Source organism: Burkholderia sp. IT-111MI5 (assembly GCF_949752865.1).
In the GTDB taxonomy this organism is placed as follows: Bacteria; Pseudomonadota; Gammaproteobacteria; order Burkholderiales; family Burkholderiaceae; genus Burkholderia; species Burkholderia pyrrocinia_C.
This window is the reverse complement of the sequence record NZ_CATKIF010000011.1, coordinates 342788-453901: the sequence shown is the minus strand read 5'-3', so window position 1 is coordinate 453901 and position 111114 is coordinate 342788. Positions and strand designations below refer to the sequence as shown.

General features: G+C 67.8%; 100 protein-coding genes and 4 pseudogenes (2 of these 104 only partly in view). 51 read left to right on the top strand and 53 right to left on the bottom strand.

From position 1 onward, the window contains the following. On the top strand, positions 1-537 hold the end of the coding sequence (locus tag ACM6JT_RS10275) for an acyl-CoA dehydrogenase family protein (protein WP_414856417.1). The gene continues 804 nt to the left of window position 1, outside the view; only the last 537 of its 1341 coding nucleotides appear in the window; its start codon lies beyond the left edge, outside the window; the stop codon is at positions 535-537. A gap of 61 nt (positions 538-598) precedes the next feature. Here the strand turns inward: ACM6JT_RS10275 and ACM6JT_RS10270 are convergent, their stop codons facing one another. Continuing rightward, positions 599-1573: a LysR family transcriptional regulator gene (locus ACM6JT_RS10270; RefSeq protein WP_414856416.1), complete on the bottom strand. Its 975-nt coding sequence runs from the start codon at positions 1571-1573 to the stop codon at positions 599-601. A gap of 17 nt (positions 1574-1590) precedes the next feature. Between ACM6JT_RS10270 and ACM6JT_RS10265 the strand changes: the two genes are divergently transcribed. Further along, on the top strand, positions 1591-2157 hold the full coding sequence (locus ACM6JT_RS10265) for a cysteine dioxygenase (RefSeq protein ID WP_034179655.1): 567 nt from the start codon (positions 1591-1593) through the stop codon (positions 2155-2157). 109 nt (positions 2158-2266) lie between these two features. Then, positions 2267-3892, top strand: coding sequence for a rhodanese-related sulfurtransferase (locus tag ACM6JT_RS10260; protein WP_414856415.1), 1626 nt, complete (start codon positions 2267-2269; stop codon positions 3890-3892). 67 nt (positions 3893-3959) lie between these two features. Here ACM6JT_RS10260 and ACM6JT_RS10255 read toward each other — a convergent pair whose 3' ends face one another. After that, the gene (locus tag ACM6JT_RS10255) at positions 3960-5102 is read right to left on the bottom strand and encodes a glycerophosphodiester phosphodiesterase (RefSeq protein WP_414856414.1); all 1143 of its coding nucleotides are present in this window, start codon (positions 5100-5102) and stop codon (positions 3960-3962) included. A gap of 380 nt (positions 5103-5482) precedes the next feature. On the opposite strand from ACM6JT_RS10255, the gene ACM6JT_RS10250 reads away from it, so the two are divergent. Beyond that, the gene (locus ACM6JT_RS10250; RefSeq protein WP_414856413.1) at positions 5483-6547 is read left to right on the top strand and encodes a phytoene/squalene synthase family protein; all 1065 of its coding nucleotides are present in this window, start codon (positions 5483-5485) and stop codon (positions 6545-6547) included. 477 nt (positions 6548-7024) lie between these two features. Next, on the top strand, positions 7025-8221 hold the full coding sequence (locus ACM6JT_RS10245) for a porin (RefSeq protein WP_034179651.1): 1197 nt from the start codon (positions 7025-7027) through the stop codon (positions 8219-8221). 226 nt (positions 8222-8447) lie between these two features. Here the strand turns inward: ACM6JT_RS10245 and ACM6JT_RS10240 are convergent, their stop codons facing one another. From ACM6JT_RS10240 to ACM6JT_RS10205, 8 genes are all read right to left on the bottom strand, one after another. Beyond that, the gene (locus ACM6JT_RS10240; RefSeq protein WP_414856412.1) at positions 8448-9938 is read right to left on the bottom strand and encodes an efflux transporter outer membrane subunit; all 1491 of its coding nucleotides are present in this window, start codon (positions 9936-9938) and stop codon (positions 8448-8450) included. A 10-nt stretch (positions 9939-9948) separates the two neighbouring features. Further along, positions 9949-11103, bottom strand: coding sequence for an ABC transporter permease (locus ACM6JT_RS10235; RefSeq protein WP_131948358.1), 1155 nt, complete (start codon positions 11101-11103; stop codon positions 9949-9951). Continuing rightward, positions 11100-12050, bottom strand: a complete 951-nt coding sequence (locus ACM6JT_RS10230) for an ABC transporter ATP-binding protein (protein ID WP_414856411.1) — start codon at positions 12048-12050, stop codon at positions 11100-11102. Before ACM6JT_RS10230 ends, ACM6JT_RS10235 begins: the two co-directional genes overlap by 4 nt. Next, positions 12047-13009: an HlyD family secretion protein gene (locus ACM6JT_RS10225; RefSeq protein ID WP_414856410.1), complete on the bottom strand. Its 963-nt coding sequence runs from the start codon at positions 13007-13009 to the stop codon at positions 12047-12049. The genes ACM6JT_RS10230 and ACM6JT_RS10225 overlap by 4 nt, the downstream gene beginning before the upstream one ends. Beyond that, complete coding sequence (locus ACM6JT_RS10220) at positions 13006-13704, bottom strand: TetR/AcrR family transcriptional regulator (RefSeq protein WP_414856409.1); 699 nt, start codon at positions 13702-13704, stop codon at positions 13006-13008. Before ACM6JT_RS10220 ends, ACM6JT_RS10225 begins: the two co-directional genes overlap by 4 nt. Before the next feature lie 310 nt (positions 13705-14014). Next, entirely contained in the window at positions 14015-14434 is a 420-nt protein-coding gene (locus tag ACM6JT_RS10215) for a cupin domain-containing protein (RefSeq protein WP_414856408.1), read from the bottom strand. 10 nt (positions 14435-14444) lie between these two features. Further along, a complete protein-coding gene (locus tag ACM6JT_RS10210) occupies positions 14445-14882 on the bottom strand; it encodes a carboxymuconolactone decarboxylase family protein (protein WP_175748478.1) in 438 nt (145 codons plus the stop codon). 94 nt (positions 14883-14976) lie between these two features. After that, on the bottom strand, positions 14977-16461 hold the full coding sequence (locus ACM6JT_RS10205; RefSeq protein ID WP_414856407.1) for a PLP-dependent aminotransferase family protein: 1485 nt from the start codon (positions 16459-16461) through the stop codon (positions 14977-14979). Positions 16462-16773: 312 nt separating this feature from the next. On the opposite strand from ACM6JT_RS10205, the gene ACM6JT_RS10200 reads away from it, so the two are divergent. Next, positions 16774-17691, top strand: a complete 918-nt coding sequence (locus ACM6JT_RS10200; RefSeq protein WP_034179642.1) for a LysR family transcriptional regulator — start codon at positions 16774-16776, stop codon at positions 17689-17691. 139 nt (positions 17692-17830) lie between these two features. Continuing rightward, positions 17831-18580, top strand: coding sequence for an SDR family oxidoreductase (locus ACM6JT_RS10195; RefSeq protein WP_034179641.1), 750 nt, complete (start codon positions 17831-17833; stop codon positions 18578-18580). Positions 18581-18681: 101 nt separating this feature from the next. Here ACM6JT_RS10195 and ACM6JT_RS10190 read toward each other — a convergent pair whose 3' ends face one another. Beyond that, positions 18682-20328, bottom strand: coding sequence for a glycoside hydrolase family 32 protein (locus ACM6JT_RS10190; RefSeq protein WP_414856406.1), 1647 nt, complete (start codon positions 20326-20328; stop codon positions 18682-18684). A gap of 167 nt (positions 20329-20495) precedes the next feature. Beyond that, complete coding sequence (locus tag ACM6JT_RS10185; RefSeq protein ID WP_414856405.1) at positions 20496-22082, bottom strand: glycoside hydrolase family 68 protein; 1587 nt, start codon at positions 22080-22082, stop codon at positions 20496-20498. Positions 22083-22300: 218 nt separating this feature from the next. Between ACM6JT_RS10185 and ACM6JT_RS10180 the strand changes: the two genes are divergently transcribed. From ACM6JT_RS10180 to ACM6JT_RS10160, 5 genes and pseudogenes are all read left to right on the top strand, one after another. Next, complete coding sequence (locus tag ACM6JT_RS10180) at positions 22301-23314, top strand: substrate-binding domain-containing protein (protein WP_034179638.1); 1014 nt, start codon at positions 22301-22303, stop codon at positions 23312-23314. Between the two features lie 394 nt (positions 23315-23708). Further along, a pseudogene (locus ACM6JT_RS10175) lies at positions 23709-24394 on the top strand (type 1 glutamine amidotransferase domain-containing protein). Between the two features lie 141 nt (positions 24395-24535). Then, positions 24536-25645: an NADH:flavin oxidoreductase/NADH oxidase gene (locus ACM6JT_RS10170; RefSeq protein WP_131948368.1), complete on the top strand. Its 1110-nt coding sequence runs from the start codon at positions 24536-24538 to the stop codon at positions 25643-25645. A 136-nt stretch (positions 25646-25781) separates the two neighbouring features. Then, positions 25782-26852 carry an AI-2E family transporter gene (locus ACM6JT_RS10165; RefSeq protein ID WP_175748473.1) on the top strand — a complete coding sequence of 357 codons (1071 nt, stop codon included), beginning with the start codon at positions 25782-25784 and terminating at the stop codon, positions 26850-26852. 223 nt (positions 26853-27075) lie between these two features. Beyond that, the gene (locus tag ACM6JT_RS10160; RefSeq protein WP_051983619.1) at positions 27076-27450 is read left to right on the top strand and encodes a hypothetical protein; all 375 of its coding nucleotides are present in this window, start codon (positions 27076-27078) and stop codon (positions 27448-27450) included. Between the two features lie 28 nt (positions 27451-27478). Here the strand turns inward: ACM6JT_RS10160 and ACM6JT_RS10155 are convergent, their stop codons facing one another. Next, complete coding sequence (locus ACM6JT_RS10155; protein ID WP_034179633.1) at positions 27479-28273, bottom strand: SDR family NAD(P)-dependent oxidoreductase; 795 nt, start codon at positions 28271-28273, stop codon at positions 27479-27481. 171 nt (positions 28274-28444) lie between these two features. Between ACM6JT_RS10155 and ACM6JT_RS10150 the strand changes: the two genes are divergently transcribed. Further along, positions 28445-29290, top strand: a complete 846-nt coding sequence (locus ACM6JT_RS10150) for an AraC family transcriptional regulator (protein ID WP_414856404.1) — start codon at positions 28445-28447, stop codon at positions 29288-29290. 137 nt (positions 29291-29427) lie between these two features. Here the strand turns inward: ACM6JT_RS10150 and ACM6JT_RS10145 are convergent, their stop codons facing one another. The 7 genes from ACM6JT_RS10145 to ACM6JT_RS10115 form a co-directional block, all read right to left on the bottom strand. After that, positions 29428-30015 carry a LysE family translocator gene (locus tag ACM6JT_RS10145; protein ID WP_414856403.1) on the bottom strand — a complete coding sequence of 196 codons (588 nt, stop codon included), beginning with the start codon at positions 30013-30015 and terminating at the stop codon, positions 29428-29430. A 99-nt stretch (positions 30016-30114) separates the two neighbouring features. Next, the gene (locus tag ACM6JT_RS10140) at positions 30115-31581 is read right to left on the bottom strand and encodes a heavy metal sensor histidine kinase (protein WP_414856402.1); all 1467 of its coding nucleotides are present in this window, start codon (positions 31579-31581) and stop codon (positions 30115-30117) included. After that, positions 31578-32273 carry a heavy metal response regulator transcription factor gene (locus ACM6JT_RS10135; protein ID WP_034179625.1) on the bottom strand — a complete coding sequence of 232 codons (696 nt, stop codon included), beginning with the start codon at positions 32271-32273 and terminating at the stop codon, positions 31578-31580. Before ACM6JT_RS10135 ends, ACM6JT_RS10140 begins: the two co-directional genes overlap by 4 nt. Before the next feature lie 22 nt (positions 32274-32295). Beyond that, on the bottom strand, positions 32296-33801 hold the full coding sequence (locus ACM6JT_RS10130; protein WP_414856401.1) for an efflux transporter outer membrane subunit: 1506 nt from the start codon (positions 33799-33801) through the stop codon (positions 32296-32298). Positions 33802-33806: 5 nt separating this feature from the next. Beyond that, positions 33807-35036 (bottom strand): efflux RND transporter periplasmic adaptor subunit, encoded by a 1230-nt coding sequence (locus ACM6JT_RS10125; RefSeq protein ID WP_105389952.1) that lies wholly within the window; start codon positions 35034-35036, stop codon positions 33807-33809. Between the two features lie 38 nt (positions 35037-35074). Next, the gene (locus ACM6JT_RS10120; protein WP_414856400.1) at positions 35075-38323 is read right to left on the bottom strand and encodes an efflux RND transporter permease subunit; all 3249 of its coding nucleotides are present in this window, start codon (positions 38321-38323) and stop codon (positions 35075-35077) included. Between the two features lie 229 nt (positions 38324-38552). Then, positions 38553-39308 (bottom strand): Crp/Fnr family transcriptional regulator, encoded by a 756-nt coding sequence (locus ACM6JT_RS10115; RefSeq protein WP_034179621.1) that lies wholly within the window; start codon positions 39306-39308, stop codon positions 38553-38555. A 168-nt stretch (positions 39309-39476) separates the two neighbouring features. On the opposite strand from ACM6JT_RS10115, the gene ACM6JT_RS10110 reads away from it, so the two are divergent. Continuing rightward, positions 39477-41129: an acyl-CoA synthetase gene (locus ACM6JT_RS10110; RefSeq protein ID WP_105389954.1), complete on the top strand. Its 1653-nt coding sequence runs from the start codon at positions 39477-39479 to the stop codon at positions 41127-41129. 49 nt (positions 41130-41178) lie between these two features. Here the strand turns inward: ACM6JT_RS10110 and ACM6JT_RS10105 are convergent, their stop codons facing one another. From ACM6JT_RS10105 to ACM6JT_RS10095, 3 genes are all read right to left on the bottom strand, one after another. Further along, complete coding sequence (locus tag ACM6JT_RS10105; protein WP_414856399.1) at positions 41179-43161, bottom strand: Cache 3/Cache 2 fusion domain-containing protein; 1983 nt, start codon at positions 43159-43161, stop codon at positions 41179-41181. Positions 43162-43325: 164 nt separating this feature from the next. Beyond that, positions 43326-43754: a YqaA family protein gene (locus ACM6JT_RS10100; protein WP_034179618.1), complete on the bottom strand. Its 429-nt coding sequence runs from the start codon at positions 43752-43754 to the stop codon at positions 43326-43328. Positions 43755-44048: 294 nt separating this feature from the next. Further along, a complete protein-coding gene (locus tag ACM6JT_RS10095; protein ID WP_414856398.1) occupies positions 44049-44741 on the bottom strand; it encodes a LysE family translocator in 693 nt (230 codons plus the stop codon). A gap of 287 nt (positions 44742-45028) precedes the next feature. Here ACM6JT_RS10095 and ACM6JT_RS10090 point away from each other — a divergent pair, with 287 nt between their 5' ends. After that, positions 45029-45511 (top strand): Lrp/AsnC family transcriptional regulator, encoded by a 483-nt coding sequence (locus ACM6JT_RS10090; RefSeq protein WP_034179616.1) that lies wholly within the window; start codon positions 45029-45031, stop codon positions 45509-45511. 808 nt (positions 45512-46319) lie between these two features. Here the strand turns inward: ACM6JT_RS10090 and ACM6JT_RS10085 are convergent. Further along, the gene (locus ACM6JT_RS10085) at positions 46320-47969 is read right to left on the bottom strand and encodes an IclR family transcriptional regulator (protein ID WP_414856397.1); all 1650 of its coding nucleotides are present in this window, start codon (positions 47967-47969) and stop codon (positions 46320-46322) included. A gap of 177 nt (positions 47970-48146) precedes the next feature. On the opposite strand from ACM6JT_RS10085, the gene ACM6JT_RS10080 reads away from it, so the two are divergent. Together ACM6JT_RS10080 and ACM6JT_RS10075 are read left to right on the top strand one after the other, a co-directional pair. Continuing rightward, positions 48147-49106, top strand: a complete 960-nt coding sequence (locus ACM6JT_RS10080; RefSeq protein ID WP_414856396.1) for an MBL fold metallo-hydrolase — start codon at positions 48147-48149, stop codon at positions 49104-49106. A gap of 182 nt (positions 49107-49288) precedes the next feature. Further along, positions 49289-50656, top strand: a pseudogene (locus ACM6JT_RS10075) (MFS transporter). Positions 50657-50729: 73 nt separating this feature from the next. Here ACM6JT_RS10075 and ACM6JT_RS10070 read toward each other — a convergent pair. Then, positions 50730-52496, bottom strand: coding sequence for a diguanylate cyclase (locus ACM6JT_RS10070; protein WP_414856395.1), 1767 nt, complete (start codon positions 52494-52496; stop codon positions 50730-50732). A gap of 321 nt (positions 52497-52817) precedes the next feature. Beyond that, positions 52818-53618 carry an SDR family NAD(P)-dependent oxidoreductase gene (locus ACM6JT_RS10065; protein ID WP_105389960.1) on the bottom strand — a complete coding sequence of 267 codons (801 nt, stop codon included), beginning with the start codon at positions 53616-53618 and terminating at the stop codon, positions 52818-52820. A gap of 135 nt (positions 53619-53753) precedes the next feature. Here ACM6JT_RS10065 and ACM6JT_RS10060 point away from each other — a divergent pair, with 135 nt between their 5' ends. Then, positions 53754-54713 carry a GlxA family transcriptional regulator gene (locus ACM6JT_RS10060; protein WP_414856394.1) on the top strand — a complete coding sequence of 320 codons (960 nt, stop codon included), beginning with the start codon at positions 53754-53756 and terminating at the stop codon, positions 54711-54713. 77 nt (positions 54714-54790) lie between these two features. Further along, complete coding sequence (locus ACM6JT_RS10055; protein WP_414856393.1) at positions 54791-55939, top strand: epoxide hydrolase family protein; 1149 nt, start codon at positions 54791-54793, stop codon at positions 55937-55939. Positions 55940-56040: 101 nt separating this feature from the next. Here ACM6JT_RS10055 and ACM6JT_RS10050 read toward each other — a convergent pair whose 3' ends face one another. Next, the gene (locus tag ACM6JT_RS10050; RefSeq protein ID WP_414856392.1) at positions 56041-56532 is read right to left on the bottom strand and encodes a 2,4'-dihydroxyacetophenone dioxygenase family protein; all 492 of its coding nucleotides are present in this window, start codon (positions 56530-56532) and stop codon (positions 56041-56043) included. Between the two features lie 154 nt (positions 56533-56686). Then, positions 56687-57628 (bottom strand): LysR family transcriptional regulator, encoded by a 942-nt coding sequence (locus ACM6JT_RS10045; RefSeq protein WP_034179608.1) that lies wholly within the window; start codon positions 57626-57628, stop codon positions 56687-56689. A gap of 105 nt (positions 57629-57733) precedes the next feature. Between ACM6JT_RS10045 and ACM6JT_RS10040 the strand changes: the two genes are divergently transcribed. Beyond that, complete coding sequence (locus ACM6JT_RS10040) at positions 57734-59092, top strand: aspartate aminotransferase family protein (protein WP_034179607.1); 1359 nt, start codon at positions 57734-57736, stop codon at positions 59090-59092. 50 nt (positions 59093-59142) lie between these two features. Then, positions 59143-60660, top strand: coding sequence for a CoA-acylating methylmalonate-semialdehyde dehydrogenase (locus ACM6JT_RS10035; RefSeq protein WP_414856391.1), 1518 nt, complete (start codon positions 59143-59145; stop codon positions 60658-60660). Between the two features lie 150 nt (positions 60661-60810). Here ACM6JT_RS10035 and ACM6JT_RS10030 read toward each other — a convergent pair whose 3' ends face one another. The 4 genes from ACM6JT_RS10030 to ACM6JT_RS10015 all read right to left on the bottom strand — a co-directional run bounded on the left by ACM6JT_RS10030 (position 60811) and on the right by ACM6JT_RS10015 (position 64518). Further along, the gene (locus tag ACM6JT_RS10030; protein ID WP_034179605.1) at positions 60811-61185 is read right to left on the bottom strand and encodes a hypothetical protein; all 375 of its coding nucleotides are present in this window, start codon (positions 61183-61185) and stop codon (positions 60811-60813) included. Positions 61186-61479: 294 nt separating this feature from the next. After that, on the bottom strand, positions 61480-62412 hold the full coding sequence (locus ACM6JT_RS10025; protein ID WP_414856390.1) for a DMT family transporter: 933 nt from the start codon (positions 62410-62412) through the stop codon (positions 61480-61482). 124 nt (positions 62413-62536) lie between these two features. Next, positions 62537-63469, bottom strand: a complete 933-nt coding sequence (locus tag ACM6JT_RS10020) for an AEC family transporter (protein ID WP_414856389.1) — start codon at positions 63467-63469, stop codon at positions 62537-62539. A gap of 164 nt (positions 63470-63633) precedes the next feature. Continuing rightward, complete coding sequence (locus tag ACM6JT_RS10015) at positions 63634-64518, bottom strand: LysR family transcriptional regulator (RefSeq protein ID WP_414856731.1); 885 nt, start codon at positions 64516-64518, stop codon at positions 63634-63636. 306 nt (positions 64519-64824) lie between these two features. On the opposite strand from ACM6JT_RS10015, the gene ACM6JT_RS10010 reads away from it, so the two are divergent. Beyond that, positions 64825-65202: a nuclear transport factor 2 family protein gene (locus ACM6JT_RS10010; RefSeq protein WP_414856388.1), complete on the top strand. Its 378-nt coding sequence runs from the start codon at positions 64825-64827 to the stop codon at positions 65200-65202. 65 nt (positions 65203-65267) lie between these two features. Here the strand turns inward: ACM6JT_RS10010 and ACM6JT_RS10005 are convergent. Further along, positions 65268-65423: pseudogene (locus ACM6JT_RS10005) on the bottom strand (AraC family transcriptional regulator); the annotation flags it as partial. Between ACM6JT_RS10005 and ACM6JT_RS10000 the strand changes: the two are divergent. Together ACM6JT_RS10000 and ACM6JT_RS09995 are read left to right on the top strand one after the other, a co-directional pair. Continuing rightward, positions 65417-66061: pseudogene (locus tag ACM6JT_RS10000) on the top strand (cytochrome P450); the annotation flags it as partial. The pseudogenes ACM6JT_RS10005 and ACM6JT_RS10000 sit on opposite strands and share 7 nt — an antisense overlap. 188 nt (positions 66062-66249) lie before the next feature. Continuing rightward, positions 66250-66555: a panthothenate synthetase gene (locus ACM6JT_RS09995; RefSeq protein ID WP_131946776.1), complete on the top strand. Its 306-nt coding sequence runs from the start codon at positions 66250-66252 to the stop codon at positions 66553-66555. 187 nt (positions 66556-66742) lie between these two features. Here the strand turns inward: ACM6JT_RS09995 and ACM6JT_RS09990 are convergent, their stop codons facing one another. Next, positions 66743-67543: a helix-turn-helix transcriptional regulator gene (locus tag ACM6JT_RS09990; protein WP_034179603.1), complete on the bottom strand. Its 801-nt coding sequence runs from the start codon at positions 67541-67543 to the stop codon at positions 66743-66745. A gap of 132 nt (positions 67544-67675) precedes the next feature. On the opposite strand from ACM6JT_RS09990, the gene ACM6JT_RS09985 reads away from it, so the two are divergent. After that, a complete protein-coding gene (locus ACM6JT_RS09985; protein ID WP_414856387.1) occupies positions 67676-69082 on the top strand; it encodes an APC family permease in 1407 nt (468 codons plus the stop codon). 64 nt (positions 69083-69146) lie between these two features. Further along, complete coding sequence (locus tag ACM6JT_RS09980; RefSeq protein ID WP_414856386.1) at positions 69147-70256, top strand: P1 family peptidase; 1110 nt, start codon at positions 69147-69149, stop codon at positions 70254-70256. A gap of 126 nt (positions 70257-70382) precedes the next feature. Here ACM6JT_RS09980 and ACM6JT_RS09975 read toward each other — a convergent pair whose 3' ends face one another. Continuing rightward, positions 70383-70595: a hypothetical protein gene (locus ACM6JT_RS09975; RefSeq protein ID WP_034179600.1), complete on the bottom strand. Its 213-nt coding sequence runs from the start codon at positions 70593-70595 to the stop codon at positions 70383-70385. A 136-nt stretch (positions 70596-70731) separates the two neighbouring features. After that, a complete protein-coding gene (locus tag ACM6JT_RS09970) occupies positions 70732-72915 on the bottom strand; it encodes an FUSC family protein (RefSeq protein WP_414856385.1) in 2184 nt (727 codons plus the stop codon). Between the two features lie 201 nt (positions 72916-73116). Between ACM6JT_RS09970 and ACM6JT_RS09965 the strand changes: the two genes are divergently transcribed. Beyond that, positions 73117-74064 carry a LysR family transcriptional regulator gene (locus tag ACM6JT_RS09965; RefSeq protein ID WP_034179598.1) on the top strand — a complete coding sequence of 316 codons (948 nt, stop codon included), beginning with the start codon at positions 73117-73119 and terminating at the stop codon, positions 74062-74064. Positions 74065-74197: 133 nt separating this feature from the next. Here the strand turns inward: ACM6JT_RS09965 and ACM6JT_RS09960 are convergent, their stop codons facing one another. Further along, a complete protein-coding gene (locus tag ACM6JT_RS09960) occupies positions 74198-74500 on the bottom strand; it encodes a DUF4148 domain-containing protein (protein ID WP_034179597.1) in 303 nt (100 codons plus the stop codon). Between the two features lie 215 nt (positions 74501-74715). Beyond that, positions 74716-75858 carry a porin gene (locus ACM6JT_RS09955; protein WP_174418045.1) on the bottom strand — a complete coding sequence of 381 codons (1143 nt, stop codon included), beginning with the start codon at positions 75856-75858 and terminating at the stop codon, positions 74716-74718. 309 nt (positions 75859-76167) lie between these two features. Between ACM6JT_RS09955 and ACM6JT_RS09950 the strand changes: the two genes are divergently transcribed. The 5 genes from ACM6JT_RS09950 (at position 76168) to ACM6JT_RS09930 (ending at position 79929) form a co-directional block, all read left to right on the top strand. After that, on the top strand, positions 76168-76629 hold the full coding sequence (locus ACM6JT_RS09950; protein WP_414856384.1) for a VOC family protein: 462 nt from the start codon (positions 76168-76170) through the stop codon (positions 76627-76629). A gap of 234 nt (positions 76630-76863) precedes the next feature. Beyond that, complete coding sequence (locus ACM6JT_RS09945; RefSeq protein WP_414856383.1) at positions 76864-78198, top strand: chloride channel protein; 1335 nt, start codon at positions 76864-76866, stop codon at positions 78196-78198. Positions 78199-78498: 300 nt separating this feature from the next. Then, positions 78499-78936, top strand: a complete 438-nt coding sequence (locus tag ACM6JT_RS09940) for an STM2901 family protein (protein ID WP_105389972.1) — start codon at positions 78499-78501, stop codon at positions 78934-78936. Next, entirely contained in the window at positions 78929-79276 is a 348-nt protein-coding gene (locus tag ACM6JT_RS09935) for a DUF1493 family protein (protein ID WP_105389973.1), read from the top strand. The genes ACM6JT_RS09940 and ACM6JT_RS09935 overlap by 8 nt, the downstream gene beginning before the upstream one ends. A 200-nt stretch (positions 79277-79476) precedes the next feature. Next, a complete protein-coding gene (locus ACM6JT_RS09930; RefSeq protein ID WP_414856382.1) occupies positions 79477-79929 on the top strand; it encodes a type VI secretion system amidase immunity protein Tai4 in 453 nt (150 codons plus the stop codon). Positions 79930-79968: 39 nt separating this feature from the next. On the opposite strand, the gene ACM6JT_RS09925 is transcribed toward ACM6JT_RS09930, so the two are convergent. Then, the gene (locus ACM6JT_RS09925) at positions 79969-80760 is read right to left on the bottom strand and encodes an IclR family transcriptional regulator (RefSeq protein ID WP_217587054.1); all 792 of its coding nucleotides are present in this window, start codon (positions 80758-80760) and stop codon (positions 79969-79971) included. Between the two features lie 160 nt (positions 80761-80920). Here ACM6JT_RS09925 and ACM6JT_RS09920 point away from each other — a divergent pair, with 160 nt between their 5' ends. The 5 genes from ACM6JT_RS09920 to ACM6JT_RS09900 all read left to right on the top strand — a co-directional run bounded on the left by ACM6JT_RS09920 (position 80921) and on the right by ACM6JT_RS09900 (position 85311). After that, entirely contained in the window at positions 80921-81697 is a 777-nt protein-coding gene (locus ACM6JT_RS09920) for an ABC transporter substrate-binding protein (RefSeq protein WP_105389975.1), read from the top strand. Positions 81698-81785: 88 nt separating this feature from the next. Next, positions 81786-82442: an amino acid ABC transporter permease gene (locus ACM6JT_RS09915; protein ID WP_034179585.1), complete on the top strand. Its 657-nt coding sequence runs from the start codon at positions 81786-81788 to the stop codon at positions 82440-82442. Beyond that, complete coding sequence (locus tag ACM6JT_RS09910) at positions 82439-83194, top strand: amino acid ABC transporter ATP-binding protein (RefSeq protein ID WP_414856381.1); 756 nt, start codon at positions 82439-82441, stop codon at positions 83192-83194. Before ACM6JT_RS09915 ends, ACM6JT_RS09910 begins: the two co-directional genes overlap by 4 nt. Next, positions 83191-84501 carry an NAD(P)/FAD-dependent oxidoreductase gene (locus tag ACM6JT_RS09905; protein WP_217587058.1) on the top strand — a complete coding sequence of 437 codons (1311 nt, stop codon included), beginning with the start codon at positions 83191-83193 and terminating at the stop codon, positions 84499-84501. Before ACM6JT_RS09910 ends, ACM6JT_RS09905 begins: the two co-directional genes overlap by 4 nt. 78 nt (positions 84502-84579) lie before the next feature. Further along, the gene (locus ACM6JT_RS09900) at positions 84580-85311 is read left to right on the top strand and encodes a class I SAM-dependent methyltransferase (RefSeq protein WP_414856380.1); all 732 of its coding nucleotides are present in this window, start codon (positions 84580-84582) and stop codon (positions 85309-85311) included. 19 nt (positions 85312-85330) lie between these two features. On the opposite strand, the gene ACM6JT_RS09895 is transcribed toward ACM6JT_RS09900, so the two are convergent. Together ACM6JT_RS09895 and ACM6JT_RS09890 are read right to left on the bottom strand one after the other, a co-directional pair. Further along, a complete protein-coding gene (locus ACM6JT_RS09895) occupies positions 85331-86752 on the bottom strand; it encodes a cytochrome-c peroxidase (protein ID WP_414856379.1) in 1422 nt (473 codons plus the stop codon). Between the two features lie 100 nt (positions 86753-86852). After that, a complete protein-coding gene (locus ACM6JT_RS09890; protein WP_414856378.1) occupies positions 86853-88526 on the bottom strand; it encodes a phospholipase C in 1674 nt (557 codons plus the stop codon). Positions 88527-88929: 403 nt separating this feature from the next. Between ACM6JT_RS09890 and ACM6JT_RS09885 the strand changes: the two genes are divergently transcribed. Then, positions 88930-89787: an EamA family transporter gene (locus ACM6JT_RS09885; protein WP_414856377.1), complete on the top strand. Its 858-nt coding sequence runs from the start codon at positions 88930-88932 to the stop codon at positions 89785-89787. A 226-nt stretch (positions 89788-90013) separates the two neighbouring features. Here ACM6JT_RS09885 and ACM6JT_RS09880 read toward each other — a convergent pair whose 3' ends face one another. The 4 genes from ACM6JT_RS09880 to ACM6JT_RS09865 form a co-directional block, all read right to left on the bottom strand. Next, complete coding sequence (locus ACM6JT_RS09880; protein ID WP_131948412.1) at positions 90014-90349, bottom strand: hypothetical protein; 336 nt, start codon at positions 90347-90349, stop codon at positions 90014-90016. Further along, positions 90346-90978, bottom strand: coding sequence for a type VI secretion system amidase effector protein Tae4 (locus ACM6JT_RS09875; RefSeq protein ID WP_081938373.1), 633 nt, complete (start codon positions 90976-90978; stop codon positions 90346-90348). The genes ACM6JT_RS09880 and ACM6JT_RS09875 overlap by 4 nt, the downstream gene beginning before the upstream one ends. 3 nt (positions 90979-90981) lie before the next feature. Continuing rightward, the gene (locus tag ACM6JT_RS09870) at positions 90982-91542 is read right to left on the bottom strand and encodes a PAAR domain-containing protein (protein ID WP_414856376.1); all 561 of its coding nucleotides are present in this window, start codon (positions 91540-91542) and stop codon (positions 90982-90984) included. Positions 91543-91751: 209 nt separating this feature from the next. Next, positions 91752-92225, bottom strand: coding sequence for an Lrp/AsnC family transcriptional regulator (locus tag ACM6JT_RS09865; protein ID WP_034179576.1), 474 nt, complete (start codon positions 92223-92225; stop codon positions 91752-91754). A gap of 319 nt (positions 92226-92544) precedes the next feature. Here ACM6JT_RS09865 and ACM6JT_RS09860 point away from each other — a divergent pair, with 319 nt between their 5' ends. The 6 genes from ACM6JT_RS09860 (at position 92545) to ACM6JT_RS09835 (ending at position 96915) form a co-directional block, all read left to right on the top strand. Further along, on the top strand, positions 92545-93930 hold the full coding sequence (locus ACM6JT_RS09860; protein ID WP_414856375.1) for an amino acid permease: 1386 nt from the start codon (positions 92545-92547) through the stop codon (positions 93928-93930). Positions 93931-93976: 46 nt separating this feature from the next. Further along, complete coding sequence (locus tag ACM6JT_RS09855) at positions 93977-95179, top strand: amino acid aminotransferase (RefSeq protein WP_414856374.1); 1203 nt, start codon at positions 93977-93979, stop codon at positions 95177-95179. Positions 95180-95341: 162 nt separating this feature from the next. Then, the gene (locus tag ACM6JT_RS09850) at positions 95342-95740 is read left to right on the top strand and encodes a DUF488 domain-containing protein (protein ID WP_034179573.1); all 399 of its coding nucleotides are present in this window, start codon (positions 95342-95344) and stop codon (positions 95738-95740) included. Between the two features lie 121 nt (positions 95741-95861). Next, positions 95862-96152, top strand: coding sequence for a DUF1488 domain-containing protein (locus ACM6JT_RS09845; protein ID WP_034179572.1), 291 nt, complete (start codon positions 95862-95864; stop codon positions 96150-96152). Positions 96153-96168: 16 nt separating this feature from the next. Then, positions 96169-96408 (top strand): hypothetical protein, encoded by a 240-nt coding sequence (locus tag ACM6JT_RS09840; protein ID WP_034179571.1) that lies wholly within the window; start codon positions 96169-96171, stop codon positions 96406-96408. 156 nt (positions 96409-96564) lie between these two features. Further along, entirely contained in the window at positions 96565-96915 is a 351-nt protein-coding gene (locus ACM6JT_RS09835; RefSeq protein ID WP_414856373.1) for a metal ABC transporter ATPase, read from the top strand. A 53-nt stretch (positions 96916-96968) separates the two neighbouring features. Here ACM6JT_RS09835 and ACM6JT_RS09830 read toward each other — a convergent pair whose 3' ends face one another. The 3 genes from ACM6JT_RS09830 to lhpI form a co-directional block, all read right to left on the bottom strand. Further along, positions 96969-97748, bottom strand: a complete 780-nt coding sequence (locus ACM6JT_RS09830) for a helix-turn-helix domain-containing protein (RefSeq protein WP_034179569.1) — start codon at positions 97746-97748, stop codon at positions 96969-96971. A 16-nt stretch (positions 97749-97764) separates the two neighbouring features. Next, positions 97765-98169: a response regulator transcription factor gene (locus ACM6JT_RS09825; RefSeq protein WP_034179568.1), complete on the bottom strand. Its 405-nt coding sequence runs from the start codon at positions 98167-98169 to the stop codon at positions 97765-97767. Between the two features lie 179 nt (positions 98170-98348). Then, complete coding sequence (gene lhpI, locus ACM6JT_RS09820) at positions 98349-99284, bottom strand: bifunctional Delta(1)-pyrroline-2-carboxylate/Delta(1)-piperideine-2-carboxylate reductase (protein WP_414856372.1); 936 nt, start codon at positions 99282-99284, stop codon at positions 98349-98351. A gap of 265 nt (positions 99285-99549) precedes the next feature. On the opposite strand from lhpI, the gene ACM6JT_RS09815 reads away from it, so the two are divergent. The 6 genes from ACM6JT_RS09815 to ACM6JT_RS09790 all read left to right on the top strand — a co-directional run bounded on the left by ACM6JT_RS09815 (position 99550) and on the right by ACM6JT_RS09790 (position 106865). Further along, complete coding sequence (locus ACM6JT_RS09815; protein ID WP_414856371.1) at positions 99550-100287, top strand: FadR/GntR family transcriptional regulator; 738 nt, start codon at positions 99550-99552, stop codon at positions 100285-100287. Positions 100288-100408: 121 nt separating this feature from the next. Beyond that, positions 100409-101530, top strand: a complete 1122-nt coding sequence (locus ACM6JT_RS09810; RefSeq protein ID WP_105389983.1) for a branched-chain amino acid ABC transporter substrate-binding protein — start codon at positions 100409-100411, stop codon at positions 101528-101530. Positions 101531-101594: 64 nt separating this feature from the next. Then, entirely contained in the window at positions 101595-102602 is a 1008-nt protein-coding gene (lhpH, locus tag ACM6JT_RS09805) for a trans-3-hydroxy-L-proline dehydratase (protein ID WP_034179564.1), read from the top strand. A 174-nt stretch (positions 102603-102776) separates the two neighbouring features. Next, on the top strand, positions 102777-105356 hold the full coding sequence (locus tag ACM6JT_RS09800) for a penicillin-binding protein 1A (protein ID WP_414856370.1): 2580 nt from the start codon (positions 102777-102779) through the stop codon (positions 105354-105356). 79 nt (positions 105357-105435) lie between these two features. Further along, positions 105436-106311 (top strand): PilZ domain-containing protein, encoded by an 876-nt coding sequence (locus tag ACM6JT_RS09795; protein ID WP_414856369.1) that lies wholly within the window; start codon positions 105436-105438, stop codon positions 106309-106311. Between the two features lie 224 nt (positions 106312-106535). Continuing rightward, positions 106536-106865 (top strand): DUF4148 domain-containing protein, encoded by a 330-nt coding sequence (locus tag ACM6JT_RS09790; RefSeq protein WP_034179562.1) that lies wholly within the window; start codon positions 106536-106538, stop codon positions 106863-106865. Between the two features lie 129 nt (positions 106866-106994). Here ACM6JT_RS09790 and ACM6JT_RS09785 read toward each other — a convergent pair whose 3' ends face one another. Genes ACM6JT_RS09785 through ACM6JT_RS09775 form a run of 3 tightly spaced genes read right to left on the bottom strand, consistent with a single transcriptional unit; the run spans position 106995 to position 109311 of the window. Beyond that, the gene (locus ACM6JT_RS09785) at positions 106995-107888 is read right to left on the bottom strand and encodes a DMT family transporter (protein WP_051983617.1); all 894 of its coding nucleotides are present in this window, start codon (positions 107886-107888) and stop codon (positions 106995-106997) included. A gap of 8 nt (positions 107889-107896) precedes the next feature. Further along, the gene (locus ACM6JT_RS09780; RefSeq protein ID WP_414856368.1) at positions 107897-108685 is read right to left on the bottom strand and encodes a DUF2182 domain-containing protein; all 789 of its coding nucleotides are present in this window, start codon (positions 108683-108685) and stop codon (positions 107897-107899) included. 23 nt (positions 108686-108708) lie between these two features. Then, positions 108709-109311, bottom strand: coding sequence for a DUF1326 domain-containing protein (locus tag ACM6JT_RS09775; RefSeq protein WP_175748425.1), 603 nt, complete (start codon positions 109309-109311; stop codon positions 108709-108711). 342 nt (positions 109312-109653) lie between these two features. Between ACM6JT_RS09775 and ACM6JT_RS09770 the strand changes: the two genes are divergently transcribed. Further along, a complete protein-coding gene (locus ACM6JT_RS09770) occupies positions 109654-110058 on the top strand; it encodes a lysozyme inhibitor LprI family protein (RefSeq protein WP_034179560.1) in 405 nt (134 codons plus the stop codon). Between the two features lie 78 nt (positions 110059-110136). Here the strand turns inward: ACM6JT_RS09770 and ACM6JT_RS09765 are convergent, their stop codons facing one another. Together ACM6JT_RS09765 and ACM6JT_RS09760 are read right to left on the bottom strand one after the other, a co-directional pair. Continuing rightward, positions 110137-110784 carry a response regulator transcription factor gene (locus ACM6JT_RS09765; RefSeq protein ID WP_034179559.1) on the bottom strand — a complete coding sequence of 216 codons (648 nt, stop codon included), beginning with the start codon at positions 110782-110784 and terminating at the stop codon, positions 110137-110139. Continuing rightward, positions 110781-111114 carry the final stretch of a PAS domain S-box protein gene (locus tag ACM6JT_RS09760; protein WP_407972307.1) on the bottom strand. The gene runs 1781 nt beyond the window's last position, so only the last 334 of its 2115 coding nucleotides appear in the window; its start codon lies off the right edge, out of view; the stop codon is at positions 110781-110783. Before ACM6JT_RS09760 ends, ACM6JT_RS09765 begins: the two co-directional genes overlap by 4 nt.

Genomic DNA, 111114 nt, shown 5'->3' with positions numbered 1-111114 from the left:
GCCGATGCGCACGCCGACCAGCACGCGTGGATGGTCGCGCTGCTCGGCAGCCTGTACGACGCGGTGGCGCGCGCGTCGCGCGACTGGCTGGTCGGATTCGCGACGACGCGTGCACCGAGCGGGCTCGGTGCGCCGCTCGCGACGCTGCCGCGCGTGCAGGAGGCGGTCGGCGAAATCGAGGGATGGCTGCATGCGAACCGCGTGCTGCTCGACGATCACATCTCACGCACCGACGCCGGCAACGCGCCGCCGGTCACGACGAGCGGCCTCGTCAAGCGGACCGTGACCGAGCACGCGATCCGCGCAGTCGAGCAGGCGCTGAAGCTGTCGGGCAATCATGGGCTGAGCCGCGGCAATCCGCTCGAACGCCACTATCGCGACGTGCTGTGCAGCCGCGTGCATACGCCGCAGGACGACGCGATCGCGGTGGCGGCGGGGCGTGAGGTGCTTGAAGCGGCGGCAAGCCGGGATGAAACGGAAGCGGAGGCGGGCGGGGCGTCGCGCACCGAGGTCGAACGCGGCCGAAACGATGCGTGAGCGGTGCAGCGCTGCGGGGGAAACAAACAGGGCGGCGCGAAGCAGACGCCGCCCCGTACGGTCACGCAGCCTGGCCGTGCGTCTGCTCGGGCAACGCGAACGCCGCGCGCGCATGCGCGGCGACGGCCGCGAGCGGCGCGTCGAAGCGGGCAGCATCGTGCCGGCGCAGCAGCCACAGATCGATCTGCGGCTTGAAATCGGCGAGCGGCACGATCTCGAGCGCGTCGCGCAGCGGGCTGCCTTCGACGAGCGGCAGCGGCATCAGCCCGATGCCGAAGCCGTTCGCGACGCTCTGCAGTTGCAGGTCACGGCCGTAGGTGTCGAGCGTGACCGGCATCGGCAGGCCCTGTGCGTCGAGCGCGCGTCGCAGGCCCGCGCGAAAGCCGCAACCGTCGGGGTTGAGCACCCAGCCGCGCGCGTGGCAATCGGCGAGCCGGTAGCTGCGGCGCGGCCAGTCGCCCTTGCGGCCGACCGCGACGAGCCGCGTGGCCAGCAGCCGTTCGCCTTCGACGTACGGCGGCAGCACCATCTCGCGCGCGAGGAACACGAGCGCCGCATCGAGCTCGCGGCGTGCGACGCGCTCGACGAGCATGCCGCCCCACGCGGTCGTGACCTGCGTCGCGAGCGCGGGCCACTGCGCGGCGAGTTCGGCGATCAGCGCGGGCAGCATCAGCTCGCCGAGCCCCTGCGTGAGCCCGATCCGGAATTCGCCGGCGGGCGGCTGCTGGCCGGCCGTCAGTTCGCGCAGCGCATCGACTTCGCGCAGGATCGCGCGACACTGCTCGAATACCTGCCGGCCGATGTCGGTCGGGCGCGGCGGCTTCGTGTTGCGATCGAGCAGGATCACGCCGAGCGCTTCCTCGAGATTCTGGACGCGCCGCGTGATCGCGGGCTGCGTCATCCCGAGCTCGGCCGCGGCCAAGCTCAGGGTCTGGCAGCGGACGACCGCTGCAAAAGCGTCGATATCGCTAATTTTCATGTTTGTTCTGCATGGTCTTTCGGGTGCATCATGACGATCCATCATATTCGGCATCATATTCGAGGAGGCAGCCGATGAGTACGCTTTCATTGCATCAGACGCCGCTGCGTCCGTTCGTCGACGGTCTGGGTGAGCTGCTCGCGTCCGGCGCGAACGAGGCGCGCATCCTCGACGAGGGCGGCACGCTGCTCGCCGCGCTCGTCGAACACGACGACTGGCTGCCCGACGCGTTCGCGCAGCCCGATCCCGTGCGCTATCGGCAATACCTGCTGCATCTCGACCCGGACGAACGGTTCTCGGTCGTCAGCTTCGTGTGGGGGCCCGGCCAGACGACGCCGATCCACAACCACACGGTGTGGGGGCTGATCGGGATGCTGCGCGGCGGCGAGTTCTCGCAGCCGTACCGGTTCGACGAAGCGGGCAAGCCCGTGCCGGCGGGCGAAGCCGTGCGGCTGCAGCCGGGCGAGGTCGAGGCCGTGTCGCCGCGCATCGGCGACGTCCATCGCGTGACCAACGCATTCGCCGACCAGGTATCGATCAGCATCCACGTGTACGGCGCGAACATCGGCAAGGTCGAGCGCGCGGTGTACCTGGACGACGGCACCGTGAAGCCTTTCGTGTCCGGCTATTCGAACGCCTGACGAGGCGCCCGCAGGCGCGGCCCGTTGCGGGCGCGTGCCGGCAGGCCGAAGATTCATCCGATTCGCTTTCCTTTCTTCACCGACTTCAACAGAATCAGACAGAGACACCGTGACGCAATCCGCCGATTCCACCTCCCGCTTTCCCGCCGCGTCGTACCAGGACGTGCGCGCGCGCCTGCTTGCCCGTGACGAGCTCGCGTTGATCGACGTACGCGAGGAAGATCCATACGCGCAGGGCCACCCGCTGTGGGCCGCCAACTTTCCGCTGTCGAAGCTCGAACTCGACGCATGGACGCGGATTCCGCGCCGCGACACGCCGATCGTCGTGTTCGGCGAAGCGGGCGGCGAGGATCTCGCGCCGCGCGCGGCCGCGAAGCTCGCGCAGCTCGGCTATACCGACGTGCGGCTGCTCGACGGCGGCCTCGCGGGCTGGCTGGCCGCGGGCGGCGAACTGTTCATCGACGTGAACGTGCCGAGCAAGTCGTTCGGCGAATGGGTCGAGGCCGAGCGGCATACGCCGTCGCTGTCCGCGCAGGAAGTGCAGGCGCTGATCGATGCGAAGGCCGATGTCGTGATCGTCGACGCGCGCCGTTTCGACGAATACCGGACCATGAACATCCCGACCTCGACGAGCGTGCCGGGCGCGGAACTCGTGCTGCGCGTGCGCGCGCTTGCGCCGAATCCGGCGACGCAGGTGGTCGTCAACTGCGCGGGCCGCACGCGCAGCATCATCGGCACGCAGTCGCTCGTCAACGCGGGGCTGCCGAACCCGGTCGCGGCACTGCGCAACGGCACGATCGGCTGGACGCTCGCCGGCCAGACGCTCGAGCACGGCGCCGCGCGCCGCTTTCCGGACGAGATCGATGCGACGCAGCGCGCCGAGGCTCGCCAGGCTGCACGCGCGGTGGCCGAACGCGCGGGCGTGCCGCGCATTGCGCTCGCGGACGTCGCCGCGCTCGACGAGCCGGGCCGCACGCTGTACCGCTTCGACGTGCGCACGCCGGAGGAATACGAAGCCGGCCACCTGCCGGGCTTCCTGAGCACGCCGGGCGGCCAGCTCGTGCAGGAGACCGACCATCACGCGGCCGTGCGCGGCGCGCGGATCGTGCTCGCCGACGACGACGGCGTGCGCGCGGACATGACCGCGTCGTGGCTCGCACAGATGGGCTGGGACGTGCGCGTGGTGGAGCCAGCCGGCACCGCGGCGTTCGGCGAGCAAGGCCAGCCGCCGCGCGACGTGCCGGCGACGCCGCCCGCGACCGACGTGTCGCCCGCGACGCTCGCGGGCTGGCTGAAGGAAGCTACGCCCGATGAACTCGCGATCGTCGACGTGACGGCCAGCGCGAACTACGTGAAGCGCCATATTCCGGGCGCCTGGTTCGTCGTGCGCGCACAGTTGCGCGACGCGCTCGCAGCGATCCCGCCTGCGAAGCGCTACGTGTTCACGTGCGGATCGAGCCTGCTCGCGCGATTCGCGGCGGACGATGCGCGCGCGCTGCTGCCGGCGTCGGCCGACATTTCGGTGCTGACCGGCGGCACGGCTGCATGGATCGATGCCGGGCTGCCGCTCGAAAGCGGCGAGACGCGGCTCGCGTCGCCGCGCGTCGACCGCTACCGGCGCCCGTACGAAGGCACCGACAACGCGGCTGCCGCGATGCAGGCGTATCTCGACTGGGAATACGGGCTGGTCGACCAGTTGAAGCGGGACGGCACGCACCACTTCAGCGTGATCTGATCGATACGGCGGAGCCGGGCGCGGCGGCACGCAGTGCGCCGCACTCGGCTCCGCACGTTCAGCACGATCAGCGCTTGAACGTATCGACGGCCGTGCGGCCGACCGCCGGATCGTCGGTGAAGAAGCCGTCGATGCCCGCGCGCAGGTAGGCCTGGATCTCGCGCACCGAGCCGGCCGTGTTGCGCGTGGCCGGCGTGCCGCCGTCCTTCAGCGACGCGGGCAGGAAGTTGTTCTCCGGGCGGAACGTGTACGGATGCACGACGAGGCCGGCCTCGTGCGCGTAGCGCACGTACGGCGTCGGCTGCTGCAGCGTGCCGTCCGCGGCGACCGCGATGACCGACGTCTTGTACGGGCCGACGCCGTTCGCATAGGTCGCGATCTCGCGCATGCCGTCGCGCGTCGACAGGTCGCCGTAGGTGCGCTTGTCGTTCGCCTTCACGAAGTCGTACGGGCGCTGGCCGGCGTCGTCCATCAACTGCACGAGCTTCCAGTTCGGCTGGCTCGACTTGATCCGGTTGCGGATCGTCTTCAGGTTCGCCACTTCGAACGACTGAATGTAGACGGTCGCCGTGCGCGACGTGTACGAATCCTTCAGCAGCGCATCGACGAGGCGATCCTCGAGCGGCAGGCCGATCGACTGGAAGTAGGTCGGATGCTTGGTTTCCGGATACAGGTGGATCGTGCGGCCGGTCTGCGCGGACATCTGCTTCGCGAGCGCGACGATCTCGTCGAAGGTCGGAATCTCGAACTGGTCGTTGTATGCGGTGTTCGCGGGGCGGATCTGCGGAATGCGCTCACGCGCACGCAGCGTCTTCAGCTCGGCGAGCGTGAAATCCTCGGTGAACCAGCCCGTGAACTGCGCGCCGTCGATCGTCCTGGTCGCCTTGCGGCTTGCGAATTGCGGCAGCGCCGACACGTTCGTCGTGCCCGAAATCTCGTTCTCGTGGCGCGCGACGAGCACGCCGTCACGTGTCGACACGAGGTCGGGCTCGATGACGTCCGCGCCGTCCTCGATCGCCTTGCGATACGACGCGAGCGTATGTTCGGGGCGCAGCGCGCTCGCGCCGCGATGGCCGACCACCTGGACCTTCGCGGAAATCGGCTGCGTGGGATCGGACGTCAGCTCGTCGCCGCCGCACGCGGCGAGCAGGAAGGCGGCGGCACAGGCGAACGGGACGTAGCGCAGGGCGCTCGGGCGCGTGAAGAACATGTCGATGAACCTTCGAAACGGGAGTCGGAAAAGTCGGAAAGGGCGCTCGCTCCGCCGGCGCGGCTGTCGTGCCGTGCCGTATGGAATCGAACGGGACGCGATCGTCGCATCGAATAATTACATATGTATTACTCTGGCCTTTCCGTTTTGTTCGGAGGTGCGATGACGGCGGCGGGGAGCGGCGCAGCATCGATGTGCGTGCCGCATTCCGGCCGTCGCAGGCAGGCCGCGCGCCGGATGCACTAAACTTGCGGGAATTTTGCATCGCAGCGCCCGGGCCGACGCCCGCGCGGCGCGACGATGCGGCGACTCGCGGGCCGGCGCGGGCGCCCGGCGCCCGTGTGCGTCCGGGGCCCGCGCCGGCCGATTTTTCCCGACCCATGACGACCCGAACCGATTCCGCCTACCTGCTCGGCGACCTGCTGAAGAACGTTTCCCGCTCCTTCTACCTGACGCTGCGCGTGCTGCCCGACGGCATGCGCGACCCGGTCGGGCTCGCGTACCTGCTCGCGCGCGCGGCCGACACGATTGCCGATACCGCGCTCGTCGCGCCCGATCGCCGGGCGGCGTTGCTGACCGACCTGCGCGACGAGGTCGAGCGGCTCGGCGACGGCGCGGCGCTGTCGCGTTCGCTCGACGACGTGACGCGGATGCAGACGGATTCGCACGAGCACGTGCTGCTCGGCTCGATGGAGCCGATGCTCGCGCTGCTGCGCGCGCAGCCGGACGCCGACCGCGCATCGATCCGCAAGGTCGTCGCGACGCTGACTTCGGGCATGGAATTCGACCTGCGCACGTTCCCGGACGAACAGTCGGGGCAGGTCGCGTCGCTGCCGACACGCGACATGCTCGACCGCTATACGTACCTCGTCGCGGGCTGCGTGGGCGAGTTCTGGACCGACATGACGGGCGCACACACGCGCGCCGCGCGCGGCTGGGATTTGCCGGGCATGCGCGAGAAGGGCATCCGTTTCGGCAAGGCGCTGCAGATGACCAACATCCTGCGCGACTGCGCGAAGGACCTGCGCATCGGCCGCTGCTACCTGCCCGACGACGTGCTGCGCACGCACGGGCTCGGTGTTGCCGACCTGATGCAGCCCGACGCGTCGGCGCGCGCGCGCGGCGTGCTGGTCGACCTGCTGCGCATCACGCTCGACCAGTATCGCGATGCATGCCTGTATACGCTCGCGATTCCGCGCCGCTTCGTGCGGCTGCGGCTCGCGTGCCTGTGGCCGATCATGATCGGCCTCGAAACGCTCGAACTGCTGGCCGGCCACGATGCGTGGCTCGACCCGGCGAAGCCGGCCAAGGTGCCGAGAAAACGCATCTACCGGATCATGGCGTCGTCGCTCGCGCTGGTCGGCTCGAACACGGCGATCCGTGCGCGGATGACCGCACTCGCCGATGCGGTGAACGCGCAGCTGGCCTCGCCGGCATTGCGTTGAATGTCGCCGGCGCACCGCGCCGGCATCGTCCTTCGGCCCGCGTTCGCCGGGCCGCTCCCGTCCGATCTCCCGCGCGCGGACTGAAACGTTTTCATGATTTCGTTTCTCGAAATGTGGCTGTCATGAACGTCAGCGATCCTGCGCGGCGGCGTGAATCGCGGCGTCAGCTGCGATCGCGCATTTGTAAGATGATTTTTGCCGAAGGCGTCTGACGACATGGGGCGGTCGCGTTGCACCCGTAAAAATGTAAAGCTAGGGTTTTCACCGGGAAATGCCGGAAATGCCCGCCGCGTAAGCGTTTTCAGGTGTTATGTAACTGCTTGGTGAACCCGCGCGTTGCGTCGATCATACGATGACCGACTGCGCGTGTTGGGAAATAATCGGTAATCCGTCAGAATTGCCCCGGCATGTACTCGCACATGTGTCAGTCATAAAACCACACCAGAAAAGAAATCATTCTTTGAGGACGGAGAATCAATGAAAAAGCGCGTCGCTTTCGCCATGACGGCAGCGGGCCTTGCAGCCGCTACCGCCGCCCACGCCCAGAGCAGCGTGACCCTGTACGGTATCGTCGATAACGCCATCGCTTGGCAGAACAACTCGTCGGCAGTCGGCGCGACCACGGGTGGTCACTCGAAGGTGCAGATGGCCACCGGCATTTGGGCAGGCAGCCGCTTTGGCCTGAAGGGCAGCGAAGATCTCGGCGGCGGCACGAAGGCGATTTTCCAGTTGGAAGCCGGCTTCAACGCGAACAACGGCTCGTCGCAGTGGGCCAACGGCATCTTCACGCGTCAGGCGTGGGTCGGTCTGAGCAACGCAGCGTACGGTACGCTGACGGCGGGCCGCCAGTACACCGCGTACTACACGCTGCTGTCGCCGTATAGCCCGACGACCTGGCTGACCGGTTATTACGGCGCGCACCCGGGCGATATCGATTCGCTGGACACCAGCTACCGCGCGAACAACTCGCTCGTCTACATGTCGCCGAAGTTCTACGGCTTCACGGTCGGCGGTTCGTATTCGCTCGGCGGCGTGGCAGGCAGCTTCAACCGCGGCTCGACGTGGAGCGCGGCGATCCAGTACCTGAACGGCCCGGCAGGCATCGCGGTCGGCTTCCAGAAGGTCAACAACTCGACGCTCGGCGGCGGCGTGTGGGGTGACAATTCGACGGTCACGAGCGGCGGCCAGCCGGCCGTGTCGTCGATTAACAGCGGCTACCAAACGGCGCAAACGCAGCAGCGCCTCGGTGTGACGGCCGGCTACCAGTTCACGCCGGCATGGGACGTGTCCGTGTCGTACACGAACGTCCAGTACGTGCCGGGAGTCGGTTCGGCGTTCCGCAACACGGCGATCTTCAACACGGCAGGCGCCGTGCTGCACTGGAAGGCAGCGCCGCAGTGGGACTTCGCGGCAGGCTACTCGTACACGGCGGCAACGCAGTCGAACGGCATCTCGAGCGCAGCCAAGTACCACCAGGTCACGCTGTCGCAGTACTACAGCCTGTCGAAGCGCACGGGCCTGTATGCAGTTGAGGCTTACCAGCACTCGACCGGCAACACGCTGAACAAGGCTGGCGGCATCCAGGCAGCAACGACCTCGATCGGCGACGGCGTGGGCGCAGGTTCGAAGCAGAACCAGATCGCTGCAGGCGTCGGCCTGATCCACCGCTTCTGATGTCGCGCGGCGCGCGAGCGCCGCTTACGGCACGCGGTATGAAAAGCCGGCCTTCGGGCCGGTTTTTTTATTGGCGGCGCGCGTTGTGTTTATTGCGGGTTCCGTCATAGGCGGCATCGAACGGAAGCGGGCGGCGACGGAAGCCGAGCTCGACAAGCGCACCGCTCACGCGGTGCATGGCGTGCAGACCGGCGGTGTTCGGCCGGTGCCAACGCCATCCTGCCGGTCACTTCGCGGCATCATCCATCCAGCTTCCCGCCAGCGCCTGAAACAGCGCCGCCGTATCGGCAAGCCGATCGGCCTGCGCGCGAGTGCGGTCGAGCGCCGACTGCAGCGTCTGCCGCTGCGCGTCGAGCAGGTCGAACGTGCTGATCCCGCCCGCCGCGTAACGGTCGCCGGCAATCGCGTTGCGTGCCGCCGCTTCCTGCGCGGCCGTGTCCCGCGCCTGCAGCTCGGTCGCGTCGTGCTCGACCGCGCGCATCGCGTCGGCCACCTGCTGAAGCGCCTGCAGCACGGTTTCCCGATAGCTCGCGAACGCGGCGTCGTACGCCGCTTCGGCCGCGCGTTTCTTCGCGCGCAGCTCGCCGCCGTGAAAGAGCGGCTGCGTCAGACCTAGGCCGACGTTCCACACATTCAACCCGCTCACGATATCCGCGATGCGCGTGCGCTCCGAGCCGATCCCCGCCGAAATCGAAAAACGCGGATACAGGTTCGCGGTGGCCACGCCGACGTTCGCGCTCGCCTGGTGCAGCATGGCTTCCGCCGCGCGGATGTCGGGCCGTTCGCGCGCGAGCGTCGACGGCAGCGTGACGGGCAGCGTGCGCGGCAGCACGAGTGCATCGAGCGCGAGGTCGGGCAGCATGACGCTGGACGGCGGCGCGCCGAGCAGGATCGCGAGCCGGTGGCCGGCCTGCGCGAGGCGGGCTGCGAGCGGCGGCAGCGATGCCTGCGTCTGCGCGAGCAGCGCGCGTTGCGCATGCACGTCGGCCTGCGACACGCCGCCCGCCGCGTAGCGCGCTTCGACGATGCGCAACTGCCGCGCCTGCGCGTCGACCAGCTGCTGCGTGAGCGCGACCTGCTGCGCGAGCGACGCGCGCAGGATCGCGGTGGCGACGACGTTGCCCGCGAGCGTCAGGCGTGCGGCGTCGAGCGTGTACGCCTGATAGTCGACCTGCGCGCGCAGCGCTTCGAGCGCACGCCGGTTGCCGCCGAACACGTCGAGCACGTACGACACGCTGACCGACGCGTCGTACAGCGTGAACGGCCCCGGATTCGGCACGTTGCCCGGCAGCCCGAACGCGGCGATGTCGACCTTCTCGCGCGTGCCGGACAGGTTCGCGTCGACACGCGGCAGCATCGTCGCGCCGGCTTCGGCCGCATGGTTCTGCCGCGCTTCGTCGAGCCGCGCGCGGGCCTCGGCGAGCGTGGGGCTGTTTTGCCACGCGGTATCGACGAGCCGGTTCAGCGGTTCGGAGCCGAACTCGGTCCACCAGTGTTGCGGCGCGTGCGCGGCCGATGCGAACGTCTGCGCGTCGCCGGCCGGGCCGCCGGCGGCCGCCGTCGTGACGGGCGGCTCATCGCGGGTGTACTGCTGCGTGGCCGGTGCGTCGGGCGTGCGGAAATCCGGCCCGACCGCGCAACCGGCGACGAGCAGCACAGCGGCGGCCAGCGTAACGCCGCGGGCAGCGATGGAGGCGCGATGCGAAGCCGGTTTCATCGTGCGGCACCTAATCGAGCGTGCGCCGGTAGAAGCGCAGCGCGATGCTCATCACGACGACGGTGAACAGCGCGACCGGCCACACGGACGGCCACAGGTCGGCCCAGCCGTTGCCCTTCAGCAGGATGCCGCGCACGAGGCGGTTGAAGTAGGTGAGCGGCAGCAGGTTGCCGATGAACTGCGCCCACTTCGGCATCCCGGCGAACGGGAACATGAAACCGGACAGCAGGATGTTCGGCAGGAAATAGAACACGGCGAGCTGCATCGCCTGCAACTGGTTCTGCGCGAGCGATGACAGCGTGATGCCGACCGTCAGGTTCGCGGCGATGAACAGCAGCGCGGACAGGTAGATCGCGAACACGCCGCCGACGAACGGCACGACGAACACGAACCGCGCCGCGACGAGGATGATCGACACCTGGATCAGCCCGATGAACACATAAGGGACGATCTTGCCCGTCATCACCTCGAGCGGCCGCACGGGCGTCGCGAGCAGGTTCTCCATCGTGCCGCGCTCGCGTTCGCGCGTGATCGCGAGGCCCGTCATCATCACCATCGTCATCGTCAGGATCACGCCCATCAGGCCCGGCACGACGTTGTACTGCGTGATGCCTTCCGGGTTGTACAGCCGGTGCAGTACGACGTCGAACGCGGCCGGGCGGCCGTTCAGGTGCGCGAGCGGCCCCGTCAGGTCCTTGTTCGCGACGGGCTGCACGAGGCCCGGCAGCGCGCCGATCGCCGACGCGGTTGCGACGGGGTCGGTCGCGTCCGCCTCGACGAGCAGCGACGGACGCTCGCCGCGCAGCAGCCGCCGCGAGAAATCGGCCGGCACGCTCAGCACGAACTGCACGTCGCCGCGGGCGAGCGCATGCCGGCCGGCCGCTTCGTCCGGCAGCGTCTCGACGATGTCGAAGTACGCGGAATTGCGCATCGCGGCGATGAAGCTGCGCGCGAACGGGCTCGAATCGGCGACGATCACCGCGGTCGGCAGGTGCTTCGGATCGGTGTTGATCGCGAATCCGAACAGCGCGAGCTGGATGATCGGCACGCCGACGATCATCGCGAACGTCACGCGGTCGCGGCGCAACTGCAGGAATTCCTTCAGCACGATGCTCCACCAGCGCGCGACCGAGAACGATTCGCGCAGGCCCGCCCACGCGTTCATGACGATGCTCCGCCGGGCGGCCCGGATGCGCGACCCATCATGAAGATGAAGACGTCCTCGAGCCCGGTGTCGATCGGCGCGACCTGCAGCGACGCATCGTCGCTCGCGACCCGCGCGAGCGTCGCGTCGAGCGCGGCGCGATCGCGGCCGCTCACGTGCAGCGCGGAACCGAATACGACGGTTTGATCGACACCCGGCATCGTGCGCAGCCGCGCGGACAGTTCGGTCAGGTGCTCGCCGGTGATCGTGCGCGTCGACAGGTGCTGCGACGCGACGATCTCCGCCGACGTGCCTTGCGCAAGCAGTTCGCCGGACGCGATATAGGCGAGCTTGTGGCAGCGCTCGGCTTCGTCCATGTAGTGCGTGCTGACGAGCACTGAAATCCCTTGCGCGGCCAGCCGGTGCAGTTCCTCCCAGAAGTCGCGGCGCGCGGCCGGATCGACGCCGGCGGTCGGCTCGTCGAGCAGCAGCAGTTCGGGTTCGTGCAGCATGCACGCGGCCAGCGCGAGGCGCTGTTTCCAGCCGCCCGACAGCGCGCCCGTGAGCTGGTCCGCGCGGCCCGCGAGTCCGAGCCCGTCGAGCGCGCGCGCGACGGCCGCCTTGCGGTCGGGCATCCCGTACACGCGCGCGACGAAATCGAGATTCTCGCGGATCGACAGGTCTTCCCAGTACGAGAAGCGCTGCGTCATGTAGCCGACGTGCCGCTTGATCTGCGCGCTGTCGCGCACGATGTCGTAGCCGAGGCAGGTGCCGCTGCCCGAGTCGGGCGTGAGCAGGCCGCACATCATCCGGATCGAGGTCGTCTTGCCGCTGCCGTTCGGCCCGAGAAAGCCGAAGATCTCGCCGCGCGCGACGCGCAGCGAGACGTCCTTCACGACGTGCTTGTCGCCGAAGCGCTTGTTCAGGCGATCGACGTCGATCGCGTACGGAGCGGCCGGCGCGTTCATTGCACCCTCACGGCGACGGGCTGGCCAGGATGCAGCTTCGGCGCGTCGGCGACGGCGGGGCGCGCCTCGATCATGAACACGAGCTTGGTCCGGCTCTCGTTGCTGTAGATCACGGGCGGCGTGTATTCGGCCTCGCTCGACACGTAGGTGATGCGCGCAGGCACGTCGTCCGCGCAGCCGTCGCAGCGGATCGCGACCGCGTGCCCCGGCGCGAGCGAGGCGATGGCGGCTTCCGGCACGAAGAAGCGCACCTTCAGGTTCTGCGGCGGCAGCATCTGCACGACCGGATTGCCGGCCTGTACCCATTCGCCGACGCGGTACAGCGTGTCGTACACGCGCCCGGCGGCGGGTGCGGCGACGCGCTTCTGGTCGAGCTTCCATTGCGCTTCGGTGACTGCCGCCTGCGCGGCGTCGACCTGCGCGGCCTGCGCGGCGACCTGCTGCGCGCGGCCCGGCAGGCGCGCGACGTCGACCTGCTTCTGCAGTTCGTGCATCTGCGCGGCGGTGGTTTGCGCGGACGTGCGCGAATCGTCGAGCTGCTGCTTCGACAGGCCGCCGGCCGCGTACTGGCGTTCGTCGCGCGCGAGTTGCGCGGCGGCCCGTGCGGCCTGCGCGGTGGCCTGCACGAGCTGCGCCTGCGTGACGGCGACTTCCGGCGGACGCTTGCCGGTCTGCAGGTCGGCGAGCTGCGCACGCGCCGCGGCGAGCTGATGCTGTGCCTGCAGCAGCGCGGCCGTTTCGTTCGCGGCTTCGAGCGAGAACGCGGGCGTGCCGGCGGCGACGGCCTGGCCGCGTGCGACCGACAACTGCGTCAGCGTGCCCGATTGCGACGACGACAGGTACACGAATTCGCCTTCGACATAACCCTGGTAGGTCGTGCCGTTGTCCGTCGACCGTCCGCAACCGGCGAGCAGCGCGAAGGCGGCGAGCGCGAGCGGCAGCGCGCGGGCCGCGTTCACGACGGCCTCCGCGGCGAGCGCGTCCGCGCACGCGGCGCGGCGGCCGGCGGCCGCAGGCCGGAACCGAGCAGCGCGCGGACGTGCCGGTGCAGCACGTCGCGATCGATCGGCGGCAGGCCGCGTGCGCTTTGCCACAGTTTCGCGGTCGCCAGCGGCAGCATCACGAGCGCGATGATCGAATGGAACATGAACGCGGGTTCCAGCGCGGGGTTCAGCGTGCCGGCCTGCTGCGCGGCACGGATGCGTTCGGCGAAACGCCCGACATGCTCGAGCGGAATGCGCCGGACCATCCGCTCGCGCAGCAGCCCGCCTTCATGGACGATCTCGCGCAGCCAGATCGACGGCAGCCACGGCATGCGATGCGTGACGTCGAAGAAGCGGTCGACGAGTTCGGCGACGAGCGCGAACGGATCGTTCTCGATTTGCGGCTCGGTCGGCCGCCACACGAACGCGATGACCTGCGCGAGCCGTTCCTCGACGATCGCGTCGAGCAACTGCTCGCGGTTCGTGAAGTAGTAGTGGACCATCGCGGACGTGACGCCGGCGGCGGCGGCGATCTGCGCGACCGTCGTCGCGGCGATGCCGTGCTCGGCGAACAACTGCATCGCGACGTCGAGCATGTGGTCGCGCAGGTCGAAATCGTCCACCGACGGGCGGCGCCCGCGCGGCCTGGCGACAGTGGATTTCGCGTTCATGCAGACGACGCTAATTGATGAGTTAGTTAATTTCAAGGAAGGGTTTTCGCCGGCGTTGATCGAGATCAGACGCGCGTCGAATGGCGGCGCGGACGAGCGCGGAAGCGGCGCGGCGGCGGGTAGTGTGCCGGCGGCGGCGTGTAGGGAGCGGCTAATGGGGAAACAGCGGAGGGGAAACAGCGGAGGGGAAACAGCGGAGGGGAAACAGCGACAAGCAGCGGAGAAAGCAGAGAAACTGCACGGAACCGGAAGGAAAACCGGTCGCGAAACGGAGGCACGGACCGCAACGGCACGCGCCTCCGAAACGTCGTCACTGATTGATCGGCGACTTCAGCGGCTCGTGTTCGCCGGTCAGACCGAACACGACGAGCTGCGCGGGCTCGGTCGCACTCGCGTTGCGCGACACCTGGTGACGCGAGCCGGGCGCCTCGTACCAGCCTTCGCCGGCTCGGTAGCGATGCAGCGGGCCGCCGTTCACCTGCGACAGCACTTCGCCTTTCGACACGACCGCGAACACCGAGCCGAGGTGCCGGTGCGCGTCGGAAGCCTGGCCGGGCGCATAGTCGACGGTCGCGACGACGACGAGCTTGCCCGGCGCTTCAGGCACGGCCTGCCGCATGATCGCGTGCACGTTGTCGCCGGCGTCGTGCGCATGGGCGGCGGCCGGCAGCGCGGCGCCGAGTGCGAGCCCGGCGCACAGGGCGGCTCGCTTGAGCGTGGAGCGGATCATCGTCGTCTCCTTACTCGGGCATCTTGCGGAACGCGATCGCGAAGCGGTTCCATGTGTTGATCGTCGCGATCAGCATCGACAGGTCGAACAGCTCCTCGTCGCTGAAGTGCGGCTTCACGGCTTCCCAGACGGCGTCGGGTACGTGATTGCTGGCCACCAGCGTCAGCGCCTCGGTCCATTCCAGCGCCGCGCGCTCGCGCTCGGTGAAGAACGGCGTTTCGCGCCACACGACGACGGTCGCGAGACGGCGGTCGGTTTCGCCGCCCTTGCGCGCGTCGCTGGTGTGCATGTCGACGCAGAACGCGCAGCCGTTGATCTGCGACGCGCGCAGGCGGACGAGTTCGGCGAGCGGCTTCTCGATCGAGCTCTTCGCGATGAAGTCCTCGGCGTTGCGCATCACCTTGATCGCATTCGGGCTGGCGGTATAGAAGTTCAGGCGCGGTTGCATGGCAGGTCCTTTTTCGGTTGGTGCGCACGGTGGCGCGACAGGACCCACTTTAAGACCCGGATTGGCCTGCTTGAATAGCCAATTCTATGGAAATTCAGGTAACCAGTGCCGGGACACCGAAACTGCCCGAACCCAGCAGCCCGGCCAACCTCGCGAGCGCCGCATCGATGCGCAGCGCGTCGATCCCGCCATAGCCGAACAGCAGCCCCGCGCGGACCGGCACGCCGACATGGAACGCCGAGATCCCGTACAGGCCGATGTCCTTCTCGCGCGCCGCGCGGACCAGCGCCGCTTCGTCGAGCCCCGGCTTCAGGTGCGCGGCGAGGTGGATGCCGGCGGTCGGCACGATCGCGTCGAACCACGGCGCCAGTTCGCCGCGCAGATGCGCGATCAGCATCTTGCGGCGCGCATCGTAATGCTTCTGCACGCGCTTCAGGTGCCGCGCGAAATCGCCTTCGAGCATGAAGCGCGCGAGTGCCGCCTGCGTCAGCGTGCAGGTGTGCCAGTCGACGATCTGCTTCGCCTTGGCGAGCGCGCCGCGCAGCGCACGCGGCGGAATCGCGTAGCCGATCCGCAGTTCGGGAAAAATCGTCTTCGAGAACGTGCCGACGTACGCGACGAGGCCCGTGCGGTCGAGGCTCTTCAGCGATTCCACGGGCCGGCCTTCGAAGCGGAACTCGCCGTCGTAGTCGTCCTCGATGATCACCGCGCGGCGGCGCTGCGCCCATTCGAGCAGCGCGATGCGCCGCTCCAGCGTCATCGGCATCCCGAGCGGGAACTGGTGCGATGGCGTCACGTAGACGAGGCGCGCTTCGTCGGGCAGCCGTTCCGTGACGAGGCCGTGCGCATCGACCGGCACGCCGATCACCGTCGCGCCGAGCGACGCGAACGCGGCGCGTGCCGGCGGATAGCCCGGGTCCTCGACCGCGACCACGTCGCCGGGCCGCACGACGACGCGCGCGAGCAGGTCGAGCGCCTGCTGTGCGCCTTGCGTGACGAGCACGTCGTCCCAGCTGCAAGCGACCGCGCGGCTGAACGCGACGTAGCGTGCGATCGCGCCGCGCAACTGCGGATCGCCGGCCGGGTCGTGGTACTGGCCGGGGCCGCGCGCCTGCTGGCGCAACGCGTGATGCAGGCAGCGCCGCCACGCATCGAACGGGAACAGCGTCTTGTCGGTCACGCCGCCGCGGAAGTCGAAGCCGGGCGAATCCTGCGGCGCGGGCATCGCGAGCGCGTCGGGCAGGTCGTTCCACAGCGCGCGTGCGTCGACCGCGTCGATGCGCGGCGTGGCCTCGACGAGCGACGGCGCCGACATGGCCGCGGCGTGCGGCACGCGCGCGAGGCCGTCGGCGACGAACGTGCCGTCGCCGGCACGCGTATTCAGGTAGCCCTCGGCGACGAGACGCTCGAACGCGTCGAGCGTCGTCTTGCGCGATACGCCGAGCTGCTTCGCGAGATCGCGCGTCGACGGCAGCCGTGCGCCGCCTTCGAGACGCCCGTCGACGATCGCGGTGCGCAGTTGCCGGAAGATTTGCCCCGTCAGGTCGTGGCGGCCTTCGATGCGGATCGCGATGTCCATCGCAGTGGTTACCTCGATTGGTGCTGTTTTGCCGGAATCGGTGTGCCGCCAGTATGCCGCCGGCGCGCGCGTTCGGGTTGGCGGGATGTTGTGTCCGATGCGGTGCGAGAGCGGCGATCGAGCGTGCGAAACCGGCGGGCCATTCGAGCGGAACACCCAGTGAAGCGACGTTCGCCCGACACCCATCCGTCCATCCGCCCATCCGCCCATCCGCCACATCGAACGCCGTCCGATTGGACCGCCGCCCGCCGCTGCCTTACGATCCACGGGAGCCACGACAATCCCAGACCCACCCCGAACCGGAGCGACCCCATGCTGTCCGAAGACGAACTTGCGCTGCTCGACGCGATCCGCGCGACCGGCAGCCTGTCGCGCGCCGCCGCGCGGCTCGGCAAGGCGCCGTCGACCGTGTCGCACGCCGCGCGCCAGCTCGAAACGCGTTTCGACGCGCTGCTGTTCGACCGGCGCGGCTACCGCCTGCAGCTCACGCCGGCCGGACAACTGCTGGCCGACGAGGCGGCGCGGCTGGCGCTGGACGTCGCGCGGCTGACCCAGCGCGTGCGGCAGGTCGCGAGCGGCTGGGAGGACCGGCTGTGGATCGTCAGCGACGAGGTGCTGGAGTTCGACACGCTGCTGCCGGTCGTCCGCGCGTTCGACGCGCTCGATTCGGGCGTGTCGCTGCGCTTCACGCACGAGGTGCTCGGCGGCACCTGGGAAGCGCTGCGCGACGGTCGCGCGGATCTGGTCGTCGGCGCGACCAACGAGCCGCCGGCGATCCCCGGCTTCAAATGGTTCGAGCTGGGTGCGATGGAATGGGTATTCGCGGTGTCGCCGCGCCATCCGCTTGCATCCGCGAGCGACGCGCTGACGCGCGACGCGATCGGCGCGCATCGTGCGGTCGTCGTCGCCGACTCGTCGCGGCGCGCGGCCGGCCGCGCGTATGGCCTGCTTGGCGGACAGGCCGTGCTCGCGGTGCCGTCGATGCGCGCGAAGATCCTCGCGCAGCGCGACGCGCTCGGCGTCGGCTGGGTGCCGCGCCGGCGCGTGGCGTCGCTGCTCGCGCGCGGCGAACTCGTCGAGAAACAGACGGCCAACCCGCGCGAACCGAACGTGCTGTATGTCGCGTGGCACGGCGATCGCGACGGCCGCGCGCTGCAATGGTGGCTGGAGCAATTGCGCGAGCCCAGACTCGCGCAGCGCCTGCTCGACGGGATCGACGTGACCGGTTGAGCATGGGAAAAGGGGCGAATCGCCCACTCAAACACGTTCGACGATTTCGAACATGTTCGCCGCGCACGTCGTACGGCAACACAGGTCGCCGCGCGCATCCTGTGTTCACGGTCAACTCACCGGTTCACAGGAGAACATCATGCAACGCTTCGAAGGAAAAACGGTCCTCGTCACGGGCGGCAACAGCGGCATCGGCCTGGCGGCCGCCAACGCATTCGCAGCCGAAGGCGCGCGGGTCATCATCACCGGGCGCGACGCGCAGACGCTGGAAGCCGCACGGCAAACGCTCGGCGAAGGCGCGCTCGCGATCCGCAACGAGGCCGGCAGCGTCGCGTCGGCCCGCGCACTGGCGGACGCGATCGCCGCCGCGGGCGCGCGGCTCGACGCGGTGTTCATCAACGCGGGCGTCGCGAAACTCGCGCCGTTCGCCGACAGCGACGAGGCGATGTGGGACCTCGTGTTCAACACCAACGTGAAGGGCGCGTATTTCCAGATCCAGTCGCTGGTGCCGCTGCTGAACCGCGGCGCCTCGATCGTGATCAACGGCTCGATCAACGCGCATATCGGGATGCCCGGCTCGTCGGTGTACGCGGCGAGCAAGGCGGCCGTCAATTCGTTCGCGAAGACGCTGTCGACGGAACTGCTGCCGCACGGCGTGCGCGTGAATGTCGTGAGCCCGGGGCCGGTTCAGACGCCGCTGTACGGCAAGCTCGGGCTCGATGCTGCAACGCTCGACGAGACGGCCGAGAAGATCAAGGGCCTCGTCCCGGTCGGCCGGTTCGGCACGCCGGACGAAATCGCGTCGACGGTGCTGCACCTCAGCGCGCCGGAATCCGCGTTCATCGTCGGCGCGGAGATCATCGCGTCGGGCGGGATGGGATTGCTCTGAGCCGGGAAACCGGCGGGGACCGCACCGACCGGCGCAACGCCGGGCGGACGGTCCCCGTCACATGCGGGAAGGGCGACGCTCTCGAACCGCACCTATCGCATCTATCGCGTCGTGCAGGCGTTACGCGTATCGCCGCCGGCTTCGAGCTGCGTCACCGTGAGCCCCGAGAACGTCGCGCGGCCGTGCTCGGCAAACACCGCGACGCGGTCCGCGTCGAGCGGCGGAAAGATCAGGTCGGTGAGCGTGACGCGGCCGCCGTTCGCAAACACTTCGACCGACCCGCGATCGACGACGATTTCGAGCCGCAGTTGCCCGTGTTCGAGCGGCAGGTCGACGATATGCTCGCGGCTGAACGTGCCGGCGAAATTCGCTTCGCCGGACTGAGAGCGGTCGAGCGTCAGCGTGCGTTTCGCCGTGTCGTACACGATCCGCGTGCCGGTCGTGCCGTCCGCCGAGCGCCGGACGATCAGGCCCGCGCGTGCCGCACGCTGCGGCGCAATCGTCACCGTGATGCGTTGCACGACGCCGCGCGTCGCAGCCGACAGCTCGCGCGTGGCGGACTCGACCGCGAGCTCGCCTTCGTGCACGGCGGGCCGGCCGTCCGCCCACGCGTCGAACGCGGCGGCCGGCGCGGCGACGAGCCGGGGTTCGCCGTCGATCGTCTTCAGCGCCAGCTCGCGCGGCAGGGTCGTCGCGCCGCGCCACGGCGTGGTCGGCACTTTAGCCGCGTAATCCCAGTTGCTCATCCACGCAATCGCGACCGGCCGAGTGCCGGGCGCGCCCGAGAAGGTGCCTGCGGCATAAAAGTCGGCGCCGTGATCGACCCAGCGGAATCGGGCGGGATCGGAACCGGCCGGCGCGACGCGATCGGGCGTGAACGTGCGGCCGTCGAAGTCGCCGACGAAATACATCGCGCCCGAGCCGCCCGCGATCGACCACGGATTCACATTGACGATCATCACCCACTTGATGTGTCGGGGATCGCCGTCGAGCGGCAGCGGCACGAGGTCGGGCATCTCCCACAATGCGCCTGCATGCGGCACGTCCGGTAACGTGAAGTCGCTCAGGAACGACCAGTGGATCAGGTCGTCGGAGCGATAGAGCTTGACGACCTGCGCGTCGGCGACGACCGTCGTCATCAGCCAGTAGTGCCCGGGCGCGTACCACGACACCTTGGGGTCGCGGAACTGCTTCGATTCGGGATCGAGCGTGAGCACGGGGTTGTGCGCGTAGGGCTGCCACGTCGCGCCGTGGTCGACGCTGTACGCGAGCGACTGCGCCTGCGTGCCGGGCGCGTGGCCGGAGCCGTCCTTGTAGACGCTCGTGTAGAGCGCAACCAGCGGCGTCTTGCCTGGCGACCCGAGGCCCGACGTGTTGTGCGTGTCGGCGACGATCGAGCCGGAGAAGATTTCCTCGGTGGCGTTCGCACGCATCGCGACCGGCTGCTCGCGCCAGTGAACGAGATCGGTGCTGGTCGCGTGGCCCCACGACATGTTGCCCCAGTCGTTGCCGAGCGGGTTGTACTGATAAAACAGGTGGTAGCGGCCGTTGTCGTAGACGAGCCCGTTCGGATCGTTCATCCAGTTGCGCTGCGGCGTGTAATGCAGCGCGGGGCGCCATTGCGGCGTGCCGTTTTCGGTCGATGCAGCGCAGGGCGCGGCGGCGGCCTGCGTGCAGGCGGCGCCCGCCGCACAGGCGAGCAGCAGCCGGGCGATCCGGAAGGAAAAGCGGAAAAACGTCGATCTCATGCGGGGTTCCGTGCTTCGGCGCGCGAAGCGGGAAAGGAGGGCGCGTGCCGCTTGCAAAGGCGGCACGCGCGATCTGCGGAAGAAAAAAAGCGGCGCGCACGCGACACGCGCGATATGCGCCGCTTCAGCGCTTGCGGGCGGTGCCCGCCGCGGCCGTTACGGACCCGTTACGGGCGGGTGCCCGGGCCGTCGTTGTGGTCGGCGCCCGTCGCCGGCAGGTTCGCCGGGATGTCGCCGTAACCGCCGAGCCCGCCGCGTCCGTACGCGCGGTCGACCGCCGTCGACGTGCCGTTGATGTTGACCTTCACCGTCGGCGCGAGCGTGCCGCCGCGCCGCGGGCCGATCGCATCGATGAACGACTCGACGAGCCCGCCCGGCATCACGTAGTGCGAATACGACTGGAATTCGCGCGGGTTCTGGTTAGGATCCTGCGAATACGGCGCGCCGGCCGGTGCGGAGAAGTCGGTCGGGTTGCCGAGCACGAGGCCGCTGCCGCCGTTCAGCGGCAGGAAGTCGCTGCGGATGCCGTTGCCGACGAAGCCGTACACGCCGTCCGGCCCGTCGACACCCGCGGCCATCGTCGTACGGTGGCTGATCGTGAACAGGTAGTACTTGCCGTCCTTCAGGTAGATCTGCGGGCGCTCGGTCTGGTCGTCGACGCAATTCGCCGACAGGATCGGCGGCAGGAACTTCCATTCCGTCAACTGCGGGTTCGTCGCGACCGCGAGGCCGACATTGGCCTTTTGATACACTGCGCCCGAATTCATCACCGCGTTGAGATCTTCCTTGTACGGATCGTTCGGCGCGTAGCCGAGATCGGCCTCGTTGCAGGTGCGTGCGCCGCGCTGGCCGCCCGTATTGCCTTCGAACACCATGTAGGTCTTGCCCGGGTGCGCGGGATCGGTGAACACGAACGGATCGCGGAACGAGAAGTAGGTATTCTGCTGGCCGGTCTGGTAGTAGTTGCCGTCCGGCTGCAGCAGCGCCTTGTGATCGTCGAAGCCGCTGAACCACACGTGCTTGTCGTCGGCGTGGATGTGGCCGTCGGCACGCGTGATGATCGCCTGCGGCGGCGTGATGTCGGCACCGCCGGGCGCCGAGCGGTTGAACGACGTCGCGGTGTAGTAGAGGCTGACGTTGTCGCCGTGCGTGAGGCGCGCCGAACCCGACCATTCGGCGTTGTTGGTCATCGGCGCGGTGCCGAACACCTTGGCGCTCGCGCCGTCCGGGAACAGGTGGCCGCCCCAGGTCCAGCCGCCATTCGCGGGGCGCTGCGACGCGGGGACGCCCGCGCGGCGGTAGAAGAAGCCGATGCGCGCGTGGACGTGGCGGTCATCGAACGTGTAGCCCGCGTGCGGATCGGCGGTGAGCGAGAAGATCACCTCCCAGCCCTTGTAGCTGAGCTGGTTCGCGCGCAGGTCGGCCAGCGGCCAGGTATCCCAGACCCACACGTTCGAGTTGATCAGCGGGAAATCCTGCGGGATGTCCGGCATCGTCAGCGCTTGCGGCAGCGAGTTCTTGTCGGCGCCGGCCGTGTGCGACTGTGCGACGATCTGGCGGATGTCCGCGCGGGTCCAGCGCATCGTGAAGTTGCCTTCGGGATCGTAGGCCTGCTGCGTATGCGGCGTGGGTGCGGGGGCGCCGGCGCTCTGCGCGTGCGTGACGGACGAAGCGGACGCGAAGGCGGCCAGTGCCGCGCCAGCGAACAGCAAACGTTTGGCCGCATTCGCGCGGCAAAAAGGAAAGTGTTTCATCTCGGCGTTATTTCAATTGACGGTGAAAGGGAACGGCTGAAGGTGGCATCGATGTCCAAACCGGTTTGGATACTATTTCAAACCGGTTTGGAACGCAAAAGATATTTATTTGACGGTAATGCTTACCAAATGGAAATAATTACCCGATTAAGGTGTTCGGGCATCCGGCGTCCAGGCATCCTGGCGGCCGGCCGGAGCGGCGAAAACAAGGAGCGACGGTGAAGGTGAACCTGAAGGCACTATCGGATGCGCTCGGGCTGTCGCGGACGACGGTCAGCCGTGCGTTGAACGGTTACGACGACGTCAGCGAGGCGACCCGCGAGCGCGTGGCGAAGGCCGCCCGGGAAATGGGCTATGTGGCGGACCCGACCGCGCGCCGGCTCGCGACCGGGCGGGCGGACGTGATCGGGATCGTCTATCCGTTCGGTGCGGGCGATCTCGGCGATCCGCGTTTCGGCGAGGTCGTCGCGGGCATCACCGAGCGGCTGGCCGAGCGCAATCTCGATTTCATCATCGCGTCGGCGCGGCCGAATGCGGAACTGGACACCTATCGGCGGATCGTCGACGGCAAGCTCGTCGACGGGCTGATCGTCGCGCGCACGCTCGTCGACGATCCGCGCATTGGGTACCTGCAGTCGAACGCGTTTCCGTACGTCGCGTACGGCCGCACGCAAACGGCCGCGCCGTATGCGTGGTTCGATTTCGACAACGAGGCGGGCGCGCGCGATGCCGTCCGCCGGCTGACGGGTTTCGGGCATCGGCGCATTGCGATGATCAGCGCGCCGCTGGCGCTGAATTTCGCCGCGCAGCGTCGCGCAGGCTATCTGTCGGCATTGAGTGAGGCCGGTATCGAGCCGGATCCGGCGCTGCTCGTCGAGTGCACGTTTACGCACGACGGCGGGCTGCAGGCCGCGCGGGCACTGCTCGCGCGCGCCGAGCGGCCGACGGCGCTGCTGGTCGACAACAACATCGCGGGCGGCGGCGCGTTTCGGGCGCTCGCGGACAGCGGGTTGCGGCTGGGGCAGGACATCTCGCTGATCGTCTACGACGGCGTGCCGCCGGACATCGCGCATCCGCATCGCGTGACGGCCGTCATCCAGCCGACCGGGCACGCGTCGGGACGCGCGCTGGCGGAATTGATGCTGAGACGGCTGGACGACGGTGTGCGCGAGCATCGACTCGAGGCGCCGGTAATCGAGGCCGGCGATACCGACGGTCCGTTGCGCGGCTAGCCGGCGCGACGGGCCCGGGCGGGGCGCGATCGGTGGCGGACGTTGCCGGATCGCGCCCGGCCGAAAAGGCCATGACGGCGACAGGGGCGAATGGCCATTTTCTAGACGACTGGTCTAATCCGCGGATATCATCCGTCCCGTGAATGCGACGACGTCCGCTGACGCGTGCCAACGAAGACGCGAAATTGCCATTTCGCGCTGCGATGCCGATCGTGCAGCGACCGCCGTCGTTTTATTTGGGATTTTTCTAGACGACTGGTCTAATAGGCGCGTACGGCATTCGGATACGCGAGTCGCACGTTGACGCGCCATAGCGGACTAACCGACAGGCGCACCGTGCAGACTGCCCCGGTTGCGCGGCAGCGTTCCCCCCATTTTCGAAGGAGTTTCGATCATGAAGATTCTGGTTGTCCTGACCTCGCACGACACGCTCGGCGACACCGCAAGAAGACCGGCTTCTGGCTCGAGGAACTGGCCGCGCCGTACTACGCGTTCAAGGATGCGGGCGTCGAGCTGACGCTGGCTTCGCCGAAGGGCGGTCAGCCGCCGCTCGACCCGAAAAGCAGCGATCCGTCCGCGCAGACCGACGCGACGCGCCGCTTCGACGCCGATCCGGCCGCCAAGGCCGAACTCGCCTCGACGCGCAAGCTGACCGACGTGTCGGCCGACGATTACGACGCGGTGTTCTACCCGGGCGGCCACGGCCCACTGTGGGATCTCGCCGAGGATCTGCATTCGATCGGCCTGATCGAACGCACGCTCGCGGCCGGCAAGCCGGTCGCGGCCGTCTGCCATGCACCGGGCGTGCTGCGTCACGTGAAGAACCCGGCAACCGGCGAATCGGTCGTGCGCGGCAAGCGCGTGACGGGCTTCACCAACAGCGAGGAAGCGGCCGTCGAGTTGACGGAAGTCGTGCCGTTCCTCGTCGAGGACATGCTGAAGACCAACGGCGCGGAATTCGAGCGCAGCGCCGACTGGGCGCCGCATGTCGTCACCGACGGGCTGCTGATCACGGGGCAGAACCCCGCGTCGTCGGCGCCTGCCGCCGAGGCGCTGCTCGCGAAGCTCGGCCACCGGTAAGCACCTGGCGCCGGCCGGGCCGGCGCCGTTCCGTATCCGTCGCCGGGCGCAGCCGCGCCGACGACGGCCCGCATCGTTCCGCCGTGCGCGACGCGCGGCGAGTTCCCGGTCATTTCGTAGAACCAAGCAAAGGAGTTGTGGATGTCTGCCCTGTTCGAACCGTTCAAACTCAAGGATGTCACGCTGCGCAACCGCATCGCGGTGCCGCCGATGTGCCAGTACGTCGCCGAAGACGGCGTCGTCAACGACTGGCATCACGTGCATCTGGCCGGCATCGCGCGCGGCGGCGCGGGCCTCGTGATTGCGGAAGCGACGGCTGTGTCGCCGGAAGGGCGCATCACGCCGGGCTGCGCGGGGCTGTGGAACGATGCGCAGGCCGAAGCGTTCGCGCCGTCGGTCGCGGCGATCAAGGCGGCCGGCTCGGTGCCCGGCATCCAGATCGCGCACGCGGGCCGCAAGGCGAGCGCGAACCGTCCGTGGGAAGGCGACGACCATATCGCCGACGGCGATCCGCGCGGCTGGCAGACCATCGCGCCGTCGGCCGTGCCGTTCGGCGCGCATCTGCCGAAGGTGCCGCGTGAAATGACGCACGACGACATCGCCCGCGTGCAGGCCGACTTCGTCGCAGCGGCGAAGCGCGCGCGCGACCTGGGCTTCGAATGGCTCGAACTGCACTTCGCGCACGGTTATCTCGGCCAGAGCTTCTTCTCGGTGCATTCGAACCGGCGCGACGACGAATACGGCGGCACGGCCGAGAATCGCGGCCGTTTCCTCGTCGACACGCTCGCGGCGGTCCGCAAGGTATGGCCCGAGCATCTGCCGCTGACCGCGCGCCTGGGCGTGATCGAATACGACGGCCGCGACGAAGAGACGCTCGCCGAGTCGATCGCGCTCACGCAGCGGATGAAGCGGGAAGGGCTCGACATGCTGAGCGTGTCGGTCGGCTTCTCGACGCCCGACGCACGGATTCCGTGGGGCCCGGCGTTCCTCGCGCCGATCGCCGAGCGCGTGCGCCGCGAGGCCGGGCTGCCGGTGTCGTCCGCGTGGGGGATCGACACGCCGCAACTGGCGAACCGCGTGGTTGCCGAAGAACAGCTCGATCTCGTGATGGTCGGCCGCGCGCATCTGGCCGATCCGCACTGGCCGTACTACGCGGCGAAGCAGCTCGGCGTCGAGCGCCCGTCGTGGACGCTGCCCGCGCCGTACGCACACTGGCTCGAGCGTTACCGGATCGCCGACAAGGTGGCCTGAGCGGGCGCGGCAGCGTAGCGCCGGGGCGGCCCGCGCATGATGCGCGTCGCCGATCCGGTGCCGATGGATAGAATGGCGGTTCGTGCAGGCCGGTTGCCTGCGCGAACCGCCATTTTTCCATTTCGACAGAGGTGCCATGGACGCACATGTGCCGTCGTCTCCCGAGTCCGCCGCTCAGCCGCGCGCGCAGCAGATCGCTCGCGTCGCGCTGTATGCGGCGCTGCTGGTGCTCGCGCTGTGGGTGATCCGCGACTTCATTCCCGCCATCGCGTGGGCCTGCGTGATCGCCATCGCGATGTGGCCGCTGCTGAAACGCTTCGAATCGCACCGGCTGTTCCGCAACCGGCCAACGGTCAACGCGCTCGTCATCACGGCGGCGGTCTCGCTGCTCGTCGTGCTGCCGATCGCCGTCGCGGCAACCCAGGCGATCGGGCAGGCGCACGACCTGCGCGAGTGGCTGCGTACGATCCAGGACAACGGCATTCCGCTGCCCGAGGTCGTCGGCCGGCTGCCTTACGGGTCGGCGCAGATCACCGAATGGTGGCAGGCCAATCTCGGTCATCCGCTGCATGCGGCCAGCGCGATGCACGGCGTCAACAGCGAGAAATTCCTCGCGTTCGGCCGGCAGTTCGGCACGAAGCTCGCGCATGCGCTGCTCGAATTCGGCTTCATGCTCGTCACGCTGTTCGTGATCCTGCGCGCGGGCCACAAGCTGTCGGGCGCATTGCTGCAGGGCGGGCAGCGCGCGTTCGGGCGCAACGGCGCGGAACTGATCGAGCGCATGGTCAAGGCCGTGTACGGCACGGTGACGGGGCTCGTCGTCGTCGGGCTCGGCGAGGGTGCGCTGCTTGGCGTCGCCTATGCGCTCGCGGGCGTCCCGCATGCGGCGCTGCTCGGCCTCGTCACGGCGATTGCCGCGATGCTGCCGTTCTGCGCGCCGATCGTGTTCTGCGGCGCGGCGCTGTGGCTGTTCGTGCAGGGCGCGACCATGTGGGCCGTCGTGGTGGCGGTGCTCGGTTTCGTCGTCGTGTTCGTCGCCGAGCATTTCGTGCGGCCGGTGCTGATCGGCAGTTCGGCGCGGCTGCCGTTCCTGCTCGTGCTGTTCGGCATCCTCGGCGGTGCCGAGACGTTTGGCCTGATCGGCCTGTTCGTCGGCCCCGCGCTGATGACGGTGCTGACGATGCTGTGGACCGAATGGATTGCGTGACGATGCCCGCCGTCGCGCCGATTCGATGGATCGGCGCGGCGGGATGGGTGCGCGTGCAAGCATGCGCCGGCCGCAACGATCGGCAACGATTCGGCTTGCACGCGCGGCATGCCGGCCAGGGGTTTGCATACGGATCTCTACATTTCTTTTCGATCCGGACCCAAAGGTCTAGTAGCATGGGGTTTTCGATCACGCCGGCATGGCGCAGCAGAATTCCCCAAGCATGCGATTGATTTCGATGTCCCGTCCCGCGGCGACGCTGTCCCTGGCGGCCGGCTGCCTGATGTTGCACGGCTGCGCGTGGTTCGACCCGTGGCTGCCGTTCTCGTATTCGCGCACGCCGCTCGCGCGGGCCGCATCGCGGCATGGCGCGACGCGCGCCGATGTCGTGCGCGCCGGCGGCAACCCGCGCAGCGTATGGATGGTCCGCAACGGCAGCGGCGTCTGCTACAACTACTTCATCGAGCACGGCAACGATCACCGGCCTTACTTCGTCGTATTCGACAAGGCCGGCGTCGTCACGCAATACGGCTTCGATACCTGCATGGACGCCGATCGAAAGGGCACGCTCCAGCCGGACAAGGCCGCTTCGCGCTAGCGCGGCGGCGTGCGCCGCGCGTGAGCGGTCAGGCGAGCGTGTCGACCACGCCGCCGTCGACGCGCAACGCCGCACCCGTGGTCGCCGAAGCCTGCGGCGAGCATACGTACACGACCAGGTTCGCGACTTCCTCGGGCGTCGCCGGTCGCTGGATGATCGAGCTCGAGCGATGATCGCGCACGAAATCCACGGCCACGTCTTCGATACTGCGGCCCGTTTTGTCCGCCGTTTCCTTCAGCAGCGCGCGCACGCCTTCCGACAGCGTCGGCCCCGGCAGCACCGAGTTGACGGTCACATGGGTGCCGGCCGCGAGCTTCGCGAGGCCGCGCGCGATCGACAGTTGCGCGGTTTTCGTGAACCCGTAGTGAATCATGTCGACCGGGATGTTCAGGCCCGATTCCGATGAAATGAACACGACGCGCCCGGCGTTGCGTTCGATCATCCCCTTCAGATAATGCCGCGCGAGCCGCACGCCGGACATCACGTTCATCTGGAAGTAATGTTCCCATTCGGCGTCGTCGATATCGAAGAACGCCTTCAGGCCGTAGATGCCCGCGTTGTTGACGAGGATGTCCGCATCGGGCGTGTGCTGCGTGACGCGCGCGACGCCGGCCGCGTCGGACAGGTCGGCGGCGACGCCGTCGAAGCTCGCGTCGGGCACGGCGGCGCGCAGTTGCATCAGCGCGGACTGCACCGATGCGTCGCTGCGGCCGTTGACGACGACGCGCGCGCCGGCGCGTGCGAGCCCTTCGGCGATCGCGAGCCCGATGCCGGCGGTGGAGGCGGTGACGACCGCGGTCTTGCCTTTCAGATCGATGTGCATGAGCGTGACGGGAGAGGAGTGAACGGGAACCGCCACGCGTGTCGAGGCGGCCGGATTTCAAAGCTTAGGCGAAACGGCGCGATTCGGCTTCGAAGCTGCAACGTGCCGGTTGCATCGGCCCGCACAGTCTTGTACGGTGAGCGTTCGCCGCCCGAACCAGGAGCCCGCAGCGTGAGCCGTACCGCCAACCGATCCGCCGTGCCGTCGCCGTTCTGGCGCGATGCCGCGCTGCCGTTCATCGAGGCGCGCACCGTCGACGACGGGCGCGCGATCTGCTACGTGAAGCACACGCACGACACGTTTTCGCTGGGCGCGATCGTCGGCGGCACGAGCACCTACGTGAACGGCGCGACGAACGAACACGTCGGGCGCGGCGTGCTCGTGATCATCGATCCGGAGCAGGTGCACGCGTGCAATCCGTACGGCCCCGACGCATGGGCGTACCGGATGGTCTACGTCGACGTGCCATGGCTCGCGCGGCTGCAGCATTCGCTGGGTCGCGATCCGAACCGCGATTTTCACGGCTTTTCGCCGAAGTTGACGGAGCGGCGCGACCTGTTCGCGCAATTTGGCGGCTTCTACCGCACGCTCGTGTCGCCCGGCATCGATCCGCTCGGCAAGGAGAGCGCGGCGGTCGAATTCTTCACGCAACTGCACGGCGCGCTCGATCGCGAACTGCCCGGCATGCGCCCCGCGGACGACAACGCAAAACTCGCGCGTGCGGCCGACTACATCGCCGCGCATTGCCGCGAGGGCATCACGCTCGATGCGATCTGCGCGGCGGCGGACCTGTCGCCGTCGTACCTGATCCGCGCATTCAACGCGCGCTACGGGATGACGCCACATGCGTTCCTGATCGATCGCCGCGTGCAGTACGGCCGCACGGAGCTGCGCCGCGGCCGGCCGATCGCCGACGTCGCGCTCGACGCGGGCTTCGCGGACCAGGCGCATTTCCAGCGCGCGTTCCGGCGGATCGCGGCCGCGACGCCCGGGCAGTATCGTAGCGCCGCGAGTTGAGCGGCGAACCGTGGGGCGGTGGCGGCGTCGCAGACCGCAGACCGCAGACCGCAGACCGCAGACCGCAGACCGGCGACGGCCCGTATCATCGGTCGCCGGCGGCACCGGCGCCGTGACCACACATCGAAGCAACGGCACTAAACGTCGAGCAGATAAAGCGCGCTGCCCGCGAGCAGCAGCGCCATCGCGCGGTTGAACAGCCGCATCCGCCGCGTATTCGCGAGCCGGTGCCGCAGCGATGCGCCCGCATACGCCCAGCACGCGATCGACGCGAAACAGATCACCAGATACAGCGCGGCGAATAACCAGACCTGCGCGCGGTCGCCATCGGCCGCATACGCGCCCATCGCGGCCACGCACGCGAGCCAGGCCTTCGGATTCAGCCATTGCATCGCCGCGCCGGCCGCCGCCGACGGGCCGGCCACGTTCGGGTCGGCCGACAGCCGGCCGTCGTCGAGCGCGAGCCGCAGCGCCATATAGAGCAGGAACGCGATCCCCGACCACTGGGTGGCGGTGGTCAGCATCGGCCAGCGCGCGAGCGCCGCGTGCAGCCCGAGGCCGATCAGCAGGAACAGCGCGACGAAGCCGAGCGTCGCGCCGGCCGCGTAACGCAGGCTCGCGCCGAGGCCGTGGCGTGCGCCGGCACTGAGCGCGACGATGTTGACGGGACCGGGCGTGATCGACGAGGCGAGCGCGAACGCGGCCATCGAAACCAGCATGCTCATCAGGTGTCTCCATGCGAAATGTTCAAAGTCGCATCGAGACTACGGGAGCCGCACCGGCCCGTATTGAAGAAAACAACCCTCGGCGGCGCGCGGCCGCCGTCAGTGCAGCGCGCGCGGCGCGTGAGTCGGCCGCGTGTCGCGCGGATCGGCCGAGCCGGCTGCATCGCCTGCATCGGCCGGGCGCGGCGGGCCGCCCGCGCAGGATTGCGTCGACACCGAGAAACCGAACGTATTGATGCCGCCCGAGCATGCGACGAACACGCTGCCGCCGTGCATCTCGGCCACGGCCTTGACGATCGACAGCCCGAGCCCGTGGTTTTCCTTGCTGTTCGCGCGCGCTTCCTCGAGCCGGTAGAAGCGTTCGAACACGTGCGAACGCTGCACGGGATCGATCGGCTCGCCCGGGTTCGCAACGGACATTTCGACGAGCGCGTCGCGGCGCGCGATCGTCACGTGCAGCGTCGCGCCGGGCGCCGAATGCTGGATCGCGTTGATCAGCAGGTTCGTCATCGCGCGGCGGAACAGCGACGGATCGACGGCCGCGCGCGCATCGCCGTGCAGTTCGGCGCGCAGTTGCGCTTCGTCGAGCGGGATTTCGAGGAAGTCGAGCATGCGCCGCACTTCGTCGGCGAGCGACACGTCCTTCAGGTCGGTCGCGCGTTCGCCGCGGTCGCTGCGCGACAGGAACAGCATGTCGTTGATGATCACGCGCAGCCGCTCGAATTCCTCGAGGTTCGACTGCAGCGTCTGGCGCATCCGGTCGACCGAGCGATCGCGACTCGTCAGCGCGACTTGGGTCTGGCCGATCAGGATGCTGACCGGCGTGCGCAGTTCGTGCGCGACATCCGCGTTGAAGGCCTCGAGTCGCGCGTAGGTCTGCTGGATGCGTTCGAGCGCGCCGTTGAACGACGTGGCGAGATCGCGCAGCTCGGCGGGCAGCGCGTCGGTCTGCAGCCGCTGGCGGCGGTTCGCGAGGCTGATCGCCGATGCGTCCTGCGACAGCCGGTCGAGCGGCGCGAGCCCGAAGCGCGCGACCGCGCGGCTCAGCAGCAGCGTGATGACGGTGGCGGTGGCGATCAGCGCGGCGAGCGTCAAGCCGAAACGGCGCAGCATCCGCTGCGTGCGCTCGCACGAACTGGCGACGATCAGCTTCAGCGTTGGCCGCTCGCCGTTGCCGGCGACCGTGACGGTCTTCGTCATCACGTCGTAGCTGCTGTCGTTCAGCGCGTAGCGCTGGAACGCGCCGAACGGCGGATCGACGGGCACGCCGTTCACCGGTGTACCGAAGCGAAATGCCGGGTTCGTGCTGTCGACCTGATAGCGCGTCGAGCCGTCGGGCGGTTCGAGGTCGGCCAGCTTTTCCTGCATGAGCCGCCCGCGCGCGGCCGTCGTCGCATGCGACACGATCATCTCGGCGACCTTGGTGCGCGTATCGAGCGTCGCGCGCAGCTCGGCGAACAACTGGCGCTCCATCATCACGAACAGCCCGCAGCCGACCAGCGTGAACACGAGCAGCGACACGATGCCGAACATCGCCGACAGCCGCAGGACGATCGAGCGTTTCATGCCTGCCTCTCGGTGTCGCCGTCCTCGCGCGCCTCGAGCACGTAGCCCATCCCGCGGATCGTGTGCAGCAGCTTGTCCGCGAACGGGCCGTCGAGTTTCGCGCGCAGGCGCTTGATCGCCGTCTCGACGACGTTCGCGTTGCTGTCGAAGTTCACGTCCCACACGAGTTCGGCGATCGTCGTCTTCGACAGCACCTCGCCGCTGCGCCGCGCGAGCACGCCGAGCAGCTGGAATTCCTGCGCGGTCAGGTCGAGCCGCGTGCCGTCGCGGGTCGCGCGGCGGCCGATCAGGTCGACGCGCAGGTCGCCGATCGAGATCAGCGTCGATTCCTGCACGCGCGCGCGGCGCGTCAGTGCGCGCAGCCGTTCGATCAGTTCGAGGAACGAGAACGGCTTGGTCAGGTAGTCGTCGGCGCCGCCGCGCAGCCCGCGCACGCGGTCGTCGACGCGGTCGCGCGCGGTCAGCATGATGACGGGCGTCTGCTTCTGCGCGCGCAACGCGCGCAGCACGCCGAAGCCGTCGAGCTTCGGCAGCATCACGTCGAGCACGACCACGTCGTAGTCGAATTCGACGGCCTTCCACGCGCCGTCCTCGCCGTCGAGCGCGGTATCGACGACCCAGCCTTCCTCGGTCAGGCCGCTCTTCAGGTATTCGACGACTTTCGGTTCGTCTTCGACGATCAGGACTTTCATGTTGTTGTTCCGCGTAACCGGGTTAGGGGCCGACGCTTGCGGCGGGCTGCGGGCCGGCCGCCGCGACGTCGGACGGCGCGGGGCCGCTCGTCGTGCCGCCGTCCCAGCCGCCGCCGAGCGCCTTCGCGAGAAAGACGACGAGCGTCGCACGCTGGCCCTGGATCTGCACGGCCTGGCGCTCGCTCGTCAACAGTTGCTGCTGGGCCGTCAGCACGTCGATGAACGGCGTCAGGCCGCCCGCGTAGCGGTCCTGCGCGAGCGACACGAGCTTGCGCGCGTCGTCGACGGCCGCCGATGCCTGCTGCGCGGCGTCGGCCAGCACCGACAGGCCCGTCACCGCATTTTGCACCTCCTGGAACGCGGTGAGCACGGTCTGCCGATAGCTGGCCTGCGCAGCGGCATAACCGGCCTGCGCGAAATCGACGCCGGCCTTCAGCTTGCCGCCTTCGAACAGCGGCTGGCTGACCGACGCGCCGACCGACCACAGCAGCGCCGGCACGGTGAACAGGCCCGCGAAGCGCGTCGCATCCCAGCCGATGTCCGGCGACAGCGCGATGCGCGGGAAATACGCGGCGCGCGCGACGCCGATCTGCGCGTTCGCGGCCGCCATCGCGCGCTCGGCCGACGCGACGTCGGGGCGCCGCTGCAGCAGGTCGCTCGGCATGCCGGTCGGCAGCGCGGGCGCGTTGATCGGCACCACGCGCGGCGGCAGCGAGAATTCGGGGGCCGGCGTGCCGACCAGCGTCGCGATCGCGGTTTCGACCTGCGCGCGCTGCCGGATCAGCAACTGTGCCTGCGTGCGCGTCGCGTCGAGCTGCGAGCGCTGCTGCAGCAGGTCGAGGCCCGACACGGCGCCGAGTTCGTGGCGCGCGCTCACGTAGTCGAGCGCCTTCTGCTGCAGGTCGATCGAGCGCTTGACGACGTCGATCTCGCTATCGAGTTCGCGCAGCGCGAAATAGCTCGACGCGAGATCGGCGGTCAGCACGAGGCGCGCGTTCGCGAAATCGTCGTTCGCCTGCTCGGTGTTCGCCTGCGCGGATTCGACGCTGCGCCGCACGCGGCCGAACAGGTCGAGCTCGTAGCTGACGCTCGCGCCGACCTGGATCTCGTTCTGCACGGTCGACATGCTGCGCGTCGCGTAGTTGGTCTGCGGCCGGTCGGCGGAGATCTTGAAGCGCTGGCCGCTCGCGTTCAGGCCGACCGCCGGATACTGCGCGGACGCGACCGATGCGAGCGTCGCCTTCGCCTGGTCGTAGCGCGCGGCGACGGCCTTCAGGTTCTGGTTGTTGCGCAGCGCGTCGGTTTCGAGCGCGTCGAGCTGCGGATCGCCGAACGCGGTCCACCATGCCGGATCGAGCGGCGCGCGGGCCGGCGCGGCCGGGTGCCAGTACGCGTCGGCCGGGTCGAGCCGCCATGCGGCCGGCGTATCGACGGCCGGGCGCCGGTAGTCGGGGCCGACCGTGCAGCCGGCGAGGGCGGTTGCCGCGATGACGGCGGCGAGCGCCGCGGGCCGCACGCGGGCGCGCATCGCGATCACGACTTTGCCCCCGCGACGGCCGATGCGGGTTTGGCCGCCGGCGTCGACACGACGACCGGGTCGCCGTTCGCGAGCGCGTCGCTCGGGTTCGCGACCAGGCGGTCGTTCGGCGTGATCGGCCCGTCGACTTCGAGCGTCTGCCCGATCGTGCGCACGACCGTCACCGGTTTCAGGCGGACCTGGCCGTTCGCGTCGACGGTCGCGACCGTCGGGCCTTCGGCGCGGAACAGCAGCGTATTGGCCGGGATCTGCAGGCGGCCGACCGGCGTCATCGGCAGCGTCGCCTGCACGTATGCGCCGGGCAGCAGCCGTGCATCCGGGTTCGGCAGCGTGATCTCGATCTGCAGCGAACGCGTCGCGACATCGATCGACCCGGACGTGCGCGTGATCGTGCCGTCGAAGCTTCGGCCCGGCAGCTCGGACTGCGCGACGCTCACGTGCTGGCCGACCTTCACCTGCTGCGCATACGCCTGCGGCACCTGTACGTAGAGGCGCAGCCGGTCGGCCTGCACGACCGTGAACAGCGAGCGGCCCGCGTTGCCGGAGCTGACGAGATCGCCGACGTCGACGTTGCGCTGCGTGACGATCCCGTCGATCGGCGCGACGATCCGCTGGAAGCCCTTCAGTTCGGTGAGCCGGCGCATGTTCGCGTCGGCCGCGGCGAGGTTCGCGGTGCCCTGGTTGAACGCGCCTTGCCGATCGTCGAGTTCCTGCTGCGACACCGCATCGCGCTGGCGCAACTGCTGCGCGCGGTCGAACGACGTCTTCGCGAGCGCGAGCGCCGCCTGCGCCTGCTGGCGCTGCGCGGTGGCCTGCGCGAGTTCCTGGTTCAGCTCGGGCGTGTCGAGTTCGGCGAGCACTTGCCCCTGCTTCACGTGCGCGCCGATGTCGGCCTGCCAGCGCAGCACATAGCCGCTCGCGCGTGCGTAGATCGGCGCCTCGACGAAGCCGCGCAGCGTGCCGGGCAGCGTCAGCTTGCCGCCGGTGGCCGCATCGGTCGGGCGCACGACGTTCACGTATTGGCGCGTGTTCTGCACGGCGACCGCGTCGAGCCGGTTGCGGTTCAGCACGTTGACGACGATCGTGCGCGCGGCGCCGGCGGCCAGCAGCACGCCGATCACGATCAGCACGATTCGCCCGCGCCGCGACACCGACGTGCGCGTCGGCAGGTGCATGCCGTGTTCGTCCACCTGAATGCCGACGGAGCTGTGATGTTTCTCTTCCATGAATTCAACCAAAATTCAACCGGGTCTATGGGCGAAAGTCAGTGTCCGGCCTGGCGCGCGCGCCGGCGGGCCAGCCGCGAATGCACGCCGCCGAACACGAGCGGCACGAACAGCAAGGTCGAAACGGTTGCGAACAGCAGCCCGCCGATCACCGCGCGACCGAGCGGCGCGTTCTGCTCGGCGCCTTCGCCGAGACCGAGCGCCATCGGCACCATGCCGATGATCATCGCGAGCGCCGTCATCAGCACCGGCCGGATCCGCGTCGCGCCGGCCTCCAGCGCGGCCGTGAGCGGCGGCGCGCCGGCGGCAAGCCGCTGGCGCGCGAACGACACCACGAGAATGCTGTTCGCGGTCGCGACGCCCACCGTCATGATCGCGCCCGTCAGCGCGGGCACGCTCAGGTGCGTGCCGGTGATGAACAGCATCCACGCGATGCCGGCGAGCGCGGCCGGCATCGCGCTGATGATGATCAGCGGGTCGAGCCACGACTGGAAATTGACGACGATCAGCAGGTAGACGAGCACGATCGCCATCGCGACACCCGCGCCGAGGCCGATATACGACGTGCGCATCGTCTCGATCTGGCCGCGCATCGTCAGCTCGGTGCCGCGCGGCAGGCTCGCGCGCGTGTCGGACACGATGCGGTCGATCTCGCCCGCGACCGAGCCGAGGTCGCGGCCCTCGACGCTCACGTACAGGTCGATCGCCGGGCGGATGTTGTAGTGCGTGATCACGGCCGGATTCGCGGCGGTGCGCACCTGCACGAGGTTGCCGAGCAGTTGCAGCGGCATGCCGGTGCGGCCGCTGGCCGAGATCGGCGTGCCGAGCAGGTCGTCGACCGACGAGATGTTGTATTGCGGGGTCTGGATCTGCAGCGGGTACTGGACGCCCGTCTTCGGGTTGATCCAGAACGACGGCGTCGTCTGCGAACTGCCGGACAGCGAGATCAGCATGTTCTGCGCGACGTTCTGCGCGGAGAGGTTGAGCTGCTGCATGCGCGTACGATCCATGTCGGCCAGCAGGGTCGGCTCGTCGTTGCGTTGCAGCACGTGCACGTCGACGGCGCCGGGGATTTGCCTGATCTTTTTCATCAGGTTGCTCGCGATAGTCATGTTACTCGCGAGATCGTTGCCGAGCACCTGCACGTCGATCGCGGCCGGCTGACCGAAGTTGAGGATCTGCGTGATGATGTCCGACGGCTGGAAGAAGAATTCGACGCCCGGGAAGCGTTCGGGCAGCAGCTTGCGCAGCGTCTGTACGTAATGCGTGGTCGTGCGGTGGCCTGGCTTCAGCGCGATCAGCAGCTCGCCGTCGAGCGTGCCGATGGTGCCGGCATTGCTGTACGACAGGTTGATGCCGCTGACGGGCAGGCCGAGGTTGTCGACGATCGCGCCGAGCTCGTCGGGCGGCACGACTTCGCGGATCACGCGTTCGACCTGGTCCGCGAGGCGCGCGGTTTCCTCGATCCGGTAGCCGGTCGGCGCGCGCAGGTGCAGCCGGATGTTGCCGGAATCTGCATTCGGGAAGAAGTCGCGGCCCAGCGCGAACACGAGGCCCGTCGACAGCACGCAGAAGCCGAGGAAGCACATCGCGTAGAAGCGGCGCCGCACGAGCAGCATGCTCAGCAGCACGATGTACCACGCGCGCAGCCGCTCGAACGCGTCGTTGAACGCATGATGCAGGCGCGCGAAACGCGATGTCGCATGATCGGGGCCGGTGCTCGCCTGCTGCGGGCGGAACAGCAGCATCGCGAGCGTCGGCACGAGCGTGCGCGACAGCACGTACGACGCGAGCATCGCGAACACGACGGCTTCCGCGAGCGGCACGAACAGGAAGCGTGCGACACCCGTCAGGAAGAACATCGGCACGAACACGATGCAGATGCACAGCGTCGACACGAACGCGGGCACCGCGATCTCGCCGGCGCCTTCGAGGATCGCCTCATGCAGGTTCGTACTGAACGACGACCCCCACGCTCCCTTCGGTCGCTGCCCCCCGAGGGGGGCGCTCGGCACGCTTGGGGCGGCCCGGCGCATGCCGAGATGCAGGTGCCGCTCGATGTTCTCGATCGTGACGGTCGCGTCGTCGACCAGGATCCCGACCGCGAGCGCGAGCCCGCCGAGCGTCATGATGTTGATGGTCTCGCCGAGCGCCGACAGCGCGATCAGCGACGTGAAGATCGACAGCGGAATCGAGATCGCGATGATCAGCGTGCTGCGCCAGTTGCCGAGGAACAGCAGGATCATCATCGCGGTCAGCACGGCGGCGATCAGCGCCTCGTGGATCACACCCTGCACGGCCGCGTTGACGAACACCGACTGGTCGAACAGCGGCGTGATCGTGAGCCCTTCGGGAAGCGTCGGGATCACCTTCGGCAGCAGCGCCTTCAGGTCCGACACGACCTTGAGCGTCGACGCGTCGCCGCTTTTCAGGATCGACACGAGCACGCCGCGCTGGCCGTTCTGGCGCACGACGTTGGTCTGAGGCGCGAAGCCGTCGCGCACGGCCGCGACCTCGCGCAGGTAGGTCGTCGCGCCGTTGACGGTCTGGATCGGCAGGTTGTTGATGTCGGCGACCGTATCGGCCGACGCGTTCGTGTCGATCCGGTATTCGGTCTGGCCCATCTTCGCGGTGCCGGTCGGCAGCACGAGGTTCTGCGCGTTGACCGCGTTGACGATGTCGGCCGGCGTGAGGCCCTTCGCGAGCAGCGCCTGCGGATCGAGATCGATCGCGACCACGCGCGTGCGGCCGCCGTACGGGAACGGCACCTGCGCGCCGGGAATCGTGATCAGTTGCGGGCGCAGGAAGTTCAGCGCGATGTCCGCGAGCGACTGTTCGCTGAGCGTCGTGCTCGACAGCCCGAGCTGGATCACCGGGATGCTCGACGCGGAATAGGTGATCACGAGCGGCGGCGTCGCGCCCTGCGGCATCTGCCGCACGATCGCCTGCGCGGACGACACCGTCTGCGCGATCGCCGTCTGCACGTTCGCGCCGGGCTGCAGGAACACCTTCACGACCGCGATGCCGGGCAGCGACGTCGACTCGACATGCTGGATGTTGTTGACGGTCGTCGTCAGGATCCGTTCATGCACGGCCGTGATGCGGTTCGTCATCTCCGTCGCGGAGAAGCCGCTGTAATTCCAGATCACGCTGATCACGGGGATGTTGATCGCGGGCAGCACGTCGACCGGCGTGCGCATCAGCGCAAGCGGCGTGGCCAGCACGATCATGATGGCCATGACGATGAACGTGTAGGGGCGCCTGAGCGCGAGATTGACGATCCACATGGAGGCAGCGGGACAGGCGTTGATCAGGCGTCGGTGAAGGGAACCCGAATGATAGGCGTCGGCGTGGAACGGGTTACTGTCGCGAAACTGGCGGAATTGTCAGGTTGGGCGCGCGGTCGCCGCCGGCCGATTCTGCTGACGAAATACGTGCGCCCGCTGCGACCCGCGAACGGCTGCGGCAACGTCAGCGTACGTCGTGCCGGTGGCGGTTTCGCTCATCGCGCCGCGCTCAGATCTGCTCCATCCCGAAGCGCGCGAGCGCACCCAGATCGACGACCTCGATCTGGTTGTACGCGAGCCGCAGCGCGCCGAGCTTCTCGAGCTGCTGCAGCGCCTGGTTGATCCGCTGCCGCGACACGCCGACGAGCATCCCCAGTTCCTCCTGCGAGATCGACAGCGACGGGCCGGTGTCCGGGTACAGGGCTGGGTTGAAAAGCTGCGCGAGCGACTGCGCGACGCGCGCGTCGACGTCGAGCAGCCGGCTGTTCTGGATCGACGCGATGAATTCGCCCATCCGGTTGTTCAACTGGTGGATCACGAAGCGCGTGAACGGCAGGCTCGTGTCGAGCAGCGCATGGAACGTGTCGACCGGCACGAACAGCACGGTCGAGCGCTGGATCGCGACGACCTCGTACTTGCGCAGCTCGCGCTTGATCACGCTGCCTTCGCCGAACCAGCCGCCCGACGGCACGCCCGAAAACGTGCAGCCGCGCCCCGACGCGTTGAAGATCGCCAGCTTCAGCAGCCCGCGATGCACGCCGATCCAGTATTCGGACGGCGCGAGCCGGTGCGCGATCACGTCGCCGGCCTCGCACTGCTCGACGTGCGACTGCGCGAGCACCAGCGCCTGGTGCTCGGGTGCGAGCGTGCGGAACCACGCGCACTGGCCGAACAGCGTCGACAGCGCCGGCAGCGGGCCCGGTTCGGGAAGCGCGTCGGCCGGGAGGGCGGCCGCGTCGGGCGGCGCAACGTGGTGGTCGTGCATGGGTGCGGGTTTGCGAGGTTAGGGATAACGCGCAGCGCTCGAAAGGCACTCTGTCGTTTCGATGACAGACGGCTCACAATAACGCCCGTTAGGCTGTCGGCAATTGAACCACATCAAAACGATCCGGGGTGCATGCACCCCGGTCGACAGAACACGGGAGACAGGATCATGACGCAGATGTTCGAGGCCGGGCTCGGCCGCCGCGATGCCAATTACGTACCGCTCACCCCGATCGACTTCCTGGTCCGGACGGCGGAAGTCTATGGCGAGCGCCTCGCGATCGTGCACGGCGACGTGCGGCGCACGTGGGGCGAGACCTACACGCGCGCGAAGCAGCTGGCGAGCGCGCTCGCGCGGGCCGGCGTCGAGCGCGGCGACACCGTCGCCGCGATGCTGCCGAACATCCCCGCGATGGTCGAGGCGCACTTCGGCGTGCCGATGGCCGGCGCGGTGCTCAACACGATCAACACGCGGCTCGACGTGCCGTCGGTGCTGTTCATGCTGCGTCACGGCGAGGCGAAGGTGCTGATCGTCGATACCGAATACGCGGAGTTCGCGCATCGTGCTGCGCTCGAGGTGCCGGGCCTGAAGATCGTCAGCGTCGCCGATGCGATGCCGGCCGATCCCGACCGGTTCGCGGGCGCGACCGACTACGAAGCGTTCATCGCCGGCGGCGATGCCGACTACGCATGGACGCCGCCCGCCGACGAATGGGATGCGATCGCGCTGAACTACACGTCCGGCACGACCGGCGACCCGAAGGGCGTGGTCTACCACCATCGCGGCGCGTATCTGGCGGCGATCAGCAACATCCTCGAATGGGACATGCCGAAGCACGCGGTGTATCTGTGGACGCTGCCGATGTTCCATTGCAACGGCTGGTGCTTCCCGTGGGCCGTCGCGGCGCGCGCGGGCGTGAACGTGTGCCTGCGCAGGTTCGACGCGAAGACGGTATTCGACCTGATTCGCCGCGAACGCATCACGCACTATTGCGGCGCGCCGATCGTGCAGAGCGCGATCGCGAACGCGCCGGCCGAATTCCGCGAAGGGATCGACCACACGGTGCACGCGATGGTCGCGGGCGCGGCGCCCGCGCCGGCGGTGATCGCGAAGATGAAGGAGATCGGTTTCGACCTGCTGCACGTGTACGGGCTGACCGAGGTCTACGGCCCCGCGACCGTGTGCGCGAAGCAGGCGCACTGGGAAGCGCTGCCGGATGAAGAGCGCGCGCGGCTCAATGCGCGCCAGGGCGTGCGCTACCACCTCGAAGCGGGCGCGACGGTGCTCGATCCCGACACGATGGCGCCGGTGCCGGCCGACGGCGAGACGCTCGGCGAGATCATGTTCCGCGGCAACATCTGCATGAAGGGCTACCTGAAGAACCCGCACGCGACCGACGAGGCGTTCCACGGCGGCTGGTTCCATACCGGCGATCTGGGCGTGCTGACACCGGACGGCTATATCCGCATCAAGGATCGCCGCAAGGACATCATCATCTCGGGCGGCGAGAACATCTCGAGCATCGAGGTCGAGGACGCGCTGTACCGGCATCCGGCCGTCGCGGTTGCGGCCGTCGTCGCGATGCCCGACCCGAAATGGGGCGAGGTGCCGTGCGCGTTCGTCGAGTTGCGCGAAGGCGCGCGCGCGACCGAGGAGGAGATCGTCGCGCACTGCCGGCAACTGCTCGCGGGCTTCAAGGTGCCGAAGGTCGTGCGCTTCGGCGAGCTGCCGAAAACGTCGACCGGCAAGATCCAGAAGTTCCAGCTGCGCAATGCGGTCGGGTCGGACAAGGCGATCGACCTGGCGGGCGACAAGAAGTAGACGGCGGGCGGCCCTCGGCCACCGGCCACCGGCCGCCGCTGGTCGACGCTCATGCGTCGCGCTCGAGCCGGAACACGCTGACGGCTTCGGACAGTTGCGCGGCCTGGTCGCGCAGTGCGACGGCCGCGCGCTCGGCGTCCGAGATCAGCGTCGCGTTCTGCTGCGTGGCTTCCCCGATCTGCGTGACGGCCTGGTTCACCTGCTCGATGCCGGTCGATTGCTCTCGCGACGCGGCGCTGATCTCGCCGATCAGCGTGCGGACCTGATCGACGCGCGCGACGATGTCGCGCATCGTGCCGCGCGCCGCGTCCGCGATTCGGTACCCCTGTTCGACGGTCGTCGACGATTCGGCGCTCAGCGCGTCGATTTCCTTGACCGCGGCCGCGCTGCGCTGCGCGAGCGCGCGCACTTCGGCCGCGACCACCGCGAAGCCCTTGCCGTGCTCGCCCGCGCGCGCGGCTTCGACGGCAGCGTTCAGCGCCAGGATGTTGGTCTGGAACGCGATGCCTTCGATCGCGCCCGTGATTTCGGCGATCCGGCGCGTTGCGCGGCCGATTTCGTCCATCGTCGCGACCACGCGCTGCACCGCCGCGTCGCCGTCGGTCGCGGCGGTCGATGCGTTCGCGACCAGCGCATTCGCTTGCGCCGCGTGCTCGGCGTTCTGCTGCACGGCGGCCGTGATCTGCTCCATGCTGGCCGCCGTCTGTTCGACGCTGCTCGCCTGCGTCGCGATCCGCGCGGCGATGTCGCCGCTGCCGGCCGCGATGCCGACCATGCCGCGCGCGATGTCGGCCGAGCCGCTGCGCACCTGCGCGACGATCCGCGCCAGGCCGTCGCCGATCCCGTCGACCGCCTGCACGAGCCGGCCGATCTCGTCGTTGCGCGTGGCGCCGCGTGTCGCCTCGCCGTCGCGAATCCGCACGCTGAGGTCGCCCGCCGCGTAGCGTTCGGACGCGCGTGCCGCCGCATCGAGCGGCCGGCTCACGACGCGCTTCACGACCACGACGAACAGCGCCGCGAACGCCGCGACGAGCACGCCGGCGATCATCAGGAAGCGGTCGCGGAGGGTGCGCATGCCGGCCAGCAGTTCGTCGTCGATTGCGATGCCGCCGACCAGCCACTGCCACTGCGGAATCGTCGTGAACGACACGAACTTCGCGGTCGGCTGGCTGTCGTGCGCGGCCGGGTCGGCCGACGTATACGCGAGCCGGCCGTGGCCGGCCGCGAGCATCTGCGTGTACGGCGCGCGCGCGTCGTCGGCGCGTTGGCCGGCTGCGTCGGGATGGACGACGAAGGTGCCGCGCGATGCACCCGGCGACGCGTCGAGCACGAAATAGTAGCCGTTCTCGCCGACCTTCAACGCACGGATGCCGTCCTGGACGACTTGCAACTCCGCGCCGACGTCGAGACCGACGAACAGCGCGCCGATCACGCGGCCGGTTGCATCGGTGACCGGCTTGTACTGCGTGATGTACTGCCGGCCGAACAGTTTGGCGAGGCCCGTGTAGCTGCGCCCGGCGACGAGCGGCGCGTACGCGGGGCTCGCGCGATCGAGGCGCGTGCCGACCGCGCGTGCCCCGTCCTGTTTCTTCAGCGACGTCGTGATGCGCACGAAATCGTCGCCGTCGCGCGCGAAGATCGTCGCGATCGCGCCGCTTTTCTTCAGGAACTGGTCGGGAATCGAGTAGTCGAGGTCGAGCGGCTGGCCGCCCGCGGACAGCGTGGGCGCGGCGACGCCGCCGATGTCGACGGTGCGCGCCGGGTCGAGCGAGAAATCGGCCGGCAGGAAACTCGCGAACAGCGACATCGAGCGACTGGCTTCGGCCGACAGTGCCTTGTCGAACATCTCGACCATCGCACGGATCGACTGCTCCTTGTCGGCGATTCGCGCGTGCGCCTCGTCCGCGAGTTGCTGGCTGGCGAAATGGGCGAGCGCCCACGCGAAAACGGTGAACAGCAGTGCAACGAGCGCGCACGCCAGCGCGGCAAGACGCGCGCCGACGCTCACCCGGCCCAATTGGGTCAATCTCATACGGCATCCTGAGTGGGGAGGGAGAGGGGCGGAACGCACGCGTCACCGCACACCGTAAGGAATACGGCAGCTTCGGCGAATTCTTTAGCGGTGCGGAGCCGGTGGCGGCGCGAGCAGGCGCCAGCGACGGAGGAAAGGTCGCGTCAGTACCGTCAGTACCGTTATTACGTCACGAGCCACGCGACGGCCAGGTAACGGCCGACCTTCGCGAGCGTGACGATCGCGACAAAGGTCGGCAGCGGCTCGCGCAGCACGCCGGCGATCATCGTCAGCGGATCGCCGATCACCGGCGCCCAGCTCAGCAGCAGCGACCAGCGGCCGTAGCGCGCATACCAGCGCTCGGCGCGCGCGAGCGCGGATGGCTTGACCGGAAACCAGCGGCGATCGCGGAAGTGCTCGATGCCGCGCCCGAGCGCCCAGTTGATCACGGAGCCGGCGACGTTGCCGATGCTCGCGACGAGCACCAGCGCCCACACGGGTTCGCGCCCGGCGAGCAGCAGGCCGGCGAGCACGGCTTCGGACTGGAGCGGCAACAGGGTCGCGGCGACCATCGACACGGCGAACAGGCCGCCGTAAGTGAGCAATTCGGACATCGCGCGATTGTACCGGCCGTATGCCGGCCGCTCGGGTCATCCTGTCAACGGCTCAACGGCTCAACGGCTCAACGGCTCAACGGCTCAACGGCTCAACGGCTCAACGGCTCAACGGCTCAACGGCTCACTGGGTCAGCGGTTCACTAGGGCAGGAGGCATCGGCGGTCCCGAACAGTAGATGCGAGATCACCAACTTGCCGACGGGTTCGTCGTTGAGCGCGCCCGCGAGCTGCGGCGGCGGAAAAACCGTATCGGGTTTCAGCAGCCGCGGCCGTTCGAGGTTGCGCTGCTCGCTCAGTTCCAGCCGACCATGATCGCGCCCATCCCGACGAGCAGCCCGCCCGTCACGCGGTTCATCGCGCGCATCCGCGCCGGCCGTTGCAACGCGCGGCTCAGCCGGTGCGAGAACAGTGCCATCGACGCGACGCCGCCCGCGAACAGCAGCGCGAACGTCGCGGAGAGCAGCAGGTATTGAAGGTTCAGGCTCCAGTCGGCATTCGGGCTGATGAACTGTGGAAAGAACGACGGAAAGAACAGCAGTGTCTTCGGATTCAGGCCCGACGTCGCGACGCCGCGCCAGAACAGCGCGCGTCCGGTGTCGGCGTCCTGCGGGACGATCGCGGCTCCGGCTCCGGCTCCGGCCGCGGCCGCGGCATCGGCATCGGCATCGGCTTCCGTCAAAGCCGCGGGCGCGTTGACCGGCGAGCGGCCGAGCCATTGCTTGGCACCGAGCCACACGAGATACGCGGCGCCGGCCCAGCGCAGCACGGTGAGCGCGTGTTCGTCGATATGAACCAGCGAATTCAGGCACAGCGCGGTCAGCGCGAGTTGCAGCAGCACGGCGAGCGTGCCGCCCCACACGCACGGCAGCGCGCGGCGCCAGCCGGCGCGCAGCGCCTGGTTCATCGTGAGCAGGTTGACGGGGCCGGGCGCGTAGATGAGAACGACGGAAGCAGCGAGGAACGACAGATAAAGCCTGAACGACATGACGGGAAGTGCGAGAACGGGGATGCAGGCACGGGCTCCGCACGCGGTCGGATAGGCGTGCGGGCGGCGGGGAATCGCATGCCTGCTTGTCCGGCACCGCAACTCGTGATTGCGGCCGTGCGTCCCGGTGCGAAGGGGTTGTCGCGGGGAGCGTGCCGGGCAACAGGCATGGAGAAAATGTATCAAGCGGGCCGGTTAAAAGGCTTCCTGTTTTCCAGTAAAACGGGCCTGAAACCGGAATCCTGTTCAGATAGAATGACGATTTTCAGTAGAAGATTCTTCTCGTCATGGCTACCCGCGAACGCACGCCTAAAACGCTCGACAATCAGGACCGCAAGATCCTTGGTGCATTGCAGAAAAATGCACGGCTGTCGAACGCCGAACTGGCCGAACAGATCGGCATGTCGACGACCGCGTGCTGGAACCGCACGCGGCAGCTCGAAGTCGACGGCTACATCGACGGTTACGTCGCGCTGGTCAACCAGCGCATGCTCGGCTATGCGGACATCGTGATCCTCGAAGTCACGCTCGATCGCCACGAAGACGACGCGCTCGCGCGTTTCGGCTCGGAACTGGCGGCGCTGCCGGAAGTGCTCGAGGCGTATCTGGTGTCGGGTGAATACGACTACTGGATCAAGGTCGCCGTGGACGGCACGGCCGGCTACGAGCGGTTCCTGCGCGAAAAGCTGTACAAGATTTCGAGCATCCGTCACAGCCGCTCGATGTTCGCGTTGCGCTGCATGAAGGATGTGCCTTCGATCCAGGTGTGAGGGGGCGGAGAAGGAGGCGCGGCCGTCGTTGAAACGACGGCGCATGCAACTGCGCGATGGCGCGGAGAAATCCGGCGATCGGCCGCCAGGGAAGGCGTTCGGCGTGGAGCCGCGCGCGGGCAGACAAAACGGATGAATCTTCCGTCCGCAACGATCAGGCGCAATCGCGCGCCGACCGGATAACGGTAGCCCGTCCGGGCAACCGGCAGACAAAACCGCGCCGATACCGATCGGCACCGGACCTCAAAGCGATCTCGACGAGCTTCCGACGCGGGGAGCGCATTCGGCCGGAACAAGCCCGGCCTGTTTCCACACGACCTGCGCGGTATTCCGATGCCGGACGCAGCGGCCTTGCGGCGCGCGTCCCGGCAAGCGGATCAGGCAGGTTGTCGTGCCGCCGGCTCGCGGCCGGTCGTTCCGCTTAGCGCGGAAGGCGCGCGTGTGCTTCGGCGATGACTTCGCAGTTCTCGAGGTGGAGCTGCCAGGCTTCTGCAAGCAGCTCGCCAACACGTGCGAGCCAGCCAGTGGATTGGGTGGAACGATCGGAGACATTAGACGTTTGCATGACGAAGCCCCATATAGGTGGCGAGTTAGGGATAACCCTAATCATAGCGAAACGTCGCCGCTTTGTGAAATGCGATTTCGTTATATGAGAATTACTGACAATTTGTGTTGCTGCTTCGCAACATGAATTGGGGCGGTCCGTCCGGTCGCGGATAGGCGCGACGAGGCCGCGGCAAGCACGGCCTTGCAAGGAGAAAGAGAGGGGAATCGAGCGAAGGGGTGGAAGGCAGCGGCGACGCGCCGATTACCGGCCGATCCACCCGAACCGCCACGACAGCCGCCGCGTCGCGGCGAGCAACGTCTGCGCGAGGTCGCTGTCCGGCCCGCGCGGGAAGCCGCGCGACGAGCCGATGATCGCGATCACGAGCCGGATGCTGCCGGTGTGGTCGAACACGGGTGCGGCGACCGTCGCGATGCCCGGCACCGGCGCGTCGAACGCGAAATCGAGCGCGTCCGCGCGGATCGCCGCGAGCCGCGCGCGGAATGCGTCGTCGGCCTGCGCGGGGCCGCTGCCGGCGAGGCGTACGGGCTCGTCGGCGAGCAGGTCGGCCAGCACGTCGTCGGACATGCCGGCCGCGAAGATCCGCCCGATCGCCGTATTGACGAGCGACATCACGGTGCCGACCTGCAGGCTCACGTGCTGCGGCCGCGCCGATTCCTCGAGGCGGATCACGGTCGGGCCGAGCGGCCCGAGCGTCGCGGCGGCCACGCTCATGTCGGTCGCGGCGGCCAGCGCGACGATCTCGGCTTCCGCGTCGCGCGTCGGCGACACGCGCTGCATCGCGATCAGGCCGAGCGCCTGCCCGAGCGGGCCGCCGTCGAAGCAGCCGGCGTCGTCGCGGCTCAGCAGGCCGATCTTCTGCAGGCTGACGAGATGCGGAAACGCCTTTGCCGCCGGCATGCCGGCTGCCGCCGCGAGATCGCGCAGCGGCAGCGCACGGCCCGCCGATACCAGCGCGAGCAGCAGCTCGCCGGTGCTGTCGAGCGCGTTGATTCCGCGCTGCGCTTTCGCGTCGTCGGCCAGCGCGGGCGGCACGCGCGGTGCGCCCGCCGAGGGGGCGGGCGGCGGTTCCGAAACTGCCGCGCCGAGCGACGCGGTGGCCTGCCGTGCCGCATCGCGCAACGCGGTCGCGATCGGGCCATCCCAGCCGACATCGATCGACCCGCTCGAACCGATCACCGTCAACGCGAGCTGCAGGCGCCCGTGCGTGTCGAATACCGGCACGCACATCGCGCTGACGCCGGGGCTCGGCCGGTCGACGCTGCGTTCGATGCCGCGCGCGCGGATCGTGTCGAGTTCGGCCAGTTGCGCTCCGGCATCCTGCGCGGGTTGCGTGCCTTCGGCACCCGCGAGCGTGTCGCCCGCGCCGGCCTGGCTGGCCGCCATCGCGTCGAGTTGCGCGGGATCGCCGAACGCGCGGAACACGCGGCCCGTCGCCGTCGTATCGAGCGACATCACCGAGCCGACGTGCAGGTTCACGTGCAGCGGATAGCCGCCGTGCTCGATGCGCACGATCGTCGGGCCGAGCACGCCCGGCACCGACAGCGCGACGCTCAAGCCCACCGCTTCCGCGAGCCGCGCCGCGTGCGGCAGCGCCGCACGGTAGGCCGGCTGGCGCTCGATCGACATCAGCCCCAGCCGCAACGACAACGGGCCCGGCTCGTAGTTGCCGGTGATCGCGTCGCGCTTCACGAGCGCGAGCCGCGTCAGGCTGACGAGATAGGTGTGCGCCTGCGCGGTCGACAGGTCGGCTGCCGCGGCCAGCTCCGACAGGCCGAGCGGCTTGCGCCGGCGCGCGAGCGCGTCGAGCAGCCGGCCGCCGACCTCGACACTCTGGATCCCGCGCTGCGCCTTGGGCGGCGCATCGTCCGCGCTGACTTCGTGGTTCTGCACGCGATGAATCTTCCGTTGACGAAACCCCGCATGGTATCCGACGCCATTTATCGCGCCAGCCCGCAGGTTTACCCGTATTAGACAATAGCAAGCGACTTTGTCATTGACAAATAATCGATGCGGGAAGATGATCCGTTCACACCCCTCAACACATGGCTCGCAGCCACGGAACGCAACATGGCCAAAGCATTCGCCTCCCAAGCCGATCTGGAAGAGAAGAAAGTCACCTGGACGAAGCTGTCCGAGAACGCGTACGCGTACACCGCCGAGGGCGACCCGAACTCGGGCGTGATCATCGGCGACGACAGCGTGCTGATCGTCGACACGACCGCGACGCCCGCGATGGCGCAGGACCTGATCGCGAAGATCCGCAGCGTGACCGACAAGCCGATCAAGCACGTGGTGCTGTCGCATTACCACGCGGTGCGCGTGCTCGGTGCGTCCGCGTATTTCGACGAAGGCGCGCAGCACGTGATCGCGAGCCGCGGCACGTACGAGATGATCGTCGAGCGCGGCGAGGCCGACATGAAGTCGGAGATCGAGCGTTTCCCGCGCCTGTTCGCCGGCGTCGAGACGGTGCCCGGCCTGACCTGGCCGACGCTCGTGTTCGAGCGCGAGATCACGCTGTTCCTCGGCAAGCTCGAAGTGAAGATCATGCATGTCGGCTCGGGCCACACGAAGGGCGACACGATCGTCTGGCTGCCGTCGCAGAAGGTGCTGTTCTCGGGCGACCTCGTCGAATACGACGCCGCGTGCTACTGCGGCGACGCGCAGCTCGAACAGTGGCCGGCCACGCTCGAGGCGCTGCGCGCGCTCGGCGCCGAGAAGCTCGTGCCGGGCCGCGGCCCCGCGCTGCTGAATCCGGCCGACGTGAACAAGGGCCTCGACTACACGCAGGATTTCGTCACGACGCTGCTCGCGCAGGGCCGCAAGGCCGTGGAACGCAATCTCGACCTGAAGGCGTCGATGGCGCTCACGCGCGAAGCGATGGATCCGAAGTTCGGCCACGTGTTCATCTACGAGCACTGTTTGCCGTTCGACGTGTCGCGCGCGTTCGACGAGGCGAGCGGCATCAAGCATCCGCGCATCTGGACTGCGCAGCGCGACAAGGAAATGTGGGCCGCGCTGCAGGACTGAGCGGCGCACGGCGGCGGGGCGTTCGTCTGAACGCGTCGCCGTTTCCCTGAGGGCTGCGGGTTCCGCTGCGGCGTTGCGCCGTGGTTCCGGCAGCCATATCCGGTCTCACAAGAAAGCAGGGCGCATGCACGCCCTCGGAGACTGCTGCGCGCTCGAATCGCGCGGCCCGTTTGGAGAGAGACATGCCCCAATCGCTTCCCGCCGAAGCGACGCTCGCGCCCGCGAGCGCTTCGGTATCCTCATCGACGTCCGAATCCGGCGACGCGCTGCTGTTCCGCAAGATCGCGTGGCGGATCATCCCGTTCCTGTTCCTCTGCTACGTCGTGTCGTTCCTCGACCGCATCAACATCGGCTTCGCGCAGTTGCAGATGAAGCACGATCTCGGCTTCAGCGATGCGATGTACGGCCTCGGCGCCGCGGTGTTCTACGTCGGCTACGTGTTCTGCGAAGTGCCGAGCAACCTGCTGCTCGCGCGTTTCGGCGCGCGCCGCACGTTCACGCGGATCATGCTGCTGTGGGGCATCGCGTCGACGGGGATGATGTTCGTGTCGCAGCCGTCGCATTTCTACGTGCTGCGCTTCCTGCTCGGCGTGTTCGAAGCCGGTTTCTTCCCCGGCATCGTGCTGTACCTGACTTATTGGTTCCCCGCGAACCGGCGCGCGGCGGCGATCTCGGTGTTCTTCGCGGGCGTCGCGGTGGCCGGCGTGCTCGGCGGCCTGATGTCGGGCTGGATCATGCGCGACATGAGCGGCGTGCTCGGGCTGCACGGCTAGCAATGGATGTTCGCGATCGAGGGTGCACCGGCGATCCTGCTCGCGTTCGCCGCGTTCTCGTTCCTCGTCGACCGGCCGCGGGACGCCGCCTGGCTCACGGCCGATGAAAAGGCGCGCGTCGCCGCGCTGTGCGCGGACGGCCGCGGGCACGGCGGCGCGCACGACGGGCGCAGCCTCGCGGCCGCGCTCGCGAACCCGCGCGTGTACCTGTTCGCGTTCATCTATTTCTCGCTGACCTGCGCGTCGCTGACGCTCAACTTCTGGATGCCGCTGATGATTCGCGACTTCGGCGTGACCGACGTCGTTGCCGTGAGCCTCTACACGGTCGTGCCGAATGCGGTCGGTGCGGTCGGGCTGATCCTGATCGCGCGCCGCTCGGACCGCACCGGCGAGCGCCGCAAGCACTTCGCGTGCTGCACCATCGGCGGCGGGCTCGCGCTCGCGGCGCTGACGCTACACCTGCACAGCTTCGCGGCGATGCTCGCGTGCCTGTCGATCGCGGCGACGCTGATCTTCGCCGCGCTGCCGATCTTCTGGGCCGTGCCGACCCGCTACCTGTCGGGCAGCGCGGCCGCGGCCGGGATCGCGCTGATCAGCAGCATCGGGATCACGAGCGGCATCGTCAGCCCGTGGGTGATCGGGATCATTCGCACGCGCACGGGCAGCATGGATCTCGCCGTGTACCTGCTGGCCGCGCTGCTGGTCGCCAGCGGCGTCGCGCTGATGCTCGGCGTGAAGGGCGAAGCCGCGCTCGTACGAGCGGAAGCGCAACATTGATCGCGAGGTCGGGCAATCGCGCTGCTGGTGTTGTCGCCGTCCGGTTCGACGCGGGTGGCCCGTACCGCTTCGATTACGCCCGATACACCTCGATCCGGTTGCGGCCGCGATCCTTCGCGAGATAGAGCGCCTTGTCGGCGCGCGACAGCGACTGGTACGCGCCGACATCCGACTCGCGCATCGCGTCGATGCCGATGCTGACGGTCAACTCGACCTGCTGATCCTCATGCATGAGCCGCGCCAGCATCGCGCGTTGCTGCAGGCGCCGCGCAAACGCGATCGCCGTATCGAGGTCCGATCCCGGCAGCACGATCGCGAATTCCTCGCCGCCGATCCGGCCGACGATGCCGTCCGTCCCGGTTTCCGCGAGCAGCAGCCGCGCGAAATGGCGGAGCGCGCGGTCGCCGAGCGGATGGCCCCAGCGATCGTTCAGCGCCTTGAAGTGGTCGAGATCGAGCATCAGCACCGCGGCGGCCCGGCCGGTCGCGCGCACGCCGCGCAGCGCGGCTTCGCTTTGCCGCATGAACGCGTGGCGGTTCGACAGTTGCGTCAGGTGATCGGTCGTCGCCATCCGCTGCAGTTCGGCCTCGATGCGCTTGCGCTCGGTCGCATCGGTGATGACGCCGTGCCACACGGTGCCGCCGTCGGCCATGCGTTGCGGGCGCGCATCGCCTTCGCGCCAACGCAGGCCCTGGCCGGGCAGCAGCACGCGATATTCGAGGCGCCACGGCGTCAGTCGCGCGGAAGACTCATGCAGCGATTGCCGATACGCGATCAGGTCGGCCGGATGGATCCGCGTCTCGACCGCTTCCGCGTTGCGGGCGATCTGCTCGGGCGTGAGTTCGTAGATATCGCTGATACCCGCGCTCGCATAGGTAAAGGTGCGGCGCCCGCCGGCCGCCTGCCGTAGCTGGAACACGAGCCCGGGAACCTGGTCGGTGAGATCCGTGACGAGCGCGGCCGAGTCGCGCAGCCGCGCGGCAAGCTCGCGCAGCGCCGTGATGTCGGTGGTCGTGCCGACCATGCGCAGCGCGCGGCCGTTGCCGTCGCGGCTGATCACCTTGCCGCGGCTGCGGATCCATTTGTACGTGCCGTCCTTGCAGCGGATGCGGTGCTCGACCTCGTAGCTGTCGGTCCGGCCCTCGAAGTGCGCGAGCATGGCCGCCTTCACGTCGTCGGCATCGTCCGGATGCAGCCGTTCGTACGCATCCTCGATCCGGCAGCTCAGCTCGTGCGGCGCGTAGCCGAGCATCGCCTTCCAGGTCGGCGAGTAATGGATCTCGCCGGTTTCCACGTTGCGATCCCACACGCCGGTGCCGCTTTCGGTCAGCGCGAGCGTCGTCAGCGTGCTGTGCTCCTCGACGATGCCGAGCCGTTCGCGCAACGCGGCTTCCGCGATGGCGCGAGCGAACGCGCGTTCCGCGAGCGACGCGAGATCGTGCAGGAATGCGCGCCGGGTGGCGTCGAGTGCCAGGCCGGTGTAGCTGGCGAGGCACAGCGCGCCGAGCGTGGTGCCGTCGGGCGCGGCCAGTTCGCAGGCTGCGACGACCTGCGGCGTGTGAAACGGGCCGTTGCCCACGTCGGGCACGACGAGCCGTCTGCCGGCAGGCGAATCTCGCTCGACGCCTGGCGGGAAGGTATCCGGCGGAAGCGTTGCGGGGAGCGTCCCATCGGACGCCAGCAAGCATTGCGCGCCGGCTTGGGCGCGCGCGACGAACGCGCCGGCCGTGCCGAAATGCGCGCGTGCCACGCGGCATACGGTTTCGAGTTCGGGGAGTGCCGGAAGATCCGGCGAACGGTCGGCCGAGATGCGCGGGGAAACAGGCGGGGAGACGGGCATGCTGCCGGTCTCGGTGGTGCACATACGAAGCCGCATGGTCGAATTCCGCAACGGTCGATTGCCCGGATGATCGGACGGATTGCGCCCGATATGGCGCTGCTTCGGAGACTGCAGCGGTAGAGCTTACTGTTGCGAAAAGTACATGGCAAGCGCGCGGGAATCGGCGCTCGACGACGCCTATTTGCGCCGCCGGGGAAAGAATCCCCGGCGGCATCGCGGCGCGCCGGCGCCGGGCTTTTCGTCAGACGAACGATCGCATCAACCCGCGTGCGGAAATGCGTCGCCGAACATCATCGGATCGGGGAGAAGCGGAAACAGGAATCAGCGCGCCGCCGCATAGCGCGGCGCCGGCGTATCGGTCGACAGGTGCGGTGCCATCGTCTGGCGCGCGGCCTCGTACGCATCCCATTCTTCGCCCGCGTGCAGCGACGGAATCGTCACGAGTTCGCCGCGATCGAAGCCGACCAGCGCCGCGTCGACCATGTCGGACGCCGACATCACGATTTCCTTCGGCAGGTGCTCGATCGGCAGGCCGCCCGTCTGCCAGAAATCGGTGGCCGTCGCGCCGGGCAGCACGGCCTGCACCTGCACGCCCTTGTCGGCGAGCTCATGGTGCAGCGACTGGCTGAACGCGAGCACGAACGCCTTGCTGCCGCCGTACACGCCGTTCAGCGTTTCCGGCGAGATCGCGACGATCGACGAAATGTTGATTACCGCGCCGCGGCCGCGGGCGACGAAGCCGGGCACGGCCGCATAGGTGAGGCGCGTGAGCGCGGTCACGTTCAGGTCGATCATCCGCGTCATCGCGTCGACGTCGCTGTCGAGCAGCGGGGCGTGCGTGCCGACACCCGCGTTGTTCACGAGCAGCGTGATGCTCGCGTCCTGCTTCAGCTTCGTTTCGACGGCGGCGAGCGCCGCGCGGTCGTTGAGGTCCGCGTCGACGATCTCGACGCTGCGCCGCGTGTCGTTCGTGATGCGCTCGGCGAGGGCGGCCAGCCGGTCGCGGTTGCGCGCAACCAGGATCAGGTCGTAGCCGCGGCGCGCGAGCCGGTCCGCGTAGATCGCGCCGATGCCCGACGACGCGCCGGTAATGAGGGCGGTACCGCGATGTGCTTGAGTCATGATGTCGCTCCGTTTTCGATGAAGTGGCCGAATGGCGTGAATGCATTCTGGCTTCGAATCGCTGCGACACAAATGACGTAGATGGGTATGATTCAGGACATCGGGCCAAACGCACGCCCGGACTGGAGAGCACGCATGCACCGAATCGGCTTTCTGATCAGCGACGGTTTTCAGATCATGGCGCTTGCCGCGCAGTCGGTGTTTGAGTACGCGAACATGGGCGCGGGCGAGCCGTTCTACGTGATGGACAACTATTCGGTCGACGGCGGCGACGTGCGCTCGTCGCTGGGGCTGTCGGTCGCCACGCGCGCGCTGCGCGGGCGGCTCGACGTCGATACGTGGATCGTCGCGGGCGTCAACGATCCGCTCGCTTCGCCGGCGCCGGCCGGCGTGGTCGCATTCCTGCGCCACATGAACGCGCGGGCGCGGCGGATCGCCGGCATCTGCACGGGCGCATTCGTGCTGGCCGAGGCGGGGCTGCTCGCGCAACGCCGCGCGACGACGCACTGGGCGTTCGGCCGCGACATGCAGCGGCACTACCCGGAGATTCGCGTCGAGGAAGACCGGATCTATATCGTCGACGGGCCGATCTGGACGTCGGCCGGGATGACGGCCGGCCTCGACCTCGCGCTCGCGATGGTGGAAAAGGATCTCGGCGCCGATGCCGCGCGCTCGGTCGCGCACAAGCTCGTGATGCACCAGCGTCGGGCCGGCGGCCAGTCGCAGCATTCGGAAATGCTCGATCTTGCGCCGAAATCAGACCGGATCCAGAACGCGCTGAACTACGCGCGGCAGAACCTCGGCCGCGCGCTGACCGTCGAGGATCTGGCCGATGCCGTCCACCTGAGCCCGCGGCAGTTCAGCCGCGTGTTTACGCTCGAAACGGGGCAGTCGCCCGCGAAGGCGATCGAGCGGCTGCGGCTCGAAGCCGCAAGGCTGATGATCGAACAGAGCCGGCATCCGCTCGATGTGATCGCGAAGGAGAACGGGTTTCGCGACCGCCGGCACATGCGCGAGGCGTTCGTGCGCGGGTTTGGCGTGCCGCCGCAGGCGATGCGGCGCGATGCGCGGGCGGACGAGCGGGAAACAGGCTGACGCGTGGGCGCGAGCCGTTCGTCGCGGGCCGGAAAAATGGCGCAGAATCCCGTCGATATTCTTCGCGAGGAGACACGATGTACGCCGCCCCGTTCAGCATTGCGATTCCCGATCACGCGCTTGATGACCTGCGCCGGCGCCTGCGCGACATGCGCGCACCGATGCTGACACCCGCCGGGCCGTGGCAGCAGGGTGTCGACGGCGCGTGGCTGCGCGAACTGACCGCGTACTGGGCCGAACGCTTCGACTGGCGTGCGGTGGAGCGTGCGCTGAACCGGCTGCCGCAGTTCGTCGCAGACGCAGGCGGGCAGCGCGTGCATTTCATCCATCGACGCGGCGTCGGGCCGAGGCCTTATCCGCTCGTCGTCACGCACGGCTGGCCGGGCTCCGTATTCGAATTCGATGCGCTGATCGATCGCCTCTGCGACCCGGCGGCGTTCGGCGGCGATCCGGACGATGCGTTCGACGTCGTCGTACCGTCACTGCCGGGCTTCCTGTTCTCGCCGGCGCCCGCGGCACCCGGCATGTCGGCATTTCAGGTCGCCGACCGCTGGGCGGCGTTGATGTCCGGTCTCGGATATCGCCGCTTCGGCGCGCAAGGCGGTGATCTCGGCGCAGGCGTGTCGATTGCGCTCGGCGCGCAACATGCCGACGTGGTGGACGGCATCCATCTGAACTACCTGCCCGGCAGCTACGAGCCTCCGACCGACGCGGCTTCGCCGCTGACCGAGGACGAACAGGCCTTCGTGACGCAGCGCGGCGAATGGGCCGCGCTGGAAGGCGGATACGCGCATATGCATATGACGAAGCCGCAGACGCTGGCCGTCGCGCTCAACGATTCGCCGGCCGGGCTGGCCGCATGGATCGCCGAGAAATTCCGCTCGTGGAGCGATTGCGACGGCGACGTCGCACGGCGGTTCTCGCACGACACGCTGCTGACCGGAATCTCGCTCTACTGGTTCACCGGCTGCATCGGCTCGTCAATGCAGATGTATTGGGAAAACCGGTTGCAGCCAATGCGCTTCGCGGCCGGGCAACGCGTGGCGGTGCCCGTCGCGTTTGCGCGTTTTCCGAAGGAAATCAGCCACCCGCCGCGCAGCTGGCTCGAACGGGTGTTCGACGTCGTGCAGTGGACCGACATGCCGAGCGGCGGCCATTTTGCTGCGATGGAAGAGCCGGATCTGCTGGCCAACGATATTCGGCGATTTTTCCGGCGTTTTCGGTAATGCGCGGGTAGGCCGGGGAAGCCGGCGAAGTGCGCAGGCGGCCATCCGCGCATAGCGAGAGCCGGCACCATGCGGATCGTGACGCGACGATGCCGCCTGTCTTACCGTGTGACGAACGCCACCGCGTCGTCCGGCGCCGTCCGCGCATGCTTGCGCTGGCGCAGCAGCGCGACGCGGCAATTCTCGCGCGCGGTTTCGCGGCCGTCGTCGTCGAGCAGCACGAGATCGCCGCGCATCACGTTGAGCGTGATCACATCCTCGCCCGGCGCGCCGAGCGTTTCCGGCGTGTGCACCGAGCCGGCCGGTTCGAGCACCGTCGAGCCGGCGTGCGCGACCCAGTCGTATTCCAGGTAGCGCCACGCACCCTGCAGCGTATGGACGAACACCTCGCCGTCGTGGCGATGGCGCGGCAGCGTGCCGCCGGCCGGCATCTTCAGCAGCGCGGTCAGCGTGTCCTCGGCCGCATTGATGTGCAGATACTTGATCGCCAGCCCCGGCAGGTCGGCGCTCATCGGCAGCCACTGCAGCGCGTCGCCGGGCAGGCACGAGATCGGCGGCAGGTCGGTGGAGAGCGGGGCGGGCGGCTGCGTCATGGCGGGAGGCGGAGCGGAAATGGGGAGCCCGCATTATCGCAGAGCCGGATCGCGCGGCTGAACGGTGGCGGTTCACGTGCGGCGCACGGCGCTGAACGCGATGCCCGCGACGCCGTTCCCGCGCGGTCCGGCGCGGGGCGGACCGTCGCGCAGGCTACGCTTTCACGTCGTGCGCGGCTTCCAGACACGACTGGAACAGCAGCGCGGCCCGCGACGGCCGCGGCGAGCGCCGCAGCAGGCTCACGAACCGGCACCGGTAGTTGAACCGATGCGGCGCGATCGGCTGCATCAGCCCCTTGTTTTCGAAGCTTTCCGCGTAATGGTCGGGCAGGAAGCCGAGATAACGGCCGGACAGGATCAGCGTCGCGATCGACTCCTGGTCCGACGCGGTCGCGCTGCGCGTGAGCTTCGCACGATGGCTCAGTTCCATGTTCGGCGAATGGAAGCCGAGCCCCGCGAACGCATGGTTGCGGATCGTCGTCCACGTGAGCTTGCCGTGCGGCGCATCGTAGAGCGGATGCTGGCGGCCGCAGTACAGCAGCATCCGTTCGTCGAACAGCTCCGAATACACGAGGCTGCCAGAGTTGCGGTGCGCGGGAATGATCCCGACCTGGTAGCTGTCGTCGATGATCCCGCGCTCGACCTCGTTGATCGATGCCACATGCAGGTTCAGCGCGACGTCGGGCGCCTCGTCCGCGAACCGGCGGATCGCGTCGCCGAGCCGCGCGTTCGGGTTGGTGGCCGTCTTGTCGAACACCGCGACGTGCAGTTCTCCGCCCATCCTGTCGTGAATACCGTCTATCCTGCTGCGAAAGGCCTCCATCGACGCGAGCAGCCGCAGCGTCTCCTCGTACACGGTCTGCCCCTCGGGCGTCAGCGTGAAGCCCGCACGGCCGCGCCGGCACAGCACGAGGCCGACGCGCGTTTCGAGATCCTTCACGTGCCGGCTGATCGTCGAGATGCCGATATTCAGTTCCAGTTCGGCCGCCGCCATCCCGCCGCACTGCACGACGCCCTTGAAGACCCGCAGCAGGCGGAGATCCATGTCGCTGAGCTGCCCGAGCAGCGCGCGGCTCTTCGGTTTCTTTGCTTGCATAGTTGCGCAAGTGAACATTGATATTGCGATATTGAAGAGACTAATTGGCCTCCCGACAATGCGCAATATCATCACAAGAAGGAGGGGCGCGCCGCGCCGACCGACATGACCGACATCACCACCGCCGCGCAGCAGGACGACACGACTATCCGCACCGACGCCGCCTGGCTCGACGCGCACTGGATGCCGTTCACCGCCAACCGCCAGTTCAAGGCCGATCCGCGCATGATCGTGTCGGGCCAGGGCGCGTATTACACGGACGCCGAAGGCCGCAAGATCTTCGACGGCCTGTCGGGCCTCTGGTGCACGGGCCTCGGTCACGGCCGCACGGAAATCGTCGAAGCCGTGAGCCGCCAGGTCGCGCAGCTCGACTACGCGCCGGCGTTCCAGTTCGGCCATCCGAAGTCGTTCGAGCTCGCCAACAAGATCAAGGACCTGACGCCGGCCGGCCTCGACTACGTGTTCTTCACGGGTTCGGGCTCGGAAGCGGCCGACACGTCGCTGAAGCTGGCCCGCGCGTACTGGCGCGCGAAGGGCAAGGGCACGAAGACGCGCCTGATCGGCCGCGAGAAGGGCTACCACGGCGTGAACTTCGGCGGTATCTCGGTCGGCGGGATCGGGCCGAACCGCAAGCTGTTCGGCCAGGGCCTCGACGCCGATTTCCTGCCGCACACGCAACTCGCCGAGAACAAGTTCTCGCGCGGGATGCCCGAACACGGCGCGGAGCTGGCCGACCGCCTGCTCGATCTGATCGCACTGCACGACGCATCGAACATCGCGGCCGTGATCGTCGAGCCGTTCTCCGGTTCGGCAGGCGTGGTCGTGCCGCCGAAGGGCTATCTGAAGCGGTTGCGCGACATCTGTACCGCGCACGACATCCTGCTGATTTTCGATGAGGTCATCACGGGCTTCGGCCGTGCCGGCGCGATGACGGGCGCCGACGCGTTCGGCGTGACGCCGGACATCCTGAACTTCGCGAAGCAGGTGACGAACGGCGTGCAGCCGCTCGGCGGCGTGATCGCGACGAAGGAAATCTACGACACGTTCATGGCGGCAGGCGGCCCCGAGTACATGCTCGAATTCCCGCACGGCTACACGTATTCGGCGCATCCGGTCGCATGCGCGGCCGGCGTCGCGGCGCTGGATCTGCTCGTGAAGGAAGACGCGGTAGCCCGCGTGCGCGATCTCGCGCCGCATTTCGAGGCGGCCGTGCACGGGCTGAAGGGCCAGCGCCACATCGCGGACATCCGCAACTACGGCCTCGCGGCCGGCCTGACGATCGCGGCGCTGCCGGGCGAACCGGCGCGGCGCCCGTACGAGATCGCGATGCGCTGCTGGGCGAAGGGCTTCTACGTGCGCTACGGCGGCGACACGATCCAGCTCGCGCCGCCGTTCATCTCGGAAAAGCGCGAGATCGACAACCTGGTCAATGCGCTGTCCGACGCGCTGAACGAAGTGGACTGAGCCGCGGCCCGCCCCCAAGCGACAACCGAATTCACGAAAGAGCCAGACAGATGAAACACGACAGCAATGTGACCTCCACCGTCGGCCACCTGATCGACGGCAAGCGCGTCGACGGCGGCAGCCGCGTCCAGCCGGTGTTCGACCCGGCCACCGGCGAATCGGACAAGAGCGTCGCGCTCGCCGACAAGCTGACCGTCGAAGCCGCGATCGCGTCCGCGCAGGCTGCGTTCCCGGCGTGGCGCAACACGCCGCCGCTGAAGCGCGCCCGCGTGATGAGCCGCTTCAAGACGCTGCTCGAGGAGCACGCCGACGAGCTGTGCGCGCTGATCACGGCCGAGCACGGCAAGGTGCTCGCCGATGCGATGGGCGAACTGCAGCGCGGGATCGAGAACGTCGAATACGCGAGCTACGTGCCCGAGCTGCTGAAGGGCGAGCACAGCAAGAACGTCGGCCCCGCGATCGATTCGTGGAGCGAGTTCCAGGCGCTCGGCGTGGCGGCCGGCATCACGCCGTTCAACTTCCCGGTGATGGTGCCGCTGTGGATGTGGCCGATGGCCGTCGCGTGCGGCAACACGTTCGTGCTGAAGCCGTCCGAGCGCACGCCGTCGTCGACGCTGCGCATGGCCGAGCTCGCGCTCGAGGCCGGCCTGCCGCCGGGCGTGCTGAACGTCGTGAACGGCGACAAGGAAGCGGTCGACACGATCCTGACCGATCCGCGCGTGAAGGCCGTGAGCTTCGTCGGCTCGACGCCGATCGCCGAATACATCTACTCGACCGGCTGTGCGCACGGCAAGCGCGTGCAGGCGCTCGGCGGCGCGAAGAACTTCGCGGTCGTGATGCCCGACGCGGACATCGGCAACGCGGTGAACGCGTTGATGGGCGCTGCGTACGGCTCGTGCGGCGAGCGCTGCATGGCGATCCCGCTGGTCGTCGCGATCGGCGACGACACGGGCGACCAGGTCGTCGCGGGCCTGAAGGCCGAAATCGACAAGATGAAGGTCGGCCCGGGCAACGGCGCGGGCATCGATATGGGCCCGCTCGTCACGCAGCAGCATTTCGACAAGGTGACGGGCTTCGTCGAAGCGGGCGTGGCAGCCGGCGCGACGCTGGTCGTCGACGGCCGCGGCGTGAAGGTCGACGGCCACGACGGCGGCTACTACCTCGGCCCGTGCCTGTTCGACAACGTGAAGCCCGGCATGCCGATCTACCAGCACGAGATCTTCGGGCCGGTGCTCGGCGTGATCCGCCTGAAGTCGCTCGACGAGGCGATGGCGCTGATCGACGCGCACGAATACGGCAACGGCACGTGCCTGTTCACGCGCGACGGCGAGGCCGCGCGCTACTTCAGCGACAACATCCAGATCGGCATGGTCGGCATCAACGTGCCGCTGCCGGTGCCCGTCGCGTACCACTCGTTCGGCGGCTGGAAGCGTTCGCTGTTCGGCGACCTGCACGCTTATGGCCCGGACGCCGTGCGGTTCTACACGAAGCGCAAGACGATCACGCAACGCTGGCCGTCGGCCGGCGTGCGCGAAGGGACGGTGTTCAGCTTCCCGTCGAACCGCTGACGCGCATTTCGGCTGCATGCGTCGCCGGCCTGTCGGCTGGCGATGCGATGTGGCCGCGTGAAAGATGCGAAGGCCCGCCCCCGATTGACCACGATCCGGGCGGGCTTTTTTACGTCCGCGCCGATTGCGCGGACAACGGCGCAACAACGCTTACGGCGCGACCACGTGCCACATGTCCTTGAAGTTGTCGCCGTTGCGGTCGCCCTGTTTCATGTCCTTCGAGAAGAAGTACAGCGGCTTGCCCTTGTACGCCCATTGCGGGCTGCCGTCGTCGCGCTTGACGATCGTGTAGGGCCCGACCGGAACGTCGGTCGCGCTGGCCTTGTACGGCGGCCAGAAGGTTTCGCACTGGCCCGTGCATGCGCTGGTGCCGGCGTTGGGCTTGTCCTTGTCGAAGGTATAGACGGTCATCCCGTTCGCGGCGACGAGCGCGCCGTTTTCGACTTTCGTGATCGAGCCTTGGGCCGAGGCCGTGGCGGACGCGATGGCGAGCAGGGCGGAGCTGACGAGCAGCGCGGCTTTCATGAATGCCTCCTGTAATCCGGTGGGCGGCCGCGATCGTGCGCACGGGCGAGCGGACGCGACGATCACGATGAATGGTGCCGGAGCGCTGTACCGTTGCCGCCGGTGCGAGCGACTCAGGGCCGGATGGCAGCGAACGGGGCGCTTCATTCACGATAGGCGGTTTTTGGCAGGGCTGCGAGAAAGTCGGGGCCCGTATTGGCGGCGCGTAGGCGTCGCGCAACGGCGCTGCGAGTGCCGTCGCAACCCGGTATTCGGGATCCGTCCCCGAGCCTGCGCGGCGCATGCGCCGATACGTCAGCGCCGTGCGCGATTGGTCAGCGCGACGCCCGCGATCACGAGCGCGCCGCCGGCCAGCATCGATGGCGACAGCGGTTCGGCGAGCAGCGCGACCGACAGCAGCACGCCGAACACCGGCACCAGGTTGGTGAACACGGCCGCGCGGGCCGGCCCGAGTTCGCGGATGCCCTGCGAATACCAGACGAACGCGACCACGGTGCCGATCGCGCCGAGATAGATCATCGACACGACGGCCTGCCACGTCAGCGGCGTGCCGCCGCTCGCGCCCGGGCCGAACAGATGCGCGACGACCAGCAGCGCGAGGCCCCACAGCGTCGCGTAGGTCGTCGCCGCGAGCGGCGACAGCCCGTCGAGCGCGCGCCGGCCGATCACCGTGTAGGTGGCCCAGCTCAGCACCGCGCACAGCATGTAACGTTCGCCGGCGCCGAACGTATTGCCGAGATCGGTCAGCACGCGCAGCAATTCGCCGCGGCTGATCACGATCAGCGCGCCGAACAGCGAGACGGCGATGCCGGCCCAGCGCGACAGCGACAGGCGTTCCCGCACGACGACCGACAACAGCACGGCGGTCGCGACCGGATTCAGCGCGACGAACAGCGCGGTGCGGCCGGCCGGCATCCGCGCGAGCGCCGCAAAAAAGCACACGTTGTACAGGAAGATGCCGGTCGCGCCGAGCGCGAAGGTCGTCACGATCTGGCGGCCGCTCAGCGTCGGCAGACCGCCTTCGAATTTCCACGTCAGCGCGACCAGCAGCAACGCGGCGATCGCGAAGCGGCCGGTGGCCGCGGAAGTCGCGGACATCGTCGCGGCCAGGATCCGGCCCGCGATGAACGTGCCGCCCCAGAACAGCGCGACGAGCGTGAGCTTCACGTAGATGGCCGCATTCGGCCGGGTGGCGACGATGCCGGCGGGTGGGGCGGGAGCGTTCATGTGTCGGGGCATCTCGAAGGGGGCGAGGCAATGCGTGCACGACCGCGCGCGGCCGACGATGTCGAACCGTGCGACAACTGGCCTGCCGGTTGATTCAGCGGGGATGGGGCCGGGTGCCGCGCTGTCAGCGAAATACCGGTGCCGACGCGAGCGCCGTCAGCACGACCGGCATCGCGAGCGCCGCGGCGACCGTCTGGAACGCGGTGATACCGGCCATCAGCGGCGCGTCGCCGCCGAGCTGGCGCGCCATGATGTACGACGCCGACGACGTCGGCAGCGCCTGGAACAGCAGCGCGACGGTCAGCGCCGCATCGCCGAGCCCGAACAGGCGGCCGGTCGCGAGCGTGATCAGCGGCATCGCCATGAACTTGAACGCCGACGCGATGCACACCGGCTGCAGCCACGCACGGGCCGCATCGAATTTCAGCGCCGCGCCCACGCACAGCAGGCCGAGCGGCATCGACGCGGCGCCGAGCGCGCGCACGGCCGGCTCGACGGCAGCGGGAAATGCGACACCGCCGGCCTGCATCGCGATCCCGAGCGCACACGCGACGACGAGCGGATTCGACAGGATTTGCCGCACGAGTGCGCCCGCACCGAGCCGCGTGTCGCCATACCGCGCGAAGACCAGCACGCACATCAGGTTGACGGTCGGGACGATCGCCGCGACGCACACGGCCGCGAGCGCGATGCCTTTTGCGCCGAACAGCCCGGCGGCGAGTGCGGTGCCGACATAGTTGTTGAAGCGCACCGCGCCCTGGAACACCGACGTGAAGCCGGCGCCGTCGACCCGGACGAACCGACGGACCAGCAGAAGGAGCGCCGCGGCGACGGCGGTCGAACCGACCAGCGCTGCCGCGAGCGGCAAAACAGGCAGCGCTTGCAGCCGCGCGTTCGCGAGGCTGTTCGCGAACAGCGCCGGCAGCAGCACGTAGTAGCAAAGCCGCTCGGCCTGCGGCCAGAACGCTTCGGCGATGAAACCCGTGCGCCGGAGGCCATGGCCGAACGCGACCAGCAGCGCGACCGGCGCCAGCGCGAGCAGGACCGGGCCGATCATCGGCGCGCCTTCACGCCGGCCGTGCGGACCGGTTGGCAGGCGGAGCGGCGGAACGACGCGGAAATCCATCCGGCGGGCAACATGGCGACTCGCAATCGAAAGAGTGACGATGCCGCCAAGTTAACACGCGCAAGCAACAGGAATAATTGTTAATTATCGGGTGTTCAATGAGAAATTCTCATCGATGACGCGGTGACTTCGGCGGTCAGCGCACGCGCGAAACGCTCGGCCGGACGCGACTGGTGTTCGAGCAGCACGACCGCGCGCCCCATCTGCGGCTGGCCGAACGGCAAGCGCGTGACGGGCGGCAGGCGCGCGAGCGTTGCATCGGGGAGCGCGACGATCGCGGCGCCGAGCCCGCGCGCCACCATCCGTGCGATCGTTTCCGCGCTGTCCAGCACCATCTCTTCACGCACGCGCACGCCGAGGCGGCGCAGCTCGGCGGCGATCATGCGGCCGGCCCAGGCCTGCGCGTCGAAGCGGATGAACGGCAGCGCTTCGAGCAGCGTGCCCGCGTCGCGTTCCACATGGTCCGGCGGCGCGAGCAGCCAGAAGCGATCCTCGTACAGCGTGGTCCACGTCAGTTCCGCCGGATGCGGGCGCACGGGGCGTGTCGTGATCGCCGCATCGAGTTCGCCGGCCGCGACGCGATTCGCCAGCTCGGCCGACATGCCGGCCGATACGTGCACGCGCAGTGACGGATGTGAGTTGCGCAGCGCGAGCAGCGCGTCGGGCAGCGGGCCGGACAGCGCGGTCTGGATCGCGCCGATCCGCAGGCGGCCGACGAGCTTCTTCTCGTCGCTGAGCGCATCGGGAATCCGGTCGACCATCGCGAGCACCTGCTCGGCCTGCGCGAGCAGGATGTTGCCGGCTTCGGTGAGCACCGGCTGCCGGCGCGAACGATCGAACAACTGCACGTTGTATTCGCTTTCCAGTGCCTTGATCTGCAGGCTCACCGCCGACTGCGTGAGCCCGATGGCTTCGCCGGCGCGTGCGAAGGTCCGGTATCGGGCGATGGCGACCAGCGTTCTGAATGCGCGTAGTGACATGGACGAAGTGACGTTGGCGACGGGGCCGGCATGCGGATTGCTCGCGTGACGGCGGCAGCGTTCGCGTGACACGCTGCACAGGTGCGGCGAGGTCGGCGAGAACCAGCGGAAAAAAGCGGCCGGCGAGTTCGCGGACATCATGCCCGTGCCCGCCGAATCGGGCAACCGCGGCATTGCCGGCTTACGATGGAAAGCGCGGGCTGCCGGCCGATGCGGGTTCGCGTGGATGGCAACGGGCGCATTTCGCCGAAACAGCTGCACCGGTGCGAGCGACGCTCACGCCGATTCTTCGAGGAGGTCACGACGATGCTTCAGAACCCGGGCGACGTTGCGCGTGCGAGCTACCGCGCGTATGCCGACAAGAACCGCGACGCGATCGAAGCGCTGATCGCGCCGGATTTCCATTTCACGAGCCCGCTCGACAACCGGATCGACCGCGACACGTATTTCCGGCGCTGCTGGCCGAACAGCGTGACGCTGGCGCACTTCGATTTCGTCGACGTTGCAGTGCACGGCGAGCATGTGTTCGTCGTGTACGAGGCCGAAACGAGCGACGGTCGGCGATTCAGGAACGCGGAGCGGTTGCTTATCCGCGACGGCCGGATCGTCGAGGCCGAGGTGTACTTCGGCTGGAACGTGCCGCACGCTGCACCCGACGGCGGCTTCGTCGAACCGCACGCTTGAGTGGAAGACGCGAGCGGGCCGTTCGTCGCGAAACGGATGACCAGGCGCGATCGGCCGCCGCCGCGTCACACCCAGAGCCGATACATCCAGAACGATTCGTCGTCGATGAAGCGTTGCGTGAATTCGCTCGGCGAGAATCCCGTGATGCGCTTGACCTCCCGGCTCAGGTGCGCCTGGTCGGCGAATCCTTCGTCCAGCGCCAGCGTGGCCCAAATGGCCGCTGCAGGCCGTGCACGACGAGTGCGTGACGGCGTTCCTGGCCGGCCACGAGACGACGGCCGGGGCGCTGACCTGGTGGGCATGGTGCATGGCCACGAATCCGGCCGTGCAAGCCGCCGCGCGCGACGAGGTTTCCCGCGTGCTGGGTGGTCGCGCGCCGTCCGCCGAGACGCGATCCTCGTTGCGTTACCTGACGCAGACGCTCGACGAAACGCTGCGCCTGTATCCGTCCGCGCCGATCCTGATCAGCCGTCGCGCATCGCGGCCGATCGCACTGGGTGCGTGGCAGTTTCCCGCGCGCACGCTGTTCATGCTGCCGCTGCAGCTGATGCATCTCGACGAACGATGGTTTCCGGAGCCGCATGCGTTCCGGCCCGAGCGCTTCACCGACGATGCGCCGGCGCTGCCGCGCGGCGCGTACATGCCGTTCGGCACCGGCCCGCGCGTATGCCTCGGGCAGCATCTGGCGATGACGGAGATGACGGTGGTGGCCGCAATGATCCTGCAGCGTCATGTGTTGGCGGTGCCGCCCGGCATGACGCCGCCGCGTGCGGTGCTGAACGTGACGCTGCGGCCGGAGCGGGCGCTGCATCTGGCGATCGAACCGACGGGGCTGGCGGCCGATACGGTCTCCGGATGATGGGGGCATAAGCGGTCGATTCGATCCGGCCTGCATCGCGCGCGCGATTGCCGTTTGCGCGACGCGGTGTCATCGAATCGTCGGAATGTGAATGCGCGCCGGCAACTGCTTGCGGCGCCACTGGCGCGGCGTCGCGTAGCACCTATGCTTGAAGGGCCCAGGCCGGGCGGAGCCCAAGGAGGATGGTCATGCGCATGCTTCTCAACATACGAATCCCTCACGAGCCGTTCAACACGCTGGTGCGCGACGGCAGCGTCGGCGACGTGATCTCGCGAATACTCGAAGCGGTCAGGCCGGAGGCCGTGTATTTCACTGAGCAGAGCGGCGGGCGCGGGGCGGTCGTGATCGTCAATCTGGATGACCCGTCACAGATCCCGGCGCTCGCGGAGCCGTGGTTCCTGATGTTGAATGCAGACTGCGAGTTCCGCGTGGTGATGCTGCCGGACGATCTCCGGAACGCCGGGCTCGCGCAACTCGGCGCAAAGTGGAGGTAGCAGGACGCTGCGCATGACCGTGCCCCTGCCCGAAAACCGGGCGGGCGGCATGGTTCGGGTTCCTGTTTCCGGGCAGTCGTGTTGTCGGCGGCGCATCCGTGTCGGCTTGAACGGACGACCACGGCTGCGGCGATTCACGGATAGTGCACGATTCCGCACCCGTTGCCATCCGTGCTGCGCGATGCGCTCATCCCGCCGCATCTTCTCCCAGCGCCTGAATGAACCGCGAAAACAGCTCGGGCTGCGACGAAATCCCGAGCTTCGCGTACAGATGCCGCCGATGCACCTTCACCGTTTCCGGCGAAATCGCCAGCCGCTCGGCAATCGCCTTCGACGAATTGCCGCGCAGCACCATCCTCGCGATCGACATCTCGCGATCGGTCAGCACGCCCGCGCCGAAGCGCGCAAGCGCCTGCTCGACGCGCGCGCCGAGATCGGCGTCGGGCGTCGAGCGCGCGGCGTCGCCGACCAGCCGCCAGTGCTGCCGGATCGTCGCGAGCACCCACGGCATCGCGGCCGTCAGCTTGCCGAGCGGCTCGACGTCGAAGCGCGCGGCTGCACCGAGCGACAGCGACAGCAGCGTGTCGGCGTTCGGCCGCACGAGGATCTGGATTTCGTCGTCGCCGACCGCATCGCGGAAGTAGCTCAGGAAATACTCGCTTTGCCGGAACAGGTCGGGCGCGACTTCCTCGAGCCGGTAGCAGCCGTCGGCGAGCCCGTCGTGCGCGGCCTGCAGGAACGGGTCGAGCAGATATAACCCATTCAGGTAAAGCGGCACCGGCGACGCGGTGTCGGTGCCGCCGGTGTCGTATTCGTCGAGCACGAGCGGCACGCCGTCGCGGCCGATCGCGGTCGCGAGCGCGTTGTCGAACGGCGCCATTTCATTGAGCAGCAGCACCAGGAACCGCCAGAAGCGCGGCTGGCCGAGATGATCGATTGCGCGGCCAAGCGCCTGGTGCATCGCGATTTCGGAGAAGAGACGATCCATACCACCACCGGAAGGGCGTAACACGAAGGGGGAATAGCGGTCCTGAAATTGGCTTCCTAGACTGCCACGCAATCAATCGGGCCCGAGTATGGGCGTTCAAAAAAGTGCAGCATAGGAGCACAGGAGAACGAAATGGCGATGATGTCGGAATCGACGGGCACGCTGCAAGCGGCGCCTGCAACGGAAGACGCGCCGCGCGCGCTGTCGCAGACGCTCAGCGTGCGCGACGCGGTGATGATCACCGTGTCGGGCGTGACCCCAGCAAGCTCGATCTTCGTGATCGCGCCGTTCGCGATCCAGCAGGCCGGCAGCGGCGCGGTGCTGTCGTTCCTGCTCGGCGGCGTGCTCGCGCTCGCATTCGCGCTCTGTTATGCGGAGCTCAGCGCCGCGCACCGCAGCGCGGGCGGCGAATACGTGATGGCCAAGCGCGTGTTCGGCACGCTGCCCGGCTATCTGACCTTCATCACGGTGCTGTCCGTCAGCGTATTCATTCCGGCCGTGCTCGCGAGCGGCGCCGCGCCGTATCTGAACAACGCGCTCGGCACGCACTTCGGCAACCAGTCGGTCGCGCTGACGATCGTGCTGCTCAGCTACCTGCTCGGCATGCTCAACATCAAGACGAATGCGTGGATCACCGGTGCGTTCCTCGTCGTCGAGATCGGCGTGCTGACGCTGATCGCGGGGCTCGGTTTCGGCTCGCTGCATCGCGGCGCCGACGTGCTGGTCGCGCCGGTCGTCGCGAGCGGCAACGCGCTCGTGCCGGCGACGCTCGCCGCCATCGTGCCCGCGATCGGCACGGCGATCTTCTGCTACAACGGCTTCGGCTCCGCTGCATACCTCGCCGAAGACCTGCGCGGCGGCAACCGCAACGTCGCGAAGGCCGTGATCTATTCGCTGCTCGTGATCCTCGTCGTCGAACTGGTTCCGCTCACCGCGATCGTGCTCGGCGCGCCGTCGCTGACGGAACTCACCAAAAGCGCCGACCCGATCGGTTATGTCGTGCGTTCGCTGAGCAACCCGGCCGTGTCGCGCGTGGTCAGCGCCGGGATCTTCCTGTCGGTGTTCAACGCGATCATCGCGATCGTGATCACGATGGGCCGGCTGCTGTACAGCAGCGGCCGGCACGCGCTCTGGTCGCGCACCTGCAACCGTGCATTCTCGACGATCCATCCGCGCCTGGAATCGCCGTGGCTCGCGACGCTCGCGCTCGCGGTGCCGTCGGCGGGGCTCGTGTTCGTATCGAGCCTCGACGAGCTGACCGCGTTCACGGTCGACCTGCTGCTGCTGATCTACCTGGTCGTCGGGCTGGCCGCGCTCGCGAGCCGGTTCGTGCGCCGCGACGTCGAACATCACTACCGGATGCCGCTGTGGCCCGTGACGCCGCTCGTCGCGGTAGCGGGCGCCGCATACACGCTCTACACGACGCTGGCGACGGCGACGAAGCCGACCGACCTGATCATCATCGCGGGGCTGCTGATTGCCGCACTCGCGATGTATGTCGTCTGGGCGCGCCACAGCGAAGCATTCCGCGCGCTCTGAACGCCGGATCGTCACGTTGCAGCACCGACACACCGAACCATTGAAAGACTGGAGGAATTGCATCATGCGCACGAGGGATCTCGGCATCCGCATCGGACTCGGCACGCCGGGCCGCTTCAACGCGATCACGGACGTTCCGGGCGTGCGGGTCGGACATTGCACGCTGAACGTCGAGAACGGCGACGCATCGATCCGCACCGGCGTCACCGTCATCGAGCCGCGCGCGGGCGCCGCGCACGATTCGCCGTGTTTCGCCGGCATGCACGTGCTGAACGGCAACGGCGACGCAACGGGGCTCGAATGGATCCGCGAGGCCGGCCTGCTGACGACGCCGATCGCCTATACGAACACGCACAGTGTCGGCGCGGTGCGCGACGCGCTCGTCGCGAACGAGCGGGAAGCGGCGGCCGGCCGCGTGTACTGGTGCATGCCGGTCGTGATGGAAACCTACGACGGGCTGCTGAACGACATCTGGGGGCAGCACGTGAGCGCCGAACACGTGCAGCGCGCGCTGGCCGCCGCACAGTCGGGGCCGGTTGCCGAAGGCGGCGTGGGCGGCGGTACGGGCATGATCTGCCACGAGTTCAAGGGCGGCATCGGCACCGCGTCGCGCGTGCTTGCGGCCGATGCGGGCGGCTGGACTGTCGGCGCGCTGGTGCAGGCGAACTACGGCGTGCGCGAGATGCTGCGCGTGGCTGGGTATCCGGTCGGCGAAGTGCTGCGCCACGTGCATTCGCCGTTCCGCGCGCCCCACGCGACAGGCGAGGCCGGCATGGGCTCGATCGTCGTGACGATCGCGACCGACGCGCCGCTGCTGCCGCATCAATGCACGCGCGTCGCGCAGCGCGCGAGCGTCGGGCTTGCACGCGTCGGCGGCGGCACCGAGGATTCGAGCGGCGACATCTTCCTTGCGTTCGCAACGGGCAACGACGGGCTGCCGGCGGCGAACTACGGCAGCAAGGGCGTGCCGACCACCGGCGTGAAGATGGTCAACAACGACCATATTTCCGCGCTGTTCGTCGCGGCGGCCGAGGCGGTGGAGGAAGCGATCGTGAATGCGCTCGTCGCGGGCGGCGACGTCGAATCGCGCGGTGCACGGGTCGAAGGGCTCGGTCAGGCGCGCTTGCTGGATGCGTTGCGCGAAGTGGGCTGGCGGCCGGGGCGCGGCGCCTGAAACGGCATGCGCCGCTTCAATCGAAGCGGCGTGGATCGGGGCGGTGCGGCGATCGGCCGGTGCGCTGCCCGCCCGCGGATTCGATGCGGGCGATGCGGGCCTGGCCGTGACGACGCGACGTCATGCTCAGCTGCCGAAGTAGATGTTGCAGAAGCTGACGGGGCCGACACAGGCGTTCGGGTCTTCCTGCTTCGACTGCGAACGATCGACGCGGCCTGCGGCCTTGACGGCTTCGGTGCGGTTCGCCTGTTGCGGTGCGGCGTCGGCCGGCGCCGGCTGTGCGTGGGCGACAGCAGCGGTCAGCGACAGGGCAACGAGGGCGAGGTGCAGCGGCTTCATTTTGTTTCTCCTGGGTGAGTGCCAGTCTCGCTGGCAGTGAGGAAACTATAGGCTCGCACTGCTTAAAGATTAATCACCGCGCCTGTAGAGCTTATTTCCATTCGGAACAAGGATCCCGTTGCCTGCGCACCGATGTTCAATGGCGATGCCGGTTGAACGGCGCATCCTTGTCCAGCAGCGCGCTGCGCATGAAGTGCAGGCAGCCGACGATCCGCTGCATGCGGCGTCGCTCGTCGGGCACGGCGTACCACGCCTGCAGCGTGTGCTGAGCGGCGCGGATCGCGAGATTCACCGATTTCAGCGTGCGCGCATGGTGGCCGGGCGTCGGATCGTCGAAGAAGCGCGGCAGCTCGTGCAGCACCGCGTCGATCGAACTGGTCCAGCGCAGCATCTGCGGCGGTTTCGCTTCGCAGAACGCGTGCAGTTCGTCGCGCAGGTCGATCACCGCATGTCCGACCTCGAGCGTCGACAGCATCCAGCGCAACGCGTCGCGATGCTGCCGCGTGCGTCGCACGAGCAGCGTGCGCAACTGCGCCATCAGGTCGTGCGTGCTCGACTGGAAGCGCTGCGCGAGGCCGTCCGGCGCGCCTTCGCACGCAAGCGTGACCTGGCGGCGCAGATCGTGCGCGATGCGGCCCGTGAGCCACGGCATGTGGGTGGGGAACACGACCGCGAACACGAGCGAGCACGCGAGCATCGCGACGACGACGGCCAGCCCGTTGTTGATCAGCACCTCTGGCGTATACGCGATCGCGTTGTCGGGTCCCGCAAGCAGGCAGAAGAACACCGCGAAGCCGATCCCGTAGCCGGACAGCCCCGGCCGCATCGCGAGAAACGCACCGAGGCCGAGCACCGGCGCGAGCGTCGCGCACAGCAGCGGGAAGCCGTCGATGTTCGGATACACGTAGCACAGGAACAGGTAGCCGACGGCAGTCGCGAACGCCGCGCCGACGCCCATCTGTGCGACGAACTTCGGTGCGCGCGGCGACGTCGAGCTGAGCGCGCATGCAATCGCGGTGGCGATCACCGCGAGCGAGCCGCTCGGCCATTCCGACGCGATCCAGAACGCGCTCATCGCACCGACGGCGATGACCGTGCGCAGGAACGCGAAGCCGACGAAGAACGAATTGGTCTTCACCGCGTAATGCGTGACCGAGCGCTCGAATGCGTGATCGTCCTGGTCGAGCGATGCGTAGGTATCGGCGTAGCCGAGATACTCGCCGATGAAGCGGTACAGCAGCTCGATCGCGGTATCGAAATCGAGCAGGCCGCCGGCCGCGTGTTCCTCGATGGTCCGCCGCGACGCGCGCGCGGCCTTCGGCAACGCACCGTGGAAGCGGCGCAGTTCGAGCATCGCGCCGGTGGCCGGTGCGATGCCGTGCTGCCGCTCGTCGCGCAATGCGGCGAACCGCTGCGCGAGCGCGTCGACGTGCGGCGCCAGTGCGTCGAGCACCGCGTCCGAACCGTTCGCGCGCAGGCGCTTGACGAGCTGGTGCAGCGCATGCAGCCGCGTGCATGCGTTCATGAACTCGCTGTTCAGCCGTGCGAGCCGGCGGCTGCGCGCGCGAATGTGCGGATCCTCGAACGACGCGAATGCACGGTTCGCTTCGAAGCCGACGATGTCGTCGACGAAATCGGCGAAGCGCCGTTCGAAATCGCCGCGTGCGACGTCGCCCGCGAGTGCGCCGGCCGTGAACGCCGCGAACGTCGTGTGGCGTGTGTTCAGCGAACGCATCAGCGCTTTCGCGGAACTGAGCGGCAGGATCAACGCGCTGACCGCGCCCGAGCATGCGATGCCGAGCGCGACTTCCGCGGCGCGCGTGAGCGCGGACTGGAACAGCGTCTGCGGCGTCATCACCGCCGGCAGGCCGATCAGCGCGGCCGTGTAGCCGGCGAGCACGAAGCCGTACCAGCGGAAGTGGCGGTTGCGCACCGCCAGCGCGATGCAGCCGCCGATCCACAGCGTGATGCCGGCCATGTACAGCTCGGGCTGCTGCGCGAACAGCCCGCCGAGCGCGAGCGCGCCGACGAGGCCGGCCGCCGTGCCGAGCACGCGGTAGAAACTCTTCGCGAACACCATCCCCGACAGCGGCTGCATCAGCACGAACACGGTCGTCATCGCCGTGCGCGGCTGCGACATCTCGAGACGCATCGCGATGCCCATCGCAAGGAGCGCCGCGAACACGGTCTTCGCGAGGTGCAGCCAGATCAAGCCGTCGCTGACGGCCCAGTCGCGGGCCGCGTCGCCGAGCGGATCAAGCCATGCTCTCCATCGTGCCGGTTCGATGGAAGGTCGCTCGATCGCAGGTTGTGGCTTCATGAAAAGAGGTGGCCCGTGCAGGGCCGGGCACGGTGCCGCGGCGCATCCGAACGGGTCCGTTCGACTGGTGAGGCGCCGATTGTAGGAGTGCGGCGCCCGCGCATTAACGCAGCTGCCGGGAAACGATAGTTGCAGCCGGAGTAACAATCTGTCGCATCCAGTGGAGGAAAATAGCGGCTCCGCTACAGGTTGCTCACAGGAATGGATACCCTACAAAACATGCGGGTGTTTTCGCGCGTCGTCGAGACCGGCAGCTTCACGGCCGCCGCACAATCGCTGAATTCGACGACGGGCGCGATGTCGCGCGCGGTGTCGGAGCTCGAGGCGCGCCTGCGCACCCGTCTGATGAATCGCTCGACGCGCCGCCTCGCGCTGACGTCGGCCGGCGAAAGCTATCTGCGGCGCTGCCGCCAGATCCTCGCCGACGTCGACCGCGCGGAAGAAGAGGCGAGCTGCGCGCACGAACGGCCGGCCGGCGTGCTGCGCATGCACAGCTTCGCGAGTGTCGGCCATCACTATGTATTGCCCACACTGACGCGCTATCACGCGCAGTTCCCGGGCGTGTCGATCGAACTGTCGCTGTCGCAGCGCATGCCCGACCTGTTCGACGGCACGAGCGACATGGCCGTCGTGACCGCGTCGTCGCTGCCCGATTCGGAACTGGTATCGCACCTGCTCGGCTCGACGTTCAGCATCCTGTGCGCGTCTCCCGACTATGTGAAACGGCACGGCGCGCCGGCCCGTCCGCAGGATCTCGCCGCGCACGCGTGCCTGACGCTGTGTACGCCCGCGTTCCCGACGCACGAATGGGTGCTCGAAGGGCCCGAAGGCGTCGAGCAGATCCACGTCGCCGGGCCGGTGCAGACCAATACGGCCGAATCGCTCGCACTCGCGATCCGCGACGGCATCGGGATCGGCATGCTGCCGCTGTACTCGGCAATCGACGCACTGCGCGACGGCACGCTCGTGCGCGTGCTGCCCGCGCATATCCTGCAGAAGATGAACGTGTATGCGCTGTATCCGTCGCGCCGCTTCGTCGACGCGAAGGTGCGGACCTGGGTCGAGATGCTGCGCGCGCAGGTGCCGGGGATGATCGCGCGCGACGTCGAGATGCTGAACGCGATCGACCGCGAACCGCAGGCCGCCTGAGCGCCGGATGCGCAGCGGGGACGTCGATACGTTGCGTGGGTCGGTGATTGCACGACACGCTTCTTCGTGCAGACGCAACATGCGCGCCGCCCGCAGCACACGATTCATGCGGGCGGGGCGCTTCATCACATCGTCACAGCGCGGGCTTCGCCGCCGTGCCCGATTCGGTTGCCGGCTCGCCGGCCGGGCCGTATGCGGCCTGCGCAGCCTTCCGCTCCGCGAGACGCTTCGCCTGCAGTCGTTCCTGCGCCGCCATGATGTCTTCCGGATAGTTGCCGGCTTCACCGCGCGCCGGGTTGTAGCCGACCGACTCGAGGTCGACCAGTTCCTGCAGCACCTGCGCGCGCGTGACGGGCGACTTCGCCGACTGGGCGAACGACAGGGCCGGTGCGGCAAGCAGGACGGCAGCGGCCGCGGTAACGACAAGCGATTTCACAAGGTTCTCCTAGGTGACGGGTAGACGTTCGGTTCGATGCGCGATGCGCGCCCCGACCTTCGATACGAGTCTACGCAGCGCTTGTGCGCGCAAAAACCCCGATTCCAGGCAGGCTGCCTTCCAGATGGAACAACATTGACGCGCGTCGCTCGCAGCGACCGAACCCGCGTGCGAACGCGGGTTCGTTGCCGGCGGGCGACGTGGCGTCACATCGGTCAGAACCGCGTGCGCATGCCGATCGCGCCGACGATCTGGTTCGGCGTGCTCGACGCGCCGCCCGAACCGTTGATGAACGCCTGGTAGCCGCGTCCCGACGCATGCTGGTACATCGCTTCCGCATACAGGTCGGTGCGGCGCGACAGCTTGTACACGGCCTGCAGGTCGACCTGGTGCCACTTCGGATCGGTACCGTGCTTGCTGTCCGGGTTCGACACGCTGGCGTCCGTGTACACGTAAGCCGCGCCGAGGCTGACGGCCGGCGTCACTGCATAACGCACGTTCACGTCGTAGTTGTTGAACGCGACCTGGCCGGTGGAGCCGAACGAGCCCGTGTTGTCGTACTGCGAGCGCGTATAGACGAAGCCGACGGTCGCCGGGCCGAACACGTAGCTGACGCCGCCGCCGTACGAGCGCATGCGGTCCGAGCCGATCGACCAGCCGCCCTGGTTCACGCTCTTCGCCTCGGCCGAATCGGTCGCGCCGGGGCTGGCGCTCGTCGAGCCCTTCGTGCCGTTCATCTGCAGGTACGCGCCGGCCAGCTTCAGCGGGCCGTTCGTGTAGCTCGCCGCGACGCTGTACGCGCGGTTCGCGCTGAAGTTCGTCGAGTTGGAGAACGCGTACATTGCGCCGACCTTGAAGCCCGCGACCGTATCGCTCGTGTACTTGACCGCGTTGTTGATACGCAGCGAGTGGTTCAGGTTGTCGTTGTCGAACGGATGCGCGAAGCCCGCATCGCCGAAGTCGCCGGCCGTCGCGGACAGCGGCGCGACGAAGTCGACCATCGTGTCGTACTGGCGGCCGAGCGTCAGCGTGCCGTAGCCGTTACCGCTCAGGCCGACATACGCGTGGCGGCCGAACAGCTTGCCGTCCTGGCCGAGTGCGCCGTTGTTCGCGTTGAAGCCGTTCTCCAGCACGAACAGCGCCTTCACGCCGCCGCCGAGATCCTCGGTGCCGCGCAGGCCGAAGCGGCTGCCGTTGATCGTGCCGGTCGTCAGGCGCCACAGCGATGCGCCGCCTGCGTTGTTGGTATACGCGATGCCGGCGTCGATCAGGCCGTACAGCGTGACCGAGCTTTGCGCGTGGGCGAGCGGGGCGAACAGCGCGGCCGCGCAAGCGCCGGCGATGAGGGTTTTTTTCATGGTGAGGCTCCTGCGTGTGGGACTGGAAACGAAAGTTCGGCGCAAGTATAGGAATGCACGGCGCGCGCTAGGCCGCCTGGGCCGCGAGCGCACCTTTCCGAATCCTGCAAGAGTCCTTCACAAAACTGACACGACGCGCCGCGCGCACCCGAGGCCGGTCGTTTTTGCGTTATCGCGCGCGGGCAGCATCCGTTTGAGGCGTGCCGTCTGTCGCGCCGTTGCAACATGCGCGGGGCGCGGCGCGGCGGTTGATCGGTTCGGCCGACGCGCGGAGAATGAGCGGCTCGTGCCCACGACCGGAGACACACGATGCCCCAGCCCGACCGCCATCCGCCGATCAGCGCCGCCGTGTACTACCGCGATTCGGGCGCCGCGCTCGAATGGCTGGAGCGCGCGTTCGGCTTCGCACGCGGCATCGTCGTCCGTACGCCTGAAGGCGAGGTCACGCATGCGGAACTCACGCATCGCGGCGGCGTCGTGATGATCGGCGGACACTGGGCCGATTTCGTTACGAGCCCGCAAGAGATCGGCGGCAGGAACACGCAAAGCGTGCACGTGCAGCTTGCCGACGGCCTCGACGCGCATTGCGAACACGCGCGGCAGGCCGGCGCGGAAATCCTGCAGGAACCGGCCGACCAGTTCTATGGCGACCGCACCTATCGCGCGCGCGATCCGGAGCAGCACGTGTGGACGTTCGGTCAGCACGTGCGCGACGTGACGCCCGAGCAGGCGGCTGCCGAGACGGGCCTGACGTTCGAAGGCTGGTCTTGATGCGCGGTGCGTGCTTTTTCTATAGATGCGGCGTGAACCGGAACGCATCACTTATCCGGATCGACCGGGTTGATGCGGAATGTGGCTACAGGCCGTCCATACTCATGTATTCATGAAATACATGAGTCGATTCGAAAAATACGTTTGTCGCATGAGAGGCGCGAGCCTACGATGCGGTCCTGACGAAGGCGCGCGTGTTGCGCGCCGTCCTTTCGATTCCTGTTCGCCGACCTCATGCGCCTCGATCTCCCGTCCGCTCCCGCATCCGCTTCCCCGTCCGCCGGCCCGTTCGCGCGCGTGGCCGTCGTCACGATCCTGACCGGCGTCGGCGCGGGCCTCGGCGGCATGCTGCTCGCGTTGCTGCTGCATGCGATCCAGCACATTGCGTACGGTTACAGCATCGCGCACGTGATCGGCACCGAGAGCTTCCTCACCGGCGTGACCGATGCCGATCCGTTGCGCCGGCTCGCGGTGCTGATCGTCTGCGGAATCGTCGCCGGCGGCGGCTGGTGGGCGCTTTACCGGTACGGCCGGCCGCTCGTCAGCATTCGCCGCGCGGTGCGTGCGGCCGATCCGCGGATGCCGTTCGTCAGCACGACGATCCACGCGCTGCTGCAGATCGTCACCGTCGCGCTCGGTTCGCCGCTCGGCCGCGAAGTCGCGCCGCGCGAGATCGGTTCGCTGCTTGCCGGGCAGCTCGCGCATCGCGCTGGGCTCACGCCTGGCGACTGCCGGCTGATGGTTGCGTGCGGTGCCGGCGCCGGCCTCGCGGCTGTCTACAACGTGCCGCTCGGCGGCGCGATCTTCGTGCTCGAAGTGCTGCTCGGCACGTTCGAACTGCGTGCGCTGATCGTCGCGGTCGTGACGTCGGCGATCGCGGCGGCCGTCGCGTGGCTCGGCCTCGGCAACGAACACCAGTACACCGTGCCCGCGTTCGCGCTGAGCACGCCGCTCGTCGCCTGGTCGATCGTCTGCGGGCCGCTGTTCGGCTCCGCCGCGTACGGCTTCGTGCGGCTCACGACCCGCGCGCGGGCGAACGCGCCGAAAGACTGGCGGCTGCCGGTGCTCGCGCTGGTCAACTTCGCGGTGATCGGCGTGCTCGCGATGCGGTTTCCGCAACTGCTCGGCAACGGCAAGGGGCCGGCGTCGCTCGGCTTCGACGGCACGCTGACGATCGGCCTCGCGGCGACGCTGCTCGTGCTGAAGGTGCTGATCGAGGCGGGCAGCCTGCGCGCGGGCGCGGAGGGCGGCCTGCTGACGCCGGGCCTCGCGAACGGCGCGCTGCTCGGCATCGTGCTCGGCGGGCTGTGGAGTCTCGTCTGGCCGGGCGCATCGATCGGCGGGTGTGCGCTGATCGGCGCGACTGCTTTTCTCGCCGCGTCGATGCAGATGCCGATCACGGCGGTCGTGCTGCTGCTCGAATTCACACGCGCGAATCACGACAGCCTCGTGCCGATGCTGCTTGCGGTGGCCGGGGCGCTTGTTGCGTACCGGTTTGCGGAGGGGCTGGGCGAGCGGCGGGCGAAGGCGATTGCGATGGTGGGCGAACACTCGGCGGCGACGCGCTAACGCGTACGAGCGATCAAAGGCCGGACAACGCCAGCGCATTCGTCGCCAGCAAGCCACCGAAAATTAACGATTTGCATTCGTTCTGGCGCATGCCGTTGCGGTGGGGACTCGCGCGGAACGACGAAGCTGTAACGATCGGGAGCGCAAGCCGGGAGTTGCTTCAACGGAACAGCAAGAGATCGATCAATTGTGCCGGGACGCATTCTCGTAGCAACTGTCGACCCGGTGAGCCTGTTTCCCTCCCCGTGTCATTCAAGATAGCCTCGGCCGCTCGGTCAATTTCAAACTATCTGAGAGAAAATGGCGAATACGTACAAGTACGGCATTCACGAGGGCTTGAGCCGTGAAGAATTGCTCTTCCTGATCTTCATCGAAGAGACTGGCAAGGAGTTGGGTGTAGACGATGCGGTCGGTATTGCGATGGTGTTACTGGGCCAGCGCTTCATCCCGACTCGCGGCAAGTTCGCGAACGCCGTCAAGGGCACCTCCATCGCGTCTGTCGTTTCCCGTCGTATGCTGCCGTACGAGCTGAAGCACCGGATTTTGCCTACCGTTACGTCGTTCACGAGTCTTATCATGTTGCGCATCAAGTTCACACGGAATATCGGCGCATTTGTCGGGCGCGCGATACCCGGAGTTGGTTGGGTAATCCTGGCCACGGATGTATCGCTGATCACTTACCGAACGGTTAGCGCCTACAACAGCATGGTGAAGCCCGAGGATCGTCTGTATGGCTGACGCATGGAAGAGTCTCGAAGCGTTTATCACGGCCGATGTCGGCAGGCTTCCGGTCGATCGAACCGAACTGACGCGGGACACGGACCTCTATCACGATCTCGACCTGGAGCCGGGCGACATCGACGAGCTCGTCAGGCAATGGGCCGTGACGTTTGGCGTCGACCTGTCCGCGTTCGACATCCACTATTACTACCCGTCCGCGAAACTCGGCATCGGATCGTTCCTCGCGGCGGTCGTCAAATCTCCGTTCAGTAACAAGGCGCGCGAGACGTTGGGCGGACGGTCACTGACGCTCGGAATGATGGAAGAGGCGATGGAGCGAGGGCGCTGGGAGCCATGATCCGTCAGGCGTTGCATGCTGCGGGCCGGATGCCTGTTTTTGCGTGCGCGCCTTCCGTCACGAATTCCGGCCCGCGACGTGTTTCATTGAGCTTCGCCGAAAGGCTTTCGGATCAACGGCAATAGGTGTCGTGACCACTGTTACTTCAACGAGCCCGGCCCACGGTATCGTCCGGATCGTGTGAATTTCTGGAGTCTGTCATGAGGGGAGCCTGGCTCGCGGCCGTACTGACGTGTGTCGTGCTGCATCCTGCGGTGGTATCGGCGAAGGATGTAACGCAGGCGTCACCGGAGGCCGGTTCACGCACTTACCTCCAGAACTTCAAGGACATGGTGCTCGCGGAGTGTCTCGCGACTGCTTACAAGCAGGCGCCCGGCGCGAGCAAGGATATCGGCAGCAGCACCAGCGCGTTGCGCGACTGGACCTACTACGACATGGAGCGCACGCCGGATGTCATTCACTCGCTGGTGGCGAAGTATCTCGCGCGCGATTACCGGAATCCGGTCGTCGAATCGGAAGTGAAGGATGTGAAGTTCGACTTCCTGAAATGCACTGATCTGTACCACAGCAAGGAACTGGACGTAGCGGCCAAGAAACTCGTGTTGCACCCGAACAGCACCTATCGGACGGAAAACTCGCAGAAGCCGCAATGACGCGCAAGCGTCGCTGTGCAACGCAGCGACGCGCGCACGCTATTCGAGCGTCCGGATCGAATTGCTGATGCCGCGCGCGCAGTCGATCACGGCCGGCGCGAGCTTGCGGCGCGCGTCGTCGAACGTCCAGCGGCTCGTCGGCGCGACCACATGCACGGCCGCGACGGGCTGCCCCTGGCTGCCGAGCACGGGCGCCGCGATCGACATGTCGCCGATGAACAGTTCTTCCTGATTGGTGGCGTAGCCTTCTTGCCTTGCGCCGTCGAGCAGTGCGACGAGTGCGTCGAGCGCCGTGACCGTGCGCGGCGTGTGCGGCGTGCGCGCCATGCCGTCGAGCCGCGCGCGCGCGTCGTCCGGCGGCAGCGCGCTCAGGAACGCGCGGCCGCTGCCGGTGCAATACATCGGAATGCGGCTGCCGATCGGCATGTGGATCGGCACGAATTTCGTCGACACGAAACGAGCGACGTACACCATCTCGTCCTCGTCCGGCTCGGTGAGGTTGGTGGTTTCGCCGGTCAGGTTCGTGAGCTCGGACAGGAACGGATTCGCGACGTCGATCAGCGTATCGGCCGCGAGGTAGTTGAAGCCGATCCGCATCACGTGCGGCGTGAGCTGGTAACGCCGCGTGACCGGATGCTTGCGGATATAGCCGAGCTTCTCGAGCGTATAGACCATCCGCTGTGCCGAACTCTTCGTCATCCCCGCCGCGTCGGCCACTTCCGCAAGCGTCATCGTGCGCCGCTTCGCGCTGAACGCGCGCAGCACGTTCAGCCCTTTCTCCAGCGACTGGTTGAACAGCAGGTCGTTCGACTGATCGGGCAAAGTTTCCATGAGCAAGGGGCTTGATCGATTCGATATCGAATCATAATGTATCGAATATCGATACGCAAAAATCTGTTTGCGATGTTTTTGATTCGTTTTAAGATCGGGTCATCGTCGCAACGTCGATCGGCGACTGGCGGCGCACCGGATTATTCGAGAAGGGGACATCATGGTTTCGTTCATCAAGCAGTTCGGCGCACTGGCCGCCGGTTTCGCCACCTGTATCGCCATTTCCGCGGCATCGGCGGGCGCCGTCGCGGCCGAGCCGACGCTGAAGGTCGGCGCGACGGCCACCGGCGTGCCGTTCACGTTTCTCGACGTCAAGAGCAATTCGATCCAGGGGATGATGGTCGACGCGATCACCGCGGCCGGGAAATCGGCCGGTTTTCGCGTCGACGTGCAGCAGACCGTGTTCTCGGCGCTCATCCCGTCGCTCACCACGCAGAAGATCGACATCATCTCGGCCGCGATGCTGAAGACGCCGGCGCGCCAGCAGGTCGTCGATTTCTCCGACACGGTCTATTCGTTCGGCGAAGGCCTGATCGTGAAGGCGGACGACCCGGGCCGCTATACGTCGATGGACGATTTCAAGGGGCAGGTGGTCGGCGCGCAGGTCGGCACGGCGTTCGTCGACGCGCTCAACAAGAAGGGCATCTTCAAGGAAGTCCGAACCTACGATTCGATCGCCGACATCATGCGCGACGTCGCGCTCGGGCGCATCAAGGCCGGCTTCGCCGACCAGCCGATCGTCGCGTACCAGATCGAACACGGCGTCAACCGACAGGTGCGGCTCGTGCCCGAATACCAGAGCGTCGTGAAGGGGCAGGTCTGCTTCATCGTGCGCAAGGGCGATACCGCGACGCTCGAGCAGCTCAACGGCGCGATCCGCAAGATGAAGGGCGACGGCACGCTGCAGCAGATCCTGCAGAAGTGGCACATGAGCTGAGCGCCCGCCCCCGGTTCCACGCCGGTATCGCCCGCGTCTCGCGGGCACCCGCTGCGGCGTGCCGTCCGGCCATCGCATAGGAGACCTCATGTTTTTTCAGAATGCGATCGATTTCCTGCCGATCCTGTTGAAGGGGGCGGTGGTCACGATCGAGATCACGGCATGCGCGTTCGTGCTCAGCTCGGTGCTCGGGCTGATCCTCGCGTTGATGAAGGTGTCGCGCAATCGCGCCGTGTCGACGGCCGGCAGCACGATCGTCAACGTGATCCGCGGGCTGCCGATCATCGTGCAGCTGTTCTACATGTACTTCGTGCTGCCCGATCTCGGCGTGCAGCTGTCGGCGTTCCAGGCCGGCGTGCTCGGCCTGGGCATCGCGTACTCGGCCTACCAGGCGGAAAACTTCCGCGCCGGCATCGAGGCGATCGACCGCGGCCAGATCGAGGCCGCGCACGCGATCGGTATGCGCGGGCCGATGATCATGCGGCGCGTGGTGTTGCCGCAGGCGTTCCGCATCGCGCTGCCGCCATACGGCAACACGCTCGTGATGCTGCTGAAGGATTCATCGGTCGCGTCGACGATCACGGTCGCGGAGATCACGCGGGCCGGCCAGTTGATCGCGTCGTCGACATTCCAGAACATGAGCGTCTATACGCTCGTCGCGCTGCTGTATCTCGCGCTCGGCCTGCCGCTGATGTTCGGCGTGAACCGGCTCGGCAAGCGGCTCGCGCTGAGGAGAGGCGCATGATCCGGATCGATTCGATACACAAGCGCTTCCAGCAGCACGCGGTGCTGAAGGGCGTGAGTCTCGACGTGCGGCAGGGCGAGGTCGTGTGCCTGATCGGGCCGTCCGGCTCGGGCAAATCGACCGTGCTGCGCTGTATCAACGGCTTCGAGACCTACGACGAAGGCTCGATCACGATCGACGGCGTGAAGGTCGATGCGCATTCGAAGCGTATCCACGAACTGCGGATGCGGGTTGGCATGGTGTTCCAGCGCTTCAACCTGTTCGCGCACCGCACGGCGCTCGAGAACGTGATGGAAGGCCCCGTGCACGTGCGGCGGATGCCGGCCGCGCAGGCGCGCGAGCAGGCCCGCGCGCTGCTCGACAAGGTCGGGCTCGCGCACCGGATGAATGCGTACCCGTCCGAGCTGTCGGGCGGCCAGCAGCAGCGCGTCGCGATTGCACGCGCGCTCGCGATGGAGCCGCAGGCGATCCTGTTCGACGAACCGACGTCGGCGCTCGACCCCGAACTCGTCGGCGAGGTGCTCGGCGTGATGCGCGGGCTCGCGCGCGACGGAATGACCATGGTGGTCGTCACGCACGAGATGGGGTTCGCGCGCGAGGTGGCCGATCGCGTGTGCTTCCTGCACGACGGCACCATCTGCGAAAGCGGGCCAGCACGCGACGTGCTCACGCAGCCGACGCATCCGCGCACGCAGGAATTCCTGCGCCGCCTGCTGGCGTCGGACGGCGCCGCCAACCCGGATCGAACATGAGCGAAAGGAAACCGGCACCCGCATGGCCCGACTCCCGGTGGCCGGATTCGCTGTGGGCGGCGACGGCCGCGCCAGCGCCTGACACCCCCGCGCTCGATGCGTCGGCATCGTGCGACGTGGCGATCGTCGGTGCCGGCTTCACGGGTCTGTCGACCGCGCTCCACCTGGCCGAACGCGGTGCGAACGTGCGCGTGATCGACGGCGCGCAGCCGGGCTGGGGGGCGTCGGGCCGCAACGGCGGGCAAGTGATCCCCGGGTTGAAATACGATCCCGACGAACTGATCCGCCGGTTCGGCGACGAGGCCGGCGAGCAGCTTGCCGGCGTGGTCGGCGGCGCGGCCGACACGGTGTTCGACCTGATCGCGCGGCACGCGATCGACTGCGATGCGCGTCGCCACGGCTGGATCCAGCCGGCGCCGACCGCCGCGATGCTCGATACGGTCGCGCGGCGCGCGCAGCAGTGGGCCGCGCGCGGCGCACCGGTCGAAGTGCTCGGCCGCGACGACGTCGCACGGCGGCTCGGCACGCACGCCTACGCGGGCGGCTGGATCGATCGCCGCGCAGGCAGCGTGCAGCCGCTCAGCTATACGCGCGGCCTCGTGCGCGCCGCGCAGGCGAGCGGGGCGGTCGTGCACGGGCTGACGCGCGCCGTCGGGCTGACGCGTGCCGACGGCCGCTGGCGGATCGCGACGGCCGGCGGTGCGACGCTGTCGGCGGATCGCGTCGTGATCGCGACCAACGGCTACACGGACGGGCTGTGGCCCGGCTTGCGCCAGTCGGTGATCGCCGCGAACAGTTTCATCGTTGCGACGCAGCCGCTCGCGCCGGATCTCGGTCGCGACATTCTCGCCGGTGGCGAGGTCGCATCGGATGCGCGGCGCCTGCTGCTGTATTTCCGCCGCGACTCGGCCGGCCGCCTGCTGATGGGCGGCCGCGGCCCGTTCGCGGAACCGCGCGCGACGAGCGACTGGCGCCATCTGGAGCGCGCGACGACGCTGCTGTATCCGCAGCTGAAGGGCGTCCGGTTCGAATACCGCTGGGCTGGGCGCGTCGCGATCACCGCGGATTTCATGCCGCACGTGCACGAGCCCGCGCCGGGCGTGACGATCGCGCTCGGCTACAACGGCCGCGGCATCGCGATGGCGACGACGCTCGGCAAGCATCTGGCCGCGCACCTGTCCGGCGATGCGCAACTGCCGCTGCCGTTCCGGGCCACGCCGATCCGGCCGATTCCGTTTCACCGGCTGCAGCGCTTCTACATCGCGGCCGGGGTGGCCTGGTATCGGCTGCTCGACAGCCTTTCCTGATGGGGCGCGGACGCGGGTCGCCATTCGTCGTCCGATCGGGCAGAATCGACACTCCGAGTTTCCGCCGACGGATGCCGCATGACCGATCCGAACGAACCACCCGGCCGCCGCGCGTACGCGAGCTTCGCGCAACGCTATTCGGACATTGCGCCGACCAAGGCGCACAACGCGCTGTACGAGCGTCCTGCGACGATGGCGCTGCTCGGCGACGTCGACGGCCTGACGGTGCTCGACGCCGGCTGCGGGCCCGGCATCTGCAGCGAGCACCTCGCTCGCCACGGCGCGACCGTGCATGCATTCGACGTGACGCCGGAGATGGTCGCGCTTGCCCGCACGCGTTGCGCGGGTCTTGCGGTCGAGGTGGCCGAAGGCGACCTGTCGGTGCCGCTTGACTGGCTGCCCGACGGCCGTTTCGACAAGGTGTTGTGTTCGCTGGCGTTCGACTACGTGCGCGACCTCGAAGCGCCACTGCGCGAATTCCGGCGCGTCGCGCGGCCGGGAGCGACGCTCGTGTTCTCGATGGCGCATCCGATGCGCGACTGGATGGACGAACGCACGCGCGGCGAGGGCACGTATTTCGACACGTCCCGCTTCGGCTTTCACTGGTCGGGCTTCGGCGAACCGAAACCGTATGTCGAGGCCTGGCGGCGGCCGCTCGCCGACATCCTGAACGCGGTAGCCGACAGCGGCTGGCGGCTCGACCGGTTCGTCGAACCCAAGCCGCTGCCGGAGATGAAGGCCGCGTCCGAACGGCTCCATGCGGAGCTGTCGCTGGCGCCGGCCTTCCTTTGCATCCGCGCGCGCCGCTGACGCGGCGGTCAAGCGGCGCTCAATGCCGCACCGGCTGGTCGTTCAGCGTGCCGAGGAACGCTTCGATATCCTTGATATCCTGCGCCGTCATCGCGGGTTTGTCGCCCGGCTTGCGATCGAACGGCGCATCGGTCACGTCGACGTTCGCGCGGTACTTCGGCGGGATGTCGTCGTACTCGTCGACCTTGCCGTCCGCGCCGCGCGAATAAAACTTCTGCGGCGAGATGCTGCGCTCGTTGTAGAACGCCATCACCTGGTCGAGCGTGTGGAATACGCCGTTGTGGAAGAACACCTGGCGCGTCGCCGAGTTGCGCAGCGTCGGTGTGAGGAACATCCCGCAATACTGCGTCTGGTCCTTCAGGTCGTCGCGGAACGGCCCGCACACGCCGAGATCGTAGAACGCCGCGTTGCGGTTCTGCGCAAGCTGCTGGTTGCGCGGCGCGCCGAGCGCCTCGTACTGGTAGTCGGTAAACATCGGCGGCAGCCCGTCCTTGCCGGGCTTCGACAGGTGGCAGCCCGCGCAATTCGCCTTGTCCGGATCGTTGAACAGGCGCAGCCCGCGCAGCTCGGCCTGCGACAGGCGCGCGCGGCCTTCGAGCCAGCGGTCGTACTTGCTGTTGTACGGATGGAACGACGGATCCTCGACCTGATACCGCGCGATCGCGAACATCGCTTCCGACACCGCGAGCTGCGGGCTGTCGAACACACGCACCCCGAACAGCTGCTCGAACTGCGCGCGGTGCGACGACTGCGCGAGCTTGTGCGCGACGTCGTCGATGCTCGCATTCGCCATCTCGACCGGATTCAGCAGCGGGCCGAACGCCTGCTGCTGCAGCGTATCGGCGCGGCCGTCCCAGAACATCCCGCCCTGCGGCACGAGCTGCGGCGCGGTTGACGTGCCGGCCACCTTCTGCGCCTTGACGACGCCGGCTGCCGCCGCGGCCTGCTGCGCGACACTCGGCGCGGTGTCGTTTTCACCGGCATCGGGGCCGATGCTGAAGTTCGGTTGACGGTACAGGTACATCAGCGACGGCGGCGGGCGATACCCGTGCTGCGTCATCGCGAGGCCGCCCGGCTGCACGTCGAGCGCATTCGGCGGCCCGTACGCATGATCGGGGCTGTGACACGACGCACACGACTGCTTGCCCGACGCGGACAGCGACGGATCGACGAACAGCGCCCGCCCGAGCTGCGCGACCGCCGACAGCGGCTGCACGGCGGGCCGCTGCAGCACCACCGGATGCGGATTCGCGCCCGTCCAGCCGGCGACGACGGTGCCGATCGCCGCGGGCACCCGCGCGGGGAACGCGATCGCGAACGCGCCATAACCGAGCACGGCCGTGCCGAGCACGAACGCCGCGCGGCGCAGCAGGCGGGAGGGGGAACGCGGCGCGGAGGTGCCGGAGGCGTCGGGAGACGGGAGCGCGGGGCGAGCTGTCATGCTGTCGGTTGTCGGTCGGAAATCGGGCACCGCACGAAGCGGCGCGTTAAATGGAAACGGCCGGCGCGTGATGCGCCGGCCTGCGGTCAACGGATGCCGGTCAGATCGACGGCGCCGCGCTCAATGCCGTGCCGAGCGTCGGATCGAGGTACAGCGGCGTCGTGTTCGGTTTCGACGTGAAGTCGAACAGCCCGCGCAGGTCACCCGCCGTCGCATCGAACGAACCGCCGCCGATGCGCTGGCCGCCGAGCCAGTTGTCCTCGATGAAGCGCACGACCGATGCCTGGTCGATCATCGTGTGGTCGACGTAGTTCTGCTTCGCGTACGGCGAGATCACGATCAGCGGAATGCGCACGCCCGGGCCGCAGCGGCCGTTCACGGTGCCGCCGTTCACGCCGGTGGTGCCGCCCGTGCCGCACTTGCCGTTGCCGTTGACCTGGTCGACGGCGTCGGACGACGAACGGGTCGGCGCCGTGTACACGTGGTCGTACCAGCCGTCCGAGTCGTCATAGGTGACGATCACGGCCGTGTTCTGCCAGTCCGGCTGCTGCTGCAGGAAGTTGACGACCTTCGTCACGAACGCCTGCTCGTCGAGCGGATCCGAATAGCCCGCGTGCGCATCCTGCGCGGCCGGCGCCTTCAGGAAGCTGACCGACGGGAAGTTGCCGGCTTTCACGGCCGCGAAGAAGTCGTCGCTGTCGTACTGGTGGTTCGCGGGTTCCGCCGTCTTGCCGTCGGTCTGGACGCTCGAACCGATCGCCGCGATCGAGCTCGGGCGCGTGTGCTGCGGGTTCGACGTCGACGCGTAGTACTGGAACCAGTTGTGGTGCGGGATGTAGTCGGCCGTCGCGGCGTTCACGGCGGTGGCGATCGTGCTGCGGCTGCAGCCCGTCGTGCCGTTGCCGTTGGTCGTCGACAGGTTGAAGCCGCCCATGAAGCCGCCCCACGTGATCTTCGCGCCGTTCAGCAGGTCGCCGATGTTCTTGCCGGTCATCATCGCCTGGTCGGTCGTGCTCGAGCACACGTCGAAGCCGGGGTCGACGTCGTTGATCATCGTGAAGCCGCCCTGGCCGTCGTTGATGTAGTACGAGGTGGCTGCGAGCGTCGACGGCTGCTTCGATGTCTTGACGATCTGCATCCCGTTGGTCTGCCCCGACACGACGTTCAGCGCGCCCGGCGTCGACGGGCCGTAGACCGTCGTGTATGCGTTGTCGCTCATCGCGAAGCGCTGCGCGTAGTTCCACAGCGCGGTCACGGTGTTGCCGTCGAAGTAGCCCATCACCTGGCCCTTCGTGCCGAACGCGCCGGCGCCGCCGGACGAGCCCTTGCCGGTGTATTTCGGGAACAGGTCGGCGAGGCCGTTGTCCTCGGCCAGCTGTTCGGCTGTGTACGCGTGGTTCTGGTCGGCGGTCGCGGCCTGCGTGCGGTCGAGGCGGAACGGGTTCGCCGCGTCGGTGCCGTTGGCCGTGTTCGTGAAGTTCGGGTTCGCGGTGAGCAGCGTGCCCGTCAAGCCGTTGGGCGTCGGCGTGCCGGGCTGCGCGGTGAACGCCGGTTCGCCCGACGGGTTCGTCGCGTTCGGGTAGGTGCCGAAGTAGTGGTCGAACGAGATGTTTTCGCCGTAGATCACGACGACGTGCTTGATCGGCGTGGCGGTCTGCAGCGCATCCTGCGACGACACCGCGGGCGTCGACGTCGGATCGTCGCTGCCGCCGCAGGCGAACAGCGCAAGCGCTGCGGCTGCGCAGGCGGTGACGAGCAAGGCTTGACGGAACATCGGGAAACTCCAGGTAAGGCCTTCGATGGTGGAGAGCTGCCCCGTCGTCGTGTCGGTTCGGCGCGGAGCTCGCGAGAGAGCACGCGCATTGGAACAGTCGCGTATGAAGATATGGGGACGGAGTGGTTTCGCGACGGTTGCGCTGCGGTATCGATTCCATTACGGCGCAACGCGGTGCGAAAGAGAACGGAAAGGGGCAGACCGCGCTCAACCACGAAGACACATTTCGCGGCGCACGGGGCCGCCTGCCGCGCAGGCCGCATGGGGCGGGCGAAAGGGCGCGGTCGGCCGGTTCGCGCGTCATGCCGTGGATACCGCATTTTTGACAATCGTGTGACGTATTCATACGATGGATGCCCCGCGGCGACGATTTCATGTTGCCGACCGTTACCGAGAATTCATCGTGCCGATCCCCGTTCTGTTTGCCGTTCTGTGTGCGGCATTCCTGCATGCGTCATGGAATGCGCTCGTCCGCAGCAGCGGCGACCGGCTGCGGTCGGCCACGGTGCTGCAGATCGCGATCGGGCTGTTCGCGCTGCTGTTCCTGCCTGCCGCCGCGCCGATCACGCTCATGGGCTGGCTCTGTGTCGTCGCATCGGCCGTGATCCATGTGGTCTATACGCTGCTGCTGGTGCGCGCCTACGAGCACGGCGACCTGACCGTCGCCTACCCGGTTGCGCGCGGCACCGCGCCGCTGCTCGTCACGCTCGGCGCGGCGGCATTCGCGGGCGAGCACCTGAACGCCGGCGCGCAAGGCGGGCTCGTGCTGATCTGCGCGGGCATCCTGGCGATCGGGCTGGAGGGTGGGCGCGGCGCAAAGCACCGGATGACGCAGGTGCTGCCGACCGCGTTTGCGACCGGCGTGTCGATCGCGGCCTATAGCGTGGTCGACGGGATCGGCGTGCGGGAAAGCGGCAGCACGGTCGGCTATGCCGCGTGGATGTTCGTGTTGACGGGCATGATGATGGCCGCGTACTACCGGCTGCGCGCGGGTCCGCTGCGGCTGACGCAGGATGTCGGCGAGACGGCGAAGGCTGCATGCGGCGGCGTGTTCGCGGCGCTCGCATACGGCATCGTGATCTGGGCGATGGATCGCGCGCCGATGGGCCCGGTGTCGGCGCTGCGCGAAACCAGCGTGGTGTTCGCCGCGCTGATCGCTCGCGTGTATCTCGGCGAGCGGCTGACGCCGCGCCGTGCTATGGGATGTGCGGTGATTGCGGCGGGGGCGTTGCTGATCAGTGCGTTCGAGGCGGTGCGCTGAAGGCGCCCCGGGATGCGCAATGCGTATGTTGTGAACGCCAGTTCGACACTGGAAATCGCGTCGAATCGCTGTCGCGAACATCTATGGATTGGCCCGCAAGACCCGCGTACACGAGCGCTATATATCAAATCGTTGCTGACGCAACAAATCAAACCGTATTCGGAGAGATCTGTAGAGGGAAGCGAGGCGGCGCACAAACCCCATCGGGTCGTTTCGGTAGACCGATTTAGCCGAAAAGACCTGGCACGGGTGTCGCGTAGGTCGCAAGATGAAAGAGCACGACAAATAGCGTAGTTGCAATGAACGCGATGCCCCACTTGCGCGATGACCAACGTCGGTAAGCGAAGGCATTGAGTGCGGCAAAGACGACCGAAGGCCACAAGGTCAGGGCGAACAGGCCGACGATGAATACTGCGTGTGGAGCGCAGTGTTCCATGTCGTTGCAGCCGGTCGAATGCGACGGCGGAGCAGGCCAATGAATACGGCTGAACGTATAAAGGGACGCCCATGTGATGAGCAAACCCCATAGGAACCCTGGAACTGCAACAGCCAGTCGTTTCATTGAACTTCCCAGAAGAGGATTTCTTTCGAGTTGGCCAGATCTGAATACCAATTCCCGCGTCGACCCCGAAGGTAATCAAGAGGGTTAATCATGCTCGGCACGCCTATGCGAAACCGCCAGAACGAAGCGGTAGATGGCGTAAGGGTATCTTTGTTCCATAGGTCAATATGGCCGCCGCTCAACGCGTCATCAGAATCCCCTTCTTGCCGCCAGTACCCAAAAAAATAGATGATACCGGTTCGGCCATTAATCTTGCGCTGCCAATCCTGACCTGTGATGTTTTCCGGCTTGCCCAGGCCGAGGAACGGGTGAAGCTTCAACCATTCGGCCAACTCGTAGGCGCGGGTCGCTGTTGCTTTCCCGTCGAGTATCAGACGACCTAGCGACTTCTTCCCCGGCATCGGTTTCAACACCTTCTGAGAAAACGACTTCATGTCGCTTCCGATGTGGTGAAACGTAACGCTCATGCGAATGGCGCACTGGTTCTCATACTGGCCGGTGGGATCATCGTATGGATCCTTCTTCGGATAGGCGCTCCAAAGTTCACGAAATGACAACGTCTGAAGCGTTACCGGTTTGATGGACCCTTTAGTGTCGTTCGAGCGAACCTTAGTGGGCTTGTTCGGCATCGGTCAGCTCTCGTATTGTTTTTCAATGGCTTCGTCGCCCCAATAAACCGTGTACTCATCGGGCTTGTTGCCGGTATCGATGCGAGGCAATTCTCCGCTTGGATCGAGTCGGCCGTTGTACGTGCGGCCATCTGCCGTTTCGATGTGGTACGGATATCCGACAAGTACCGACTTGCGTGTCGTACACACCAGCTTTTCGTCGTAGCCGGAAGGCGCGGCAGATTGGGTTGGCGATGTAGGTGGCTGAGCTTCGCGGGCTGCTGCTACTTGCCTGGACGTGCCGCTGTCGGCTTCGTAGAAAATTCGACTGTCGCCGCCTGCGATGACCTTGTTTTGTCCACACGGACAGAGCACGGGGTCGCCATTCAAAACGACTCTACGACCGTGGCAACTCATGCGCGTGGCGCTGCCGAAAATCCTGAACGCCCCTTTGCAATTGCCACATGTTGCCTCGTCGCCGTCCAAAGCAACGCGTTTACCGTTATCGAATATCGTTGACGTGACCGCAATGATGAATCCGCCGGTTGTTGTCGAGTCACTGTCTCTTGCTGCCGTTCTGCGCATCGTCGTTTCCTTTTGCGTTAAGGAATCGAAGACATTCGCCGGCAAGGGGGAAATTGTCTATGGGACTAATTCGAATTTGCGTGTGATCGATTCGACGGTTCGTATGCGTTAAACATCGGCGATGTGACGTGAGGCAAGCAACAACGTGCTCGAGTTGCTGTCGATCTCGCCGGCGCCCGTCTGCGAATGACCGGCCGGCGCGCCGGCTGTCACGCTTCAACCGGCATCGCGCTCGTGCACTTGATCTCGTCGAGGCACACGCTCGAATGCACGCCACTGACGCCGGGAATCCGCATCAGCGTTTCGAGCAGGAACTGCGACAGTCCCTTCAGGTCGTGCGCGACGACCTTCAGCACATAGTCGATGTCGCCCGTCACCGAAAAACACTCCTGGATCTGCGCGAGATCGGACACCAGCTTCTGGAACTTGGACAGGTCGCGGATATGCCCGCGCTCCATCGTCACGTGCACGAACGCGGTGACGCCGAAGCCGAGCGTGTCGGGGCAGAGCCGGGTTTCGTAGCGGCGGATCGCGCCGATCTCTTCCAGCCGCCGGTGGCGCCGCAATGTCTGCGCGGGCGACAGGCCGACGGCCTTCGCCAGATCGAGGTTCGACGCACGGCCGTTCTCCTGCAGGATCGAAAGCAAGTGGCGATCGATGCGGTCGAGAACCGGTTCAGGCATTTTTATTTCCTCATTTGTCTCCTGGATGCAATCTTATCTCATAATGTAGGGTTTGCATGAACGGGTTACGAAACCCGATTTCGCCGTCGCGACGCTAAACTGACGCCGGATTTTCGTGTGTGGCCGCAGCAATGCGGCGTGGGCGACAAGTCGGCGGCCGGTCTGGCGGGCATGCCGGAGCGAATCGGGCGCCGCCACGCGAAGATTGCAGTCCCCAACCCGGCGGCTCCACGAACGCCGCCGGCACAGCAAAAACAGCGCCCGGCACACCGAGGCGCGCCGCACCGCTTCAGGCGGAGGCGGACAGAGTGGAGAAGACATGGGTTCTGGAAACGAGAGCGACGGCCTGAAGCGCGGGCTGAAGAACCGGCACATCCAGCTGATTGCGCTCGGCGGCGCGCTCGGCACGGGGCTGTTCCTCGGCATCGCGCAGACGATCAAGATGGCCGGCCCGTCCGTGCTGCTCGGCTATGCGGTGGCCGGCATCGTTGCGTTCTTCATCATGCGCCAGCTCGGCGAGATGGTCGTCGACGAGCCCGTCGCAGGTTCGTTCAGCTACTTCGCCAACAAGTATTTCGGCCACTTCACGGGCTTCCTGTCCGGCTGGAACTACTGGGTGCTGTACATCCTCGTCAGCATGGCCGAACTGTCGGCCGTCGGGATCTACGTGCAGTACTGGTGGCCGGGCGTGCCGACCTGGGTGTCGGCGCTCGTGTTCTTCGTCGTCATCAACCTGATCAACCTGACCAGCGTGAAGTCGTACGGCGAGACGGAATTCTGGTTCTCGATCATCAAGGTCGCGGCGATCGTCGGGATGATCGGCTTCGGCGGCTGGCTGCTCGCGAGCGGCAACGCCGGGCCGGAGGCCAGCGTCAGGAACCTGTGGCAGCACGGCGGCTTCTTCCCGAACGGCGTGTCGGGCCTCGTGATGTCGATGGCCGCGATCATGTTCTCGTTCGGCGGGCTCGAGCTCGTCGGCATCACGGCGGCCGAGGCCGACGATCCGAAGCACAGCATCCCGCGCGCGACCAACCAGGTCATCTACCGCATCCTGATTTTCTACATCGGCGCGCTCGCCGTGCTGCTGTCGCTGTATCCGTGGGAGAAGGTCGTCAGCGGCGGCAGCCCGTTCGTGCTGATCTTCCATGCGCTGAGCAGCAACCTGGTCGCGAACGTGCTGAACGTCGTCGTGCTGACGGCCGCGCTGTCGGTCTACAACAGCGGCGTGTACTGCAACAGCCGGATGCTGTTCGGCCTCGCGCAGCAGGGCAATGCGCCGAAGGTGCTGTGCTCGGTGAACAAGCGCGGCATTCCGCTCGCCGCGCTCGGCGCGTCGGCGCTCGCCACCGGCGCGTGCGTGCTGGTCAACTACTTCATGCCGGGCAAGGCGTTCGAGGTGCTGATGGGCCTCGTCGTGTCGGCGCTGATCATCAACTGGGCGATGATCAGCCTGATCCACCTGAAGTTCCGCCAGGCCAAGCGCGCAGCCGGGGAGAAGACTTCCTTCCGCAGTCTGGGCTATCCTTTCACGAATTACCTGTGCCTGGCATTCATGGCCGGCATTCTCGTCGTGATGTACCTGACGCCGGATCTCCGCCTGTCGGTGTACCTGATCCCGGTATGGCTCGCGGTGCTCGCGATCGGGTATCGCTTCCGTCAGAAGAATGCAGGCTATGCGGTGCGCGACAGCGCGTCCGCAGGCTGAAGCAGGCCACCACCGATCATTCTTCCAAACGAGACCGACTCAAGCCATGTTCGAACACATCGACGCGTACCCGGGCGACCCGATCCTGACGCTCAACGAGAACTTCCAGAAAGATCCGCGCGACCAGAAGGTCAACCTGAGCATCGGCATCTACTTCGATGCCGAAGGCCGGATTCCGGTGATGGGCGCCGTGCGCGAAGCCGAAACCGCGCTGCAGCGCGAGAGCGGCCCGAAGCCGTATCTGCCGATGGTCGGCCTGCCTGCGTATCGCGACGCCGTGCAGGCGCTCGTGTTCGGCGCCGATCACCCGGCCCGCGCGGCCGGCCGCATCGCAACCCTGCAGACGCTCGGCGGCTCGGGCGCGCTGAAGGTGGGCGCCGATTTCCTGAAGCGCTACTTCCCGGACGCGCAGGTGTGGCTCAGCGATCCGAGCTGGGAAAACCACCGCTTCATCTTCGAGCGTGCCGGCTTCACGGTGAACACGTATCCGTACTACGACGAGGCGACGGGCGGCCTGAAGTTCGACGCGATGCTCGCGGCGATCGACGCGCTGCCGGCGCGCAGCATCGTGCTGCTGCACGCGTGCTGCCATAACCCGACCGGCGTCGACCTCGACGAAGGCCAGTGGGAAAGGCTGATCGACGTGATCGAGGCGCGCGGCCTGCTGCCGTTCGTCGACATGGCATACCAGGGCTTCGGCGCGGGCCTCGATGCGGATGCGTTCGCGGTGCGCGAGCTGGCCCGCCGCGGCGTGCCGGCGCTGGTCGCGAACTCGTTCTCGAAGAACTTCTCGCTGTACGGCGAGCGCGTGGGCGGCCTGAGCGTCGTCTGCGAGGATGCGGCCGCGGCCGAGCGCGTGCTCGGCCAGCTGGCCGGCGCCGTGCGCTCGAACTACAGCAACCCGCAAACCTACGGCGCGAAAGTCGTCGCGGCCGTGCTCAACACGCCCGCGCTGCGCAAGCAGTGGGAAGAGGAACTGTCGGCGATGTGCCGCCGCATCGCGCGGATGCGCCAGTCGATCCATGACGGCCTGCGCGACCACGTCAGCGGCGAAGCGCTCACGCGCTACGTGAAGCAGCGCGGGATGTTCACGTACACGGGCCTGACCGAATCGCAGGTCGACGCGCTGCGCGAAGTGCACGGCGTGTACATCCTGCGTTCCGGCCGGATGTGCGTGGCGGGCCTGAACGACTCGAACGTCGGCATCGTTGCCGACGCAATCGGCAAGGTGCTGAAGAGCGGCGTCTGATCGTCGCGCGCCCGGCGCGCAATGCTGCCGGCCGAACCGGCTGTCTCCCGTCGCGGAGGCAGCCGGTTTTTTGTTGCGCGGCCGCGATGCGTGCTACCCGGCTGACGCGTGCCCAGGCGCGGCGGTACGATCACGGAATCGGACACAGGACAGAGGAGCGACATGGGCATCCGGATCATCCAGCTCGGCACGCCGCGCGCGGCCGGCGAGGGCCTGCGGATCGGCACGGTGCGGCGGCCGCCGCGCGGCGTACCGAAGGCGGAATTCGCGTCGCGCAACTACTATGATGTATGGCTGCCGACGCTGTCGCCGAGCCCCGAGCTCGTCGCGCAGGCGCAGGCGGCCGAAACGGACGCCGAATGGAACGCGTTCAAGCGCCACTTCCGCGCGGAGATGGCGCATGGCGATCCGGCGAAGGTGCTGGACCTGCTGGCGGCGCTGTCGGCGACCACCGCGTTCTCGATCGGCTGTTACTGCGACGACGAGCGCCATTGCCACCGCAGCGTGCTGCGCGAGCTGCTCGCGGAGCGCGGCGCGGCGATCGAGCCCGACGCGGACTGAAGCGGACTGAATCGGCGGCACGATACCGCACTGCGATCGTGCGGTGCAGCGAACCGATTGACGTGGGTCAAGCGGGCGGCCGCGCGCGCCACTATGCTCTCGTCATGGAGTCATCACGACAATGACAAGCGGACAGATGCAGATTACCTTCCCGCCCGAGCCGGCCGAATATTGCGCGCGCGACCTGGTCGTCGCGTTTTCGGCGCTGGTCGACGGACGTTGCGTGCAGTGCGCGGTCACGGCCGAGGCACTGGAAGACCATTTCGGTGCGCCGTCGCTGCTCGAACGCGACCTGCTGGCCGCGTTCGACGCGCACCGGCCGGCGATCGAAGCGATGGCACGACGGATGCTCGAGGAAATCGGCGGCCGGCCGGTGCTGCTGCACAGCGGCCACTTCCGGCTCGGCGATTGACACCGCAGGAGGGCACATGACTCTGCAGGGCAACATTCACGAACGCGACTGGTCGGTCGAGGTCGAGACGCGCCCGTGCGAATCGGGCGAATTCCGCTGCCGCGTGTCGGTCGAGCACGGCAGCGGCGCCGCGCGCTTTCATCATACGTTCGAGCACAGCCATGCATATCCGACCGAGCGCGAGGCGATGATCGAAGGGCTGCGGGCCGGAATGACGTGGATCGAGATGAAGACGTCGCAGGTATTCAACGTATGAACGGTGCCGCGCCGACAGAGGTGCGGACAGACTTATCGGCAGGCCAGCGATCGAAGAATCCGCGCCGCGCCACGGGAAATACGCACCGCCGCCTTTCGGCGCGGGCGGTGCATGCAAGGCGGTCGACGAGCGGGCGGCCCCGTCAGGAGAAACGACATGGGCGTGGGCATGCAGATCGCCTGCCTCGGATTCACGGGTTCCGCCGCGATCGAAGCCGAAGCCGGCGCGCAACTGGTGCGGCTCGAACGGTTTCGCGCGCTGATCGACGGCTGTCACCTCGCAATCGAATCGCGCGCGGCGGCCGACGGTGCGCGCACATACGACGTGCGGCTAGACCTGGTGTTTCACGACGAGGCGCCCAGGCCGCTGCCGCCGTGCAGCGGCGATGACGTGGACGATGCGCTGCACCGCGCGTTCGCCCAGGCCGAACAGGCGCTGATCGCGTGGCAGGCGGGCGGTGGCAGGGTGATGCTGCGCGACGCGGCGACCGATGGCACGGCTCGGTGACGCACGGCGCGCGATGCCTCGCGGACGATGCCGGCGCGTACGTCTGACCCGAGTCAGACCCGCGCGAGCGCTTGCGCATCGATGATGCGCACGCGCTTGCCGCGGGTTTCGACCAGTGCTTCGCGATGGAACCGCGAGAACATCCGGCTGACCGTTTCCAGCTTCATCCCGAGATAACAACCGATTTCCTCGCGTGTCATCCGCAGGTTGAATTCGGTCGCCGAATAGCCGCGCGCCTCGAAGCGCGACGACAGGTTCAGCAGGAAATGCGCGACGCGCTGTTCGGCCGACATCGTGCCGAGCAGCAGCATCTGGCTCGATTTCCGCACGATCTCGCTGCTCAGCATCTGATAGAGGAAGTGCTGCATCGGCTTGATCTCGCGGCACGCTGCTTCGAGCGCACCGAACGGGATGACGCACACGACGCTGTCTTCGAGCGCGATCGCGTCGCAGCAGTGCTGGCCGCTGCCGATGCCGTCCATCCCGAGCGTGTCGCCGGCGATCTGGAAGCCGGTCACGTGTTCGCGGCCGTCGCGATGCATCATCACCGTCTTCACCGAACCCGCGCGCACCGCATAGATGCTCTGGAACGGATCGTCGGTGCGAAACAGCGCGTCGCCCTGGCGAACCTGCCGGGTCGTGCAGATGATCGCGTCGAGCCGGCCGTATTCGGCGGCCGTCAGTTGCGGCGGCAGGCACATCGAGCGCATCGCGCAGGCCGAGCAGCGTGCGGCGGGATGTTTGGCGGCGTCGGCGCGCGTGACCGCACGAAGCGGAGTCGTCGGCCGGGGCGCGACGGGGACGTCGGCAGCGCAGGCGGTGGCGGTGGACATGAGTCGCTCCGGCTTGTCAGGGTTGGTGCACGCGAGCGTGCACCAGGGATTCGATGACACGGCACGCGGCGTCGAATTCGACGGTCTTGTCGAAGAAGTAGTCGGCTCCGGCCGTCGCGCATGCCTCTCTGAATGCCGGCGCCGAATGATTCGTCAGCACGATCGTGACGATGCGCGGCGCGGCCTTCGACAGCATCCCGATCAGGTCGAGGCCGCTGCCGTCCGCGAGCCGCAGGTCGACGATCACGACGTCCGCCCGGCTGCCGCGGATCTGCGTCCACGCGTGCTGGCCGTCTTCCGCTTCGCCCACGACGGCGACGCCGCGAATCGCGCCGACGAGCAGCGCGATCCGCTGCCGGACGGCGGCGGCATGATCGACGAGAAACACCCTGAGCGTGGCGGGCGACAAGCTGGCATTCATGCCGGCAGTATCGTGTTGCGCCGCCGGAAATGAAATCGGCCGAATTGGAAGTTGGTGTAGGCCGCTTCGACGCGTTGTAGGGCGTTTCCTACAACGCGTACGGGAAAGTGTCAGAGCGCTCCGGATGTTGCAACGCCGCACCGGCGCCGCGCACGCGGCCGGCGGGCTTCGCTACCGGGTCAGCCGGCCCGGCGCGCGTCCAGCGCATCGCGTGCGGTGCGGCACGCGGCGAGATCCCACGCGGCGCAGCCGACGCTCTTGAACAGCAGCGGTCCGCCGACGGCGAATGCGCCGCCCAGGACGTCGGCGAGCGACGCGACCTGCTGCCAGTCGACCTGCGCGACGATCAGGTCGCCGGCCTCGTGGCGCGCGCCGGCCGGATCGTCGACGACGAGCCGGCTGCCGCGCACCGTGTTCGCGTCGATCTCGGCCGCATCCGCGGTGAACGCGCCGACGCCGACCACGAGCCGGCCTTCGCGCGCGGCTTCGCGGTAGACGGGCGTGCGGCTCGTCGTCAGCGTGACGACGACGTCGATCGCATCGGGAATCGCGTCGCCGTCGAGCGGTGCGAGCCGCGGCGCCTGCGCGCGGTGCGCGGCGCAGAAGGCGGCCGCGCTGTCGGCGCGGGTGCCGCGCACGTGAAGGCGCGCGTCGGGAAAGATCGCCGCGAGCGCTTCCGCGTGATTGGCCGCCTGCTTGCCGGTGCCGATCAGCAGGATGTCGCGCGGCGCGGTGCCATGCAGCGCGTCGATGCCGAGCGCGGTGACGGCCGCCGTGCGGCGGCCGGTGACCGTCGGGCCGTCGAGCGCGAAGCGCATCTCGCCGGTGGTCGCGTCGTATGCGGTCACCTGGCCGAGGATCGTCGGCAGCCCGCGCGCGCCGTTGCCGGGGCACACGTTCACGAGCTTGTGGGTCGCGAGGTCGCGCGCGCTCGACGGCATCGACAGCATCACGCCGCCGGCCTGCAGCGGCACGACCAGGCGTTCGGGGCTGACGATCTCGCCCGCCGCGTATTCGGCGACGGCCTGCCTGAGCGTGGCGAGCAGCGCCGGGTAGTCGAGCAGCGCGGCCGTGTCGGTCGCATCGAAAACGGGAATCCGGGAAAGGGCGGTCATCGTGTACGTCGCAGGTGTCGGTGAGCGTGGGTGACGGGCGCATGACGCGCCCGCCAAGGGGCTGCCGGATACCGTGACACGGAGGCAGTGTGGATCGAATCTATACCAATTTCAACCGCACCCGCAACCCGGAAAATAAACCGAAGCGCCGTTTTTGGTTCTAATATCTGTCCAGAAGGGTCGCCGTGGTCTCGATGCCGGCGCCGCTCCGGTATAGTGCGAACCCATTCCAAGTCCACGCCCGCGACCGGGCAGGAGCCAAACGATGATGTCCGCGCGTCCCGAATCACTCGAAGGCGGTTTCAGGCCGCTGCAGATCTACGAGCAGGTCGCCGAGAAGATCCGCGACGAGATTCGCGCGGGGCGCTACGCGGCCGATTCGCGGCTGCCGTCCGAGCGCGAACTCGCGGTGCTGTTCCAGGTCGGCCGGCCGGCCGTGCGCGAGGCGCTCGGCGCGCTGCAGAACGAAGGGCTGGTGTTCACCAAGCGCAATTCGGGCACCTACGTCGTCGCGTCGCCGCTCGACGTGCTCGCGGAACGCGGCGACGCGCGTGCGGCGTCCGAGGCCGACTTCAGCCCGACGTCGACGCTCGACGTGCGGCTGATCCTGGAACCCGCGATCGCGCGCCTCGCGGCATCGCACGGCCGCGCCGACCCGGGCGCCGAGCGCTATCTCGCGCAGATGGAAACCATCACCGACGTCGACGATCCGCACCAGCGCGCGCTGTGGAACGAGAGCGACCGGCTGTTCCACCGGCAGCTCGCGCTGATGACCGGCGACCCGCTGATCGTGAAGATTGCGGACGAGGTCGCGAAGACGATGGACCAGCCGCTCTGGAAGCGGCTGAAGGACGACGGCATCTACGACGCCGGTCGGATCCGGCTCTACGTGTCCGAACACCGGCTGATCTACGAGGCGATCGTGTCCGGCGATGCCGATGCGGCTGCGTTCTATGTCGAGCAGCATATCCGCCGCGTGCGGCGCGACATCGCGCCGAAGTGACGTGCGCGGCTTCGTTCTGGTCTGAAATATGACCAGAATCGCGAAAATTATTTTGAAATTGCTTGCGATGTGACCACACGTGTCCTACATTGGTTTCACACAAAACCAATCAGGAGACATCATGCGACACCTCGTTACCGCGCTGTCGGTGGCTATTGCCGCCGGCGCGCTGACTTCCGCGCACGCGCAGGAAGTCGTGATGATCGGCCATTCGGCGCCATTGACGGGCCCGCAGGCCGCGAACGGCAAGGACAACGAAAACGGCGCGCGCCTTGCCGTCGACGAACTCAACAAGGCCGGCGTGAAGGTGGCCGGCAAGACCGTCACGTTCAAGCTGGTGTCCGACGACGACCAGGCCGACCCGAAGGCCGGCGTGCAGGTAGCGCAGAACCTCGTCGACAAGGGTGTCGTCGCGGTGCTCGGGCCGTACAACTCGGGCGTCGCGATCCCGGCATCGCGCGTGTATTCGAATGCGGGCGTGCCGATCCTGCCGGTTGCGTCGAATCCGGCGCTCACGAAGCAGGGCTTCAAGAACATCTTCCGGATCGGCGCGAGCGACGAGCAGCTCGGCGGCACGATGGCCACGTTCGCCGCGAAGACGCTGAATGCGAAAACCGCGGCCGTCGTCGACGATCGCACCGCGTACGGGCAGGGCGTCGCCGAGCAGTTCATGAACGTCGCGAAGGCGAACGGGATCAGGATCGTCGACCAGGAATACACGAGTTCGTCGGCCACCGATTTCCTCGGCATTCTCACCAAGATCAAGGCCGGCAACCCCGACGTGATCTTCTTCGGCGGTTATGCGGCGCAGGGCGCGCCGATGGCCAAGCAGATGAAGCAGCGCGGGCTGCGCGCGAAGCTGCTCGGCGGCGACGGCATCTGCTCGGCCGACATGGGCAAGGTGGCGGGCGATGCGGCATCGATCGTCTACTGCGCGCAGGGCGGCGTCGCGCTCGAGAAGACGCCGGCCGGGCGCGAATTCCTGAAGAAGTACCACGACGCCTATCACACGGATACGCAGGTCTATGGCGTCAACTACTACGACGGCGTGAAGCTGCTCGCCGACGCGATGGTCAAGGCCGGCACGACCACCGACAAGGCGAAGCTGATCGCGCAGCTCGCGAAGTCGAACTATGCGGGCGTCGCGGGCACCTATTCGTTCGACGCGAACGGCGACCTGAAGGGCGCGCCGACGTCCGTCTACGTGATCCGCAACGGCCTGCCCGAACCGTACGCGAAGTAACGGCCAGCCTGCCATCGGACGGCGGCCTGGCCGCCGTTCTTCGTTTCAACGCATTCGATCGACCATGAAAATTTCCCGATCCCTTTCCACTGTCGAAGTCCATACGGGCGGCGAAGCGTTCCGCATCGTCACGAGCGGGCTGCCGCGCCTGCCTGGCGACACGATCGTCCAGCGCCGCGCATGGCTCAAGGAGAACGCCGACGAGATCCGCCGTGCGCTGATGTTCGAACCGCGCGGCCACGCCGACATGTACGGCGGCTACCTGACCGAGCCCGTGTCGCCGAACGCCGATTTCGGCGTGATCTTCGTGCACAACGAAGGCTACAGCGACCATTGCGGGCACGGCGTGATCGCGCTGTCGACCGCGGCCGTCGAACTCGGCTGGGTGCAGCGCACGGTGCCGGAAACGCGGGTCGGCATCGACGCGCCGTGCGGCTTCATCGAGGCCTTCGTCAAGTGGGACGGCGAGCATGCGGGGCCCGTGCGCTTCGTCAACGTGCCGTCGTTCATCTGGCGGCGCGACGTGTCGGTCGACACGCCGTCGTTCGGCACCGTGACCGGCGACATCGCGTATGGCGGCGCGTTCTATTTCTACGTCGACGGCGCGCCATTCGACCTGCCGGTGCGCGAATCGGCGGTGGAAAAGCTGATCCGCTTCGGCGCGGAAGTGAAGGCTGCCGCGAACGCGAAGTACCCGGTCGTACATCCGGAGATTCCGGAAATCAACCATATCTACGGCACGATCATCGCGAACGCGCCGCGCCATCCGGGCTCGACGCAGGCGAACTGCTGCGTGTTCGCGGATCGCGAGGTCGACCGCTCGCCGACCGGCTCCGGCACCGGCGGGCGCGTCGCGCAGCTGTACCAGCGCGGGCTGCTCGCGGCCGGCGACACGCTCGTCAACGAATCGATCGTCGGCACGATCTTCAAGGGGCGCGTGCTGCGCGAGACGACGGTCGGCGAGATCGCGGCCGTGATCCCGGAAGTGGAAGGCAGTGCGCATATCTGCGGTTTCGCGAACTGGATCGTCGACGAGCGCGATCCGCTGACCTACGGTTTTCTCGTGCGCTGAGCAGCGGCGCAGATCGGCCGCCGTCGCGCGGCCAGCCGGTTGTCGTACCAGGCCTGGCGCGTCGTTCCCGTTGCGGGGGCACGCGCCTTTTTTGCGTGCGACCGGTCGCGAAGCCGTGCGGTGCGCGCCGGCGCACGGCCGCCACGGCCTGCCGGCCGCGCGAGTTTTGGTACGATGCACCCTTTTCAGCCGAGCTCCACCCGCGTGAATCGCCGAAACGTGTCGTCAGTGCGTGACTTCTGTGCCAGCTGGGTTGCGCGCGCCCAACCCGTCGCGGCTGCCGCCGTCGCGAGGGTCAAGCCTCTCGCCGCCGCCGCGTGGCAGCATCTCCGTCGTCCCACGCGCCGCGGCGTGCTGCTCACGGCCGCCGCCGTGCCGGTGCTGTTCGTGCTGTACGTGATCGCGCTGATCCCGTTCACGCCGGGCATCGGCGACATCCGCAAGGCGCGCGTCGACCAGCCGGCGCAGGTGCTGTCCGCCGACGGCAAGCTGCTGGCCGAATTCAAGCCGTCGAACCGCGAGTGGGTGCCGCTCAAGCAGATCTCGCCGCACATGGTCGACGCGCTGATCGCGACCGAGGATCATCGCTTCTACGAGCATCACGGCCTCGACTGGAAACGCACCGCGTCGGCCGCGCTCCATACGTTCTCGGGCAGCCGCCAGGGCGGCTCGACGATCACGCAGCAGCTCGCGCGCAACCTGTATCCGGACGAGATCGGCCGCGCGCCGACGCTCACGCGCAAGGTGAAGGAAGCCATCACCGCGCTGAAGATCGAAGCCGTCTACAGCAAGGACCAGATCCTCGAGACCTACCTGAACACGGTGCCGTTCCTGTACAACGCGTACGGCGTCGAGATGGCCGCGCGCACCTATTTCGACAAGTCGGCCGACCAGCTCGACGTGCTCGACAGCGCGACGCTCGTCGGGATGTTGAAGGGCAACAGCTACTACAACCCGGTGCTGAATCCCGAGCGCGCGCTGCAGCGGCGCAACACGGTGCTCGGCCAGATGGTGAAGTACGGCAAGCTGTCGGCGGCGCAGTTCGCGCAGTTGCAGCGCCGGCCGCTGCGCATCGATTTCGAGCGCCAGAAGGAGCCGCCGGGGCCGGCGCCGCATTTCGCGCAGCAGTTGCGCAAATGGCTGATCGCGTGGGCCGACCGCAACGACTACAACATCTACTCGGACGGATTGATCGTGCGCACGACGATCGATTCGCGGCTGCAGCAGATGGCGACGCAGGCGCTCACGCTGCAGGGCAATCAGTTGCAGGGCATCGCGAACAACGCGTGGAGCGGCCGCGACGGCTGCGGCACCGACAACGAGGTGTTCCGCACCTTCATGCGCGAGTCGCCCGAATACAAGGCCGCGCAGGACGCCGGCAAGGACGACGCGGCCGCGATGAAGCTGCTCGCGGCCGACCACGGCTTCATGCGCGCGCTGTGCAAGACGAAGACCGACGTGCAGGCCGGCTTCCTCGCGATCGATCCGCGCGACGGGCAGATCCGCGCATGGGTCGGCAGCCGCGACTTTACCAACGAGCCGTTCGACCACGTCGCGCAGGCACGGCGCCAGCCGGGCTCGACGTTCAAGCCGTTCGTCTATGGCGCCGCGTTCGCGGGCGGGATGAAGCCGGACGACACGTTCATCGACCAGCCGGTCGAGATCCCGCTGAAGGGCGGCGAGATCTGGCGGCCGAACGACGACGTGCCGCCTACGGGCAAACCGATGACGCTGCGCGACGCGGTCGCGCTGTCGCGCAACCGGATCACCGCGCAGGTGATGGAGAAGGTCGGGCCCACGGCGGTCGCGCGGCTCGCGCGCGACATGGGCGTGCGCGAAAGCCCGCTCGAACGCGTGCCGTCGCTCGCGCTCGGCACGAGCCCGGTCACGCTGAAGGAGATGGTCGCGTCGTACGCGACGATCGCGAACGGCGGGCTGTACGTCGAACCGCAGATGGTGACGCGCATCGAGAACCGCCAGGGCGACGTGCTCGCCGAGTACGCGCCGGCGCCGCCCGAGCGCGCGCTCGACGCCGAAACCGACAAGACGCTGCTCGACGTGATGCGCGATGTCGTGACGCGCGGCACGGGCGGCAGCATCCGCACGCGCTTCGGCGTTCGCGGCGATGTAGCCGGCAAGACGGGCACGACGCAGGACAACGCGGACGGCTGGTTCATCCTGATGCAGCCGGGCCTCGTCGCCGGTGCGTGGGTCGGATTCGACGACGGCCGCGTGACGCTGCGCAGCGATTACTGGGGGCAGGGCGCGCACAGTGCGCTGCCGATCGTCGGCGATTTCTTCCAGCGCGCGCAGCGCGCCCGGATCGTCGACACGAAGGCGAAATTCGATACCGAGCCGTCGCCCGGCTGGTTCGCGTCGCTGCGCGAGCGTGCGACGGATCTGTTCGACACGTGGTTCAGGCCCGAGCCGACGAAGGCGCCCGCGCCAGTCAGGACGCAGCGCATGGCGCCTTCATCGGAGGCCGACGAAGGCGCGGCATCGGCCGCGTCGGCGGCATCGGCGCCCGAAGCGGCGTCCGGCGGCATCGTCGAGGAATGGATACCGGCGTCCGAAGTGGCCGCATCGGCCGCCGCGTTGTCGCCAGGCGCATCGCAGCCGCAGACGGCGCAGCCGCCGGCAGTGGGCGCAAGTACGACGAGCGACGGCAGTGCGGGCATCGGTGCGGCGCCGGCCGCCACGCCGGCCCAGCCGCCCGCGCCGGTCGCTCCCGACGCGACGGGCGCCTCGCAGTAACGAAGCCGTTCAGATTTCGCGCGACGCTGCCGTAATCATGGTGTCACGACAGCTCGCGCGGTCGTTCCGCGCTTCTCCGATGCGACCTCCCACCGACTACGTCGCGCTCGTGCGCGACGACCTCTCCGTTGGCGTTCCGCTCGGCTTCGATCTCTACGATGCCGACGGCGCCGCGCTGCTGCCGGCCGGCACGACGCTGAGCGATGCCGCGCAGCATGCTTTCCTGTTCGACCATTTCCGGCCCGTGCGCGTGCGCGATGACGCCGATGCCGATCCGCGCGCGCATGGCGCGGTGCCGCCCGCCCCGCGCATGGGGCTGTCGGCCGGTGCCGCGATCGGCATCCGCCGCCGGGTCGGCACGACACGCGCGCTGCAGCGCTTCCGGCTGATCGGTGTCGCAACGTCGGGCGCGCTGTTCGTCGAGCCGCAGCCGGCGGCCGTGTTCGACTTCGTGCGCGGCGACGACATCGAAGCGGTCGCGATCGGGCGGGCCGCGGTGTCCCGTTTCGGCGCGACGGTCGAGTCGGTGCAGGTGTCGGGCGCCGCGCCGTTCATGATCCTGTCGCCGCCCGGCTTCGTCGACCGGCTGCGTACGCGCGCGGAGCCGCGCGTGCCCGCGCGGATCGCGGCCTGCTGTATGGGTGGAGCCGACGGGGTGGAAGGCATCGGAATGGTGCACGACATCAGCCTGAGCGGGCTGTCGATCGCGGTCGACCGGACGATCGCCGCAAGCGGAGAGCCGCTGCGCGTGCTGCTGCCGTACGAGGCGGGCGACCGCGTCGAGCAGCTGGCGCTCGACGGCACGGTGCGGGCCGTGCATGCCGATCCGGCGGCGCCGGCACTGACGCTGCATCACGCGGCGTTCGGCGAGACCGGCGCCGACGACCTGGTCCGCCTCAAGGCACTGCTGTTCGACAGGCTGATGGCGTCGGCGGATATCGACCCATCGCGCTGACGCGTGGGCCGCGCGCGCCAGATGCCGTATCGCAGCATTCGGCGCATGAATGCCGATAATCGTCTGATGATTGTGGTTATTCCGGCGAAATTGTACGGTTTCCGTCAACAGTGAATTTGCGATTTAAGTATTTACCCTGATAGTCGCGCCTCCTAGACTTCTACTCATGCGCAACGACCCCGAGTCCGAAGCGCCTGACAAAACAATCCTGGAGGTAACGCATCATGAAATCGCTGATCAAGGCAGTTGCACTGGCCGCCCTGGTGGCCGCACCGGTCGTCTCGTTCGCCCAATCGAACCAGCAGCCGCTGACGCGCGCGCAAGTGCGTGCCGAGCTGGTCCAGCTCGAAAAGGCCGGCTACAACCCGAACGACTGGGTGAACTACCCGGAAAACATCCAGGCCGCACAGGCAAAGATCGCTGCCGCGCAGAACACCGGCGCGCAGGCTGACGCAACGGGCTACGGCGCGAATGCCGCTGCGACGTCGCAGTCGGGCCAACGCGTGGTCGTGCCGGCCGCCGCCGATCGTTCGTCGGTGTACTTCGGCCACTAAGCCGGCCGGCGCCCGCAACGGCGCCCGGTTTGCAGGTTCCCCCGAAACCCGTGCACGGTATCCGTGTACGGGTTTTTCGTTTCCGCATGCCCGAATGAGCCGGGGCGAGCGCGGTGCGCCGGCCTGGCATTACGGCGCGGTGCCCGCATGGCGGGCACGGGTCGCGAGCACCGCTGCGACGCCACCGAGGATGGCGGCCGATGCGAGCGCGAGCCGCCAGGTCGGCTGTTCGGACAGGAACAGCACGGCGCCGCACGCGGCGATCGGCGGCACGGACAACTGGATTGCCGCGGCGCGCATGGCCGTGAGGTGCCGCAGCGCGGCATACCAGACGACGTAGCCGAGGCCCGAGGTGAGCGCACCGGAAAGCACGGCAAGCGCGACGCCGGCCGGCGTCACGCGCATGCGAGCGGCGAGCGCGACGCTCAACGCGAGCGCCAGCGGTGCGGCACGCAGGAAGTTGCCGGCGGTCGCCGCGACCGGATCGGCGGGCTTGCGGCCGCGTATCGAATAGATGCCCCATGCAATGCCGGCGACGGTCATCAGCGCCGCGCCTTGCGGCGTCGGTGCCGCGAGCCCCGGCGACACGAGATACAGCAGCCCGCCGAGCGCGACGCCGAACCCGGCCCAGCCCGCCGGGGCGAACCGTTCGCCGGCGCGCCATCCCGCCGCGAACATCGTCAGTTGCACCGCGCCGAACAGGATCAGCGCGCCGGTTGCGGCACTGACGGTCAGGTACGCGAACGAGAAGCACGCGACATAGGCGAACAGCATCGCCGCCGCGGGCCAGTCCGCGGGCGGGGCGGGCCGTCGCGCACCCGCGCGGGCAACGATCGCGAGCATCAGCGCGCCCGACACGAGGCGCAGGCTGCCGAAGCTGGCCGCGTCGATCCGCCCGGCCTGCAGCGCGAGCCGGCACAGCAGCGAATTCGACGCGAATGCGAGCATCGCGACGGACGTCAGCGCGGCGACCCGCACGCCCGGCCGTACGTGCAGCGGGAATGCGGAGGCGGGCGGGCGCATCGCGGGCCTCACGCGTGGTTCGCGACGATCAGCATGGCCACGCCGAACAGCGCGGCGCCGAGCGGCGCCGTGAGCTGCCGTCCCCACGCCGCATTCTTTTCGATGGCCATCAGCGCGGCGAGCGACAGCATCCAGCCGAGACTGCCGGCGCCGACGACGAACATCAGCAGCATCAGCGCCCAGCAGCACCCGACGCAGAAGAGCCCGTGGCTTGCGCCCAGCGCAAATGCGTTGCGCAACGGCGTGCGGCCGCGCCAGCGGCTGATCACGAAACTGAAAGGGGTGCGGCACCGGTCCAGGCAGTGTTCCTTCAGCCAACTGAACTGAAATGCGCCGGCGAGCGCAAACACGGCCGCGCCGATCAGCCAGCCGCGCCACGCGAGCGCCGGCACATGCGCGACGCCCGTCAGCACCAGTGCATGCAGCCCGTGCGCGACGAGGCCGAATCCGCTCCACACGACGACGTAGCCGACGCCGACGAGCGCGAGCAGGCGCGCCTGGTCGGGGCGGTTCGCGACGACGCGCGCGAACGCATTGAACAGCGCCAGCGTGGTCGGCAGCATCATCGCAAGGATCATCAGCGTCCAGGCCGCCGCGTCGAACACGGCCGGCAGCCATAGCGCGCCGCCCGGCAGCGCGCGACAAAGTGCGCTGAACGGTTCGGAGGCGGCACCGTCGCCGTGCTCGAGATAACGCCCGTACGGACTGCGCGTCCACGCCCACAACGTGACCCACGCGAATCCGACGAGGCTCGTGAGCACCAGCGGAAACAGGCGCCGATGCAGCGACGCTGCCATGGCCGTTTCCGTGCGATCGCGATTCACGCGTCGAACAGGAACGTGCTCTGCAACGCGTTGTGATTCTTCAGATCGAGGTCGATGCCGATCGCCGCATTCTTCGACCGGTAGACGGGCGCCTTGCCGACGAACACGGGGGCGCCGGGCACGGTCGAGAACACGGTGTCGGTCAGCGTCGTCTGCGCGCCGCTCGGGCCCAGGTACGGCTCGAGTTCCGCGTGATAGTCGGTGCCGATCGACAGCGTGCCGCGCGCGCCTTCGACGTCGAACCGGATCGGTGCGCGCTCGATCGACACGACCTTGCCGATCAGTTTCGCGAGTTCGGCGATCGGGCCGCCGGCCTGTCCCGTGTAGACCTTGAGCAGCGCCTGCTCCTGCTCGGCGGACGCCGTGTCGCTGACGTAGATCGCGGCCGTCCAGTTGCCTTCCAGGATATTGCCAGGCACGCGGCACACCGCGGCGATCGTGTTGCCGCCGACGTCGACGCCATCGACCGTGCCCTTGTCGACATGCCATGCGACGATGGTGTCGCACACGCCGAAATCCGGATCCTCGCCGATCCAGCACGGGCACAGTACGCGACAGTTGCAGACCTCGAGCAGACGGCCTTCCAGGTGATAGCTCATGATTTCCTCCAGAGAGCGATGGCGATTGCGCGTTGCGCAAGGCAGAGGAAACCGGCTGACGAAACGTCATGCCCGCTCGGCGGCACGAACGCGAAATGCGCTGGGAAATGCGCGGAAGCGGGACGGGATGGATGCGATAGCGCTGGCCTGAAGCGGCGTATCAATTTTTCCAGTGTAGGTGCGCGTGGATGATATGCAAGCCGACGCGCGAGCATGATGCCGGCTGACAAGCGGACGCGCGTGCGCTAGCATCGCGGACGGTGTCGCCGCGCGCCGAGGCGCGGCAGGGGCGTCAGGCTCCGCACCGGCTTCCACGACTTCAACGAACAACAAGGAGCATCCATGCGTGTCTTGACCGGTCTGCTGTGCTCGCTGGCACTGGCGGCGAACGTCGCTCATGCACAGGCGAATTGTGCGGACGCAACGGATCAGGCGACGATGACGGCGTGTGCCGATCGCGCGTACAAGAAATCCGACGGGGATTTGAACCGGACCTATCAGGCCGTCACCGCGCGCCTGCGCGATGCACGGCCGCTTGCCGACAAACTGGTGAATGCGCAGCGCGCGTGGATTGCATACCGCGATGCCGAATGCGGTTTCTCCAGCGCGAACGCCGAGGGCGGCAGCGTATACCCGATGGTCGTATCGACCTGCCTCGACGATCTGACGAAAGCGCGTACGGAAACGCTGAAGGCCTATCTGTCCTGCGAGGAAGGCGATCTCGCGTGCCCGGTGCCCGCCAGGTAAAAGTCACGCACCGTTACAGTTACCGGCCGCATGCCGCGCGGCCGGTCAAGCCTGCCATCCGCTGCTACACGTCGTCCGTTACACGTCGTCCGTTTCGTCGAGCAGCTTGTGCCGCATCGCGTAACGCACCAGCGCCGCTTCGTGCGGCATCTGCATCTTTTCCAGGATTCGCGTCTTGTAGGTGCTGACCGTCTTCGCGCTCACGCACAGCGCGTGTGCGATCTCGGTCAGCGTCTGGCCGGCGGCGATCCGCCGGAACACGTCGAATTCGCGATCGGACAGCCGCTGGTGCGGCAGCGTCTCGGCCGGCTCGTTCAGGCTCTGCGCGAACTGCTCGGCCATCGCGAGGCTCACGTAGACGCCGCCCGACGCCACCTTCGTGACCGCGCCGACCAGCTCGGCGCTCGCGCTTTCCTTCGTCAGATAGCCTGACGCACCCGCGCGGAACGCGCGCACTGCGTATTGCTGCTCCGCGTGCATCGTCAGCACGAGCACGCGCAGCGCGGGCTTCTCGTCCTTGATCTGCTTGATCAGTTCGACGCCGTTGCGGCCCGGCATCGACAGGTCGAGCACGAGCACCTGCGCGGGCGTCGAACGCACGAGCGCGATCGTCGACGGGCCGTCGCAGGCTTCGCCGGCCACCTCGAATCCGCTGGCGTTCTGGAGGATGTGCCGCAGACCGTCGCGCACGAGCGTATGGTCGTCGGCGATGAGCACCTTGATCATGTGATGAGGGTTTCCTGTTGAACGGTACTGAGCGGTAACGCGACGGTAATCGAGAAACCGCGCGCGAGCGCGGTGTCGATCGTCACGGTACCACCGAGCATGTGCGCGCGCTCGCGAATGCCGATCAGGCCGAACGATTTGTCCTCGTGGACCGCGCCGCCGGGCGCCGCGCCGCGGCCGTTGTCCGCGACGCGCAGCACGCAGAAGCCGTCCTCGATGTCGAGCCGCAGCGCGACGCGCGTCGCATCCGCATGGCGCGCGACGTTCGTCAGTGCTTCCTGGACGATGCGGAACAGCGTGGTCGCGCCCGCGCTGGTGAACGTAAGGCCG

Excerpts from the sequence above, each read along its gene's own strand:
- ACM6JT_RS10270 (WP_414856416.1), bottom strand. The coding sequence starts at position 1,573 with ATGATGCCGAATATGATGGATCGTCATGATGCACCCGAAAGACCATGC.
- ACM6JT_RS10265 (WP_034179655.1), top strand. The coding sequence starts at position 1,591 with ATGAGTACGCTTTCATTGCATCAGACGCCGCTGCGTCCGTTCGTCGAC.
- ACM6JT_RS10255 (WP_414856414.1), bottom strand. The coding sequence starts at position 5,102 with ATGTTCTTCACGCGCCCGAGCGCCCTGCGCTACGTCCCGTTCGCCTGT.
- ACM6JT_RS10250 (WP_414856413.1), top strand. The coding sequence starts at position 5,483 with ATGACGACCCGAACCGATTCCGCCTACCTGCTCGGCGACCTGCTGAAG.
- ACM6JT_RS10245 (WP_034179651.1), top strand. The coding sequence starts at position 7,025 with ATGAAAAAGCGCGTCGCTTTCGCCATGACGGCAGCGGGCCTTGCAGCC.
- ACM6JT_RS10240 (WP_414856412.1), bottom strand. The coding sequence starts at position 9,938 with ATGAAACCGGCTTCGCATCGCGCCTCCATCGCTGCCCGCGGCGTTACG.
- ACM6JT_RS10235 (WP_131948358.1), bottom strand. The coding sequence starts at position 11,103 with ATGAACGCGTGGGCGGGCCTGCGCGAATCGTTCTCGGTCGCGCGCTGG.
- ACM6JT_RS10230 (WP_414856411.1), bottom strand. The coding sequence starts at position 12,050 with ATGAACGCGCCGGCCGCTCCGTACGCGATCGACGTCGATCGCCTGAAC.
- ACM6JT_RS10220 (WP_414856409.1), bottom strand. The coding sequence starts at position 13,704 with ATGAACGCGAAATCCACTGTCGCCAGGCCGCGCGGGCGCCGCCCGTCG.
- ACM6JT_RS10215 (WP_414856408.1), bottom strand. The coding sequence starts at position 14,434 with ATGATCCGCTCCACGCTCAAGCGAGCCGCCCTGTGCGCCGGGCTCGCA.
- ACM6JT_RS10210 (WP_175748478.1), bottom strand. The coding sequence starts at position 14,882 with ATGCAACCGCGCCTGAACTTCTATACCGCCAGCCCGAATGCGATCAAG.
- ACM6JT_RS10205 (WP_414856407.1), bottom strand. The coding sequence starts at position 16,461 with ATGGACATCGCGATCCGCATCGAAGGCCGCCACGACCTGACGGGGCAA.
- ACM6JT_RS10200 (WP_034179642.1), top strand. The coding sequence starts at position 16,774 with ATGCTGTCCGAAGACGAACTTGCGCTGCTCGACGCGATCCGCGCGACC.
- ACM6JT_RS10195 (WP_034179641.1), top strand. The coding sequence starts at position 17,831 with ATGCAACGCTTCGAAGGAAAAACGGTCCTCGTCACGGGCGGCAACAGC.
- ACM6JT_RS10190 (WP_414856406.1), bottom strand. The coding sequence starts at position 20,328 with ATGAGATCGACGTTTTTCCGCTTTTCCTTCCGGATCGCCCGGCTGCTG.
- ACM6JT_RS10185 (WP_414856405.1), bottom strand. The coding sequence starts at position 22,082 with ATGAAACACTTTCCTTTTTGCCGCGCGAATGCGGCCAAACGTTTGCTG.
- ACM6JT_RS10170 (WP_131948368.1), top strand. The coding sequence starts at position 24,536 with ATGTCTGCCCTGTTCGAACCGTTCAAACTCAAGGATGTCACGCTGCGC.
- ACM6JT_RS10165 (WP_175748473.1), top strand. The coding sequence starts at position 25,782 with ATGGACGCACATGTGCCGTCGTCTCCCGAGTCCGCCGCTCAGCCGCGC.
- ACM6JT_RS10160 (WP_051983619.1), top strand. The coding sequence starts at position 27,076 with ATGCGATTGATTTCGATGTCCCGTCCCGCGGCGACGCTGTCCCTGGCG.
- ACM6JT_RS10155 (WP_034179633.1), bottom strand. The coding sequence starts at position 28,273 with ATGCACATCGATCTGAAAGGCAAGACCGCGGTCGTCACCGCCTCCACC.
- ACM6JT_RS10145 (WP_414856403.1), bottom strand. The coding sequence starts at position 30,015 with ATGAGCATGCTGGTTTCGATGGCCGCGTTCGCGCTCGCCTCGTCGATC.
- ACM6JT_RS10140 (WP_414856402.1), bottom strand. The coding sequence starts at position 31,581 with ATGAAACGCTCGATCGTCCTGCGGCTGTCGGCGATGTTCGGCATCGTG.
- ACM6JT_RS10135 (WP_034179625.1), bottom strand. The coding sequence starts at position 32,273 with ATGAAAGTCCTGATCGTCGAAGACGAACCGAAAGTCGTCGAATACCTG.
- ACM6JT_RS10130 (WP_414856401.1), bottom strand. The coding sequence starts at position 33,801 with ATGCGCGCCCGCGTGCGGCCCGCGGCGCTCGCCGCCGTCATCGCGGCA.
- ACM6JT_RS10125 (WP_105389952.1), bottom strand. The coding sequence starts at position 35,036 with ATGGAAGAGAAACATCACAGCTCCGTCGGCATTCAGGTGGACGAACAC.
- ACM6JT_RS10120 (WP_414856400.1), bottom strand. The coding sequence starts at position 38,323 with ATGTGGATCGTCAATCTCGCGCTCAGGCGCCCCTACACGTTCATCGTC.
- ACM6JT_RS10115 (WP_034179621.1), bottom strand. The coding sequence starts at position 39,308 with ATGCACGACCACCACGTTGCGCCGCCCGACGCGGCCGCCCTCCCGGCC.
- ACM6JT_RS10110 (WP_105389954.1), top strand. The coding sequence starts at position 39,477 with ATGACGCAGATGTTCGAGGCCGGGCTCGGCCGCCGCGATGCCAATTAC.
- ACM6JT_RS10105 (WP_414856399.1), bottom strand. The coding sequence starts at position 43,161 with ATGAGATTGACCCAATTGGGCCGGGTGAGCGTCGGCGCGCGTCTTGCC.
- ACM6JT_RS10100 (WP_034179618.1), bottom strand. The coding sequence starts at position 43,754 with ATGTCCGAATTGCTCACTTACGGCGGCCTGTTCGCCGTGTCGATGGTC.
- ACM6JT_RS10095 (WP_414856398.1), bottom strand. The coding sequence starts at position 44,741 with ATGTCGTTCAGGCTTTATCTGTCGTTCCTCGCTGCTTCCGTCGTTCTC.
- ACM6JT_RS10090 (WP_034179616.1), top strand. The coding sequence starts at position 45,029 with ATGGCTACCCGCGAACGCACGCCTAAAACGCTCGACAATCAGGACCGC.
- ACM6JT_RS10080 (WP_414856396.1), top strand. The coding sequence starts at position 48,147 with ATGGCCAAAGCATTCGCCTCCCAAGCCGATCTGGAAGAGAAGAAAGTC.
- ACM6JT_RS10070 (WP_414856395.1), bottom strand. The coding sequence starts at position 52,496 with ATGCCCGTCTCCCCGCCTGTTTCCCCGCGCATCTCGGCCGACCGTTCG.
- ACM6JT_RS10065 (WP_105389960.1), bottom strand. The coding sequence starts at position 53,618 with ATGACTCAAGCACATCGCGGTACCGCCCTCATTACCGGCGCGTCGTCG.
- ACM6JT_RS10060 (WP_414856394.1), top strand. The coding sequence starts at position 53,754 with ATGCACCGAATCGGCTTTCTGATCAGCGACGGTTTTCAGATCATGGCG.
- ACM6JT_RS10055 (WP_414856393.1), top strand. The coding sequence starts at position 54,791 with ATGTACGCCGCCCCGTTCAGCATTGCGATTCCCGATCACGCGCTTGAT.
- ACM6JT_RS10050 (WP_414856392.1), bottom strand. The coding sequence starts at position 56,532 with ATGACGCAGCCGCCCGCCCCGCTCTCCACCGACCTGCCGCCGATCTCG.
- ACM6JT_RS10045 (WP_034179608.1), bottom strand. The coding sequence starts at position 57,628 with ATGCAAGCAAAGAAACCGAAGAGCCGCGCGCTGCTCGGGCAGCTCAGC.
- ACM6JT_RS10040 (WP_034179607.1), top strand. The coding sequence starts at position 57,734 with ATGACCGACATCACCACCGCCGCGCAGCAGGACGACACGACTATCCGC.
- ACM6JT_RS10035 (WP_414856391.1), top strand. The coding sequence starts at position 59,143 with ATGAAACACGACAGCAATGTGACCTCCACCGTCGGCCACCTGATCGAC.
- ACM6JT_RS10030 (WP_034179605.1), bottom strand. The coding sequence starts at position 61,185 with ATGAAAGCCGCGCTGCTCGTCAGCTCCGCCCTGCTCGCCATCGCGTCC.
- ACM6JT_RS10025 (WP_414856390.1), bottom strand. The coding sequence starts at position 62,412 with ATGAACGCTCCCGCCCCACCCGCCGGCATCGTCGCCACCCGGCCGAAT.
- ACM6JT_RS10020 (WP_414856389.1), bottom strand. The coding sequence starts at position 63,469 with ATGATCGGCCCGGTCCTGCTCGCGCTGGCGCCGGTCGCGCTGCTGGTC.
- ACM6JT_RS10015 (WP_414856731.1), bottom strand. The coding sequence starts at position 64,518 with ATGTCACTACGCGCATTCAGAACGCTGGTCGCCATCGCCCGATACCGG.
- ACM6JT_RS10010 (WP_414856388.1), top strand. The coding sequence starts at position 64,825 with ATGCTTCAGAACCCGGGCGACGTTGCGCGTGCGAGCTACCGCGCGTAT.
- ACM6JT_RS09995 (WP_131946776.1), top strand. The coding sequence starts at position 66,250 with ATGCGCATGCTTCTCAACATACGAATCCCTCACGAGCCGTTCAACACG.
- ACM6JT_RS09990 (WP_034179603.1), bottom strand. The coding sequence starts at position 67,543 with ATGGATCGTCTCTTCTCCGAAATCGCGATGCACCAGGCGCTTGGCCGC.
- ACM6JT_RS09985 (WP_414856387.1), top strand. The coding sequence starts at position 67,676 with ATGGCGATGATGTCGGAATCGACGGGCACGCTGCAAGCGGCGCCTGCA.
- ACM6JT_RS09980 (WP_414856386.1), top strand. The coding sequence starts at position 69,147 with ATGCGCACGAGGGATCTCGGCATCCGCATCGGACTCGGCACGCCGGGC.
- ACM6JT_RS09975 (WP_034179600.1), bottom strand. The coding sequence starts at position 70,595 with ATGAAGCCGCTGCACCTCGCCCTCGTTGCCCTGTCGCTGACCGCTGCT.
- ACM6JT_RS09970 (WP_414856385.1), bottom strand. The coding sequence starts at position 72,915 with ATGAAGCCACAACCTGCGATCGAGCGACCTTCCATCGAACCGGCACGA.
- ACM6JT_RS09965 (WP_034179598.1), top strand. The coding sequence starts at position 73,117 with ATGGATACCCTACAAAACATGCGGGTGTTTTCGCGCGTCGTCGAGACC.
- ACM6JT_RS09955 (WP_174418045.1), bottom strand. The coding sequence starts at position 75,858 with ATGAAAAAAACCCTCATCGCCGGCGCTTGCGCGGCCGCGCTGTTCGCC.
- ACM6JT_RS09950 (WP_414856384.1), top strand. The coding sequence starts at position 76,168 with ATGCCCCAGCCCGACCGCCATCCGCCGATCAGCGCCGCCGTGTACTAC.
- ACM6JT_RS09945 (WP_414856383.1), top strand. The coding sequence starts at position 76,864 with ATGCGCCTCGATCTCCCGTCCGCTCCCGCATCCGCTTCCCCGTCCGCC.
- ACM6JT_RS09940 (WP_105389972.1), top strand. The coding sequence starts at position 78,499 with ATGGCGAATACGTACAAGTACGGCATTCACGAGGGCTTGAGCCGTGAA.
- ACM6JT_RS09935 (WP_105389973.1), top strand. The coding sequence starts at position 78,929 with ATGGCTGACGCATGGAAGAGTCTCGAAGCGTTTATCACGGCCGATGTC.
- ACM6JT_RS09930 (WP_414856382.1), top strand. The coding sequence starts at position 79,477 with ATGAGGGGAGCCTGGCTCGCGGCCGTACTGACGTGTGTCGTGCTGCAT.
- ACM6JT_RS09925 (WP_217587054.1), bottom strand. The coding sequence starts at position 80,760 with ATGGAAACTTTGCCCGATCAGTCGAACGACCTGCTGTTCAACCAGTCG.
- ACM6JT_RS09920 (WP_105389975.1), top strand. The coding sequence starts at position 80,921 with ATGGTTTCGTTCATCAAGCAGTTCGGCGCACTGGCCGCCGGTTTCGCC.
- ACM6JT_RS09915 (WP_034179585.1), top strand. The coding sequence starts at position 81,786 with ATGTTTTTTCAGAATGCGATCGATTTCCTGCCGATCCTGTTGAAGGGG.
- ACM6JT_RS09910 (WP_414856381.1), top strand. The coding sequence starts at position 82,439 with ATGATCCGGATCGATTCGATACACAAGCGCTTCCAGCAGCACGCGGTG.
- ACM6JT_RS09905 (WP_217587058.1), top strand. The coding sequence starts at position 83,191 with ATGAGCGAAAGGAAACCGGCACCCGCATGGCCCGACTCCCGGTGGCCG.
- ACM6JT_RS09900 (WP_414856380.1), top strand. The coding sequence starts at position 84,580 with ATGACCGATCCGAACGAACCACCCGGCCGCCGCGCGTACGCGAGCTTC.
- ACM6JT_RS09895 (WP_414856379.1), bottom strand. The coding sequence starts at position 86,752 with ATGACAGCTCGCCCCGCGCTCCCGTCTCCCGACGCCTCCGGCACCTCC.
- ACM6JT_RS09890 (WP_414856378.1), bottom strand. The coding sequence starts at position 88,526 with ATGTTCCGTCAAGCCTTGCTCGTCACCGCCTGCGCAGCCGCAGCGCTT.
- ACM6JT_RS09880 (WP_131948412.1), bottom strand. The coding sequence starts at position 90,349 with ATGAAACGACTGGCTGTTGCAGTTCCAGGGTTCCTATGGGGTTTGCTC.
- ACM6JT_RS09875 (WP_081938373.1), bottom strand. The coding sequence starts at position 90,978 with ATGCCGAACAAGCCCACTAAGGTTCGCTCGAACGACACTAAAGGGTCC.
- ACM6JT_RS09870 (WP_414856376.1), bottom strand. The coding sequence starts at position 91,542 with ATGCGCAGAACGGCAGCAAGAGACAGTGACTCGACAACAACCGGCGGA.
- ACM6JT_RS09865 (WP_034179576.1), bottom strand. The coding sequence starts at position 92,225 with ATGCCTGAACCGGTTCTCGACCGCATCGATCGCCACTTGCTTTCGATC.
- ACM6JT_RS09860 (WP_414856375.1), top strand. The coding sequence starts at position 92,545 with ATGGGTTCTGGAAACGAGAGCGACGGCCTGAAGCGCGGGCTGAAGAAC.
- ACM6JT_RS09855 (WP_414856374.1), top strand. The coding sequence starts at position 93,977 with ATGTTCGAACACATCGACGCGTACCCGGGCGACCCGATCCTGACGCTC.
- ACM6JT_RS09850 (WP_034179573.1), top strand. The coding sequence starts at position 95,342 with ATGGGCATCCGGATCATCCAGCTCGGCACGCCGCGCGCGGCCGGCGAG.
- ACM6JT_RS09845 (WP_034179572.1), top strand. The coding sequence starts at position 95,862 with ATGACAAGCGGACAGATGCAGATTACCTTCCCGCCCGAGCCGGCCGAA.
- ACM6JT_RS09840 (WP_034179571.1), top strand. The coding sequence starts at position 96,169 with ATGACTCTGCAGGGCAACATTCACGAACGCGACTGGTCGGTCGAGGTC.
- ACM6JT_RS09835 (WP_414856373.1), top strand. The coding sequence starts at position 96,565 with ATGGGCGTGGGCATGCAGATCGCCTGCCTCGGATTCACGGGTTCCGCC.
- ACM6JT_RS09830 (WP_034179569.1), bottom strand. The coding sequence starts at position 97,748 with ATGTCCACCGCCACCGCCTGCGCTGCCGACGTCCCCGTCGCGCCCCGG.
- ACM6JT_RS09825 (WP_034179568.1), bottom strand. The coding sequence starts at position 98,169 with ATGAATGCCAGCTTGTCGCCCGCCACGCTCAGGGTGTTTCTCGTCGAT.
- lhpI (WP_414856372.1), bottom strand. The coding sequence starts at position 99,284 with ATGACCGCCCTTTCCCGGATTCCCGTTTTCGATGCGACCGACACGGCC.
- ACM6JT_RS09815 (WP_414856371.1), top strand. The coding sequence starts at position 99,550 with ATGATGTCCGCGCGTCCCGAATCACTCGAAGGCGGTTTCAGGCCGCTG.
- ACM6JT_RS09810 (WP_105389983.1), top strand. The coding sequence starts at position 100,409 with ATGCGACACCTCGTTACCGCGCTGTCGGTGGCTATTGCCGCCGGCGCG.
- lhpH (WP_034179564.1), top strand. The coding sequence starts at position 101,595 with ATGAAAATTTCCCGATCCCTTTCCACTGTCGAAGTCCATACGGGCGGC.
- ACM6JT_RS09800 (WP_414856370.1), top strand. The coding sequence starts at position 102,777 with ATGCACCCTTTTCAGCCGAGCTCCACCCGCGTGAATCGCCGAAACGTG.
- ACM6JT_RS09795 (WP_414856369.1), top strand. The coding sequence starts at position 105,436 with ATGCGACCTCCCACCGACTACGTCGCGCTCGTGCGCGACGACCTCTCC.
- ACM6JT_RS09790 (WP_034179562.1), top strand. The coding sequence starts at position 106,536 with ATGAAATCGCTGATCAAGGCAGTTGCACTGGCCGCCCTGGTGGCCGCA.
- ACM6JT_RS09785 (WP_051983617.1), bottom strand. The coding sequence starts at position 107,888 with ATGCGCCCGCCCGCCTCCGCATTCCCGCTGCACGTACGGCCGGGCGTG.
- ACM6JT_RS09780 (WP_414856368.1), bottom strand. The coding sequence starts at position 108,685 with ATGGCAGCGTCGCTGCATCGGCGCCTGTTTCCGCTGGTGCTCACGAGC.
- ACM6JT_RS09775 (WP_175748425.1), bottom strand. The coding sequence starts at position 109,311 with ATGAGCTATCACCTGGAAGGCCGTCTGCTCGAGGTCTGCAACTGTCGC.
- ACM6JT_RS09770 (WP_034179560.1), top strand. The coding sequence starts at position 109,654 with ATGCGTGTCTTGACCGGTCTGCTGTGCTCGCTGGCACTGGCGGCGAAC.
- ACM6JT_RS09765 (WP_034179559.1), bottom strand. The coding sequence starts at position 110,784 with ATGATCAAGGTGCTCATCGCCGACGACCATACGCTCGTGCGCGACGGT.